The sequence below is a fragment of the Burkholderia sp. LS-044 genome (assembly GCF_004803625.1).
Classification (GTDB): Bacteria; Pseudomonadota; Gammaproteobacteria; order Burkholderiales; family Burkholderiaceae; genus Burkholderia; species Burkholderia cepacia.
Genome location: NZ_SSWO01000009.1, coordinates 113,213 through 228,555, shown reverse-complemented (window position 1 = coordinate 228,555; position 115,343 = coordinate 113,213). Strand labels below are relative to the sequence as shown.

The following is a 115,343-nucleotide window of genomic DNA, read 5'->3' as shown; positions in this document are numbered from 1 at the left end:
AGTTGCCCGTAGGCGGAAAGCGGCGAGATGTTCAGGTTCGTGAAGTACTGCTGCGCGAGCGACGGCGCGCGAAAGCCGGTGCCGACGCTTCCGCGGACCGCGATGCGCGGCGTGATGTCGTAGCGCGTCGAGACCTTGCCGTTGGTCGTGCTGCCGACGTCGTTGTAATGCTCGAAGCGCCCCGCGAGATCCACCTGCCAGTTCGGCGCGAGCCGGGTGGCGAGATCGATGTAGGTGCCGAGCACCTCGCGCGATTTCGACAGCGCACTGAGCGGCGACAGGCCCGGCAACGCCTGGCTGCCCGCACCGTAGGTCGACGCGGGATCGCCCGCGCCGACCGTGTAGCTTTCGTGGCGATGCTCGGCGCCGACCGACACGTTGAGCGGCGCGGGCAGCAGCGGCAGGTGGAATGCACGCGACAGGTCCAGGTTGTTGGTCCACTGCGTGTTCGTGAAGGTCGACAGGCGGAAGCCGGTCGGCGTCGATCCGGTCGCGGCGAACAGGCTCGTATTCGCCGAATTGACCATGCCGATGCCGATGTTGTCACGGCCGTAGGTCGAACTGATGTCCCATGCCCAGCCGAGCAGCCGGTCGCCTTTCACGCCCGCGGTCAGCGAAAAGTCGTTTTCGTTGATCGTTTCCTGCGGCGTGAAGCCGTTCGGATAGAGCGCGGGCAGGACCGACGGCAACCGGAAATTCTGGTAGCTGCCGCCGCTCCGGTGCGCATACGTGCCGAAGCCGTACAGCTTCGCGCCGCCTTCGAGCAGGTAACCCGCGTTGAAGGCGACCGATTCCCGCGTGCTGGAAGGCGACCCGAGAATCAGGTTGTCGTTCCGGCCGGTTCGCGGATCGGCGTCGGTTCGCACCGTATGATTCTGCCGGTTGTATTCGGCGCTCAGGTCGACATAACCGGCATCGCCGAGCCTCAGCCCGATGGTGGCCGCATTGTTCTGCGCGAGGCCGTCGCCCTGATAGGTCTGGCCGGTGGTGTTCGACACCTCGCCGCCCTGGTAATTCGACTTGAGGATGACGTTGATCACGCCGGCAATCGCATCCGAGCCGTATTGCGCGGATGCGCCGTCACGGAGAATCTCGACATGATCGATCGCCGTGACCGGGATCAGGTCGACGTCGACACCGGTCGATCCTTGCTGCGGCCCGCGGTTCAGCGACACGTTCGCGGTCGAATGGCGGCGCTTGCCGTTCACGAGCACCAGCACGTAATCGGGGCTCAGCCCGTGCAGCGTCAGCGCGCTGGTCAGGTTGCCCGCATCGCCGCGCATCGCCTGGCGCGCGATCGACGGCGAGAGCTGGACAAGTGCGTCGCGCAGGTTGCCCTGCCCGGTGCGCCGCAGCGCGTCGCCGCTGATCACTTCCACCGGGGCGGCGGCATCGCGCACCTTCCGCGCGCTTTCACGCGTGCCGGTCGTGACGACGACGTCCTGAACGGTGACGACGACGTCCCGGGTATCGCCGGCAGGCGCCGGTTCCGGCTTCGTGCCCTGTGCCCACGCGGCGCTGCCGGCGGTAATCCAGCAGGCGGCCAGCGCCAGCGAGCGGCAACGGGGGATCCTCACGCGCGCAATGTCGTTTCTCTGATAAACCACTTCAAGGCCCTCATTTCAGCGCGCCGCGAAGTGTTGTTTCATTCTCGCGTCACGCTTCTCGTTTGTTTTGATATCAGTGCGTGACGAATCATCCTCCTGGTGTAATAGTTTGTTAAATAACAAATACGCATTTTCATTTATCGATTCATCCGACAATTAGCGACCTTGCGCACGATTACGCAATCACGCAGAAAATGTTGCGATTGCGTGGCGAATGGAAATGGCACCCGTTAATTTGGTTGATATTGACGATGCCCGATTTGAATAATGAAAAGGAATATGCGCACGTTTGTGAAATATCGATTTCGCTCGACAAGTTGTCGCATTGCATGTTCGAACCGATGGGCCGGAAAGTATCGTGACGATGTCGACATCATTGCGATGGCGGAACGATCGCAGCCCGGCGGCCCTGCTCCGCTTCGAGCAGTCTCCGCTGATGGGGTGGCCGGCTTAGGAGGAACGCGTCGGTTTCTCGATGCGAATGGATGGCCAGTCGCCCGGCGTACTCGCTTGCACCGTGGCAGGTGATCTGCTCGTGCGGGAGCGCCGGGCCTGGACAACACGTTTACGTCGTCCGGCCGGCGAATGCGATTCACGCGGGGTTGCGCGAAGTTGCGTGACAGTGCGGCGATTGCGCGTGCAGCGGCACCCGAGAGGATCGCGCGATCGCGTGCGACCCGGCGGGATACGACTCTATCCGCGCCATCGTTCTTTCGAGCCGCTCACTCCATGTACTGCTCGTTGCCGATCAGGCCGATCTTCGTCGCGCCTTCGCGCTGGGCCGAGGCCAGCACTTCGGCCACCGCCTTGTAAGGTGCGGACTTGTCCGGGCGCAGCCGGATCTCGTCCTGGTCGCCCTCGGCCGCCACCGCGCGGAACTTCGCGTCCAGCGCGGCCCCACCGCTCACTGCCGCGCCGTTCCAGTTGACAGCCCCGTCCGCACCGATGTCGATCTGCACCACCTGTGGGGGATGCGGCGGCGGCGGTGGGTTCCCCACCGGCAGGTTCATCTTCACCGAGTGCATCTGGATCGGGATCGTGATGATCAACATGATCAGCAGCACCAGCATCACGTCGATCAACGGCGTGGTGTTGATGTCCACCATCACGTCCGGATCGTCCTTGCTCCCTCCGGAGCCTGCGTTCATACCCATCGTTCGAACTCCCTAGCCCCCGCGCGCGGGCGGCTGCGTGATGAAGGCGACCTTGACGACCCCGGCCCGCTCGCATGCCGCGACGACCCGGCCGATGTACTGATACGGCGTCGCCTGATCGCCGCGCACGTGCACGTCCGGTTGCGGCGCCTGCGTCGAAATCTCCTTCAGCCGCGACACCAGCGTCGGAAGGTTCACGTGCTCGGTTCCCCAGAAAAGGTCGCCCTGCCGGTTCACCGCGATCTCGATGCTTTTCGGCTGGGTCTGCAGCGGCTGTACCCGCTCCGCCGGCAACTGCACCTGGATCGTGTGCGTCACCACCGGGATCGTGATCAGGAAGATGATCAGCAGCACCAGCATCACGTCCACGAGCGGCGTCGTGTTGATCGCCGAGATCACCTCGTCGTTGTCGTCACCGCCGACACTGATTGCCATGACGCGCCCCGCTTACGACTGAACCGCCAGCGCCTGCGGCGACTGTGCCGCCGGCGTCGCGATGCGGCCCGCCGCGCGCCTGCCGCCCGCGAGCAATACCGTGTGCAGTTGCGCGCCGAAATCGCGCACGCGTTCCATCACGGACTTGTTGCGGCGCACGAGGAAGTTGTAGCCGAGCACGGCCGGCACGGCGACCGCGAGGCCGATCGCGGTCATGATCAGCGCCTCGCCCACCGGGCCGGCAACCTTGTCGATCGATGCCTGGCCCGCGATGCCGATGGCTGTCAGCGCGTGATAGATGCCCCACACGGTGCCGAACAGGCCGACGAACGGCGCGGTGGAGCCCACCGTGCCGAGAAACGCCAGGCCGTCCTGCAGTCGGTTCGACACGCTGGTGATCGAGCGCTCGATGTTCAGCTCGATCCAGGTGTTGCGGTCGACCGAATCGAGCAGCGCGGTGTCGTGGTGTTCGCCCGCCTCGATCGCGTTCTCGGCGATGAAGCGAAACGGCGACGCATCGTCGAGCTGGGCGGCACCCTCGGCCAGCGTCGGCGCATTCCAGACCTGCTCGTCAGCCGACTTCGCGCGGCCGTTCGCACGCGCCTGCTCGATGAACTTGGTGACCATGACGTACCAGCTGCCGAGCGACATGACCACGAGCAGCCCGAGCACGAAGCGGGCGACGAAGTCACCGTTCGCCCACAGCGCGCTCAGACCGTAAGGATTCTCGACGGTGGCCGACGTCGCGGGTTCGGGCGGCGGCACCGGGCGCTCCGATCCGTTCGACGCAGCCGGCGCCGCCACGATCGGCGCTGCGCCGGATGCTGTCTCGACCCGTGCCGCAGCCTTCTCCTGGGCAAGCACGGATTGCGGGGCGACCAGCGTGCCGCTCACGCCGGCGGCGATCATCAGGCTTGCCGCCAGCGCGGCCCGAAAATGCTTTCTCATACGCACTCCATATCTATTTCGGATCGATCCGGGAAGCAGGCGGCGTCTGCCGCGTTGCCTTCCCCGTCAGTTCAGGTTGAAGGAAAACGGTACCCGCACACGCACGGATTGCCCCTGGGCGATACAGTTGAAGCGCTTGACCGCGTTGAGCGCCGCGCGATTGAGCACCGGGTCGGCCGGCTGCGCGACCCGCAGGTTCGTGACGCGGCCGTCCGGATCGACGGTGAACTCGACGGTCACGTCACCCGTGATGTTGTTGTCCTGCGCCTCCGCCGGGTAGACGATCGACGACCGGACTTCGTCCGAATTCGGGCAGACCACGCCGATCTCGCGATTCACCGGCTTGGCAACCGGCACCGGCGCGGGTGGCGCTTCGTGCACCGGTGCGCTCTGGACCGGCGCGTCCTGGTGCGTGATGGTGGCGGGCGGCGGGGCCTGCACGTGCACCTCGGGCGGCGGCACGAACGGCGGCGGCGGCGCCGTCACCCGCGGCTTCGACACGACCTTTTCGACCGGCTTCGGTGGCGGCGGTGGCGGCGGCGGCTTCACCGGTGCGATGATGCGTGCCTCGATCGGTTGCTGGACGATCTGGACGACCCGCGTCGCGAGACCGTTCACGAGCGCCCAGATCAGGACGAGATGCAGCGCAACGGCGATCGCGATGCCGCCGAAGCGGCGTACCGGATGCGTCTGCTTGTTGCCGAAGCGGCGCGGGCGGCCGATTGCCGCGAGCCGGGATGGAGAAGCGGTTGTCATGTTCGGTCCAGTTGCAACGAGATCGAAGGGGCGGCGTGCCCGGCGGCATCCGGTCCGTCGCCGACTCCGATCACGTGCGCCATTCGATGGAATGTCATGTCGATCGCATCAGGCCGCGGCGGGCTCGCGCCGGTCAACCGGCTGCCACCCGAGTGCCGGGGCGATACGCGTGATGAAGTCCTCGAGGATCTGCCGGTAATTCTCGAACGGCAGGTCGTAAGGCAATTCGAGGCGCAGCTCCCGCACCTGTCCGACCACCGGGTCGGCCAGCAGCCGCTCCACGATCTCGTCCGAGCTGCCGACGAGATCCGGCGCGAACAGCGTGCGCCGCTCGCCCTGCGGCGCCAGCGTGCGGGCATGACGCGCGTCGGCAAATGCGCGATAGCGTTCGCGCTCCTTCGCGCTCGCGCCGTCGGTCGGGACGATCACACGCCCCAGCGCGATCCGCGGAGCGTGAGCTTCATGCCAATGGTCGCGATACAGATCCAGTTGCCGCAACTGGGCGTCGATATGGCTATCGGTGCCCTCACCCGTGGTTATATTGCCGATCAGCAGGTTGAAGCCGTTCCTGGCGGCCCACTCGATCGATCGCCTGGAACCGCCTCCGTACCAGAGTCGCCCCGTCAGGCCGGGCGCAAACGGGCTCACGCGCGGCCGGACCCGGCCGGCGGCCGATTCGACGAACGTGTCGTCGTCGCCGAGCCAGTCGCCGGCGAGATTGCGGCGCAGGCGTGCCACACGCGCGTGCGAGAAGTCGACGAGATCCGGATCGGTGTCGAACAGCCGCTCGCCCAGCAGCGCGCCGTGATTCGGTGCGCCCGCGCTGAGCCCGACATTGAGCCGCCCGCGCGAGAGCACGTCGACGGTCGCGAGATCCTCGGCCAGCCGGAATGGATTCTCGTAGCCCATCTGGATGACCGCGGCGCCCAATCCGATCCGGGTCGTGCGCTGGCTCGCCGCCGCGAGAAACGTGGCAGCCGACGAGACGGCGCGCTCGAGGTGGCGTTGCCGCACCCACGCGCTGTCGTAACCGAGCGCTTCGCCCGCGCCGAACAGTTCGAGCGTCTGCTCGAATCCCGCCGCCGCGTCTTCACCGGCGTAATTGCCCGGTGTCAGGAAGGCAATGTGATCAATGCGGATGTTGCTCACTTTCGTATCCTTCGTCATTGGGTCTGTCTGGTGGTACACGCGCCGCGTACTGTCGTCCCGGGATCTGCCCAATCTGCCTGTCGGCAGGCATGACGCACGACCAGCACGGCACCATCGACCGGAACGCGCGAGCTCGCCTCTTTGGCGAGCGGGTTTTTATCGGGGATCGAAAAAAGGAAACGCGACATCGAACTCAACCTCGCGAATGGCCGGGCTGACCGGATTCAAACTTTCATGAAAAAGCGTCGAATAGGCAGGTAATCTCGAATGTCGATTATGGAGAACGTGCGACTGCCCCGTTGCGGTCATTTCTTCTATGAATATGACGCACGTATCAAAACCGATAGCGCGCACACACATAATGGAATTCGCGATTGATTCAGGCGTGGGCTCGCAAATCCGGGCAGGTGTGTAGGTGGAACGCTCGATCCGTTGGCCCGCGATAATGCCGGCCCGGGAACCTGGACGATGAAGAAGAGAACCCGATGGTCACACCCGGCGGGGTTCGATGCAAAAGTGCTGCGCTTGCAACGCTAAAGGCGAGCGGACGCTGGCCGGTCTGGCGCAACAGTTCGACGCGCAGCCGAACCCGACCACGGCATGGATGCGACAGCGCGAAAACGCGTGGGGAATGTGTTTTAAGTGACGGGCACGCGATCGAGCGAGCCGCGGACAGACTTGACGGCGCCGGTTGACACCAGAAAACGAAGCTCCGATAGCGCGAGGTTTCACGTATCGAAAGCGGGGTAACGGCGCCACACCGGAGCCATTACCCCACGGCTTGAAAGAACAGAACCGAGCCCGTTAGCCAGGAGGCAATCCCCCTGGCACCGAGGCTCTCAACACGAAGCGCCGCGCTCACCCTACCCGCGCTTCGCCCTCGCGCTCGGCTTCCCCTTCGCCCGCGCCCGTTCGCGCGAGCACCGGCTTGAGCGCCTGCCCCGTATGGCTCGCGCTCACCTGCACGAGCGCTTCCGGCGGCGCCGCCGCGACGATCGTGCCGCCGCCCACACCGCCTTCCGGCCCGAGATCGATGATCCAGTCGGCTTCCGCGATCACGTCGAGATCGTGCTCGATCACGACGACGCTATGCCCCGCATCGACGAGCCGGTGCAGCACGCGAATCAGCTTCGCGACGTCCGCCATGTGCAGGCCGACCGTCGGCTCGTCGAGCACGTACAGCGTGTGCGGCGCCTTCTGGCCGCGCCGCGTGATGTCGTCGCGCACCTTCGTCAGCTCGGTGACGAGCTTGATGCGCTGCGCCTCGCCGCCCGACAACGTCGGCGACGGCTGGCCGAGCGTCAGGTAGCCGAGGCCGACATCCTTCATCAGCTGCAACGGATGCGCGATGTTCGAGATCGGCGCAAAAAACTCCACCGCCTCGTCGATCTCCATCGTCAGCACGTCGCCGATGTTCCGGCCGCGCCACGTGACCGCGAGCGTCTCCGGGTTGAAGCGCTGCCCGTGGCACACGTCGCACGGCACCTTCACGTCGGGCAGGAAGCTCATCCCGATCGTGCGCACGCCTTGCCCTTCGCATGCGGGGCAACGCCCGTCGCCAGTGTTGAACGAGAAGCGCGACGCCGTGTAGCCGCGCGCACGCGCTTCCAGCGTATCGGCGAACAGCTTGCGGATCGTGTCCCACACGCCGATATAGGTGGCCGGACACGAGCGCGGCGTCTTGCCGATCGGCGTCTGGTCGACTTCGAGCACGCGGTCGATCTGCTCCCAGCCGCTCAGCGATTCGCAGCCCTGCCACGCATGCGTGACGTTCAGCGACGGCCGCGGCGCACTGCGCGCGAGCACGCTCGAACGACGGTTGGCGGCCGGTGTGTCCTGCTGCGCGGCCTTGCGCGCGCGGCGCGTGGCCGGCGACGACAGCACCGAGCGGCCGACCGCGTCGAGCAGGTTCGTCATCAGCACGTCGCGCGCGAGCGTCGACTTGCCCGAACCGCTTACGCCCGTGACCGCGACGAGCCGCGCGAGCGGAATGCCGACCGTGACGTCGCGCAGGTTGTGCAGCCGCGCACCGTGCACGGTCAGCCAGGCTTCCGGCACGGCCGCGCCGCCCTTCTTGCCCGGCAGGCTCACGCTGCGGCGCGGCTGCAGCGGATGCGTCATCGGCTGCGCGAGCAGGCGGCCCGTCACTGAATCCGGCTGCGCGGCCAGATCGGCGACCGCGCCCTCGGCGACCAGCGTGCCGCCGCGCTTGCCCGCGCCCGGGCCGATGTCGATGATGTGATCGGCGCGGCGGATCGTGTCCTCGTCATGTTCGACGACGACGAGCGTGTTGCCCTTGTCGCCGAGCTTGCGCAGCGCATCCAGCAGGATCTGGTTGTCGCGCGGATGCAGGCCGATCGTCGGTTCGTCGAGCACGTAGCACACACCCTGCAGGTTGCTGCCGAGTTGCGCGGCGAGCCGGATGCGCTGCGCTTCGCCGCCCGACAGGCTCGGCGCCGCGCGATCGAGGCTCAGGTAGCCGAGCCCGACTTCCTCGAGAAACGCGAGGCGGCTGCCGATCTCGCTGACGATGTCGCGCGCGATCTGCGCGTCGCGCCCCGTCAGTTCCAGCCCGTCGATCCAGCGGCGCGTGTCCGACACCGTCCATTGCGCGACCTCGACGATCGGGTGCGCGTCGAACGTCACCGCCCGTGCGGACGGGTTCAGCCGCGTGCCGTTGCAATCCGGGCACGGCTCGTTGCCGACGCCTTCCGGTTCCTGTTCGTCCGACGGCAGCGTCTGCTCGCGGCCGCGATCGTCCCCGGCGAGCACCGTGTCGTCGTACGCGGCGCGTTGTTCGCGCGTGAGCGTGACGCCGGTGCCGACGCAGGTCGTGCACCAGCCGTGCTTGCTGTTGTACGAGAACATCCGCGGGTCCAGTTCCGGGTAGCTCGTGCCGCACACCGGGCACGCACGCTTGACCGACAGCACCTTGACCGTGCCGACCCGCGCGGTCGAATGATCGTTCTGCATCGCGTCGTGCAGCCCGTCGAGCGGCGCGAGCAGATGCATCACGCCCTTGCCGAGTTCGAGCGTCTCGTCGAGCACGCGTCGCAGTTCGGCTTCGTTGTCGGGCGACACGACGATATCGGCAACCGGCAGCTCGATCGTATGCTCGCGGAAGCGGTCGAGCTTCGGCCACGGATCGACCGGCACGAACTCGCCGTCGACGCGCAGATGCGTGCTGCCGCGCGCCTTAGCCCACTTCGCGAGATCCGTATACACGCCCTTGCGGTTCACGACGAGCGGCGCGAGCAGCCCGACGTGTTCGCCGCGATGATCGCGCAGCAACTGCGCGGCGATCGATTCGACGGATTGCGACGTGACCGGCGTGCCGTCGTGGATGCAATGCTGCAGGCCGAGCTTCACGTACAGCAGCCGCAGGAAGTGCCACACCTCGGACGTGGTCGCGACCGTGCTCTTGCGCCCGCCGCGCGACAGCCGCTGCTCGATCGCGACGGTCGGCGGAATGCCGTACACCGCGTCGACTTCGGGGCGGCCGGCCGGCTGCACGATCGAGCGCGCATACGCGTTCAGCGATTCGAGGTAACGGCGCTGGCCTTCGTGGAACAGGATGTCGAACGCGAGCGTCGACTTGCCGGAACCCGACACGCCGGTGATCACGTTGAACTTGCCGTGCGGGATGTCGACGTCGAGCGCCTTCAGGTTGTGCTCGCGCGCGTTGACGATCCGCACGACGTCCTCGCCTTCGATCGCACGCCGCTCGCGCGCCGCGTTCAGCACGGCCTGCAGCGGCTTGCCTTCGTCGGCGAGCGCCATGTCGGCATCCATCGCGCGTTCGTACTGCAGCAGCGCCACGCCGGTATGCGATGCGGCGCAGGCTTTCACGTCGTCGGGCGTGCCCGCGCACAGCACGAGGCCGCCGCCGTCGCCGCCTTCCGGGCCGAGATCGATCAGCCAGTCGGCCGCGCGGATCACGTCGAGGTTGTGCTCGATCACGATCAGCGAATGGCCGGCCGCGAGCAGCTTGCCGAACGCCTGCATCAGCTTCGCGATGTCGTCGAAGTGCAGCCCGGTGGTCGGCTCGTCGAACATGAACAGCTTCGCCCGCGCGATGCGCGCCTCTTCCGTGACGACCCGGCGGCCGTTCACGGCCGCGGCCGATTCGGCGAGGAAGCCGGCCAGCTTCAGGCGCTGCGCTTCGCCGCCCGACAGCGTCGGCACCGGCTGGCCGAGCTTCACGTATTCGAGGCCGACGTCGACGATCGGCTGCAGCACGCGCAGCACCTCGGCGTCGGTCGCGAAGAACGCGGCCGCTTCGCTGACGGTGAGATCGAGCACGTCGGCGATGCTCAGCGCGCGGCCGTCGCGCTCGATGCGCACTTCGAGAATCTCCGCGCGGTAGCGGCTGCCGTCGCAGTCCGGGCAGCGCAGGTAGACGTCGCTCAGGAACTGCATCTCGATGTGCTCGAAGCCCGAGCCGCCGCAGGTCGGGCAACGGCCGTCGCCCGAGTTGAAGCTGAACGTGCCGGCGCCGTAGCCGCGTTGCAGCGCGAGCGGCGCCTTCGCGAACAGCTTGCGGATCTCGTCGAACGCGCCGACGTAGCTCGCCGGGTTCGAACGGGTGGTCTTGCCGATCGGCGACTGGTCGACGAACACGACGTCGCCCACCTGGTCGGCGCCCGTGAGGCCGCGGTACGCGCCCGGCGACTCGGTCGCCTTGCCGTGGTGCCGCGCCATCGCCGGATAGAGCACGTCCTGCAGCAGCGTGGACTTGCCGGACCCCGACACGCCCGTCACGCAGACGAGCCGCTGCAGCGGGATCTCGACCGTCACGTCGCGCAGGTTGTGTTCGCTCGCGCCTTCGAGCACGATGCGCGGCGTATTCGCGTCGACCACCCGGCGCGCCCAGTTCGACGCATGCGCGACATGCTTGCGGCCGCCGAGATACTCGCCCGTCAGCGTGTGCGCGGAGCGGATGTCGCCCGGCGTGCCGTCGTAGACGATCGTGCCGCCGCGCTCGCCGGGGCCGGGCCCCATGTCGATCAGGCGATCGGCCGCGAGCATCACCGACGGATCGTGTTCGACCACCACCAGCGTATTGCCCGCATCGCGCAGCCGCTGCATCGCCTCGACGATCCGCGTGAGATCGCGCGGATGCAGCCCGATGCTCGGTTCGTCGAGCACGAACAGGGTTTTCGTGAGCGACGTACCGAGCGCCGTCGTCAGGTTGATCCGCTGCACCTCGCCGCCCGACAGCGTGCGGCTCTGCCGGTCGAGCGTCAGGTAGCCGAGCCCGACGTCGCACAGGTATTTCAGGCGCGTGCGCACCTCGGCGAGCAGCAGCTTCAATGCATCGTCGAGCAGCGCGCTCGGCAGGCTGATGTCGTCGAAGAAGCGGCGGATGCGCTCGATCGGCAACAGCATCAGGTCGTGCACGGTCAGGCCCGGCAGCGCCTCGAGCTGCGCGCGGCTCCAGTCGACGCCGCGCGGCATGAAGCGGCCGGCCGGCGCGAGCACGCCGTCGGCGTTCTCTTTCGAGCCGAGCCGCCACTGCAGCGATTCCGTCTTCAGGCGCGCGCCGCCGCACACGTCGCACGGCGTGTAGCTGCGGTATTTCGACAGCAGCACGCGGATATGCATCTTGTACGCTTTCGACTCGAGATAGCCGAAGAAGCGCTTCACGCCGTACCACTGGCTCTGCCACTTGCCGTTCCAGTCCGGCGAACCGTTGACGACCCAGTCGCGCTCGGCGTCCGACAGCTCGGCCCACGGCGTGTCGCGCGGGATGCCGGCTTTCGCCGCATAGCGCATCAGGTCGTCCTGGCACTCCTTCCACGCGGGCGTCTGCATCGGCTTGATCGCGCCGCCGCGCAGCGTCTTGCGCGCGTCGGGGATCACGAGGCCGAGATCGACGCCGATCACGCGGCCGAAGCCGCGGCAGGTTTCGCACGCGCCATACGCCGAATTGAACGAGAACAGCGCCGCCTGCGGCTCCGCGTAGCGCAGGTCGCTGTCGGGATCGTGAAGCCCGGTGGAGAAGCGCCACACCTGCGGCTCGGCGGTCGCGTTTTCCGCTTCCGGCGCAAGCACGTACACGTTCACGCGCCCGCCGCCGCGCTTCAGCGACGCCTCGATCGCCTCGACCACGCGCACCTTGTCGGCCTGCTGCACGCGGAAGCGGTCGGCCACCACGTCGAGCACCTTGCGCGGCCCGGTGGGCGACGCGACCTCGCGCTGCGCCTGCACGCGCGTGTAACCGCTCGCGGACAGCCACTGCGCGACTTCTTCATCGGACGCCGTTTCGGGCAGCTCGACCGGGAACGTGACGACGACGCGCGGATCGTCCGCCTGCGTGCGCGCGACGAGTTCCGAGTAGATCGTCTCCGGCGTGTCGTGCCGCACCTGCCGCGCGGTCTTGCGGTCGAACAGCTCGGCCGCGCGCGCGTACAGCAGCTTCAGGTGATCGTTCAGCTCGGTCATCGTGCCGACGGTCGAGCGCGAACTGCGCACCGGGTTGGTCTGGTCGATCGCGATCGCGGGCGGCACGCCGTCGACCCGCTCGACCTGCGGGCGGTCCATCCGGTCGAGGAACTGCCGCGCGTACGCGCTGAACGTCTCGACGTAGCGCCGCTGGCCTTCCGCGTACAGCGTGTCGAACACGAGACTCGACTTGCCGGAGCCCGACGGGCCGGTGACGACCGTCATCTCGCCAGTGCGCAGGTCGAGATCGAGGTTCTTGAGGTTGTGCTGACGTGCTCCGCGAATGCGGATCAGATTGCTGGATGACAATTTGCCTGCCCGTCTGAATGAGTTAACCAGAGTGCCCGGTGCCGGAACGCTGCGGCGGATGCCCGCAGGCGCGGCGCACGCGCCGCAAGGGTTGCACCTGTGCGGCCCGATTTCGACGGACACTATACTGTACATTCATACAGTTTTCCATGACGACCCTGAGGGCGGCATGGGATGGCGGTGGGAGGCGCGGCCATTCCGCGATGACGCACTTATACTCCCCGACCCGGCAATCCGCGTGATACGACAAGGAAAATGAAAGCAAGAGCATTGCTCATCACTTCGCTGGGAGCGTGGGTGTTGACTCAGCCTTCACTCGCCTTCTCGCAAAACATCAACGGAAAAAATCTCTTTATACAGAGATGCGCGATGTGCCATGGCGCAGATATCAAGGGCACCGGGCCATTGGCCAGGAAAAGCAATCCCCCCACGCCCGACCTCACCACTGCCGCGTTCAAAAAGCGGCTCCACGACTATCCAGGCGTCATCGTTTCGTCGGTAATACTTCGCCCGAACGGGGACCTGATTCCGAGAACCTTGAGGGAGAACGGCGTCAAGCTGGCGCCGCACGCCTGGACCGTTCAGGATTTTCGCGACCTGAATCAATACATGAGCGACGTGATTTACAACAGCCGATGATTCCGTGTTGACCGGCTGACCGCTCAGGGTCGTTTCGAGCCGGTAACATACCGCCGACGCGATATCCGGCGGAGGCATCGATCTTCCGAAAATGGTGCCGTTGCCCGGGTCGGACTTCGGCACGCAAGCGGTGTGTTGCACCATCCGGATTCGACGCACCTGCCCGGGCGCAGCCCGTGCGATGATGCGCGCTGATCAACATGAGAAATGGAATGACGACTACCTTCGACGAGGCGACAACGGCGGCGATCGCCGCGTTTGCCCAACTGGATTTCCACACGGCCGTGCAAGCGATGCGCGCCGAAGCCGACTACGACCGCGAAATAGACCAGTGGATCTCGCGCTACATCGACGAGCATGGCGGCGGCGCGGACGATGCGGAATACGACGCGTTGCACGCGCAGGCCCAGGCAACCCCGGAATTCGCGCAGTTCGTCGATGCGGCTCGCCGCGAGATCCTGGAATACTTCGACGTGACCGACGATCAGCTGGACTGGATGGTCCTGCTGCGCAACGACGACAGCGACGAGCTCTGGGCGGAAGTCAACCGGCAGCGGACCGCGCTGGGAACCGGTGAAGTGCGCGGCGATCTCTGACCCTTGCCTGCCATCCGGATTTCGCGTCGCGCCGGGTGCGTGGCTCGAGTCCGATCAGTCATGAGGTGGGCCGGGCATCACGTATCCCGGCCACCCGCTCGCCCCCTGCCCTGCTACGCCTTTTTCGCGTAAGCGCCGCACCAGCCTTTCGCATTGACCTGCTTGCCGCCGAAAATGGTGCACGGCGCCGTGGCCGCACCGGTCTTGCCCTGGAAGAACTGGCAGTTCGCGCAGGCCTCGCCCGCCTGAAATTTCGGGAATTTCGCATGGTCGACCCGGCTTGCATCCGTCTTGTAGCCGAGGGCCTGGGCGTTTGCATCGGTTTCCTGCACGGCACCGGCCCCGGCATCTGCCGCGGCCGCGCGGCGCCCAACGGCCAGCGCGGATGCCAGAACGGTGGTGGCAGCAATAAAACGTCGGCGTGAAAACTTCATCTTGCCCTCCTCGATGTTTGCGTGGCCGGATGACCGGCATCCTCCGATGCCGCGAAGCCGCCCGGCGCACAACCGCGGCCCGTCACCGTACCCGTCGCGCTGCGACACGTTCATCCCCTGCGAACCGCCCTGCGAAGGAATCACCGAAAAAACAATTCCCGCATCCCGAACGTGTGATGCGCCTCGGCCGCCATCAGCACCATGAGCACCAGCAGGCACAGCGGCGGCACGAGAATCGCGTACACCAGCGCCAGCCGCTCCCACATCATGTGCATGAAGATCGACACGATCAGCCCGGCCTTGGCGATCATCAGCACGACGATCAGCACCCAGCGCAACAGGCCCTGCACGTTGAAATAGTCGACCAGGTACGACAACGTGCTCAGCACGAACAGCAGGCCCCAGATCTTCAGGTAGAGGCCGATCGGATGCTGCTGGCCGTGCGCGGCGTCGGGTCGATCGGCGGGATCGATATGGTCCATGGCCTGCCTCACCACAAATAGAACAGCGCGAAGATGAACACCCACACCAGGTCGACGAAGTGCCAGTACAGGCCGGCGATCTCGACGATCTGGAAGTTGCCGTGTTCGGTGAACCCCGGCTGCAGGATCTTGCGCGCGATCAGCAGCAGGTAGATCACGCCGCAGGTCACGTGAAAGCCGTGGAACCCGGTGATCGTGAAGAAGCACGCGCCGAACTGCGCCGCGCCCAGCGGATTGCCCCACGGGCGGATGCCTTCCCGGAAGATCAGGTTGCTCCATTCGAACGCCTGCAGCGACACGAAGGTGGCGCCCAGCAGCGCGGTCGCCAGCAGCAGCGCGGCGGCGGGCCTCGCGTTGCGCCGGTAGCCGAAGTTGACGGCCATCGCCATGGTGCCGCTGCTGCTGATCAGCGTGAACGTCATGATCGCAATCAGCAGCAACGGCACCTCCACGCCGCCCACGCTGAGCCCAAACACCTTCGCGGTATCGGGCCACGGCGCCGTGGTCGACATGCGCACCGTCATGTAGCCGATCAGGAAACTGCTGAAGACGAAGGTGTCCGACAGCAGGAAGATCCACATCATCGCCTTGCCCCACGGCACCTTGAAGGCTTCGCGATCGGCCGACCAGTCCGTGACGATGCCGCGCCAGCCGTCGGGCCGGGCGTCGGCGGATGACGCATCGGCAGGCGGAGCCGCGGGCGAACCGGCGGCGGATCCGGAGGGGGCCGTGGGCGCGGTCATGGCGCGGCTCCATACAGCGGCCCGCAGACGGCGGCGACGATCCCGGGGGTCAGCCACCACATCGCCGCCAGCAGCACGAGCCACACCGCGAGCAGGAAATGCCAGTAGAGCGCGCACAGATCGATGACGCGCCGGGCCCGGAACGGGTCCGCGCGCCGGAGCTGCGCGATCGTCACCGCCCACGCCGCCAGCCCGCCCAGCACATGCAATCCGTGCAGGCCGGTGAGCAGGTAGAGGAAGCTGTTCGACGGATTGACCGCAACGGTCTGCCCGCCAGCCGACAGCAGGTGCCAGGCGGTCAGTTGCCCGGCCACGAACACGGCCGCCAGCACGCCGCCGCACACGAGCCACGCGGTGCGGTGCAAGGTCAGTTGCCGGGCTCGCTGCATGGCGACGCTGGCCAGCGCCAGCGCGCCGGTGTTCCACCACAGCAGCGCCGGATGCGGGATCGGCTGCCAGTCGGGCTCGCGCATGCGCATCGCATAGGCGAGCAGCAGCAGCGAGAACAACGTCGTCGCGACCGCCATGAAGACGATCAAGCCGGTGCGGCCCGCATTCGGCAAGCCGGGTGGCGCGTCGTGAACGAAGGGGCGCGGCAGCGTGGTCATTCGTGGGCCTCGCCGGGGTGAAGCGCCGGGTGGGCCGGTTCAGGCACCGTCGCGGGCGGCTGGTTTTGCGGCACGAAATCTTCCTCTTGCCCCGGCGGACTGTATTCGTATGCCCAGCGGTAGACGACGGGAAGCGCCGCGCCCCAGTTGCCGTGCGCGGGCGGCGTTTGCGGCGTCTGCCATTCCAGCGTGGTGGCCCGCCACGGGTTGCCGTCGGCGCGCCGGCCGTGCACGAGGCTCCACGCGAGGTTGAACAGGAACAGCAACTGCGCGGCCGCGACGATCAGCGCGACGACGGTGATGAACGTGTTGAGCGTCTGCGCCGAATGCGGGATGAAGCTGTAGCCCTGGTACGCGTAATACCGCCGCGGCATGCCGAGGATGCCGAGATAGTGCATCGGGAAGTAGATCGCATAGGTGCCGACGAAGGTGATCCAGAAGTGCGCGCGCCCGAGCGTGTCGTCGAGCATGCGGCCCGTCACCTTCGGGTACCAGTGGTAGAGGCCGCCGAACACCACCAGGATCGGCGACACGGCCATCACCATATGGAAATGCGCGACCACGAAATACGTGTTCGACAGCGGGATGTCCACGCTCACGTTGCCGAGGTAGAGCCCGGTCAGCCCGCCCAGCACGAAGGTGCTGATGAAGCCGATGGCGAACAGCATCGGCACGGTCAGGTGGATATCGCCGCGCCACAGCGTCAGCACCCAGTTGTAGACCTTGAGGGCGGTCGGCACGGCGATGATGAGCGTGGTGGTGGCGAAGAAGAAGCCGAAGTACGGATTCATGCCGGCGATGAACATGTGGTGCGCCCAGACCACGAAGCTCAGCGCGCCGATGATGACGATGGCCCACACCATCATCCGGTAGCCGAAGATGCTCTTGCGCGCGTGCGTGCTGATCAGGTCCGATGCGATGCCGAAGGCCGGCAGCGCGACGATGTAGACCTCCGGATGCCCGAAGAACCAGAACAGGTGCTGGAACAGCAGCGGGCTGCCGCCGGCATGCGTGAGCGTCTGCCCCATCGACACCACGGCCGGCACGAAGAAGCTGGTGCCGAGCGTCCTGTCGAACAGCATCATCACCGCCGACACGAACAGCGCCGGAAATGCCAGCAGCGCCATGATGGTCGCGATGAAGATGCCCCACACCGTGAGCGGCATGCGCATCAGCGTCATGCCGCGCGTGCGTGCCTGCAGCGTGGTGGTCACGTAATTCAGGCCGCCCATCGTCGCCGCGACGATGAAGATCGCCAGCGACACGAGCATCAGCACGATGCCCCATTCGACGCCCGGCGTGCCCGGCAGGATGGCCTGCGGCGGATACAGCGTCCAGCCCGCGCCGGTCGGCCCGCCCGGCACGAAGAAGCTCGCCGCCAGCACCAGCACGGCCAGCAGGTAGACCCAGTAGCTCAGCATGTTGAGAAACGGGAACACCATGTCGCGCGCGCCGAGCATCAGCGGGATCAGGTAGTTGCCGAAGCCGCCCAGGAACAGCGCCGTCAGCAGGTAGATCACCATGATCATCCCGTGCATCGTGACGAACTGGTAGTAGTGGTTCGCGTCGATGAAGGCGAACTTGCCCGGAAAACCGAGCTGCAGCCGCATCAGGTCGGACAATACGAGGCCGACCAGCCCGATCGCGATGGCCGTCATCGCATATTGCACCGCGATGACCTTGTGGTCCTGGCTCCAGACATAGCGGGTCCAGAAGCTCTGCGGGGCGTGGTCGGTGTGCGCATAGGTCATGGTTTCTGCTCCGCTATTGCCTGGCCGCGGTACCGGCCGGAGGCGGCCCGCCTTGCGCCTCGATATACGCCACCAGTGCGGACAGTTCCTGGTCGCTCAGGTCGAAGCGCGGCATGATCGGCGAGAACCCCTTCACGACCCGCGCCGCCGGATTGCGGATGAACGCGCGCAGATAGGCCTCGTCCACCTGCGCGGTGCTGCCGTCGGCCATCGTTTCGGTCTTGCCGTACAGGCCCTTCCAGGTCGGGCCCACGAGCGGGCTGCCGTCCACGGTATGGCAGGCGACGCAGCCCTTGGCCGCCGCGAGCGTCTTGCCCAGTTCGGCGAGCGCGTGCGCGCTGCCGCCGGCAGCGGCGGGGGTTGCCTGCACGCGGGCGAGTTGCTGCCGCGCGAAGGTGGGCTGCTGCGCCAGCCAGCGCGAGAACGCGGCTTCGTCTTCCACGACCACCACGCCGCGCATGCCGGAGTGCCCGATCCCGCAGAGCTGCGCGCACAGGATGTCGTAGCGCCCTGCCTTGGTCGGCGTGAACCAGAAGGTGGTCACCATGCCCGGCACCATGTTCATCCGCGCCCGGAACGGCGGAACGTAGAAATCGTGCAGCACGTCGCGCGAGCGCGTCAGCACCTGGACCGGCCGGTTGAGCGGCAGGTGCACCTCGGGCGTCTCGATCAGGTAATTGTCGCGGCCGTTGGGGTCGGCGGGGTTCAGGCCGAACGGGTTGTCGTTACTGATGTAGCGCACGTCCGTCGTGCCCAGCTTGCCGCCGGGGCCCGCGAAGCGGAAGCGCCATTGCCATTGCTGGCCGAGCACTTCCATCTGCAGCACGTTGCGCGGCGGCCGGATGTAGTCCGCGTAGACGAACAGCCCCGGCGCCAGCAACGCCGCCACGCCGACGGCGGTCAGGCCGATCAGCCACCATTCCAGACGCCGGTTGTGCGGCTCGTAGGCCGCGCGATGCCCGCTGCGGTGGCGATAGCGCACCAGTGCGACGACGATGAACAGGTTGATGGCGATGAAGAATGCACCGGTGATGACGAGCGTGATCGTCAGCATGTCGTCCATGCGCACCCAGTTCGACGCGATCGGCGTGATCCACCACGGACTGGCAAAGTGAAACCCCACCGCCAACAGGATGATCAGGACCAGGGCAATCGCAAGGGCCATAGGCCGCCTCGCTGCATATCACTCGCCGGCGCCGCCGACGCCGGGTTCCGTGTCTCCCGCAAACGCCGGGTGGTCAGGCTCGGCGCGGCGGGAAACGCGATGTATCAGTCGTCCACGTTGTGCTTGCGCAATCGCTCCAGCCTGCCGTAAGTGATGGCCGCAACCACGCCGAACAACAGGTTGGCCAGCAACGGCCCGGCACCCCGCTCGGAGACGAACCACGGGAACACGGCCGTCATGACGTAGAAGTTCCACCCATACGCGACGATCCCGAACGCCAGCCCGATGGCGGCTTCCATGCCCACGCTCGAATCGAGGCGGAAAGGCGCCATGATCGCGGCGAGCATCACGCCCATGATCGCGCCGAGCACGTAGTGCAGCAGCAGCGCCATCGCGACGATTTCAAGGTTGAATTGCGTCATCTGGCCGAGCGCGCTGCGGCCCATCACCATCGCCGCGATCTTGTGTGTCGGTTGCCACGGGCTCGAGCCGAGCACGAGTGTCGACCAGACGAATTCCAGCGCGATCACCAGCGCACCGCCTGCGAGACCGGCCACGGCGGCGGCGACCCAGTCCGGCGTCCGACGCGCCCAATGGTGCGATTGCATGTGCAGTTCCATACGACCTCCTTGCCGACGCTTCGACGTCGGCGCTTCGGTTCCGAGGGCGTCACGCGCGTCGGGCCTGCGTCACTCGAGCGATTCGGAAGCAGGGTTGCCTGCGCAACGTGCGAACGCCCTTCTCCGCGCGCGGCCGTGCGCTCGACGAAATGCGTCGATGAACCCGGGTATCGGGCAGGCCGGCTTGCTGTCGCGCGTCAGGGGAAGATCGGTGTCGTGGGCTCGGCGCCTTCCAGGTCAGCCGTCGGAAAGTGCCTGGCGACCATCTCCTCGATTTCCTGCTCTCGCAATGCCGGCACATCGGCCATGATCAGGATCTGGCCTTCCTGTATGGCCTCGCGAAATCGCTGGAGTCGCGCGTTCGGCTCGGCAATGCCGATCATCGCGGCGGTCCACGCCCCGAAACCCGCTCCCGCCAGCGTCAATCCGACAACGGCGCCGCCTGCGATCACGAGTTCCGCCGGGGGAAATACCAGCGCGACGAGGCCGATCAGTGCGCCCGCGGCGCCGCCAAGCGCGACGCCGCGCTCGAGCGCATGCACGACATCGCTGCTTTGCAGCAACGATGCTTCGGGCAACTGATCGAGTGTGACGCTGTGATCGGCGAGGACGTGGATATGGCGCCAGATGATACGTGCGCGCAATAGATCGTCGACGATGGCCTTGGCCATCTGCGTATCGGGTACGAGGAAATAAAGGCGTCTCATGTTGGCACCCCTTTGTGCCGTCAACTACTCTTTCCATTCTATGTCAGCAATGGCAACGCAGTAGGTGCGCGTGGGCCAGCGACGGTGCAGCATCCGAAGCCGTTCGGCCCCGAGCGACGCTATCCGCGTTTGCGCAACGGCTCCAGCAAGTCCCGCAGGCCGTTGTGGTCGATTTCATGCATCAGCGCAAGCTGCCGGCCGATTTCGCCGCGCGGGAACCCTTCGCGGGCCAGCCAGTTGAGGTAAGGCCCGGGCAGGTCGGCAATGAGTCGGCCCTTGTACTTTCCAAAGGGCATGGTGACGGTGACGAGGTGTTCGAGATCTGGGGTCTGCATGCCGGTATTGTGCACGGCTTTCCGCTCATGTCGCAGGTCTAGCTGACACGCGACGCGGCAAACCCTCCGGCAACAGCCTCGCGGAAACGAGGCGCCGCAAACCGCCCGCGCCCCTTTTCTGGCCTGCTAGACTGAAATTTCCCCCTGCAAACGATGGAGGGAATCATGTTGTCCGTCTACGTCGTGAAGACCGGCGAGCAGTTCCTGTGCACCGCCGAGGATGGCGATATCGGCATGGCACCGGCGGTTGAAGATGCCACGTCGTTTCGTTCGTATGAGGAAGCGGAAATGGCGGCGCACATGCATGCCGACCCCGGATACGAAATCGTCGCTGTTTGCGTGCTCAGACACTGACATGGCGCCCGCTGCCGGGCGCCCGGTTTGTCGGCCTCCGGAAACTGCTTCGTCACGCGCGCGGTCGTCGTGGAATCGCACAAGACCGGTATCGGCTGATCCACGCCTGCGCCGCCCGAACCACGCGGCACATCCGACACCCGCCGGCCGCCGCGTCGAAGGCGGCGCGGCCGCTTAATCTCAAGCCCAATCTCAAGCACCGGCAGCCGTCGCATACGCCACGCATTGGCGCGCGAGCACGTCGGTCGGATCGACCAGCGTCGCACGCACACCGTTCGGCGCGACATATTCGCGGCCCGGCAGCAGGATCGGCAGCTCGGTACAGCCGAGAACGATCACGTCGACGCCGTCGGCAATCAGCGCGTCGACGGCGGCGCCGATGTCCGCTTTGCACTGGCCGGTCGTAAAGCCGGCCTTGACACCCCGCTCTCCGTAGATCGCTTCCATCACGCGCGCCTGCAGTGTCGGCGCCGGCGCGACCTGTCGGAATCCATACGATTCGAGCGCCTTTTCGTATACGCCGCTTTCGATCGTGCCCGACGTTGCCAGCACGCCGACATCGCGCAGCCCCGGATACGCATCGCGCAGATGGGCGGCCGTCACGGTCAGCATGTTTACGATCGGAATGCCGAGGTGCGGTTGAACCCGCTCGACAAACGCATGCGCGGTATTGCACGGAATCGCGATGAGATCCGCCTCCCCGTCCTCGAGCCGCCTGCACGTCGCATACAGCGAGATCGTGGGGTCGGTACCGTCGCCGACGAGGTTCGCCGTGCGGTCCGGGATCTGCGGATTCTGTTCGACCAGCAGCTTGATGTGCTCCTGGTCGCGCGAAGCCGGCGTGTTTCGAACGATCTTGTCCAGGAAGTCCACCGTCGCGGCCGGCCCGACGCCACCGACGACCCCGATCTTGAATACCGGGGCACGGGCCGCGCATCGGGTCGAAACCGCGTACTGCGCATACGCGAGATTCGAATCGATCAGCGGTATCCGCAGCGGCCCGATTTCGTCCGCCACGAGCGCAATCTCCGTCAGCCCCGGAACGATGACCTGCGCGCCCTGGTCCGCCAGATCCTCGCATGCGTCGCGCAGCAGCTCGACCGGCCGGCCGCGAAGATTACCGCGCTTGATGCCGTCCGCCCCGTAGATCGCCTCGGTGACGGGATCGACATCGCCGCGCGGCCGCGGATGGACGATCTCGAACTGCGGCGCCGGGAAATACCGTTCGAACAGCCCGTCGGCCCGCACATGGTCCGAAGCCAGCACGCCGATGCGTATGGCGCCGGGATACGTGCGCTGCACGTGGCTGCGAACGGCTTCGACGATGTCCACGATCGGCAGGCGCGTATTGGCCTTCAGTTCGTCGATGAAGGTGTGGCTCAGGAAGCACGGCAGCACCACGGTCGTCACGCCGCGTTTCTCGAACGCGCGGATCATGTCGAACACGTACAGCTTGCGCGCCGTCGTCGCCGCGCTGCCCGAACCCGCCCCCCTGAACGGGTGCTGCTCGAAGATCAGGTCGACGTGATCCTCGTCGGACGACGCGGGCGTCGCCCTCACCAGCTTGAAGAACACGTCGGCGCTTCCCAGCGGCCCGAGGCCGCCGACCACGCCGAACGTCCGTCCCGTGCCTGCGATGTCCCGGTGCGTCATGCGTTCAGCTCCCGCGAATCGAACGCGGCGCTGTCCGGCTGCGCGGCGCGCGCGCCCTCCCACTTCGCGATCACGGCCGTCGCCACGCTGTTGCCGATCACGTTCGTCATCGTGCGGCCCATGTCGAGCACCTGGTCGATCGCCAGGATCATGGCCACGCCGGCCGCCGGCAAATGGAACATCGGCGCGACGGCCGCGACGACGACCACCGATCCGCGCGGTACGCTCGCCATGCCCTTGCTGCTCAACATCAGGATCAGCAGCATGAACACCTGCTGCGAAAGCGGCATGTGCACGCCGAACGCCTGTGCGATGAAGAGGGCCGCAAACGCCTGATACATCATCGAGCCGTCCAGGTTGAATGCATAACCGAGCGGCAGCGTGAAACCGACAACCTTCTTGTCGACACCGAACTTCTCGAGCTGCTCGGTCAGGCGCGGATACGCCGCTTCGCTGCTGGCGGTCGAGAACGCGATCAACGCGGGTTCGCGCACGGCCCTCAGCAACGCGCCGACGCGCCGCCCGAGAAACAGGTATCCGGCGCCGATCAGGATCGTCCAGAGGACGAGCAGCCCGAGATAAAACGCGCCGATCAGCTTGCCGTACGTGTAGATCACGTCGAGCCCGCGCAGCGCGACGGACGACGCAATCGCACCGAAGACACCGAGCGGCGCCGCGCGCATCACGTAGTTCGTCAGGCGCAACATCACCGGCACCATGCCGTCGATCGACCGGATGACGATGCCGACACGCGGATCGTGCTTCAGCGCGCTCAGCGCGATGCCGAGAAAGACGGAGAAAACGAGAATCTGCAGGATGTCGTTGCGCGCCATCGCGTCGAGCAGGCTGGTCGGAAACGCGTGCGTGATCACGTCCCTGGCGTTCAGTGCCGCGGTATTCAGGCCGAGGTTGGCCTCGCCCGCGGGTTCCGTCAGGTTCAGGCCGGCGCCGGGCTGCAACGCGTTGGCCATGACGAGGCCGAGGCCCAGCGAAACCAGCGATGCGCAGACGAACCACGCAACCGAGCGCAATCCGATGCGCCCGACGTCTTCGCCGCTGTCCATGCCGGCCAGGCCGGAAACGAGCGTCACGAACACGAGCGGCGCAATGATCATCTTGATCAGCCGAAGAAAGATGTCCGTCACGATCGAGAAATACCCTGCGACCGTCTTGAGCGTGCCCGGGTCCGCGATGCTCGTGTGACACGCATAGCCGGCGGCGACGCCGAGGACCATGCCGATTGCGATGCTTGAGGTAAGCCGATTTTTCATGTCCATCCGTCCTTGGGTGACGCCCGACCGCCGGCAGGCGACGGGCCGCGCGACGCGGGCCACGCGTCACATTTGTCGTTGGAACGAATGGTAGGGATGGCAGAACAGACCATGATGCCGATGCATCATGGCGGTATGCGAGACTCGCATAAGGCGGGAAAACCCTAGCCGCGCCGCGACGGTTCGGCGTGCAGATGCTGCCAGAGCGTCTCCAGGAACTCGCTGCGATTGGACGCGTCGCGATAGACGCGCAGCTCGATTTCGAGGTTCCATGCCGCCGGCCCGGCCGGCACGAGTTCGCCGGCCGCCAGCTCGGCGGCGATCGCACTCCGCGGCAGCCACGCCACGCCTTCGCCTTCCATCACGAGCTTTTTCAGCACTTCGGCCATGTCGGATTCATAGTGCAGCTGCAACGCCGGCGCATCCGGAGCGCGATCGAGCAGCAACGCGAGGCAGCGCCCGAAGTAGCTGGTGTCCGTATAGGAGATCAGCGGCAGCGGGTGCTGCTTCGTCCCGGGAAGGCGAAATGCGGGCGCCGACCGGCGGTTGGGCCGGCAGGCCGGCATCAACGTGTCGAGGCCGACCGTCACGTGTTCGTACCTGACCGGATCCAGATGGAGCGGCAGCTCCGGATGGTGATAGGCGAACATCAGCTCGCAGTTGCCGTTGACGAGCATCAGGATCGAATCGTGGACATTCGTCGGAACGACGCGTGCCCGAACCTCGCCGAAATGCGGCGCAAGCGCCTTGAGCCAGGACGGCAGGAAATTCAGCGCAATCGTATGGCCCGCCGCGATCTGCAGGCTCTTGCCCGCGATGCGCTGCTCGGTGCGGATGATCGCGCGTGTGTCGAACAGGCGGCTGAGGACGTCTTCCGCCGTCTCGCGAAACAGCCGCCCTGCCGGCGTCAGGACCGGCGGAAAACTGCTGCGGTCGATCAGTTCGGCGCCGATCCATTGCTCAAGCGACTGGATGCGACGGCTGAAACCCGACTGCGTGACGTTGCGGAACTCCGCCGCCCGGGAAAAGCTTTGATATTGAGCGAGGGCGATGAAATCCTCGATCCACTTGATTTCCATGTTTGCCTTGGAGGTCTGCAACCGGATCGACTTGCTGCCGACCGGGGGCACGGCGCTGATCGACCGGGCGCATCGTAACGGAAGGCACGGCGGTCGTCATGCCGACGACCGCCGCGGAACGCGCGAAAGACATGGACAGGGTACAGGATCGGGAAACCCGGCGGTCGTACGCTCCGCGTTCGGTCCGGCGCCGGCTGTCCCGGTTCGCCATGATCGACGCGGAGCGCGACGGCAGCGGAGCCGGCATCGGCTGCCGCGCGCGATCAACCTTGATCATCATGGCGGTGATGCGGCCGCGAGCCGGCCGCCTTCGCCGGTCCGCTCGCGGCCCCCACCCGCTACTTCTGCAGCAGGATCTCCACGCGTCGATTGCTCGCCCGCCCTTCGGCGGTCTCGTTGGAGCCCACCGGATCGGCCTCCCCCTTTCCGGTGGCCGTCACGGAATCCGCGTTCACGCCATGCTCGCGCAAATACGACCCGACCGCCTCCGCGCGACGCTGCGACAGCGCCAGATTGTGCGCATCCGAGCCGACCGAGTCGGTATAGCCGGTCACCTTCACCAACGAGAAATGCCGGTCCGCCTGACGGCTCAGCAGTGCGTCGAGCGAAGCGCGGGCGGCGGGCGTCAGCGTTGCGGAGTCGGTCGCGAAATACGTATCGCCGGTCAGGCTGACCTTTTCCGCGGCGGCCGGTGCCGCCGCCACCGGCGCCGGAAGCGGCGCGGGTGCCGCGCCGCACTGGAACTCGATCGACCGCGGATCCGCGCCGTCGCGGAACGGCGCCTCCGAATCGACCAGTCGAACCGGCTGCGTGTCGCACATGCGCGTCGCGACCTTCATGCAGGTCTTTTCGCTCGACAGGATGCCGTGACAATCGACGCGAAACGTCCGCACGCCGTTTCTCGGCTGCAGTTCGTATGCATTGAACGTCGGACCGGACGCGCTCGAGCAGGCGGCCAGGGAGACCACGGACACGAGCAGGGCAAGAGAAGTTTTCTTCACTGATTCACTCCCGAAAATCGGTTCGATATCGCGCATGCGGCACGGCAGTGCGGCCGCATGCGGATGCGTTCTCGTTCAGCGCGAACCGTTCCGGCGCTGCACGCCGGAGCGGTTCGCTGCGCACGGATCACTTCCACTGATACAACATACCCGCGCCGACCACGCGCTGACTGCCGGCGAAACCGCCGTTCAGCGTCGCCTTCAGGTTCTCCGTGAGGCGCGCCTGCATGCCGACGGCCATCGCCTTCTGGCCGAGGAAGCTCGCCGTACCGACCCCCATCGCGAAGTTCGAGTCGCGGTCCATGTGCGGGATCGACGCCATGGCGGCCGTCGCGGCAATCCCGTCGCGCGCCATCGAATCGGTCTGCTGGATCTGCTGCTGGATCTGCGTGAGCTGGTTGTTGACCGTGTTCAGCGATTGCGTGAACTGGTTCGATACCGCGTTCAGCTGGTTCACGTTGACCGCGTCGGTGCCCTGCGTGCCGGCCGCGACGTTGACGACCTGGCGCGCCGACTCCGCCGAGCCGACCGCGACGACGTTCGAGCGCCCGCCGTCGTTGCTGCCCGTGCCGATCGCGGTCGACCCGTTGCCCGTTGCGGTCGAGCCGACGCCGATCGCGGTCGATCCGTTGCCGGACGCCAGCGACCCGTTGCCGACCGCCGTGCTGTTCGAGCCCGATGCGACCGCGCCCGAGCCGCCCGCCGACGAATTCGGCCCCGTCGAGCCCGGCGGCACGTTCGTGCCGGTCGGGTTCGTCGTGTACGACCCGCCGAGGTTGGACGTGCGCTGGGTGATCAGCGTCGTCAACTGGTTGGCGACCGAGTCGAGCTGCGACACGTTGACCGCATCGGTGCCGCTCTTGCCGGCCGCGAGGCCGGTGATCTGCCGGTTGCCGATGTTGATTTCGCCGGCCGACGACTGCGGACTGCTCAGGCCGTACGCGATGTAGTTCGTCTGCGCGCCGACGGTGGTCAGCGAACCCGAACCGAGCGCGATGCTGTTCGCGAGCGTCGCCGACGCACCGGCCCCGAACGCGAGCGCATCGGTTGCCGTGGCGTGCGCGCCCGAACCGAGGGCGACGCTGCCGACGCTCGCCGCGACCGCGTTGGCGCCCTGCGCGACCGACTGCGCGCCGGTGGCCGTCGCGCCGCTGCCGAGCGCCATCGCATCGGCCTGCGCGGCGCTTGCCGCCTGGCCGATCGCGACGCCGCCCGGCGCGGTGGCATCGACGATCGCACCGTTGCCGATCCCCACGCCGTTGTCGCCGTTGACCACCGTCGTCGGGCCGACCGCGACCGACTCCGCGCCGACCGCGAGCGAATCGACAGCCGTCGAGTTCGCGTGGAAGTACTTCGTCGTCGTGACCGCGAACGACTGCAGCGCGCCGGCCAGCTGCCGCACGGTCACCGCGTCCTGCTGGCCGGTGCCGTCCGCGACGTTGGTGATCTGGCGATACGTCTTGCTCGTCGCGTCGCCGACCGATACCGCGCCCAGCAGCGTCTGGTCGGTCGTGTTGAACGGAATCGACGCGCTGCCGTTGCGGATGGTCCCCGACGCCGGCACCGTCGCGCGATCGGACACCGACCCGGCGCCGAGCGCGATACTGCCGTCCACCTTCGCGACCGCGTTCGGGCCGATCGCGACACTGTCGAGCCCGAGCGCCTGGCTGTCCGGCGCCGTGGAGTTCGCGTGGAAATACTTGATGCCGTGCGCGTTGATGTTGTCGATCGCCGAACCGACGTTGTTGTTGACCGTCGTCGAACCGTCGCTGTTGTACGTCACGTACGAAGGCGCGGAGATCGTGCCGGTCGTCGGATCGTAGGTGGCCCCGCCGCCGATCGCGCCGGCCGTGCTGTTGCCGAGATTGCCGTTGTTCGACGCGATCGAGCTGAGGCCGGTCGACAGCGAACCGATGCCCGTCGACGTCGCGGTGGAAAGCGACGTCAGGTTGCTGTTCGTGCTCGACAGGCCGGTGGACAGCGAACCGACGGTCGTCGAGGTCGACGTCGACAGCGACGAAATCGAGCTGGTCGTCGAGCTGAGGCCGGTGGACAACGAGCCGATGCTCGTCGACGTCGCGGTGGACAGCGATGTCACGGTGCTGTTGGTCGTGCTCAGGCCGGTGGACAGCGAAGCGACGCCGGTCGAGGTCGACGTGGACAACGACGTGACCGCGCTGTTCGTCGAACTCAGGCCGGTGGACAGCGAGCTGATGCCCGTCGATGTCGAAGTCGACAGCGACGTGACCGTGCTGTTGGTCGAACTCAGGCCGGTGGACAGCGAGCTGATGCCCGTCGACGTCGACGTGGACAGCGACGTGACCGAGCTGTTGGTCGAACTCAGGCCGGTCGACAACGAGCTGATACCCGTCGACGTCGAAGTCGACAGCGAAGCCACCGAGCTGTTGGTCGAGCTCAGGCCGGTCGAAGTCGACGTGGACAGTGAAGAAATCGCGCTGTTGGCCGACGACAACCCGGTCGACGTGGACGTCGACAATGACGTCACGGTGCTGTTGGTCGAACTCAAGCCCGTGGACAACGAGGTAATGCCGGTCGACGTCGACGTGGACAGCGACGAAATCGCGCTGTTGGCCGACGACAGGCCGGTCGACGTGGAGGTCGACAACGAAGTCACCGAGCTGTTGGTCGAACTCAAGCCCGTGGACAGCGAGGTAATGCCGGTCGACGTCGACGTGGACAGCGACGTGATCGCACTGTTGGTCGACGACAGGCCGGTCGATGTGGAGGTCGACAATGACGTCACCGAGCTATTGGTCGAACTCAAGCCCGTGGACAGCGAGGTAATGCCGGTCGATGTCGACGTGGACAGCGACGTGATCGCGCTATTGGCCGACGACAGGCCGGTCGACGTGGACGTCGACAACGAAGTCACCGAGCTGTTGGTCGAACTCAACCCCGTCGACAATGACGACACCCCCGTCGACAACGAACTGACGCTCGACGCGGTCGACGTCGACAGCGAATTCACCGCCTGGTTCGTCGCATCGAGCTGCGACCCGTTGATCGCATCCGTGCTCGCCGAATTGATGCGTCCGGCCGCGACGTTGGTGATCTGGCGCTCGGTGCCCGCCGCACCGACGCTGACGACGCTGGTCGGGTTGGTGCCGTTGAAGTTGTAGGTGACGCCGCCGATCACCGCACTGGCCGTCGGATTCGGCGCGGCCGTCGTCGACCCGGAACCGAGCGCGACGTCGTTTGCATTGTTCGCCACGGCCGACGCGCCGAATGCCACCGCACCGGCTGCCGCTGCCGTCGACGTATTGCCGAGCGCGAGCGAGCCCGTGCCCTGCGCGAGGTTCGAATTGCCGATCGCAACCGCGCCGTCGCCGTTCGCGGTGTTGTTCGAACCCATCGTGACCGCGCCGGTGCCGATCGCGGTGCTCGGGTCGCCGATCGCCACCGCGCCGTTGCCGCTGACCGTCTGACCCAGGCCGAGCGCGACCGCCCCGACGCCGCTCAACACCTTCGAGCTGTTGCCGCCTGCGATCGACCCCGCGCCTGCCGCGGCCGCGACCGAATTGCTGTCGCCGATCGCCACGGTGGACGCCGCGGCCGCGACACTGTTGATGCCGATGGCCGTCGCATTCGTGGCCGACGCCGTCGCACCGGGCCCCAGGGCGGTGGCCGAGATGCCGCTGCCGAGCGCGAGATTGCCGAGCGCGACCGCAAACTGCTGTGTCGCGGTCGACTGCACACCCATCGCGATCGAACTGACGCCCGACGCATTTGCGCTCAGGCCGTACGCCATTGCCTGATCGGCACCGGCCGTCGTCTTCGAACCCAGCGCGATCGAACTGACGCCAAGCGACTGCGTGCCCGAGCCCGGTACGCCGGCCGTCCCGCCCCAGCCGATCGCGATCGACGACCCGCCCTTCGCGCCGCTGTTGACGCCCATCGCGATACCCGAATTGCCGCTCGCCAGCGCACCGCTGCCGACGGCCACGGCGGCCGCGCCGGAACCCGTCGACTGGTTGCCGAGCGCGACGGCGCCCGTGTCGGTAGCATGCGACGCATAGCCGAGCGAAACGCTCTGGGCCCCGACCGCGCTCGCACCGAGACCCACCGCAGCCGCATACTGGCCGGACGCCAGCGCATTGTTGCCGAGGCCGACGGCGGACACGCCGGTCGCCGCCGCGCCGCTGCCCATCGCCACCGCACCGCTTTGGGTCGCGCTCGACAGATTGCCGACCGCCACCGAATATGCGCCCGAACCGATCGCCTGCACGCCGAGCGATGCACTGTTGACGCCGGTCGCCTGCGCGTTGATGCCGACGGCCGTCGAACCGTCTGCCATCGCATGCGCGCCCGGCCCCAGCGCCGTGGCGGAAACGCCTGCTGCCGTCGACAGGTTGCCCAGCGCGGTCGAGTTCTGCTGCGCGGCACTCGACCCGACGCCGATCGAGATCGACGTCACGCCGCCGGTCGCGGAACCGCCGTCAGGCGCGTATTGCGCGTGCGCCCCCGCATGGAACAACGCAAGATACGTGGACGCCATCAGCACGGCCAGCCGTCGCGGCGACGGCGCCGAAAGCAGGCCCGCGCGTCGCGCGGCGCCCTCGTTCGCCGCATGCTCGCGCGGGCCGCTCGCCGACGCGACACGCTTGCCGCGCGCACGGTCAAGCTCGGAAGCCGCAACCCAGGCCCCCAGTGCTTCGTTCCAGATCGACTTGAACGACTTGTTCATCTTGTGTTCCCTCGGTTCTCATGTGCTGGATGACGCGGCAGCGAACACGACGGCAGGCGATGACGCATCGGCCTGCCCCCTCGTCCGTGCCGCGACGCTTCGCGATTCACTTTGGATGGCTAACTAAACGATCGAACAACACTGCTCGGTAATCGCGATCGCGCGGGCGATCGCACGACTGCACGCCGCACGCGTGCATCGGCACGCGGCGCGGCGGCACTCGCCGGTTATCGGTTCATCGAAGCCGATGTCGCGCGAAAGACGGCAACGCGCGACCCCGCGCATCGCGAATCCGCATGCGCGCGCCGTCGCGCCGAGCCGGCGGCGACCTCGAATTTCATGGGAAGGCGTCGTTCAGACGCCGGATGGACGGATGCCGACCCGAACCCCGGGGCGGCCCGTCACGATTCATTCAGGAGGAGGATGACGCCGAGTAGTCCCCGGGTATGAAGCATGCGCACCCGGTTCGCTCGAACCGGTGCGTTGACCTGCCATGCCTGTCGCGTTCATGTTTTTCGTGCCCGCCTGATTCGAGAACGCGCTGCGCGATCGCACCCGGACGGATCAGACCGCCGGGCTGCGCGCGCAGCCGCTCACTTTCTCCGCCGGCAGTCAAACGCTTTTCCGGATTTCCGGAAATAGCGCCTGACTTGCCGAACGCCCCCGCATCGATTTAATCGGTCGAATTTTCTTGACGATTTTTTTGGTCGATGCGTCACACCCTGACCAACCTCACAATCTTTCCGCTTATCTTGTATACGCACTCATTCGGAAAATTATGAAATTTGTATTACCCTCGTGCCAATTTTCTTGTCCGTCATCGCATTCCCACATCCTGAGAATTGCCATCATTCGATGTCACATTGAATATCGCGTCATCTGAATAGGGCAGCGGCAGGAATTCTTGCAAAACCGTTCCCCTCGAAGAACCGATTCCAGCCGCGCCGGGGCTAGTGTGCGGTCATCCGTTCAAACGCATCTTTTCTGGAGCGGAAAAAAACTTTTCCCGAGCGGACGGTATTTACATTCATACATTCACGCCAGAAATCCGGTTTTCATCCGGATAAATCTTGACCACCCCGCAAAAAGACATTAATCGGGCGAGCGTCGATTCAGTGCATCAACTTCACACTGAAAGGCATCGTCTCTCGACACAACTCGCTCGAATTCATTCTGCGGGCCAATTCGATTCGTCAACCGATAAAATCCGGAAATAAAGACCGATATTAAAAATGCAATTCGGCATGTTTTTCCACTCCGATTCCATTCGGCGGAACGCCGGTGCCGAAACCGCGCGGCGCCCCGCCGAATATGCCCACACGGGCCGCACGGAATCCTCACAATCGGTACTGTTGTCGACATATAATTTTTCGCAACAATCGCGCTGAAAGCGAAGCTTTCAATCCGACCGACCACCCTTCCACCGCGTCCGCCACCATGTCATCCCGCTCGTCCAGCCCGGCGTCGCTTCGCTCCACGCCGGATCTCGCCGACGCCCATATTCTTGTCGTCGACGATCGCCCGAACGACCTGCGGCTCCTGACCGAAATCCTGCGGGCCGCGCGGTGCCGGATCAGCGTCGCGTTCGACGGGCTGCAGGCGTATCACCGCGCCCAGGCGATCGCGCCCGACCTGATCCTGATGGATGTCCGCATGCCGCGCATGGACGGCTTCGCCGCGTGCCGGCTGCTGGCGTCGACGCCGTCGACGCAGTCCATCCCGGTCATCATCCTCACGGCCGCGGGCGATCTCGAGGATCGCATCGCGGGGCTCGAAACCGGCGCGATCGACTACATCGTCAAGCCGTTCGAGCCGACCGAAGTGCTGGTCCGGATCCGCAACCACCTGAAGCGCGCGCGGCGCAGCCAGCCGTTCGCGCACCTGCCCGAGATGCCCGACAACCCGGAGGCGGCCCTCGTGCGCGCGGCGGCCGAGGTGCTACTGCGCGACCTGCGCCATCCGCCGGCGCTCGAGGATCTCGCCCGGCAGGTCGGCACGCACGAAAAGCGGCTGTCGCGCGTGTTCCGCGACCAGCTCGGCCTGACCGTGTTCGAGTACCTGCGCGACACGCGCCTGCGCGCCGCGATGCATTTCCTCGCGGAGACGTCGATGGGGATCGGCGACATCGCCGAGGAAATCGGCTTTTCCACGCCCGGCAATTTTGCGACGGCGTTCCGCGAACGCTTCGGCATCACGCCGTCCGACTGGCGGCGCCAGCGCCATGCGGTCAACGCACCGCCCACACCCGGCGGGCATCATCCCGATGTGTAGTCGCGACGCGGCTTGGGCGGCCGGATGGCGCACGGTGCTGCTGCTTCTGATCGCACTGGCCGTCACCTGCGCGACGGCCCGCGCGGCAGCGACGCCGAACCCCGCGCAACTGGAAGCCGTGTCGGTGTTCGAGGACGCGAGCACGACGATGACCGCCGAACAGGTCGCCGCGCGCGTTGCCGATCGGCCGCACGATGCGTCCACGACGACAGCGCCCTCGTTCAACATCGAGTTTTCGCGGTCGGCATGGTGGGTCAGTGCGACGCTGGTCAACCGTGACAGCGCCGCTCGGCCGCTGGTGCTGGCGATTCGCGACGCGCGCGTCGACCATGCCGACTTCTATGTCGGCCGGAACGGCCGGTGGACGCTCGACGGCCGCTTCCCGGCCGCCGATGCCGGCGGCGATGCGGCCGGGCCGCCGTCGCGCTACCCGACGCTCGACGTCACGCTGCCCGCCGGCGCAAGCATCCCCGTGCTGATCCGCGTCACGTCGCGCAAGGAGATGCGGCTCGCGCCGGCGGCATTCACCCGTGCGGCATGGGATGCGCTGGAACGGCGCGCGACGATGTGGGACTTCGGTTTCTTCGGCGGGCTGCTCGCGCTCGTGTGGTGCGCGCTGCTGATCGGGTTCTTTTCGCGCAGCGGCATGTTCTACGTACTGGCCGGGCTTGCGCTGGGCACGACGCTGTTCGAAGCGGCCTACCGCGGTTATACGGCGATGGCGCTGCCGCCCGCGCTGCGCGAGTGGTCGGCGCGCGGCGAAATCATCTTCGTGTACCTCGCGATCGCCTGCTTCATCGTCTTCATCCTGACAGTCGCCCGGCGCGAACAGGCCAGGCTGCCGTTGCGCGCGGTCTACATGGCATTCCTCGCGCTCGAGTTCGTCGGCGTGGCCGGCGCCGCTTGCGGCGACCTGCTGACCTTCACGTGGTTCTGCCTGCGGCTGAACGCGGCGCTGGGGATCGTCAACATCAGCCTCGCGCTGTGGCTCGCCGTCCGCCGCACGCCGACCGGCCGCGTGATGCTGATCGCGATCGCGTTCGCCACCTTCAACATGCTGATCCGCGTGCTCGACGGCATCGACGCGTTGCCGCCGGTGCTGTCCTGGCTCAAGTCCGACATCTATCCGAACCCCGTCATCGCGATCGTCGGGCTTGCCACGCACCTGCTGGTGCTGGCCGCGTGGATCCACCACGTGGGCCGTCAGCGCACCGAGGCGCGCAAGCGGCTCGAACACTGGCAGCTCACCGAACAGGATCGCCTGCGCGACGAAGTCGCACGGCGCACGCTCGCGCTCAACGACGCGCTCCAGCAGGTCACGACGCACATGCAGCAGAAGATCGAGACGCTCGGCTACGTCAGCCACGACCTGCGCGCGCCGCTGTCGACGATCAACGGCTACGCGAAGCTGCTGCTGCAAGGCGCGACGCGCGGCCAGGCACGGCTGATCCGCTCGATCGACCGCAGCATCCGCTACCAGCTCACGCTGATCGACGAACTCCTTGCGTTCACGAAGGCCGAGCTGCAGCCGCTCGGCGTGTCGCCGGACGTGACCGACCTGCCCGGCCTGCTCGACGACATCGGCCACTATGCTTTCGCGCTGTGCGCGCAGCAGGACAACCGGTTCGTGTACCGGCCGGCCAGCCCGCTGCCGCGCACGATGTCGGTCGACGGGATGCGGCTGCAGCAGGTGCTGCTGAACCTGCTGTCCAACGCATCGAAGTTCACGCGCGACGGCACGGTCACGTTGTCGGTGCATGCGTCGCGCGAAGGCGACGCATGGCGCCTGTTGTTCGAGGTCGCCGATACGGGCATCGGCATCGACGTCAGCGGCACCCGCGACATCTTTCGCGCGTACCAGCAGGTACAGGCCGTCAACGGGGGCACCGGGCTCGGCCTGTTCATCGCGCAGCGCATCGTCGGCGCGATGGGCGGCGAGCTGGCCGTCGCGAGCCAGCCCGGCGTCGGCACGTCGTTCTCGTTCGCGATCGTCGCGCCGGCCGTCGGGCACGTGCTCGTGCCGGCATCGGAGCTCGTGCGGCGGTTTCATGCGGCGGACGAGGTCGTGCCGGGCGGCACCGCGCCCGCGATGGGCTGCCCGCCCGACGATGCACTCGACGCGCTGATCCGGCTTGCCGGCAACGGGCAGCTCACCGATATCGAGGAATGGCTCGGCCAGTACGCGAACGAACAGGATTACGCGGCCTTCGTGCAGGAGGTGCGCGAGCATCTCGATACGCTGGACCTGCATGCGATCGAGAAGCTGGCCGGTACGCTGAAACGCGCACGCCACGCGGCGGCGACGGATGACGCGGAGACGGACGCGGCCGGGCCGGCTTGATCGCGCGGACGGGACATCGCCGGCACCGCGTCAGGCCCGCGTTCCGGATTCCGCCGCGCCGATCGTCCAGCCCGCGACGCGATCGCTTCGCCAGCCGCGCCCCCGCTCGCGCTTTCCGATACGCGCCCCGTCGAGCACCCGGCACGCACACGTTTGCGCGCTGCACCGCGCCCACTTGGATTGCATCCGGGCCTCGATTTCTTCGACGACCTGCCGTTAACCCGGGTTTCAGCGCAGCCCGGTTCATCGCGCCGGGCCTCCCCCTGCGAGCGCCAGCATGTCCGCATCCACCTCCATCGAGAAAATCGCCGACTGGGCAGGACGAAACCATCTTGTCGTCGGCGCGCTGGGCACCCTGATGTCGCTCGCGGCGATCGGCATCAGCGCGGCCACGCTCTGGGCCACGAGAAGCGAAGTCGTCGAGCACGCGCACGAAACCTCGCGCAACGTCGCCGCCGTGCTGGTCAGCGAGATCGCGCGAACCGTCGAAACGTCCAACAACGCGCTGATCGCGCTCTCCGCCGATCTCGGCAAGCCGGAGGTGCGACGCATGGACGCCGGGCTGCGGCACGACCTGCTGTTCCAGCGCGCGGCCGCGCAATACGTGACGGGGATGGGCGTGACGGACCGGGACGGCCGGCTGATCGACGCGTGCTGCGGCCCGTCCCATCACTGGAACTTCGGCGATCGCGACTATTTCAAGGTCCATCGCGACTCGCCGAACGTCGGCCTTTACGTGTCGGAGGCGTATCGCGCGCGCTCGCGCGGCGGCACGGAATCGATCGCGCTCTCCCGGCGCATCGAACGACCGGACCACACGTTCAACGGCATCGCGGTGGTCGCGATCGACCTCGCCTATTTCGATCAGCTGCTGTCGCGGCTGGACGTCGGGCCGCACGGCATCAGCGCGATCGTGCGCGCGGACGGCACTATCCTCGCCCGCAACCCTTCGCTGAACGATCACCAGATGGTTCGCCTGCGCCGCTCGAAAGCCTTCGATCGCATGCTGAACCAGGATTCGGGCTTCTACGCGGCGCATTCGCGCATCGACGGAACGCTGCGGCTCTATACGTTCCAGCGGGTGCCCGGCACACCGCTGATCGCCGTCGTCGCGCCGGCCGAAGCCGACGTGCTGGCCGGTTTCATCCGGATGTCGTGGTCGGTCGGCGTGTCGGCGTCGCTCCTCTGCGCGCTCTTCTGCGCGGTCGTCTGGCTGCTCGCGTTCGCGTTGCGGGACAACCTTCGCAAGCAGACGCTGCTCACCGACCTCACGCGCACCGATCCGCTGACCGGCCTGCACAACCGCCGCGCGCTCGACGTCGCGCTGGCCGACGAATGGGAACGGCTCCAGCGCGGCCACGACGGCAGCCTGTCGGTGCTGTTCATCGATGCCGACCACTTCAAGCAGTACAACGACCGATACGGGCACGCACGCGGCGACACGGCGCTCCGGTTCCTCGCCGCATGCATCCGTGCCCATACGCAGCGGCGCGGCGACCTCGCCGCGCGTTACGGCGGCGAAGAGTTCGTCGCGGTGCTGCCCGACACCGACGAACGCGGTGCCGCGAAGGTCGCGGAGGCGATTCGCCGCGAGGTCGAACACAACCGGCTCGACGGGTTCGCGGAACCCGTTCCGCCGTTCACCGTCAGCATCGGCTGCGCGACCGGCCATCGCGCACGCCCCGCCTCCGTGCACGCGCTGTCGCATCAGGCGGACATGGCGCTTTACCGCGCGAAGCGCGAAGGCCGAAACCGGGTGTGTTGCGCGGAAACGGAGCCGTCCGCGCGCTCGGCATGACGGCCACGGGTCGAGTCGCGGCTCCGGGCCGCGGGCTGCACACAAACGATTGCCCCGGGCCACTGCCCCGTCATGGGTCGTTGCGGCAACAGGGATCGTTGTTCGATATCGAGGCCGCCGGACTTTCCATCCACGCGTATGGCCGGCGCGTAGCGGCACGCCGCTACATATCCGTCTCGGATGCGTAAAAAATGGCATCCGAGATGTTCAGTATCGTGAATTAACCAGATAGTGGGAATTTTCGCGCACGGAGTACGACACGCAACAAATCCTTAACGGCCGCGTAACGAATCGTCACCACAATTCGCCATCTTTGACCATCAGGATGGAGTCTTGCATGTTTGCGTCACGAAGCCGTTTCCCGCTGCATGTCGCCGCGCTGTCGAGCGCGATCGTTCTCGCCGCGTGCGGCGGCGGCGACGATGTCGCCTCGACCACCCCGACCAGCGCGGCCATGCCGGCGCCGCCGGCCGATCCCGGTTTCGTCGACAGTGCGCCGGTTCCGGGCGTGCCCGCCTTCGTCGACAACGTCGCGACCAACCAGCGCGGCGACGCGCGCTACGCCACGCTGTCGACGAACGCCGCGGTGCGCGTGGTCAGCCGCTTCCTCGACCTGTGGCAGCCGTCGACGATGCTCGTCGATGCGGGCGTGAGCGCGCCGGCCAACGGCGCGTTTCCGGCCATTTCGCCGTCGACCTGCACGGGGCTGCCCGGCAACGGCACGCCGTGCGGCACGATCCTGAACGACGCGGTGCTGCGGGCGAACGTGCAATACGTGGTCAACGCGACGACCGCGCGCACGCCGCAGCAAGCCGACGCCGCGTACTACGACGACCGGCGCGGCAAGGGCTACAGCGTGACCGACGGCATGGGGCCGCTCACTTCCGCATGGCGCACGGCCGCGCAGCAGACGACCAGCATCACCAGCGTGCCGGCCGACGCGACGACCGTCCTGTACAACGACACGGGCAACAACGTGGGCGTGGGCGGCAGCGCGAACGCGAGCTTCGGGAAAGTCGTCGACCTGCTCAACGAGATGGGCAACAACGCGTCGACCGAACCCGCGAAACGCTTCTACAAGTATGCGCGACCGTACCGCTGGAGCACGGGTGTCGTCGTCGCCCCCACGCTCGTGCCCGCGGAAAGCACGACGCCCGCGACCGACGGCGGGTTCATCAGCGGCCACCAGGCGGAAGCGATGCGCGACGCCGTGACGATGGCGTGGCTCGTGCCGGAGCGCTACCAGGAAATGGTCAGCCGCGGCCTCGAACTCGGCGAGAACCGCATCCTCGCCGGCATGCACTCGCCGCTCGACGTGATCGGCGGGCGCATGCTCGCGCTGGCGATCAGCGCGGCCAATCTCGCGGCGTACGCGAACGACGCGCAGGCCGCCTACGGGCAGGCGCACCAGACGCTGCAGCAGTTCACCGGCACGACCGGTTCGACGTTCGCGGCATTCGCACGGTCGGGCACGACGGCGACCGACCGCTTCGCCGATTACGCGACGAACAAGGCGGCCTTCGCGCGCCGCATGACCTACGGCTTCGGCGCGCTCGACGCGACCGGCGCGCCGCCGGTCGTGCCGAAGGGGGCGGAGATCCTGCTGCAGACGCGTTTCCCGTACCTGGGCGCGGATCAGCGGCGCGTCGTGCTGAAGACCACCGAATTGCCGTCCGGCTACCCGGTGATGGACGATGCGGAAGGCTGGGGCCGGCTGAACCTGTTCGCCGCCGCCGACGGTTACGGCGCATTCAACGGCAACGTGATCGTCGCGATGGATGCGTCGAAGGGCGGCCTCAACGCCGCCGACCTGTGGCGCAACAACATCACGGGCACCGGCAAGCTGACGCTGCAAGGCAGCGGCGCGCTGACGCTCGCGGGCAACAACAGCTATACGGGCGGCACGCAGGTCAGCGGCGGCACGCTCGCCGCGGCGTCCGCGACGGCGTTCGGCAACGGCGACGTGTATGTCGGCGCCGGCGGCGGCATCCGGATCGCGGCGGGTGCGCCCGTCACGATCGCGACGCGCTATACGCAGCTCGACAACACGACGCTCGAACTCGACATCGACGGCAACGGCGGCGGCCGCCTGCGCGTGGGCGGCGCGTTCACCGTCGCGGGCGGCACGCTGCACGTGAAGTTCGTGAACGGTTATGCGCCGAAGGCCGGCGACACCATCGCGCTGATCGACGCGGCAGCGGGCGCGGCGAAATTCTCGACGGTGACCGTCGACGGCTTCAAGGCGACGCCGGTCTATACGGCGACGGGGGTGTCGATCGTGCTGTCGGCGGCGTAACCGGCACAGCGATCGATCCGTGCGACGTCGCCTCCGACCGGCGGCGACGTCCATGCGAAACGACCGTACGCCGCCTCCCGCTCGTTCCGACGAAGTGAAACGTAGCGCCATCGAACCCGGCGAGGGAGTCGAGCCCGGCTCCCCGGCTCGCTCCCGATTCCGGAATCATCTACTTGACGCCATTCCCGGCGACCCACTGAAAGCCGAGACCTGTGATCCCGTTCACCAGGCTCTGGAAATCCTGGAACCCGGGCGTGCCGAGGTCGGGCTCGAGCCAGAACGGATGGAAGAAGAAGGACGCAAAACCGTCCCGAACCGTCAGCGCGTACTGTGCATTCGTGTAGAGATCCTGCCACGTGTAGGACAGGCACGAGAACGGATCGATACTGCAGATGTTGTATTCGATGTTCCCGAGGTTCTCGGGCAGCACCCGTTGCCCGTAATAGTCGGTATTGATGATGTACGGGAAGAACTGCCCGACCGAAAAATCGTGATTCGGCGCGGTCGAATTCAGGTTCGGCTGATCCGACGTGTAGTAGACGACCCGCTGGTACGTCGTCTTGAACAGCGGCGGAACGGCCTTGATCGAAAGAGGCGACGACTGGTAGTGCGGCGCTTCCCACGCAAAGGGAACATAGCCGTTCGTCGACAGTTCCAGCAGGCCCGCTTTCAGACGGTTCGATGCCCACTGTGTCGAATCTTCGTCCACCGGACGGTTCTGCGTCGCCAGCCAGAACTCGTAGTCATTGCCGCTGACCGCGTTGTCGATATTCGGCGTCGAATTGTATTGATGCGTGTAACCGTGCATCACGATACTGCCGCCCCGGATCAGCGCGTAATTGAGCGCCTGCTTCAGACTGCTCGCCTGCGCGAGGTGTACGGTCAGCGGCACGCCGCCGTTATAGGCGCCGAGCGGATCCTGGTACAGCGGGATGGTCGCAATCGAAAACGGAATTTTCTTGGAATACATGTAGTCGGTCAGCGTCTTCATCGACGACGAGGTCGTGAATGCGTTGACGTCCTCCAGACGCACCATCGCGCGATGCAGCACCGGCTGGTTGGTCCCGAGAATGTCATGCAGCAGATCGCAGATCACCAGGTACCGGTCGCGCGGCCCGATGTACGAGAACGGCATGTCGGCGAAGTACCAGAAATTGCCCGCGCGCATGACATAAGGCGCCTGCGCACCGGTCTGACTGTCCTTGATGGTGACGAGTACACTGGCCTTCGTCGCGTCGGACACCGCGGTGATGCCGATGTCCGGGTCCGCGCTGACGACGCCGGTGCTCGCGTTGAACGCATAGTATTTGACCATGCTCATGTTCTTGTAGAGCACCGTGTCAAAGAAGTCCGGGTTCGGGTTGCTGCTGGTCGGCGCGTAGGCCAGCCCGCTTATCCCGCTAAAGGTGAATCCGTAGCGGGCCGTGAAGTTGTACGACGGATCCCACGCGACTTCCCACAGGTTGTCCTTGAACCAGACCACCGTCTTCGACGTCTTGACGACGTCCGACAGAAATGCGGCAGGAAGGGTGTTGTTGTAATAGTTCCCCAGGTAGAAAGTCGCCTGGTACTTTTCGACGGTTCCGGCCGTATAGCTGTCGACGGGCGCAAGCGTGACATTGGTGTTGAAATGGCCAAGCAGATTGCGCAGCATGATCGCGTAAGCCATGCCGAGCTTCGTGTACGGGTCGTTCGGTGGGGCGTCATAGAGCACGAGGACGTTCGCCGTGGTGGTCTGGGCGAGCACGGTGGATGGCATCTGGCCGAATGCGAATCCGAGCACCAGCACCCATGCGAGGATGAGCTTCTTCATTGTGATCTCCTTCGTGCTTAGTCGCGCTGAAAGTCGCCGTTGGCCCGACGATGTTTGCCTTCGTTGAAGGTCGGTCCCCTGCCATGCTCGCGCTCGGCATTCCGTTTCTCGTCTTCCGCCACGCCCGGCACGATCTCCGTCGCGACTGCCGCGCGCGGTGGCGGCTCGACGCGTTTGTGTGAGGCGGAAGCACCGGACGCTCCCGCGTTGCAAACGGGGCTCATCAATGCCGTCGCGGACAAGATCGCTGCACATGCCACGGCAAGCTTGAGTGGGGATTTCATTGGAGAACTCCTTTCACTGGTCTCTGCGTGAGAACCGGAGGTATGTCATCGGAACAACGCCTGGCCTGAGCATTGAGTGTCTGACGATCGCGAACCCTGGGGAACGTCGATGCCTGAAACAACCTCATACGAATTGCGCCACGCATCGTCACTCGCGTGACGACGGAACCGCCACCGGCGTCGGTCACGTCGCCCTGTGATGACCGCGACTGCACCCGCAAACGGCAGACACCCGATGCGTGTGTCGAGCGTGCAGTTGCGGCCCTCGTTTGCTCATCACACCGACCACACATGCATTAACGATGCCAGGCACCGTTCCACCGAAGCGGGCCGGCAACAGACGAAGGAGAACGACATCGCAACGCAAAAAAAACGTAACGCCAAAGAAACGCGCGGCGGCGATGCACGGTGGTACCGGCTTCAGGAATCATCGATACCGGCAGGGGGAGAGGAAATGCATTTCGACTCTGCGCCTGGTTTGCGGCCGAGCCGGTGGGGTGAAAAATGCTATGGATCACGAATCGTGTGGGCTCGACGGCCTACATGTCGGAGCGTTTCGATCCTGAGAATTTGCGCTGTTCCGTGAAGACGGTCCTGCCTGGCGCAATTCGCCCGTGGACAGGCGAACTTGTTCGGGAGCGTGAAACCTTTGTCGTATGACAAAAGACGATCTTCCTGCAATCGTCAATCAGCTACGAGGATGGCTTTCATCGCATGCGGTCATTTGGCGACGCGCCTCGGCAGCGTGGCCTGACGATACGACGGCCGTGACACGGCGGAGGTTGACACCGAACACGGCCGGCCAGGCCATGCGGCCGAATACGTCCGCCGGACAGTCGACACACGCACCTTCGCCGACGCAGCCAGCCGTGCCGGATACACCGCCCGCACGTTCGCGGGCTGCGCGACGCCGGGCAACACCTGCACGAGTGCGCACGCTGTCGAGTAGCGTGCGCACGTCCCATATCTAGCGCAGCATGATGCCGCGCCCCGATATCAGGCACAGGTTCACGACGATCGCCTGTAGTAATGCTGCGCCAGCGCGACCCAATACCGGACACCGGCCGGGATGATTTCGTCGTTGAAATCGTATTTCGGGTGATGCAGCGACGGTGCCGCCTCGCCCTCCGGCGCATTGCCGATCAGCACGTAAGCGCCGGGCCGCTCCTCCAGCATGAAGCCGAAATCCTCCGACGTCATGTTCGGCGGCACGTCGCGGTACAGGCGTTCGCCACCGAACGTGTCGCCGATCACCGCTTCGCACAGCGCCGTCTCGGCCGGCGTGTTGACCGTTGCCGGGTAATACTGGAAAAACTCGACGTCGACCTGCGCGCCATACGCGCGCGCCAGCCCCTCGCACGTGAGCTGCACGTCTGTCTGCAGTTTCTGCTGCAACGCGGACGACAGCGTGCGGATCGTCCCGCGCAGCTCGACGCTGTCCGGAATGACGTTGTCCGTCGTGCCCGCATGGATCATGCAGACGGAAATGACCGCAGGGTCCACGGGATCCTTGTGCCGCGCGGCGATGGTCTGACACTGCAGCACCATCGAACACGCGAGCGGAACGGGATCGATGCCCAGATGCGGCTGCGCCGCGTGCGCGCCCTTGCCGGTCACCTTGATCCTGAAGCGCGAGCCCGCGGCCATGATCGGGCCGGTACGCAATCCGAAATGCCCGGCAGGCAAGCCGGGCCAGTTGTGCATGCCGAACACCGCTTCGGTCGGGTATTGCTCGAACAACCCGTCGTCGATCATCTTGCGCGCGCCCGCGCCGCCCTCTTCTCCCGGCTGAAACACGAAATGAACGGCACCCGGCAATGGCGGCAGCTCCTTCAGGATGCGCGCGGCGCCGAGCAACATGACGGTATGGCCGTCGTGCCCGCATGCGTGCATGATCCCGTGCGTGCCCGACGCGTGCGCGAAGTCGTTGGCTTCCTGGATCGGCAGTGCATCCAGATCCGCACGCAGCACGATGCCGCGCGCCGGGTCCGCACCGGGCAGGCTCGCGACGACACCCGTGCCGCCCAGCCCACGCGATACCGCATAACCGAGCGCGTCGAGCTCGCGGGCAACGACGTCGGCCGTCCGGTGTTCTTCGAATCGCAGCTCGGGATGCGCATGCAGATCGCGCCGCAGCCTTGCCCAGTGCGCGTGATGCGCTTGCAGCGACGTATCGGGAATGACAGGTTTTTCCAATTTCGGCACCTTCCGAAAGTAAGCGGCTTCCAGTCCGTGCTGCCGCCGCGTTCGCACGCAGCGGCTGCGTCAGTCGTAAAAGCCGATGATCGACTTGATTTCCATGTAGTCCTCCATCCCTTCGATCCCGTACTCACGGCCGTTGCCCGACTGCTTGTAGCCGCCGAACGGCGCCTGCGGATCCCATGCCGGATAGTTCAAGTGCACCTGCCCTGCCCGGATGCGGGCGGCCACCGCGCGTACGCTTTCGTGGTCGCTGCCCTGCACATGCGCGCCGAGCCCGTAAACCGTGTCGTTCGCAATGGCGATCGCTTCTTCCACCGTGTCGTAGGGAAGGATCGCGAGGACCGGACCAAAAATCTCCTGTTGCGCGATCGCCATGTCGGTGCGCACGTCGGAAAAAATGGTCGGCCGCGCGTAGAAGCCCCGATCGAATCCCGCCGGCCGCCCCGGGCCGCCGGCGACGAGCTTCGCCCGTTCGTCGATGCCTGCATCGATCATCTGCGCGACCCGCCCGAACTGCGCGCGATTGGCAAGCGGCCCATGCGTCGTCGCCTCGGCGAACGGATCGCCGACCACCAGCCGCTCCACTGCCGCGACGGCCAGCGCCTCGACCGCACCGAGCGCGGCGCGCGGCACGATCATGCGGGTCGGCGCGCTGCACGACTGGCCCATGTTCCTGAATGCGGCGGCCACGCCGGGGGCGATCGCCTGCGTCAAGTCCGCATCCGGCAACACGATGTTGGGCGATTTGCCGCCGAGTTCCTGCGCGACGCGCTTGACGGTCGGCGCGGCTGCCTGCGCGACCAGCACGCCCGCGCGGGTCGATCCGGTGATCGACACCATGTCGACCTCCGGATGCGACGAAAGCGCGGAGCCGACCTCCGCACCATTGCCGCTCACCAGGTTGAATACGCCTGCCGGCACCCCCGCATCGGCGATCACTTCCGCAAACAGCAATGCGCTGAGCGGCGACAGCTCGCTGGGTTTCAGGACGACCGTACAACCGGCCGCGAGCGCCGGGCCGACCTTCGCGGTGATCTGGTAGATCGGCCAGTTCCACGGCGTGATCAGCGCGCACACGCCGATCGGCTCGCGTACGATCGCGGTCGTCCCGCGTCGGGAAACGAACGGATAGCGCGCGAGATTGTCGCGCGCGACCCGGATATGCTCGGCCGCGAGCGGCACGTGCGCGGCGCGCGCATAGGCGATCGGCGCACCCATCTCGGTGGCCAGCGCCGTGGCGAACAGTTCCGCCCGCTCCAGCATCAACGTGTGGACGCGATCGAGCAGCGCGGCGCGCGCCTGCGGCGAAGTGGCCGACCACCGTTCGAACGCGCGGCGCGCGGCGGTGACGGCCCGGTCGGCGTCACGTGCGCTGCCGAGCGGGATGTCGCACACCGTGTCCTCGGTGGACGGACATACGACCGCGAACCGGTCGCCGCCGTCGGGCAGGACCCAGTCGCCGTCGATGAAGAAACGATCCAGCCTGCCGGCTTGCATCAGGTGATGAACGGGGGAAATGACGGATGAATTCATTGCAGGATGTCCTTGAGGCGGTGCTGCACGCCCGCGAACGGCACGAACGACAGTCTGCCGAAGCGGTCGGATAAAACGGGCCGATCGAAGCTTGTCGACAGGTTGAGAGCGGCGCGTCCGTCGACCGTCCGTCGACGATTCGCGCCATCGGCATGACCACGGTTCGCGCCGTGGCCGCCGTCGCCCCGCGTACTAGAAATCCGCGACCTTGCCCCACGCGGAATCGCTGAACCGTTCCGGCCGATACGGCACCGGGTCGACCAGCGGTTGCGCACCGGTCGCGAGATCCGCGATCAGATGCCCGGCGCCCGGCCCGATGCCGAAGCCGTGACCGGAAAAGCCCGCGGCAAGGATCAGCCCCGGCACACCCGGCACTTCGCCGATGCCCGGCACGCCGTCCGGCGTGCTGTCGACGAATCCGGCCCATGCGTGCGTGATCTTCGCGTCGCGAAGTTCGGGAAACAGTTCGGCGGCGCGGCGGTGGGTCTCGTTGACCGTCGGCATGTCCGGTTTCGGATCCAGAATGCGTACCGCCTCCATCGGCGTCGGTTCATCGAGCCGCCAGCGCTTCAGCGTTTCATGCCCCCCGCGCACGCCTTCGAGCCAGCCCGGCAGAAGATTGCGCCAGCGCTTCGCGAACATCGGCAAGAATTGCGGCGCGAATCGCAGGAACTGCGGCGTCACGTCCACGCGCGCGCGACCGCTGATCGCCAGCGCGTAGCGTCCGTCGCTGCGGCGCGTCACGGACACACCGGACGTATACATCGCACCCGGCAGCGGATGCTCGACAGGCGACACGCTCAGGATCGACTGACGGATCGACGCCTGCGGAAAGCGGATGCCGAGCTGGCGGCAGAACGACGACGCCCATGCGCCGCCGGCAAGCACGACCGTCCTGGTCTTGATGACGCCGGCCTCCGTGACGACGCCGGCGACACGCCCGCCCTCGAGTTCGATGCCGCGCGCCGCGCAGTGCTGGTGGACACTGCCGCCGAGCTTCATCAGTGCGGCGGCGACGGCCGGTGCGGCCTTCTCCGGGTCGGCCGTGCCGTCGGTCGGCGAAAAGACGCCGCCTTTCCACGTCCGCCCGGTCGCGTGTCCGCGCTCGGTGGCCTGCTTGCGGTCGAGCATGTATGTCGTCACGCCCGCGGTCTTCGCGAACTCGCCCCAGTTGGCCCAGCGCGACAGCTCGGCCTCGTCGTTACTCAGATACAACAGCCCGCAGCGATGAAAGCCGGTGTCTTCGCCGGATTCGGTGGCGAATCGTTCCCACAGATCGATGCTCTTGCTCGCCATCGGCAATTCGCGTTCGTCGCGGTTCTGCTGCCGGCACCAGCCCCAGTTGCGGCTCGACTGCTCGGCGCCGATTCGCCCTTTCTCGACGAGCGCGACCGATACCCCGCGCCGGGCCAGGTAGTAGGCGGTAAAGACGCCGATGATGCCGCCGCCGATCACGACGACGTCGGCCGATGCCGGCGGCGTGGGCGAGGTTTCTATAAGGCGCAGCGGTGGGGACATGGTCAGTCTCGTTCGGTTGAGGCGCGTACGTTCTGCACGACGTAAAACTTCGCGACGCGTTCGCTGCTTTCCCACCCGATCGATGCGCCGCGCGGCACGAACAGCGCATCGCCGGTGCCGAGCGACAGCACGCTGCCGTCGGGGTCGGCGAACCGCACGCTGCCGGCCAGCAGGAGCATGAACTCGTTGACGCGATGCGGGCGAACGATCCGGTGATAGGGCGTCGAATCCCACGTACCGGCGCAATACCCGGCGCCGTCGTCGAGGAACACGTTGTCGCTGCGGCATTGCGGTGCGGGGCCGAGCAGCACCTCGGGCGGCAGCGATGCGGAAGGCTTGAAGTCGGCGTCGGCCCGCAGCGGAAACAGGCCGTGTTTCGTCGGCGTCGTGCACGCGGCTGCGCAGAACATCAGCAACACGCGCGATTCCGCGGTGATGCGAAGCGCCGTGCCGGCGCCGATGACTGCCCCTTCCCCCGGCCCGAGCACCAGCGGAGCGGCCCCGGCCGCTTCGAGCGTCAGCTCGCCTTCGATGACCGCGATCGTTTCGATGTGCGGAAAGCGCGCCACGTCGAGTTCGCCGACGAAGGCGATACGTCCCGCGGCCATCGAGTCGGGGCCTTCCCAGGCGATCTCCCGATGTCGCGCAAAAGGATCGCCCTCGCCGAATGCCTGCTTGCGGAACGAGGTGGAACAAGGCGCGCCGTCGGCACGATGCAACACGAAAGCTGCGGTCATTTCTGCTCCTCTGCAGTGCGCGGCGGCCTGATCGGAAACCGTCGCGCAATATTGGAAATCTCCGTTCGCCGGCGAACCCGCCGGAATCCCGTCAGGTGTGCACGCCGCCCGCACTTGCGCCCGCGCGGCGTTCGGTGTGCGCGCGCGCCGACGTCGTGCGCGCCGATGCACCGCCCGGTCGCGCGACCACGCAATCGCGCGGCGTGATCCCGAGCACCCGCCGAAAATGCCGGCACAGATGGCTCTGGTCGAAGAAACCGACGTCGGTCGCGACGACCGACGGCGCCACACCGGCGCGCAACAAGTCCTGCGCGCGCCGCACCCGGACGAGGCACAGATACCGGTGCGGGGACAACCCGGTTTCGCTGCGAAAGCGCGCGGTGAAACGCGATACGCTCAACCCGGCCACCGCCGCGAGCGTGTCGAGATTCAGCGGCTGCGCGAACGACGCGTCGATCGTGCGCAGCACGTCGCCGATCGCCGGCGAGACGGGCCGCGCGACGCGCGGTGTGCATGGCGTCGTGTCTTCGACCGAATCGTGAATCAGGTCGAGCATGCTGGCAGTCCTCATGTCGCCGCCTGCGGTGTCACGGCCGGCAAGGCGACGCCCGCTGACGGGCAAACGAAACGCGCTGTCATGTTGAATTCTCCCCGGCGCCCGCTTCAGTGCAGGAAATCCTGCACCCGGTAATACGCGCCGACGAACGGCAGGAACCACGCGTGCCCGAAATGTCCGGGCATCGCCGGCCAGTCGAGCTCGCGCCACGGATTCGAGGCCGTCGCGCCATACAGCACGTCGGCCATGACGCGGCCCATGTGCACCGACATCTGCACGCCGTGGCCGCTGTAGCCCATCGAGTAATAGAGTCCGTCGTGCTGGCCCGCGCGCGGCAGCCGGTCGGCGGTGATGTCCACCAGCCCGCCCCAGCAGTAGTCGAGCCGGACGTCGGCCAGTTCCGGGAAATAGCCGGCCATGCCGGCGCGCAGGATGTCGCCGCTTTTCGCGTCGGAGCGCGGGCTCGACATCGCGAAGCGGGCGCGGCCGCCGAACAGCAGCCGGTTGTCGGGCGTCACGCGGAAGTAGTTGCCGATCTGGCGCGACGTCACGTACGCACGGCGATGCGGGAACAGCCGGTTCAACTGCGCGTCGGCGAGCGGCTCGGTCACGACGATGAAGCTGCCGACCGGTGCGATGCGCCGCCGGAACCATCCGAACGGGCCGTGCTGCGATGCGCCGGTCGCGACGAGCACGCGATCGGCGACGATCCTGCCGCGCGTGCAGGTAATCGCGTGCCGCTCGCCGTCGAGCCGGTCCAGCTGCGTGACGGCCGCATGCTCGTAGACGCGTGCACCCGCGCGCACCGCCGCGTGCGCAAGCCCGACACCGAACTTGCCCATGTGCATCTGCGCACCGTTGCGCTGCAGGAGTCCGCCGTAGAAGCCGTCGGACGCGACTTCATCGCGAATCCGCTCGGGTTCGATCAGTTCGATGTCCGGATCGACGTCGCGCCGCAGCGCGTCGAACGTCTTCGCCAGCCCCGCGAAATGCTGCGGCTTCGCGGCGAGCTTCAGCTTGCCCGCGCGCCGGAAATCGCAGTCGATCGCGTGTTCGGCGACGATCGACTCGACGCTCTTCACCGCGCTTTCGTATGCGCGATAGAACTGCTTCGCCGGCTCCGCGCCCATGCGCGCGGCCAATGACGCGTAATCCTGCGCGACACCCGTATTGCACTGGCCGCCGTTGCGGCCCGACGCTTCGCCCGCGACCTGCGCGGCTTCGAGCACGACCACCGATACGCCGCGCTGCGCCAGCGCGAGCGCCGCCGACAAGCCGGTAAAGCCGCCGCCGATCACGACCACGTCGGCGCGCCCTTCGACGGGGCCCTCGCAGCCCGCGCGAAATGCGGGGCGGGTATCCAGCCAGTACGATTCGAATTTCATCGGGTCCTTCTCGAGCTTGTTGGCGACGACGATCGGCTGCCGTTCACGGGAAATCATTTAATCATCATCAAAAACCGCAGTTGCCGCGTATTCGCGCGCGGCACGCGCGCAAATCGCCGTTTTGTGCGACCGCCGCAGCAGACTATGCGGTGCACCGGCTGCCACGTCGCGCGCGCCGAACGGCGGCGTGTCGCGCATTACAGCTGCACGGGCTGCACGGGCGCGGCACCCGCCTGCGTCGGCTCGGCCTGGAAGCGCGCCAGGTCTTCCTCGTTGCGATGGCACAGCACCTGCGCGCCGTTGTCGAGCTTGCGCAGCACCGGTGGCGTCCGGTTGCAGACGCCGTCCACCCGCATCGCGCAGCGCGACAGGAACGGACACAGCTCGCCGTCGTCCGCGCGCTCGCCGATCGGCACCAGCGGACGATGGCAGCGCTCGGCCGCATCGTCGAGCCAGCCCGCGCGCAGCTCCGGCGCGGACGACACGAGCAGGTGCGAATACGGGTGATAAGGCGGCGCGCACAATGCGTCGCGGCTGCCCGTCTCCACGCGGCGGCCCGCATACAGCACGACGATGTCGTCGCTGATCGCGCGCACCTTCGCGATGTCGTGCGTGATGAACACGTAGGACACGCCGAGCTTCGCCTGCAGGTCGCGCAGCAGGTCCATGATCGCGGCGCCGACCACGGTGTCGAGCGCCGACGTGACTTCGTCGCACAGGATCAGGTCGGGTTCGGCCGCGAGCGCGCGCGCGAGGTTCACGCGCTGCTTCTGCCCGCCCGACAGCTCGCCGGTGCGCCGCGCGGCCACCGCCTGCGGCAGCCGCACGAGTTCGAGCAGCTCCGCGACGCGCTGCCGCGCACGCGCGCCCTTGATCCCGTGGTAGAACGCGAGCGGCCGCGCGAGCGTGCGCTCGACGGTATGCACCGGATTGAGCGCGGTGTCGGCATTCTGGAACACGATCTGCACCCGGCGGTGCTGCTCCTTGGTGCGCTTGCCGATATCGCGCGCGAGCGGCTCGCCGTCGAGCAGGATCTTCCCGGCCGCCGCCGGCACCAGGCCCGCGATCACCTTGGCGAGCGTCGTCTTGCCGGAGCCCGATTCGCCGATCACGCCGACCGTCTGTCCGCGCCCGATGCGCAGGTCGACTTCGTTCAGGATCAGCTTCGCGGGCCAGCCCTTCGCGTTGCGGCCGCCGTAACCGGCGACCGCGCCGCGCACCTCGAGCAACGGCGCCGGGTCGGCCGGCGCCGGTTTGCCGTCGCGTTGCGCATCGTTCGGCGTGACCGCCGCGATCAGGCTCTGCGTATACGGGTGTGCCGGCGCATGCAGGATCTGTTCGGTGTCGCCCGTCTCGCGGATCACGCCGTCGCTCAGCACGACGATCCGGTCGGCCATCTGCGCGACCACGGCCAGGTCGTGCGACACGTAGACCGCGCTCATCCCGTAGCGCCGGATCACGCTCTTGAACGCCTGCAGCACGTCGATCTGCGTGGTGACGTCGAGCGCCGTGGTCGGTTCGTCGAGAATCACGAGCTCCGGATCGGTGATCAGCGCCATCGCGGCCATCAGCCGCTGCAACTGCCCGCCCGACACCTGGTGCGGATAGCGCTTGCCGATCGTCTCCGGCTCCGGCAGCGCGAGCGCGCGGAACAGCTCGACCGCCTTTGCCTGCGCATCGCGCTTCGACATCGTCCGGTGAATCAGCGCGCTCTCGATCACCTGGTCGAGGATCGTGCGTGACGGATTGAACGAGGCAGCCGCGCTCTGCGCGATATACGCGACCTTGCGGCCGCGCAGCGCGGCCAGGCCCGACGCCGACAGCCTGCAGACGTCCGTGCCGCCGATCTTCACCGAGCCGCCGGCAATCCGGCAACCGGTGCGCGCGTGGCCCATCAGCGACAGCGCGATCGTCGTCTTGCCCGAGCCGGATTCGCCGATCAGCGCGAGCACCTCGCCGCGCCCGATCTCGAAGTCGACGTCGTGGACGATCGTCGTTTCCGCGGCGCCCGGGCGACCGCCGACAACGCGCAGCCCGCGCACCTCGACGAGCGGAGTCGATTGATCTCGCATCAGTGTTCTCCGGCGGCCGCGGCCGCGCCCTTGCGGCGGCCGCGATGCGGCAGACCGTCGATCAACAGGTTGACGCCCACCGTCAGGATCGCGATCGCGACCGCGGGCATGATCGCGACAGCCGAACCGTCGCCGAGGCTCGCGATGTTCTCGCGCACGAGCGAGCCGAGGTCTGCATACGGCGGCTGCACGCCGAGCCCGAGAAAGCTCAGGCCGCTCAGCAGCAGCACGACGAACGTGAAGCGCAGGCCCGTGTCGGCGAGCATCGGATGAATCATGTTCGGCAGCATCTCGACGCACGCGATGTACAGCGCGCTTTCGCCGCGCGCCTTCGCGACCTGCACGAATTCGAGCGTGCTGATGTTGACCGCCAGCGCGCGCGCGATCCGGTACGAGCCCGGCATGTAGCTGACCGCGGCGGTCAGGACCAGCAGCGGCAGCGACGAGCCGAACGCGGCGACGAACATCAGCGCGAACATCTTCGACGGAATCGACGTGAGCGCGTCGAGCAGCCGGCTCATCGTCTCGTCGACCGCGCGGCCCGACACGGTCGCGAGCAGCCCGAGCGTCGTGCCGGTCAGCGCGGCGAGCAGCACCGCGGCGAGCGCGAGCAGCACGGTCAGACGCGTGCCGTACAGGATCCGGCTCAGCATGTCGCGGCCGAGGAAGTCGGAGCCGAACGGCAGCTTCGCGCTGAACCGCGCGAACACGTCCGGCGTGACGATCGCGCCCACGTCGTGCGGCGCGAGCAGCGGGGCGAACACCGCGATGAACAGCATCAGCCCGACCATCGACAGGCCGACACGGCCGCCGGCCGTCAATTCGATGCGTGCGGCACGGCGCTTGCGCGGCTGGTCGGGGGCCGGGGCGGCGGGCGGCGTCGCGCCGCCCCACGGCGGGCGCGGTTCGCCGGACGGCGGCAGCGTGTTGCTGCGTTGAACGGGGTCGGTCGGGTGCATGGGCGGCATCTCGGAAGAAGGACGGGACGGTCAGGTCCGCAGTCGCGGGTTCGACACGATCGAGCACAGGTCGGCGAACAGCACGAGCGTCAGGTAGGCGACGCAGAAGATCATCGTGCAAGCCTGGACCAGCGGGAAATCGCGGTTGCTGACGGCGTCGACCATCAGGCTCGCGAGGCCCGGATAGTTGAAGATCGTCTCGACGACGATCACGCCGCCGAGCAGATACGACAGGCTCAACGCGATCGCATTGGCGATCGGGCCGATCGCGTTCGGCAACGCATGGCGCAGCACGACGCGTGCGGGGCTCGCGCCCTTGAGCACGGCCATCTCGACATACGACGCGCTCAACTGCTCGATCACCGCGGCGCGCGTCATGCGTGCCATCTGCGCGATCACGACCGCGCACAGCGTCAGCACCGGCATCGCATACGCACGCAGGAAATCGTGCAGGCTTTCGATCTCGCCGCTGTACGACAACGCGGACAGCCAGCGCAGCTTCACGGCGAACACGAGCACGGCGACGGTCGCGATCAGGAATTCCGGCGTCGCGACGAGCGACAGCGTGCCGAGGCTGATCACGCGGTCGACCAGCGACTCGCGCTTGACCGCCGCGAGGATGCCGAGCAGCAGTGCGATCGGCACCGACACGGCGGTCGTGATCGCCGCAAGCGTGAGCGACTTCGGCAGGCGTCCGCCGATCATCTCCGACACCGGCATGTCGCCGGACAGCGAACGGCCGAAATCGCCGTGCATCAGGCCGGCGAGCCAGTGCGCGTAACGCACGTGCGCGGGCATGTCGAGGCCGAACTGCTGGCGCAGCGCGGCAACCGTCTCCGGTGTCGCCGACTGGCCGAGCGCGGCCTGCGCGGCGTCGCCGGGCAGCAGGTTCGTGATCGTGAAGATGATCGCGGACACGATCAGCAACGTCAGCGCGGTGAGCGCGATGCGTCGGACGATCAGGCCGATGAGAATTCGGTTCATGAAGCGACACTCCCGAAAAGGCCGCGCGTGGCCGGCGCGGTCGCCCGCACCGGCCGCAAAGCGGCCGCCAGCAACGACGTCACGCGTTCCACCACACGTGCTCGGCGAACATGAAGCCCATCATCCCGCCGGTCGGGATCGAACCGAGACCGGCGAGGCGCTTGTCATAACCGTCGAGGAAGCTGATGAAGGCCGGAATGCCGACCCGCCCCTGCTGCGACACGATCACCTGCATGTCGCCGTACATCTGCTTGCGCTTCGCGTCGTCGGTTTCCGAACGCGCGGCGAGCAGCAACTGGTCGAACTTCGCGTTCTTCCAGCCCGACTCGTTCCACGGTGCATCCGACTTGAAGAACTGCGTGAACAGCACATCGGCGCTCGAGCGCGGGTTGATGTTGCCGAAGGTGAGCGGGTGCTTCATCCAGTGGTTCGACCAGTAGCCGTCGGGCGACGCGCGGTTGACCTGCAGGTTCAGCCCGATCTTCTGGCCGGCCTGCTGCAGCAGCACGGCCATCTCGACCGACCCGTTCGCGTCGGACGTCGCATACATCGGCGGCAGCGTGACACCCAGCGCGCCCGCCTTCTGGAGCAGGAATTTCGCCTTGTCCGGATCGTGCGCGCGCTGCGGCAGCGACGCGTTGAAGTAACGATGCCCCGGCGGAATCGGCTGGTCGTTGCCGATCACCGAGTAACCGCGGAACACCGCCGAGCGGATCTGCTCGCGATCGAACAGGTACTTCATCCCTTCGACGAAATCGGGATTCGAGACGATCGGGTTGTCGCTGCGCATGATCAGGTCGGTATAGAGGCCCGACTTGGTTTCCTTCAGCGCGTAGCCCGGCGTCGACGAGACCCGCTGCGTCGAGCGCGGATCGATCGCGTTGATCAGGTGCACGTCGCCCGACAGCAGCGCGTTCAGGCGCGCGGCGCTGTCGCCGATGCCGATCAGCTCGATCTCGTCGAGATACGGCCGGCCCGGCTTGAAGTAGCTGTCGTTGCGCACGCCGACGGTCGACACGCCCGGCTTGAACGACTTGAGCTTGTAAGGGCCGCAACCGATGCCGGTGCTGAAGTCGGTCGTGCCGTCCTTGACGATCACGAGCTGCGGCGTCGCGAGAATCACCGGCAGATCGGCATTCGCGCTGACCAGCGTGAGCGTGACTTCGTCCGGGCCGCTCGCCTTCGCGTCGGCGAACTGGTCGGCGAGCGGCTTGACCTTCGATGCGGTGGCGGCGTTCTTGTGGCGCATCAGCGAATACACCACGTCGGCCGGGCCGACCGACTTGCCGTCGTGGAACGTGACGCCCTTGCGCAGCTTGATGACCCACGTCTTCGCATCGGTGGTCTGCAGCGACTCGGCGAGGTTCATCTGCGGCGTCAGGCTCGCGTCGAGCTGCGTGAGGCCGCTGTAGAACATGAAGAAGCGAATGTAGTCGGCGCCGGTCGAGCCCTTGGCCGGGTCGAGCGTATCGGCCGTCGAACCGGATTCGTTCGCGACCCGGATCTTGCCGCCGCGTTTCGCCGCGGGTGCCGCGAATGCGGACGCGGGGTTCATCAGGAGTCCGCCGGCGCCGGCGGCCATCATGCCGCTCGCCGCCATGACCTTCATCATGTCGCGGCGAGTGAAACCACCGTTGCCGCCGCCGTTGTCGATATCGTCGCTCATCCGAACTGCTCCTGACTGTTGAAAGTGGGTCCTGGGGTCCAGCGTGATTCGAGAAACCCGCCGAGCCCGCCTGCTGGTGGCGAGCCCGACGTCATGCATATGGAATTCATTTAAGCATCGCCAAAATGCGGTTTGTCGCGATTCGGGCCGCCCGCACGATACGAATCGACCGTTTTGAGCCGCCCGCGCAGCATGAATTGCTGCGTGCGCCCACGTGTCGCCGTGTACCCGGCGGCGTGTCGCGGCGGTTGCCCAACCCGTGTCGATGCAGGAAATCGTAAGGCCGCAGCCGCCGCAGATTGCGCCGACAAAATTGTCCGTTCGGCATCCGGCGCGCGTTTGGCACACGCAAACCGCACGTTTGTGTCGAATGCGTGTCCGCATGCCGATGACGGCTGAAACGCACGGTGTATTGCGGCAGATCGCCGCATGCACGGGCGTCGACGGTGGGGATCGCGACGGGACGTCGCGCAGGAAAGTTCAGAAGAATGCCGCTCGATCGGAACGGCTTGGCGGGAAGACGGGAGGATGACGGGACCGCCGGGAAACCAGACCCGTGCGGCCGTGCAGTCGTGCAGTCGTGCAGTCGTGCAGTCGTCAGGCAGCGAGCCGGAATACCGATACGGCGGCCCGCAGGCGCGCCGCCTGCTCGTCCAGCGACGAAGCGGCCGCCGCCGCCTGCTCGACGAGCGCGGCGTTCTGCTGGGTGACTTCGTCCATTTGCGCGACCGCCAGCCCGATCTGTTCGATGCCGGTGCTTTGCTCGGCCGACGCCGCCGAAATCTCGCCCATGATGTCGGCCACCCGGTCGATCGACCGGACGATCTCCGTCATGCGCTCGCCGGCCGTCTCGACGAGCCGGCTGCCGCTGCCGGCCCGCTCGACCGACGCGTCGATCAAGCCCTTGATGTCCTTCGCGGCCGCGGCGCTGCGTTGCGCGAGCGAGCGGACTTCCGAAGCGACGACGGCGAACCCGCGCCCCTCCTCGCCGGCCCGCGCGGCTTCCACCGCGGCGTTGAGCGCGAGAATGTTGGTCTGGAATGCGATGCTTTCGATCACGACGGTAATGTCGGCGATCCGCACCGACCCATCCGAGATCTGCCGCATCGTTTCGACGACCGCCTGCACGGCGGCGCCGCCGAGTTCGGTCGCATCCTTGGCCTGGGCCACGAGCGCATTCGCCTGGCGCGCGTTGTCGGCGTTCTGTTTGACCGTGGACGTGATCTGCTCCATGCTCGCCGCCGTTTCCTGCAGCGACGCGGCCTGCTGCTCCGTGCGCTGCGACAGATCCAGGTTGCCTTGCGCGATTTCGCCGGTGCCGGTGGCGATCGAGTGGGTCGTGGTCTGGATCTCGGCGATGGTGTCGGTCAGCCGCGCCTTCATGTCGCCCAGCGCGACGAGCAGGCTGCCGGGCGCGGCGTGCGCCGTATCGAACTGCACGTCCAGTTCGCCGGCCGCGATGCGGGCGGCGATCTGCGTCGCATGCGCGGGCTCGCCGCCCAGCGTGCGCCTGACGCTGCGCAGCACGCCCCAGGCGATGGCCGCGAGCGCCGCGGCGATGACGAGCGCGACGGCGCCGAGCGCCATCGCGAGCCGGGCAAACGCCGCGTTGATGTCGTCGTAGAAAAATCCGGTGCCGATCCACCAGTTCCAGTCCGGAATCGCGACCACGCCCTGCAGCTTCGGCTCCAGGTCCGCGTCCGGGCTACGCTTGATCAGCACGTCGACGAGCGCGAAATGCGCCTGCGCCATCCCCGCGCGGTACGCCTCGCTGTCGGTCATGCCGCTGGTCGTGCGGTTGCCTTTCGCACGCGTGCCGATGAATTTCGCGTTCGGGTGCACGAGGTTGACGCCGTCGGACGTCGTGACCCAGAAGTAGCTCTTCGAATTCGCGTTGAGCGCGGCCAGCGCGGCCTTGGCCTGCTGCTGCGCCTGCTCCTGCGTGAGCGTGCCGCTCGTCTGCAGCGCGCGATACGAATCGACCAGATGCTCGGCCTTGGTCAGCAGAATGACGACCTCTTCGCGGCGGCTGTCGATCAGCGCGTCGCGCAGCGTGTGCAGCGACAACGCGGCGAGCAGGACGACGCCGAGCAGCGCCGCGGCGACGAGCATCAGCAGTTTGGTGGACAACTTCATGCGGGGGCCTCGAAATATTAACCGTTCGGTACATATATCGGCCGGGGCGGCCCCGCCTTGAACGACTCGATATCGGTAATTACCCTCGTTTCGTACGCTGATCGAACGCGCGACGGGGCGCGCCGGCATCGCGGCCGCGTCCCGTCGTGCGATGGATCGGCCGGCCCCGGCGGCTTACAGGCCGAGCTGCGTCGCGAGGTGGCCGATATCCGACACTTCGTAATAGTTGTAGAACGGCGTGCCCGGCTCGTGGCCGCGATTGACGAACGCCTTGTGCTTGATGCCCAGATCCTCGGCCGTCATCAGGTCGTAGCGCAGGCTCGACGACACGTGCAGCACGTCCTCGGGCTTGCAGCCGAGCTTGCCGAACATGTATTCGAAGCCCTGCATCCGCGGCTTGTACGACTGCGCCTGCTGCGCGGTGAACACCGCATGGAACGGCGCGCCGAGCTTGTCGACGTTGCTCATGATCTGCTCGTCCATTGCGTTCGACAGGATCACGAGCTTGTACTTCGTCGCGAGCCGCGACAGGCCCGCCGGCACGTCCGGATGCGGGCCCCACGTCGGCACCGCATGATAGAAGCGCTCGGCCTCGGCTTCGTCGAACTTCACGCCGACTCGCGCGCAGGTGCGCCGGATCGCGTTGACGACGACGTCGCGGTACGGCTTCCACGCGCCGAGCACCTCGTCGAGCCGGTAAGCGGCGAACGCACGCACGAAATCCTCCATCGCGACCGGCGAGAGCCGGTCCGCGTAGATCTCGCGCGCCAGGTCCGCCATCTGGAAGCGGGTCAGCGTGCCGTAGCAGTCGAACGTGATGTACTTCGGTTCAAATTGGATCATGGTGACGTCCTGTCGGTGTGAAGCCCCGGCAGGGCCGGGGATGGGCTGGGTGGTACGAAATTGAATCAAGGCAAAAAACCCGGCGCACGTCGTTCGACGCCGCCCAAAACGCAGAATCGCCGCGTGTTGCGCGGCGCGGGCAGCACGATCTGCGGCGCTTGCCGGCGCGGTCCCGCCGCACCGGCGGGGCGGCGCGCCGGCAAGCGGCCGCGACACCGGTGTTTTCATCGTAGTGCCGTTCCCACAGCAGGCGCTGTCGGATTGACGGGCCGCGGCGGCACGATCCGCGCGTTCGCACGCGCCGATCGAGCCGGTTTGCGTCGATCTTGCACGGCCGCCCGCCGTCGCCGGAAAACAGGCGAATCATCCTATCCGTGCCGCGGTGTCACTGGCAGAGTCGATATGTCATTCCTACCCATCCGGAGTCCAGCGTGTCCGATCTCAACCCTTCCCGCACGCTTATTTATCGTCGGTTCGCCGAAACCGACCTGCCCGCCGCGCATCGTCTGTCGGAAGCAGTCAAGTGGCCGCACCGGCTCGACGACTGGCGCTTCGTGCTCCAGCTCGGCGACGGCTTCGTCGCCGAGGACGAAACCGGCATCGTCGGTACCGCGCTCGGCTGGCGCTTCGGCGAAGCGCACGCGTCGCTCGGCATGGTCATCGTGTCGCCCGAGCACCAGGGCCGCGGCATCGGGCGCGAACTGCTCACCCGCGTGGTCGACAGCTTCGGCACGCGAACCATTTTTCTGCACGCGACGCCGGCCGGCGAGCCGCTGTACGCGAAATTCGGGTTCGAGGTGATCGATACGATCGACCAGCACCAGGGTGCCGCCTTCCAGCCGCCGCTGATATCGCTGCCGCCCGGCGAGCGCCTGCGGCCCATCGGCGCAAACGACGGCCCGCGGCTTGCCGCGCTCGCGTCGCGGGCCGCGGGTTATCGGCGCGACGAGGTGATCGAGGCGCTGCTCGGCGTCGCGAACGGCATCGCGCTCGATCGCGACGGCGAACTGCTCGGCTTCGCGCTGTTCCGCCGCTTCGGCCGCGGCCATGCGATCGGCCCGGTGGTCGCGCCGGACGCGCAGCGCGCGCAGGCGCTGATCAGCCACTGGCTCGCGCTGCACGAAGGGAAGTTCGTGCGGCTCGACGTGCCGGGCGACAGCGGGCTGTCCGACTGGCTGCAGGGGCTCGGTCTGCCGCGCGTCGATACCGTCGTCGCCATGGCGCGCGGCGCGACGCCCGCGCGCGACCCGGCGCTGCGCGCGTTCGCGATCGTGAACCAGGCACTTGGTTGAGCGGTGCCGACGATGAGCTTTCTCTACAAGGCCGACCCGGTGCGCGGTGCGCAATGGGCACAGCGCTTCGCGCAACAGGCGCCCGAGCTTCCGTTCCGGATCTGGCCGGACCTCGGCGATCCTGAAGCCGTCCGTTATCTCGCCGCGTGGCAGCCGCCCGACGATCCGGCCACGCTGCTGCCGAATCTCGAAGTCGTGTTCTCGGTCGGCGCCGGCATCGATCAGTTCGACCTGTCGCGCGTGCCTGCGCATATCCCGGTCGTGCGGATGATCGAGCCCGGCATCGTCGAAGGTATGGTCGAATACGTGACGCAGGCCGTGCTGACGATCCACCGCGACCTGCTCGACTACGCGGCGCAGCAGCGCGCGCAAGTGTGGCGCGAGCAGCCGGTGCGCGCGGCCGCGTCGCGGCGCGTCGGCGTGCTCGGGCTCGGCACGCTCGGCCAGGCCGTGCTCGATACGCTGCGCCGCTTCGGCTTCCCGTGCGCCGGCTGGAGCCGCACGCCGCGCACGCTCGACGGCATCGACTGCTACGCGGGCGACGCGGCACTCGACGCGTTCCTCGCCCGCACCGACATCCTGATCTGCCTGCTCCCGCTCACCGACGGCACACGCGGGCTGCTCGGCGCACGCGTGTTCGATGCGCTGCCGGCGGGCGCGTCGCTCGTGCAGGTCGGGCGCGGCCCGCAGCTCGACGAAGCCGCGCTGCTCGCGGGGCTCGCGAGCGGCCGGCTCGACAGCGCGATCCTCGACGTGACGGACCCCGAACCGTTGCCGGCCGGCCATCCGTTCTGGACGCACCCGCGCATCCGGATCACGCCGCACATCGCGAGCGCGACGCGGCCGGACACCGCGGTCGACGCCGTGCTCGCGAACCTCGCGCGGCATCGCGCGGGGCAGCCGATGATCGGCGTCGTCGATCGCGCGCGCGGTTACTGACGCGTGCGCCCGGCCCGGCGGGGCGCGCAGCAGAAAATGCCGAAGCGCCCCGCACAAACGCCGCGTTCGTATGTTTCAGACTGCAAATTGAAAACGCATGAGGATGGCTCGCCCGGTAGCATGAACTCATCGCTGACACCCGACGAGAGTCCCGCCCTGCCATGAACCACGCCGCGCTGATCGAAGCTGATCGTCAACACCTGATCCACCCCGTCGTCAACTATCGTGCGCACGAGGCGCGCGGCGTCACCATGCTCGAATCCGCCGACGGCGTGTTCCTGCGCGACGCCGACGGCCATACGCTGCTCGATGCGTTCTCGGGCCTGTGGTGCGTCAACGTCGGCTACGGCCGCGACAGCATCGTGAAGGCCGCCGCCGAGCAGATGGCGAAACTGCCCTACGCGACCGGCTATTTCCATTTCGGCTCGCAGCCCGCGATCGAGCTGGCCGAACGGCTCGCGGCGCTCGCGCCGCCGTCGCTGAACCGCGTGTACTTCACGCTCGGCGGCTCGGACGCGATCGATTCCGCGGTGCGCTTCATCACGCACTATTTCAACGCGACAGGCCGCCCGTCGAAGAAGCAGATGATTGCGCTCGAGCGCGGTTATCACGGCTCGTCGTCGATCGGCGCGGGCCTCACCGCGCTGCCCGCGTTCCACCGCCATTTCGACCTGCCGCGCGCGGACCAGCACCACATCCCGTCGCCCTACCCGTACCGCCATCCGCTCGGCGGCGATCCGCAGGCGCTGATCGCCGCGTCGGTGGCCGCGCTGGAAGCCAAGGTTGCCGAACTCGGCGCCGACAACGTCGCCGCGTTCTTCTGCGAACCCGTGCAGGGTTCCGGCGGCGTGATCGTGCCGCCGGCCGGCTGGCTGAAGGCGATGCGCGACGCGTGCCGGCGCCTCGGCATCCTGTTCGTCGCCGACGAGGTGATCACCGGCTTCGGCCGCACGGGCCCGCTGTTCGCGTGCGAGACCGAACAGGTCGATCCGGACCTGATGACCGTCGCGAAGGGGCTGACGGCCGGCTATGCGCCGATGGGCGCGGTGCTGATGTCCGACGAAATCTACGAAGGGATCGCGGGCAGCCGTGCGGAGTCGGCCGTGGTCGGGCACGGCCATACGTATTCCGCGCACCCGGTCAGCGCGGCGATCGGCCTCGAGGTGCTGAAGCTCTATCACGAAGGCGGGCTGCTCGCGAACGGCCAGGCGCTGGCGCCGCGCTTCGCGGCGGGGCTCGATGTGCTGCGCGCGCATCCGCTCGTCGGCGACGCACGTTCGGCCGGCCTGCTCGGCGCACTCGAGCTGGTCGCCGACAAGGCGCACAAGACGCGCTTCGACGCGGCGCTGAACGTGCCGGACAAGATCGCGGCGGCGGCCTACGCGAACGGCGTGGTGTTTCGCGCGTTCGGCGACGGCGTGCTCGGCTTCGCGCCGGCGCTGAGCTTCACCGCGGGCGAGTTCGACCTGATGTTCGAACGCGTGCGCAAGACGCTCGACGACGTGCTGGCCGATCCGGGCGTGCAGCGCGCCCTCGACGCCGCGCACGCGCAGCCGGCCTGACCGGCCAAGGGAAAGCCGGGCTTGTGGCGGCCATCGTTCGACTCTAAAGTAACCGGACATTCCATTTTTCCGACTCACGTGAACATGACGGACAGCAAGCTGGATCGCATCGACCTGCGCATCCTCTCCCAGTTGCAGAAGCGCGGCCGCATGACCAACGTCGAGCTGGCGGACGCGGTCGGGCTGTCGCCGAGCCCCTGCCTGATCCGCGTGAAGCGGCTCGAGAAGGCCGGCTACATCGGCGGCTACGGCGCGCACATCCAGCTCGAGAAGCTCGGCGACGTGCAGGTCGTGTTCACCGAGGTCACGCTGGCCGACCATCGGCGCGAGGACTTCGACCGCTTCGTCGCGGCGATCCGCAACGTCGACGAGATCGTCGAATGCCACCTCGCGAGCGGCGGCTACGACTATCTGCTGAAGTTCATCACGCGCAGCGTCAGCCATTACCAGACGATCGTCGAAGGGCTGCTCGAGCAGAACATCGGCATCGAGAAGTATTTCAGTTACGTGATCATCAAATCGCCGTTCGTCAAACGGCACTACCCGCTCGAATCGCTGTTCGGCGAACGTCACTGACGGACGGCGTGCGGCAACCCCGGACGCGGCAACGTGCTGTCCGCGCGGGGTAGTCGCGCGCCCGCGCCTCCGCCTTCGCCGATCCGCTTCCTCCAAGGACCTGTCATGCCGCTTACGCTGTCCCGAACCGAACTCGTTCGCACCGCCAACCTGATCGACGGAACGTGGCGCGACGCGCTCGACGGCCGTCGCTTCGACGTCGTCGATCCCGCGACGCTCGACATCGTCGCGCACGCACCCGACAGCGGCGCCGCCGACGCACGCGCCGCAACGGACGCGGCCGCACGCGCGCTGCCCGCATGGCGTGCGACACCCGCCCGCGAACGGGCGGCGATCCTGCGCGCATGGCATGCCGCGATCGTTGCGCACACCGACGATCTCGCGAAACTAATGTCGCGCGAACAGGGCAAACCGCTCGCGGAAGCGCGCGGCGAAGTCGCATACGGCGCGTCGTACGTGCTGTGGTTCGCCGAGGAAGCGACACGCACGTACGGCGACCTGATTCCGCAGCAGCAGCGCGGCAAGCGGCTGAGCGCGGTGAAGGAGCCGATCGGCATCGTCGCCGCGATCACGCCGTGGAACTTCCCGCTCGCCATGATCGCGCGCAAGATCGCGCCCGCCCTCGCGGCCGGCTGCACGGTGATCGCGAAGCCGGCGGAGGACACGCCGCTGACCGCGCTCGCGCTCGCGTTTCTCGCGCAGGAAGCCGGCGTGCCGCCCGGGGTGCTGAACCTGATCGCCGCGTCGCGCGAACGTGGCATCGATGCGGTGGCCGACTGGCTCGCCGACGGCCGCGTGCGCAAGATCACGTTCACCGGCTCGACGCCTGTCGGCAAGCTGCTGGCGCGCGAGTCGGCGGCGACGCTGAAGAAGCTGTCGCTGGAGCTCGGCGGCAACGCGCCGTTCATCGTCTTCGACGACGCCGAGCTCGACGCCGCGGTCGACGGGCTGATGGCCGCCAAGTTCCGCAACGGCGGGCAGACGTGCGTGTCGCCGAATCGCGTCTACGTGCAGGCCGGCGTCTACGACGCATTCGCCGCGAAGCTCGCGGCGCGCGTCGCCGCGCTGAAGGTCGCGCCGGCGACCGACCCGGCCGCGCAGATCGGCCCGATGATCAACGCACGTGCGGTGGACAAGATTGCCCGCCACGTCGGCGACGCCATCGAGCGCGGCGCGCGCGTGCTCGCCGGCGGCAAGCGTCTGGCCGAACTCGGCCCCAACTATTACGCGCCGACGGTACTCGCCGACGCCACCGCCGACATGCAGCTGACCTGCGAGGAAACGTTCGGCCCGGTCGCGGCGCTGTTCCGCTTCGACACCGAGGACGAAGCCGTCGACGCCGCAAACGACACGCCGTTCGGGCTCGCCGCGTATTTCTACACACAGGACGTGCGCCGCATCGCGCGCGTGTCGGCGCGGCTTGAAACGGGCATCGTCGGGATCAACGAAGGCGCGCTCGCGAGCGAGGCCGCGCCGTTCGGCGGCGTGAAGGAGTCGGGTTATGGTCGCGAAGGCTCGCGCTACGGGCTCGACGATTATCTGTCGATCAAGTACCTGTGCCAGGGCGGGCTCGACTGATCGGATGAATCCGGGCCGTCCGCGAGGCGGCCCTCGCCGCGCCCGGTCGACAGGCATGCGTTGACATCGGAACCGATCGGTCCATATAATGCATCCAACTTTTGGCACCGCATCGTTTGCGACACCGATCAATGGCAAATCCGGCTGGCGTGGGCCGCCCACGCGAATTCGAACTTGGCGATGCCGCGCGCGACGCGATGGACGTTTTCTGGGACCGCGGATACGAAGGCGCGTCCCTGCCCGACCTGATGGCCGGCACCGGCCTGTCGCGCGGTAGCCTGTACAAGGCGTTCGGCGACAAGAAGGCGCTGCTGCTGGCGGCGCTCGACCTGTACATGGCCGACGGGCTCAAGGCGACCGCGGACATTCTGTCGCAACCCGGCGCCGTCAAGGATGCGATTCGCGATTCGCTGCTGCGCTATGCGCGCCTGTCCGTCGGCGAGGCGGGCCGGCGCGGATGTCTCGCGGTCGCGATGACCACGGAACTGGCCGCGCGCGACGCGGATGTCGCGGAGCGCACCGGGCGCATGTTCCGGCGGCTGCAACAGCTCTATGCCGGTGCGATCGTCCGTGGCCAGGCGAGCGGCGAGATCGCCGAACAGGACGAACAGGTGCTGGCGCGTTTGCTGGTCTGCCAGATCGAGGGCATGCGCGTGCTGGGCAAAACCGGCGTGTCGGAGCAGGACATGCTCACGCTGGTCGACCGCACGATGCGCATCCTCGACTGATATTTTTTTACCCAATTTGGAACCGATTGGTTCCGTATGGAGAACCGTCCATGTCACGGAATGACCCCGTATCACCCGACCCGCGCCGCTGGGCGATGTTTGCGGTCCTGCTCGTCGGCGCGTTCCTGCCGCCGCTGGATTTCTTCATCGTCAACGTCGCGCTGCCGTCGATCCGCGCGGAACTGGGCGCCTCGTCGTCGGCCGAGCAACTCGTCATTTCATCGTATGCGGGCCTGTACGCGGTGACGCTGATCACCGGCGGGCGATTGGGCGACCTGTTCGGCCGCGGCCGCGTGTTTTTCCTCGGGTTGATCGGCTTTGCGATCGCCTCGACGCTGTGCGGTTTCGCCAGTTCGCCGTGGACGCTCATCGTCGGCCGCGCGTTGCAGGGCGTGACGGCCGCGATCATGGCGCCGCAGGCGCTCGCTTCGATCCAGGCGATCTTCCCCGAAGCGGAAAAGCCGCTCGCGCTCAGCTTGTACGGCGCGGTATTCGGCCTCGCCGCCGTGGTCGGGCAGGCGCTGGGCGGGATCCTGATCTCGCTGAATCTGTTGAATCTGGGCTGGCGCACGATCTTCCTCGTCAACCTGCCGCTGGCGATTCTGGTCGTCCTGTTCGGGATTCCGCTGTTGAAGGAAACGCGTGCGCAGCATGCGCGCAAGCTCGACCTCGGCGGCACCGCGCTGTCGATGCTGACGCTGGGCGCGCTGATCGTGCCGCTGATCGAGGGGCGCGAAGCAGGCTGGCCCGTATGGGCATGGGTGTCGCTGCTCGCGGTGCCGGCCCTCGCCGGGTTCTTCTGGCGCTACGAGCGCCGGCTCGGCCGCCGCGGCGGCGCACCGCTGCTCGATCCGGCCGCGCTGCGCGCACCGGGGCTCGGCCGCGCGTTGCTGATCGCGCTGCTGCTGTACTCGATCGGCGCGTTCTTCCTGCTGTTCTCGGTGTATCTGCAGAATGCGTTGCACGTCGACGCACTGAGCGCGGGCCTCGTGTTCTTGCCGTTCGGCGTCGGGTTCCTGCTCGGCCCGTTGTCGACGCCTGCCTCCGCGCGTGTCATCGGCGCTTACGTCAATCCGTTCGGCATGAGTCTGGAGATCGTCGGGCTCGTCGGCCTCGCGTGGTTGATCGATGCCACGCCGATCGGGATGCCGCTCGCTGCCGCGCCGCTCGCCGTCGTGCTCTTCGTCATCGGTTTCGGACAAGGTCTCGCGCTGCCGACGCTCATGCGCATGGTGACGGGGCGCGTCGCACCGGCGCTGTCCGGCATGATCGCCGGCATCGCCAGCTCGACGCTGCAGGTCAGCACGTCGCTGAGCGTGGCGATCATCGGCGGCATTTTCTATACGACGCTCGGCACGCGCCAGGATCCGGCGGCCATCGCGCATGCGTTCATCGTCGCACTGCTGTCGATCTCGGTGTTCCTCGCCGTGGGCGCCGCGCTGGGCATCTCGCTTGCACGGGCGGGCGCCGCTCATACGTCGATGCGGGCCGCCGCGCGTCCGGGCTTCGGCCCCGAACGCGAACGGCCGTGATCGTTTGTATTTGCCCGTATTTTCCCGTACCGACATTCATCGCCGCGTCAGTCCGACCTGGAGGTTCTTCGTGTATTTCATCGTCTCCTATCGCCGAGCCGCGGGCACGCGATTCGATGCCCGTTACTACGTCGAACAACACATTCCGCTGGTGGAAAAATCCTGGAAGCCGTACGGGCTCGACGCTATCGACGCTTTCTTTCCAGCACGTGAGGACAGCGAACTGATCGTCGTGGCGATGTGCCGTTTCAAGGCCAGTGCGGCGCTGGACGCTGCGTTCGCGTCCGCGGAGACGGCAGGCGTCATGGCAGATATCGATGCGTTCACCGACATCGAACCCGATCGGCTCATCACGGACGTGCTCTCGCGCGTGTCGTAGCGCCGATCGCGCGCCGCCATGCATCGGTTTCGGCCGGCGCCATCGGTCACTTGTCCGATGGCGCCGCGAACGATCGGGTGTCAGGATAGGCAGCCGTCACGCGATACCGGACCGGGAGGATCACTGCAATGTCGGGACGTCAGATCTTCATCGTCGCATTGGCGAGCGGCCTGCCGCGTGCGTTCGGCGTGCTCGCTATCGTGTCGGGCCTGTTTCGGATCGGCACCGCAGTGCATCGCGGGAAACACGCCGACGCGCCGGCGCAAATGGTCTCGGGTGGAGCGCGAATGGCGCTGGCCGGCGCGCTGCTTTCCTGCGAAGCCGTCGGTGCCGTCTACTTCGCAATCGCGACGTTGGGGTACGGTTGGGCCGACACCGACGCGACAGCCTCGGATCGCAGGGAACGGATCAACGACTGGTCGACTTGAATGGTGCAACCGCCATCTTCGATACGCGGGATAAGCCACCGGACAGGCGGAGCGTCAAAGGTCGCGCCGGCCCGACGGGCCGTCCGCGCACACACGAAAGCGAATCCGCGTCGCGGAGCGCGTCAGAGCAGCCCCAGCGCCGACGCCTTGAGGGTCGCCGCGGCGCGCGTCGAACATTCGAGCTTGCGGAACGCCTTCTCGACATGGGTGCGCACCGTGCTCGGACTCATCGCGAGCGCCTGCGCGACCTGCTTGTTGCTCGCGCCGCGGGAGATTGCCCGCAGGACGTCGATTTCCCGCGCGGACAGGCGCGGGCCAACGGCCGACGCGCCCGTGGCGATGCGCCGGGGCACGGGTGTTGAAGTTCGTAGATTCTGCTAATAGTGTCCGTTCGAGCGCTAATCGTGTCCAATGATTCCGCTAACGCGGGGCGGCGAACGTCAAGCTGAGGAAGTGAGCAGCGGCAGGTCGCTGGCGAGGTATTTCGTCGACGTGCGCTGAATTCCAAACGATGGAGTTGAAGCGCGACATGGGCGTGCACCACGGCTCAATGTCGACAGCCTCCCCCACCCTGGAAAACAGGCATTAAAGTCGCACCCCCGTCCTTTTGACGAGAGGTTTATTGTTGCGCATGCACCCAAGTTGTTGATCATCGGTTACGTGCACGCCATGCACTTGTCACGAGCGACTTTCCTCATTACGGCGCTCGTGAGCCACATCTATGATCCGGATAGCCCCGGCGTCGACGCGACGCAAGCGACCGCCCGGCCTAATACGTCGATCCAGCAACGCCACGTCCCCTAACGCGAGGCCAATCTGTACTCACTCGTCGAGACCTGCAAGGCCAACGGCATCGACCCGTATCGCTATCTCACCTGGCTGTTCCAACGCCTCCCGCTGGCGACCACCGTCGACGACTACGACGCGCTGCTGCCCTGGCAAATGCCGGCCGACCTGCGCTGATCCACTTCCTTACCGCACCTCAAGCGCTCCACCGATTTACTCTGAGGGACGTCGTTCGTGGATCGCAGTTTGGATCGCCACATGCAACTCACACCGCACTTCACACTCAAGGAATTTACGCGCAGCGATACCGCGCGTGCTCGGCAGGTCGACAACACACCGTCGCCTGCGACCGCTGCGATCTTGCGGCGGCTCGCGCAGACCCTTGAGCAGGGCGACCGCGGGGGTGTGCGGCAACACGCCACCCGGTTGTTTTTGGTGCGTGCTATGTGGGGTACTCGTTATTGCTGAATGGCGAGTTATTTTATTTCTTAATTTATATTTATTTCGTGTAATTGAGTGTAATTGATCTTCCGCGCGCGAGCTTCTATATTTTTTTGCGCGATCTTTCTTATTTTGCGCTGCAAATTCAAGCGGATTTGAATTTTTTGCCAAAATCATGATGGCTAGGTCGCATTCGTCGTCAAATTGAAAACCGGAGAACGAAAATGTCAAATTATGTGCAATATGGCAAGAATATCCGCATTAGCAATCTTTACGGAGGCGAAGGTAATCCCAGCTATCTCGGCATCAATACCAAACAGACTACGAGTATAACCAGTGCTCTGGACCCCATTGGAACGTACAAGTCATTTAGCGATTATGTAAATGAAACGCAATGGACAATAGGGTTGGTGGAATCCTCTGGCGACGGCAGCTCCGTTTATAGTGGCGATACGATTACCCTGGTAAATGCTAGTGATGGTGGCAATTTGGCATTATTCAACAGCTATGCCCCGAGCGATTCCGGCTACCCCGTGGCAACAACCACTGATACGGATGATGCTCTGGTTACTATCAACTGGACCATCATTATTACCACCAAAAAAAGCGGCAAAGATGTCGGCTTAAATTACGAGGACAACATAATTTTGGTGGCTAATTTTAATAATTTGGCAGGCGTTCTGGACACCAACGGCGCAGGTAATAATAAACCCTTCCAATATTTGGTCACGGGTTCGCGTCTCGCCAATCGTGACGGCGGTAGCGGCACATGGAAGGTACTGACAGTGCAGGGCTGAGCTTAAATTTCGTGAACCTCAACTGTTGGGGACACTGATGGCGGGCGTAGCCCGCCATCGGCAGAGCGGAAATAGATCGCTCAAATCTCGCAACATCGATTGTTCGGCAATCGAATCAATGCCGAACGGCATCGTGCGCAAAATAAAATTGTGGAGGCATCATGGCTTCTGTTTATGCCGTCTTATACGATAAGAGCGGTACGTTTCTAATGGCTAAAAAGCAGGTGAAGTCATATTATACCCAAGCCGACGGGGGGAAGGTCAATGCGCTTGGGTGGACGATAAATAGCGGTCCTGGAGAATATGCATTGCCTGGAGGCAAGCTAGAGGAACCTAACATCGAGGACGGTGCTAGGCGCGAGTTCTTGGAGGAAACTGGATTTAATTTGCCGCTTAGCCCCGATAATAATCCGCCGGAAACAGTGAAATTCAATGTGAAGGGTGAGGCATTGCCACCCAATGCAACGAACTTTGCTTTTTCGGCAGTATATTTTTGCGCAAGCGAAGAAGATGTGGAAAATACGTGGAATAATATATCAGAAATCGCCCTACCTAATTCCAGGGATATTGCCGGGGCGATTATGCGCAGAGACATTAAAAAATATTCAGAAATAACTTTATATGCAAGGAAGCACGGTATAAAAGAGTGGCCGGCCGATAACGAGCTGAAATGGGTTTGGCGCTGGAGTTTTTCCAATAAAAATGACTGGGCTAATATAGAATCAATGAAGAACGATGATAATATAGGTTGGTACTACTGCATTTTGGAGTATTTGTGCTTTCACATTCTAAATCGCAAAGCGTAAGGTTTTCGGGTGAATATTACTTTCAGGATTTAAATGTAGGCGCAAGGGGTTTATGCGGATGATCACGCCAAATACCGCGAAAGAACTCTCGCCGATCCACTCGATATTCTCATTATCTTTGGCGCGGGTGCCGTGGACATCTCGTCGGTGGGATCGAGTTGTGGCACTACACGCGGCATTGACGATCCTTACGTGCAACCATTCGTCGTAATCGGCGAGCCTGAAAATCGCCACAGGCGGTATTTATCATCAGATTCATGCATGCGAGCCGCAACAGGATGTCCGTCCGCAAAAGCAGTCAAACAGTTGTCTCAGCGTTACTCCGTTCGGCACCTCAAAGTGCCTTAACTGAACGGCATTACCGCATGTGCGGGCTTTTTCTATCGGTTTCTCTTCCGGAAATGTGACCGATGCCGATCCGTCGTCGGATCGTCGCGCACTTCCAATTCTAGTTGTGACGTGAAGCCAACGTGCCTCACTTTCATCGATTTCGCGGTAACAGGCGTCGTCATCGCGCAACTCGAACGCTTTCGCTACAGCAGCGGGACTCGGCGCCGGAAATGGTAAAACTCCGCAGCGTACAATGCCGCAGCCGCGTATATCCCAGATGTCTTCGTTTATTCCCAAGGTAATTCTCTCCGGTTCAAACAACTCGTCGACGATCTGCGCTGGCCTGTCGACTGACCGCATCTGGCCGGATGCAGCCCGACGCGTTTGACTATGGCTACCCCAGAGAAAACGCCAGCCATTCCCCATACCAGCCTTCCGCACCGGTCAATGCCCCCGGCCTGACCCACATCCCTACCGCCCACGCAACGCCTGTGCCAGCGCATCCCCCGCAGCCAGAATATGCGCGGACAGCGCCGCACACGCCGCGTCCACATTCCCCTCGCGTATCGCCCGAACGATGTCCCGATGTTCGTCGTTCGAGCGATCCTGCCAGTCGAGCTGCTGCCACGTCGCATACAGATGCCGTGAACTGGCCCGATGCATGTCGCCAATCGCGGCGACGAGCCGCGGCATCCCGCACGGCGCGGTCAACGCCCGATGAAACCTCAGATTCAGCGTGCCCAGCACGGCGATGCCACGCGCCGCGGCCTCCTGATCGAGGATCGCATCGAGTTCCTCCAGCGCCCGTGCATCGAGCGCGGGAATCGCCTCACGCAACGCCAGCGCCTCGAAAGCAGCACGCATCTTGGCCATTTCAAGCACGTCCGCCGGCTCGAGCGGCGCCGCCCGCACGCCTCGTCGCGGTTCCACCACGGCCAACCCCTGCGCTTCCAGCCGTCTGAACGCCTCGCGTACCGGCACATGACTCGCGCCGAACTCTGCCGCGATGTGGTCCTGACGCAGCCACTCCCCCGGCGCGATGACGCCCGAGATGATGCGGTCCGCCAATGCGATAGCGATCCGATCGGCCAGCGAGCGCTCCTCCTTGACTTCAAAGTTCATCCCGACCACCATGCATATATTATCTATAAAATTGTAACAAGATCGGAGGTCCGATGCACCGCCACCGCCCTGTCCGTCTGCAGCACATTGCCGGCATCGGCGTCGATCGCATGGGGTCGATCGCCGATCATGCCGACGTCGACCTTTTGCGACTCGAAAATCTCGATACCGACCTCCCCCCCACTTCGGAATCGCTCGCCTTCACCCGAGAAGCCATCCAGCGAGACTCGGCCAACTCCTATTTGCCCTTCGTCGGTCAGGACCGGCTGCGCGCGAGCGCTGCCGCCCACGTGTCGGCGCTTTCGGGGCAGCGCTTCACGGCCGACCAGGTGGTGGTGTCGGCGGGTGGACTCTCCGGCATTCTGAATACGCTGCTCGCCACCGTCGAGACGGGCGACGAAGTCATCGTCACCGATCCGACGTACGCCGGTCTGCTGAACCGCATCCGCCTGGCGGGCGGCGTGCCTAAGCAAGTCCCGTTCACCTTCACGCCGGGCAGCGAATGGAAGCTGGACCAGACGGCACTGCGGGCAGCAATCGGTCCGAAAACGCGGGCCATGCTGCTGATGTCGCCGTCGATGCCTTCGGGCGGCTTCTTCGATGCGTCCGACTGGCAAGTGATCGCGAGCCTGTGTGTGCAGAACGATCTGCTGCTGATCCTCGACAGCGCGATGGAACGGCTGCTTTTCGATGGACGTACGGTCATCCATCCCGCCGGCCTGCCCGGCATGGCCGAGCGTACGGTCACGGTCGGCGCGGCGTCGAAAGAGTTGCGCATGATCGGCTGGCGGGTCGGCTGGATCGTCGCGCCGGAATGGCTGATTCCGGATCTGGTGGCCGTGTCGCTCGCCAATGTCGTGGTACCGGTCGGCATAGCCCAGGAGGCCGCGGCGGTTGCGCTCGAACATTCCGCATCCGATCTGCCTGGCTACGTGAGCGAACTGGAGAGACGGCGGGATACGGTCGCCGCCGAACTGTCGGGACTCCCGTTCGGCATGCCGGCGGGCGGCTGGTCGATGCTGCTGCGCGTCGCCGATTTCGGTCTGACCGGATCGCAGATGTCGGAGCGGTTGCTGCGCCACGGCGTATGTGCGACGGCCATGACCGGATGGGGCGTCGCCCACGGCGAGCAGTACGTCCGTTTCGTGTTCTCGAACGAACCGGTCGACCGGTTGCGCACGCTCGGGGACAAGGTGCGCTTCGCACTGGAGGACGCATGACGGCCGCTCACGAGAAAGCAGAGTCGCGCGCCGGGCGTCCCTGGCTGGAAGTAGCCGGAATTCCGCGTGTGGTGGTCGAGCAAACTCACACAAGATCGATCCGCGTGACGTGATGCATCCGGCGCCGAGGCGGCGCGATGCCCCAGCCCCGGCCGGACGTAACGTCGCGCGAACGCCCTACCGCGCCACCGGCGGCCGCAGGATATCGCGCGGAATCGACGCGATCAACACGCAGCTGACCAGCAGGCAAGCCCCCAGCGCATAAGTCCCGTTGTTGATGTTGCCGGTCATCTGCTTGGCGACGCCGGTGATCATCGAGCCCGTGAAGCCGGACAGGTTCCCCACCGAGTTGATCAGCGCGATGCCGGCGGCCGCGGCCGTGCCGGACAGGATCTGCCCCGGAAAGGTCCAGTAGATCGGCATCAGCGCGAGGATGCCGCAGGTGGCAATGGTCAGGAATACGATCGACAGCGCCACGTTGTGCGCGAACGCCGCGCTCAGGATCAGGAAGACGCCGCCGATCAGCGCGGGAATCGCCGCATGCAGGCGGCGTTCGCCGGTCTTGCGCGAGTGCGACGCGTTCCACACCATCGCGAAGATCGCCGTCAGGTACGGAATGGCCGTCAGCACGCCGATGTGCAGCGGGCTGTGCACGCCCGACGCGCGGATGATCGACGGCAGCCAGAAGGCCAGCCCGTAGAAACCGGTATTGAACGTCAGCAGAATGAAGGTGAGCAACCAGACGCGCGGGCTGCGCAGCGCGGCGCCGATGCTGTGCGACTTGTGCGCGGCCTCGGATTCGAGGTTGCGCGACAGCACCGCCTTTTCGTCGGCGGACAGCCACTTCGCCGTCTGCGGGCCGTCGCCGAGGCAGGCCAGCACGATGAACGCCACCACGATCGACGGCAGCCCTTCGAGCAGCAGCATCCATTGCCAGCCGCTCATGCCCGACAGGCCGTGCGTCTGCTCCATCAGCCAGCCGGACAGCACGCTGCCGAGCGTCAGGCTCAGCGGGATCGCGACCAGGAAGCCCGACATCGCCACGCTCTGGCGCCGCGCCGGGAACCAGTAGTTCAGGTACAGGATGACGCCCGGGAAAAAACCCGCTTCGCACAGCCCCAGCAGGAAGCGCAGCGTGTAGAACATCGTGGTCGTCTGCACGTGGAAGAACTGCGCGAGCGGCACGATGAACGCCATCGACGACGACACGATGCCCCACGTGATCATGATCCGCGCAATCCAGAAGCGCGCGCCGTAGCGGTGCAACAGCAGGTTGCTGGGCATCTCGAACAGGAAATAGCCCCAGAAGAAGATGCTGGCGCCGAGCGCATAGACGCCGTCGCTCAGGTTCAGGTCGTCGAGCATCTGCAGCTTCGCGAAGCCCACGTTCACGCGGTCCAGGTAGGCCACGACGTAACAGAGCAGCAGCAACGGCAGGATGCGCCGCATGACCTTGCGGTAAAGGGCGTCTTCGGACGAGTCGGCCGCGGCCGGTGCGGCAGCGGCCTGCGTAAGGGATGGCATCGGTCTGTCTCCTGATTGTGTCGATCTTCTTCGTACCGTCGCGTGCGCTGCGCGCATCGATGTTACCGATAACATCCGGTGCCCAAAAAAAGCCGACGAGGCGACGGGAGCGATCGGCAAGCTGATACCGGTAACACATTCGACGGTAGCATGCGGCGACACGCGTGTACAAGCGCCGCCGAACGCGTGGTTTCCCTAGTGCGACTCTCACCGCGGCGGGCACGCCGCGCCCCGCCTGCGCGGTATGCCGCACCGGTATGATGTAGCCTTTCCTGCCTCCTCCCGATCGCGATTCCGATGCCCAGTCCCACCGCCGTCCGGCCCGCCGGGCCGCCCCGCATGTCCGACGTAGCGCGCCTCGCCGGCGTATCGAAGATGACGGTGTCGCGCGTGCTCGCCGGCCACAGCGTGGCCGCCGAGACGCGCGCACGGGTCTGCGAGGCCATCGACCAGCTCGGCTATGTGGCGGATGCCGCTGCCGGTGCGCTGTCGTCGGGGCGCTCGGAATTCGTCGCGGTGCTGGTGCCGTCGCTGTCGAGTTCCAACTTCTCGGACACCGTGCGCGGCCTGACCGATGCACTCGAGCCGCATGGTTTGCAATTGCTGCTCGGCGATACCGACTACGACCTCGAACGGGAAGAACGGCTCGTCCGGTCGATGCTGCGACACCAGCCGCGCTGCATCGCGCTGACGGGGTCGCAGCACACCGATGCGACGCGCAAGGTATTGGAGCGCTCGGCGATTCCGGTGGTCGAGATGTGGGACCTGCCCACGCGCCCGATCGACACCGCCGTCGGCTTCTCGAACGTGCGCGCCGCCCGTGCGATGGTGCGCCACCTGGCCGAGCGCGGTTACCGGCGCATCGGCTTTCTGGTCGGCGCGAGCGAACTGGATCGCCGCGGCCTGGACCGGCTCAAGGGCTACCAGGCGGAGATCAAGGCGCAGGGGCTGGGCGAACCGCGCGTCGTGCGGCTGGGCGAATCGCCGATCACGATGAGCCACGGCGGGCCGGCGATGGCCGCGCTGCTGGAGCAATGGCCGGATACCGACGCGGTGATGTGCGTGAGCGACATGTCGGCGTTCGGCGCGATCATGGAGTGTCACCGGCGCGGGCTCGCCGTGCCGGCCGATATCGCCGTGGCCGGCTTCGGGAACTTCGAAGTGGCGACATGCTGCCATCCGACCATCACGACCGTATCGGTCGACGCGTACGGCATCGGGCTGCGCACGGGCGAAGCGTTGCTGGCGGCGCTGCAAGCGCGTGACGGCGGCGAGCGGACCGAATCGAAAAGCATCCGTATCGACTACACGATCATCGCGCGGGAAAGCGCCTGACGGGCCGACGGCCGCACGCATCCCAAGACGCGACGCGCGCGGCTTCGTACCGGCCCCTGCCCCTCTCCGTCGCCACGCGCGCACGAAATCCCTTCCGCTGCGCAAAAAACCCGTGCTAACATCCAAACTATGTTACCGGTACCATCCGGCATGCAGAATGACAAAGGCCCCTCAGGAGACAGCCTGCCATGTCACACACCCCTCGCCGCCTGCGCAGCCAGGAATGGTTCGACGACCCCGCGCACGCGGACATGACGGCACTCTATGTCGAGCGCTTCATGAACTACGGGTTGACGCGCGAGGAACTGCAGTCGGGCCGCCCCATTATCGGCATCGCGCAGACGGGCAGCGACCTCGCGCCGTGCAACCGCCATCACATCGAGCTGGCCGAACGCACCAAGGCGGGCATCCGCGACGCGGGCGGCATTCCGATGGAGTTCCCCGTGCATCCGCTCGCCGAGCAAAGCCGCCGGCCCACCGCCGCGCTCGACCGCAATCTCGCGTACCTCGGGCTGGTGGAAGTGCTGCACGGCTTTCCGCTGGACGGTGTGGTGCTGACGACCGGCTGCGACAAGACCACGCCCGCGTGCCTGATGGCGGCCGCCACCGTCGACATGCCCGCGATCGTGCTGTCGGGCGGCCCGATGCTCGACGGCTGGCACGAGGGCAAGCGGGTCGGCTCGGGCACGGTGATCTGGCATGCGCGCAACCTGCTCGCGGCGGGCGAGATCGACTACGAAGGCTTCATGCAGCTGACCACGGCCTCGTCGCCGTCGATCGGCCATTGCAACACCATGGGCACCGCGCTGTCGATGAACAGCCTCGCCGAGGCGCTGGGCATGTCGCTGCCCGGCTGCGCGAGCATTCCCGCCGCCTATCGCGAGCGCGGCCAGATGGCTTACGCGACCGGCAAGCGCGCGGTCGAGCTCGTTCGGGAAGACCTGCGCCCGTCGACAATCATGACGCGCGCGGCATTCGAGAATGCGATCGTCGTCGCGTCCGCGCTGGGCGCATCGACCAACTGCCCGCCGCACCTGATCGCGATTGCGCGTCACATGGGCGTCGAACTGAGCCTGGACGACTGGCAGCGCCTGGGTGAATCGGTGCCGCTGCTCGTCAACTGCATGCCGGCCGGCGACTACCTCGGCGAGAGCTTCCACCGCGCCGGCGGCGTGCCCGCCGTGCTGCGCCAGCTCGATTCGGCCGGGCTGCTGCGGCGCGACTGCCTGACCGTATCGGGCCGCGCGATCGGCGAGATCGCCGACACCGCGCAGGACGCCGACCGCGACGTGATCCGCACGCCCGATGCGCCGCTCAAGCATGGCGCCGGCTTCATGGTGCTGTCGGGCAACTTCTTCGACAGCGCGATCATGAAGATGTCGGTGGTGGGCGACGCGTTCCGCCGCACCTACCTGTCCGAGCCGGGCGCGGAGAATACGTTCGAGGCGCGCGCGATCGTGTTCGACGGCCCCGAGGACTATCACGCGCGCATCAACGATCCCGCGCTGAACATCGACGAGCGCTGCATCCTCGTGATCCGCGGCTGCGGCACGGTCGGCTACCCGGGCAGTTCCGAAGTCGTGAACATGGCGCCGCCTGCCGAACTGGTGAAGCGCGGCGTGACGTCGCTGCCGTGCATGGGTGACGGACGCCAGAGCGGCACATCGGCCAGCCCGTCGATCCTGAACATGTCGCCGGAAGCCGCGGTCGGCGGCGGCCTCGCGCTGCTGCGCACGAACGATCGCGTGCGCGTGGACCTGAATCGCCGCAGCGTCGACGTGCTCGTCGACGAGGACGAACTCGCGCGCCGCCGCGAAACCGAAAGCTTCACCGTGCCGCAGGCGCAAACGCCGTGGCAGGAACTCTATCGCCGGTTCGTCGGCCAGCTGTCCACCGGCGGCTGCCTCGAACCGGCCACGCTGTACCTGAAGGTGATCGAGCAGCGCGGCAACCCGCGCCATTCGCACTGACCCACCGCCCCCGACTCTTGCCGAGCTGACCATGCATACGCCTTCCGTTTCCGATTGCCTGCCGCACGACCTCGACCACGCGCTGCTGATCGGCCGCGTCTGGCGGCACGACGGCGCCCACGCGGGCCCGAGCGTCGTCGCCGTGCGCGGCGGCGAAGTGTTCGACATCACACGCACCGTGCCGACCACCGCCGACCTGTTCGATCGCCCCGATGCAGTCGCCATCGCGCGCACCGCTGCCGGCGAATCGCTCGGCCGTGTCGAGCCGTTGTTGCAGGCCGCGCTGGACGGCACGCCGGGCGCGACGCACCTGCTCGCGCCGTGCGACGTGCAGGCGATCAAGGCGTGCGGCGTGACCTTTGCGGTCAGCCTGATCGAGCGCGTGATCGAGGAACAGGCGGGCGGCGATCCGGCCAAAGCGCGGGAGGTTCGCGACACCATCGCCGCGACCATCGGCACCGATCTATCGAAGATCGTGCCGGGCTCGGAAGCCGCGCTGCGCCTGAAGGCGGAGCTCGAACGCCGCGGCGCATGGTCGCAATACATGGAAGTCGGCATCGGCCCGGATGCGGAGGTGTTCTCCAAGGCGCAGCCGATGTCGGCGGTCGGCTTCGGCGCGGACGTGGGGCTGCTGCCCGTGTCGGTGTGGAACAACCCGGAACCGGAGATCGTGCTGGCGGTCGCCCGTGACGGCAGGCCGGTGGGCGCGACGCTCGGCAACGACGTGAACCTGCGCGACATCGAAGGCCGTTCGGCGCTGCTGCTCGGCAAATGCAAGGACAACAACGGCTCGTGCGCGATCGGCCCGTTCGTGCGGCTGTTCGACGACGGCTTCACGCTCGACAGCGTGCGGGCATGCAGCGTGTCGCTGCGCGTCGAAGGCGCGGACGACGGCTTCGTACTCGACGGAATCAGCCATATGCGCGAGATCAGCCGCGACCCGACCGACCTCGTCGCGCAGACCTGCGGCGCGCATCACCAATATCCGGACGGCTTCATGCTGTTCCTCGGCACGATGTTCTCGCCGATCCAGGATCGCGACGCGCCCGGCGGCGGATTCACGCATCACCTCGGCGACCGCGTCACGATCTCCACGCCCGCGCTCGGCGCACTCGTCAACACCGTGCGGCTTTGCACGGAGATCGCGCCGTGGACCTTCGGCGTGCGCGCGCTGTATGCGAATCTGGCGGCACGCGGGCTGCTTGCCTGAGCGGAACGGCAGCAACACCGGCCTCCCCACGGGTGATCGATCGCAGTCAGCCACGGCGTGGGCGACGTACAGCGGACCGGTGCAGGATACGAACGAAATCCCGCCCGTCGTCGTCGGGTGCGCCAGCCGGACTGGCTTCGCCGCGCCGCATGAAACCGGGGCCCGCCGGCCCCGTCACGCGAACCGTCACGCCGCCACCGCGCGCTCCGCGAGCCTGAACTCGCCGACCGTCTGCGCGAGCCGGGCCGCCTGCTCGCGCAGCGACGTCGCGGCAGCCGCCGATTGCTCGACCAGCGCCGCGTTCTGCTGCGTCGTATCGTCGAGCTGCGACACCGCCTGATTCACCTGCTCGAGCCCCGTGCTCTGCTCCTTCGCGGCGACGCTGATTTCGGCGATCACGCTCGTGATGTTGCGCACGCCGTCGACGATTTCGTCCATCGTCGCACCGGCCGTCTGCACGAGCCCGGAGCCGCCCCCGATCTTCTCGACCGATGAGTGGATCAGCTGCTTGATTTCCCCCGCGGCCTGCGCGCTGCGCTGCGCGAGCGCACGCACTTCCCCGGCGACGACCGCGAAGCCGCGGCCGTGCTCGTTCGCGCGGGCCGCCTCGACGGCGGCGTTCAACGCGAGAACGTTGGTCTGGAACGCGATACCGTCGATCACGCCGACGATGTTGGCGATCTCCGCCGACGCCTGCGTGATGTCGTTCATCGTCGACACGACGTCGCGCACGACCGTGCCGCCCCGCAGCGCGACGTCCGACGCCGATTCCGCCAGACGGTTCACCTGGCTCGCCGCATCGGCCGGGTTGCGGGCCGTGCCGGCGATCTCCTCGAGCGCGGCGGCCGTTTCCTGCAGGCTCGACGCCGCGTGTTCGGTGCGGGCCGACAGATCCCGGTTGCCCTGCGCGATCTCGGCGCTCGCGAGGTTCACGGACGTGCTGAAATCGCGGATCTGCCGCAGGATCGTACTGATCTTCTCGGCGAACGCGTTGAACGCTCTCGCGATCTGCGCGGCTTCGTCCGCGCCGTCGGCCGGCAGGCGCTTCGTCAGATCGCCGCTGCCGCTCGAGACGTCCGTGAGCGCGTCGCGCACTATCAGGATGTGCTTGAAGGCCGCGCTCGTCATCGCGCCGACCAGCGCCGCCGCGATGATGGCGACACACGTCGCAAGTATCCGTGCGCGAATTGATGACAGCATGATGACTTCGGTCTCCGTTACCGCGTGATTGAAATGGGATCGCTGAACAAGGCGAACCTGATCCGTTTAACGGCCCGGCGGGCGAAAACAGCGCCGTTCTCCGGCTCAGCGTGACGAATGCGGATCGCGGTCGGATTTATTTTGACGACAGGCAACCCGCAAACGATTGCCCCGCAGCGCCGGTCCTAAACCTTTCTTTCACCATTCCGTTAATCAGGAAATCTATTTGATAACCACAACCGGATTCCTCCCATGAACGATCGACGATTAACCGTTCGCACGAAGCTGATCATGGCTTTCGGACTTCTTACGTGTACGGTCGTGCTCGTCTCCATCGTCGGCATCGTCTCGCTCGGCAACGCGAACGCGGCATTCGACGACTATGTCAACGGCACCAACGCCCGCGCGAACCTGGCCGACAAGATTCGCTTCGCGGTCGACCGGCGCGCGATCGCCGCCCGCAACCAGGTCCTCGCGGCCAGCCCGCGCGACGCGGACATCGAGAAGGAAGCGGCGCTGCAGGCCGACCACGAAGTCGGCGCGCTGATGGGCGAACTGACGAATGCGGTCCGCGAGGGCAGCAGCGCATCCGACAAGGCGCGCGAACTGGTTCGGCAAATCGGGGCGGTCGAGGCGCAGTACGGCCCCGTGGCGCGCGCCATCGTCGACGCGGCGGCGAACAACCGGCGCGATCAGGCGATCACGATGATCAACGAACAGTGCCGACCGCTGCTGGCCCAGCTCGTCGCGGCCACCGACACGTATGCGACGTACTCGCGCGCGCGGGCCGATCAACTGGTGAAGGAATCGGACGACCGTTATACCTCGCGACGCCTGATGCTGATCGCGATCTGCATCGCCGCCGCCGCCGCGGCCGCGCTCTCGGGCCTCGTCATCACCCGCGGCCTGCTGCGCTCGCTGGGCACGGAGCCCGCCGTGCTCAGCGATATCGCCGGCCATATCGCCGCCGGCAATCTCGGCGCCGAAGCCACGACCGGCGCCGCGCCGGCCGGCAGCGTACTGGCTTCGATGCGCGACATGCAGGCGAACCTGATCCGCCTGATCTCGGAAGTCCGTACCGCATCGGACAACGTTGCGACCGGCGCCGGCGAAATCGCGTCCGGCAACCAGGACCTGTCGTCCCGCACCGAACAGCAGGCCGCGTCGTTGCAGGAAACCGCGTCGAGCATGGAGCAACTGACCTCCACCGTGCGCCTGAACGCCGACAATGCGCAACAGGCGAGCGGCCTGGCCAACAACGCATCGGAGGTCGCGCAGCGCGGCAGCTCGGCGGTCGGCCTGATGGTCGACACGATGACCGACATCAGCGCGAGCTCCGCCAAGATCGCCGAGATCACCGGGATCATCGAAGGGATCGCGTTCCAGACCAACATCCTCGCGCTCAACGCGGCCGTGGAGGCTGCCCGCGCCGGCGAACAGGGCCGCGGCTTCGCGGTGGTGGCAAGCGAAGTCAGAAGTCTTGCGCAGCGTTCGTCGAGCGCCGCGAAGGAAATTCGCGAGCTGATCTCGCAATCGGTCCGGAAAATCGAGGACGGCTCGCATATCGCGAACAACGCGGGCGATACGATGAGCGAGGTCACGCATGCGATCTCGCGCGTGACCGACATCATGGGCGAAATCGCCGCGGCGTCGAGCGAACAGAGTCGCGGCATCGAGCAGGTCAATCTCGCCATTACGCAAATGGACGAGGTCACCCAGCAGAATGCGGCGCTCGTCGAGCAGGCAGCCGCCGCCTCGAAGTCGCTCGAGGAACAGGGAAACCGGCTTGCCGAGGCCGTCTCGTTGTTCCGGCTCGACGCGCGCATGGCCAGCGCGTAGGTCGGCGCCCGCCGCCCTGCCGCCGGCTCACCTCGACACAGAGTTCGAGCGCCCGTGCGCGCGTCTCGGCGAGCAAGCGCAGCGCTTCGCCGAGCAAGCCCTTCTCCAGGTCGGAGAGATGATCGTCGCGGCCGATTTCGCCGATCGCCGGCTCGCTCATGCGGGTTTCCATCGCGGCTTCTCCTGTCCGATTGCGCACGCGGTCGCATGTCGCCTTTCGCGTCACATGACCGCGCCGCGCAGCCACGGCACGAACTCGCGTTCGCCGATGCCGTTGTCCTCGCTGCGGGATCGTCGTCCGGAGGCAACGTCGAGCATCAGCCGGAACAGCCGCTCGCCCGCTTCGCCGACCGAGAGCGAACCGGCGACGATCCCGCCGCTGTCGAAATCCATGTCCGATTGCATCCGCTCGTACAGGCCGGTCGTCGTCGCGATCTTGATCGTCGGCACCGGCTTCGAGCCGAACACCGAACCGCGGCCCGTCGTGAAGCACACGAGATTCGCGCCGCCGGCGATCTGCCCGGTGGCCGACACCGGGTCGTAACCGGGCGTATCCATGAACACGAGCCCCGCTTGCCGCACCGGCTCCGCATAGTCGTAGACCGCGCGCAGCGGCGAGCGGCCGCCCTTCGACACAGCGCCGAGCGATTTCTCGAGAATCGTCGTGATGCCGCCGGCGAGGTTGCCGGGCGACGGGTTGTTGTTCATTTCGCCGCCGTTGTCGGCGACGTAACGCTCCCACCACTGCAACCTGCCGAGCAGACGCTCGGCCACGTCGCGCGACGCCGCTCGCGCGATCAGCAGATGCTCGGCGCCGTAGATCTCGGGCGTCTCGGACAGAATCGCGGTGCCGCCGTTGCGGACCAGCAGATCGACGGCCGCGCCGAGCGCCGGATTCGCGGTGATGCCCGAGTAACCGTCGGAGCCGCCGCATTGCAGGCCGACCGTCAGCCGCGAGGCCGGCACGGCGCTGCGACGCGCGCCGTCGGCCGCCTCCAGCAACTCGCGCACGATCGACACGCCTTTGGCCACGGTGTCGCGCACGCCGCCTTCGTCCTGGATCACCAGCGTGCGCACGGTACCGGGTGCCGCCGCGTCGAGCCGCTGCGCGAGCGCGCCGACCTGGTTGACCTCACAACCGAGGCCGACGAGCAGCACGCCGGCGAAATTCGGGTTGCGCGCATAACCGACGAGCGTGCGTCGCAGCAGTTCGATGCCGTCGCCGGTCGCCGACATGCCGCAGCCGCTCTGATGGGTCATCGCGACGACGCCGTCGACATGGCCGAACGCGTCGAGCGCGCCGTGCCGGTATGCATCGGCGATCGCATGACAGACACTCGCCGAACAGTTGACGCTCGCGATCACGCCAACGTAGTTGCGCGTCCCCACGCTGCCGTCGGGACGCACGAATCCGTCGAAGGTATCGCGGCGATCGGCCGGAACGTCGTGCGTGTCGCCCGCCGGCCCGTCGTCGTGCGCATGCCGCTCAGGCATCCCGACGTTATGCACGTGCACGTGCTCGCCCGCGGCGATGTCCCGCAGCGCGACGCCGATCGGCTGCCCGCATTTGACGATCGCGTCGCCACGCGCGATCGGCGTGGTGGCGATCTTGTGGCCGGCCGGTATCGCGGCCGCCGGCCGCAGCGGTGCGCCGTGCACGTCGATCGGCACGTCCGGCGCCAGCGCATCGAGTGCGACGGCGACGTTATCGTTGCCGTGAAGGATCACGATGGTCGGTTGCTTCACGATGGTCTTCTCCCTGTCGTTGCGGCCACCGGTTCGCAGCGGGCGACGAGTTGCCGCAACCGCGGTTGTTCGGCCGCCAGCGCCAGCGAATCGGCGAGCGCGAGCAGCGGCTCGATCCGCCGCGCGACCTTCTCGCGATGGTTGACCGCGATATCGGCGATGCGATGCGCGAGAAACGGATTGAGAAAGCGCTCGCGCACGCTGTCGACGTAGTGTTCGGCCGTTTCGCGCAAGCCCAGCGCCACGAATACCGGCGCGACTTCATCGCGCCACACGGCTTCGAGACCGTCGCGCAACCGCGCATCGTTCATCGCGTCCCGCACCGTTTCCGATGCGTCGCGCCCCGCCGCGAGCCACTGCTCCGCGAGCCAGCTGTGCCCGAGATTGAGGAAGAACAGCTTCAGGCGCTCGTGGCTGCGCAAATCGTCGGTGACGACGACCTGAGCATGCGTGCACGGCAGCGCCATGCCGGCACGCCGCTCGATCGCCCACAGCGCGTAGGGCTCCGCGATCGCGCCGACCGGATGGAGCGGCTCGGACACGATGCGGTCGACGAGCGAGTTGACCCACACGCAGCGGTTGCCCAGATAGTCGGCGAACGCGTCGGGCAGCCGCCACTGGCGCGCGAGGTCCAGCACGATGTCGCGCAGCGTGTCGCCGTTGTCCGTCACCAGTTCGCAAGGCAGGATGGAGACGCCGTCATCGGGCCGCACCTGCCAGCGCGCATGCAGCAGCGCGAGCAGCTTCGCCGGAAAGCCGTGCGGTGCGTGCTCCTGCTGGGCCAGCAGGTCCACGGTGTCGCGTGGATCGGCGCGATACCCTGCGTCGCCGGTGTTCGACACGATGACGCGTACGGTCTCGATCGCGGCACCGCGTATCTCCGCCCAGTCGTGCTCGGCGTCCCACGCGCGATGCACGGCGCGGCACTCGACGACTTCGTCGACCACGCCGCCGCGGTCGCGCCCGCGAATCCGCACCGGATAGCGACCGGTGGCGCGCAGCGCGTCGATGCGGGCGCGGCTGGCCGGATTGCCGGTCGTCTGCACGATGCCGATGCCGCCCATCGCGTTGCCGTCGTCCAGCGCCTGCGAGACGAACAAGTCGACGTGCGCGAGCAGGAAGCGGCTCGTGCCGAACTGGAGGATCGGCGGCGTCATCGCATGCGCTCCGCGTGCCGGATTCGATCGATCAGCATTCGACGAGCGCCTTCACGACGGTCTGCCCCGCATCGAGCAAACGCGGCAGCGCATCCGGCACCTCTTCGAGCCGCATCCGGTGCGTGTTCAGCGCGCGGTCCGGAATACGCCCCCCGCGCATCGCGTCGAGCACCGTCGCGAAATCCTCGGCCGTCGCATTGCGGCTCGCGAGCAGCGTGGCTTCCCGCTTGTGGAATTCGGGATCCGAAAAGGCGACGTGCCCGCGCACGATCGAGATCAATGTGTATTTGCCGCCATGCGCGACGAATTCGAAACCGCGATTCATCGCATCGAGGTTGCCTGTGGCGTCGAACACCGCATCGAAATACTCGCCGTTCGTCAACGCCGCGAGACGCGCCGCGTCATCCTCGCCCACCTCCACGGTCGCATCAACCGTCAGATGTTGCCGGCAAAACGCCAGTCGATCCGCCCGCGTGTCGAGGCATGTGACGTCGGCGCCACGCAGCTTCGCGAAGATCATCGCGGCCATGCCGATCGGCCCGGCGCCGACGACCAGCGCGCGCTGCCCGGCGCGGACGTCCGCGCGCCGCACCGCATGCGCGCCGATCGCGAGGAATTCCAGCATCGCCGCCTGGTCGAGCGAAATGCCGTCGGCCTTGTGAACGAACTGCGCAGGCACGCTCAGGTATTCGGCGAGCGCGCCGTCGCGATGCACGCCGAGCACCTTGATGTTCACGCAGCAATTCGTGTTGCCGTGCCGACAGGCGATGCAGTGCCCGCACGACAGATACGGCATCACGTACACCGCGTCGCCGACGCCGAGCCCCGACTCGGGTTCCGCCTCGACGACGACCGCCGAAAGCTCATGGCCCATCACGCGCGGATAGTCGAGGTACGGCTGGTTGCCGGTGAAGATATGCAGGTCGGTGCCGCAAATGCCGACCCGTTGCACGCGCAACAGTACTTCGCCGCTGCCGCGTACGGGCAGTTCGCGCTGCTGCACGCGCAGCACGCCGGGGGATTCGCAAATCACGCTGAGCATGTCGGGTTCCTTTCGTTCTGGTTCATTCGTCGTGGCGTGCGGTGTCGATCCGGTAGAAGCGGTGTGCGTTGCCGCCGAAGAGGCCGTCCAGCGCCGCGGCGCCGAGCAACCGTGCGCAATCGTCCTCGCACGCGGCCAGCCATTCGCCGTAGCCGCCGCACGCCGACGCCAGCCGCAGCACCGGCCAGTCGCTGCCCCACATCAGGCGCGTCGGCCCGAACAGCTCGGCCAGCGCGTGGACATACGGCCGCGTGCGCGCGCGCACGGCGTCGGGCCCAGCCGACGGCCCTGCTTCGGTCCAGAGGCCGGACAGCTTGCAATGAAGGTTCGGCAGGCGCGCAAGCCGGCCCATCGCCGACAGCCACGGCTGCCATTCGCCGCGCTCGATGAACGGCTTCGCGCCATGGTCGATCACGATCGGCAGATCCGGATGGCGTCGCGCGAATGCATGCAGCGCATCGAGATGACGCGGCATCACCAGTGCATCAAAACGCAGCCCGTGCTCGAGCATCGCGGCGACCGCGCGATCCAGCCGCGGATCGTCGATCCACGTGTCGTCGGGCAGATCCTGCAGCATCGGTCGCAAGCCGCGCGCCTTTGGCGCGGACGCAAACGCCGCGATCCGCGCCGGTGCGTCGTCGGCCTTCAGGTCGACCCAGCCGACCACCGCGCCGACGCTCGGCGTTTCGTCCGCGAGATCGAGCAGAAAGCGCGTGTCGGCTTCGCTCGGCAGCGATTGCACGAGGACGGTGGTGTCGATGCGCGCAGCGTCGAGCAGCGGCGCCAGATCGGCCGGGCCGAAATCCCGGTGAATCGCATCGAGTTCGGCCGGCGGCCAGCAGCCGGCCCGTGCGTCGATGCGCCAGTAGTGCTGATGGGCGTCGATGCGCATGGTCATGCGTGGGCTCCCGGAACCGGCGCGTGCGCCGCGATCAACCCTTCGTCGCGCAGCGCATCCCACAGTTCGGCCGGCGCGGGACGCTCGAACCAGTCGACGTTCTGCTTCAACTGCGCCACGCTGCGCGCGCCGACCACGCACGATACGACGGCTGGATGACCGAACGGAAACTGCAATGCCGCGGCGGGAAGCGGCACGTCGAAGCGGTTGCACAGCGCGCCGAGCCGCGTGGCCTTGTCGATCACGTCGGCGCTCGCGTCCGCATAGTTGAACTTGCCGTTGCCGGCGAGCAGGCCGGAATTGAACACGCCGCCGATCACGATCGCCGTCCCGTCACGGGCGCACGCGTCGAGCAGCGGTTCGAGCGCCGTCTGTTCGAGCAGCGTGTAGCGGCCGGCCAGCAGCACCGCATCGAGCGCCGCTTCGTTCAGCGCGTCGGCCGCGACTTCCCATTCGTTCACGCCGAGACCGAACGCGCCGATCTCGCCGCTGGCGCGCAGCGCATCCAGCGCGCGAAACCCGCCGCCGCGCGTCAACTGTTCCCAGTAGTGCGCATGACGATCGCCGTGCGTCATCGCGCCGATGTCGTGCACGTACAGCATGTCGATCCGCGCGAGCCCGAGCCGTTGCCGGCTGTCGTCATGCGAGCGCATGATGCCGTCGTAGCTGTAGTCGTAGACGGGCCGGAACGGCAGCGGCTCGGCCCAGCCGTCGTCGCCCGGCCGCACGCTCGCGTCGGCGCGCATCAGCCGCCCGACCTTCGTGCTGAGCGTGAACGCGCTGCGCTCGCGCGGAGCGAGCCCCGCCCCCACGCGCCGCTCGGACAGCGTGTAGCCGTAATACGGCGCGGTGTCGAAGTAGCGCAGGCCGGCAGCCCACGCGGCGTCGACCAGCGCGGCGGCGTCGGCCGCCGACATCGGCCGATAAAGGCCGCCGAGCTGCGAGCAGCCGAGGCCGAGCGCGGACACCGTCAGCCCGCTGCGCGGCAAGGTGCGCGTATCGTTTGCGTTCATGAGTGGTGACTCGATGCGTGCAAGCGGGACGGGCGATCAGTACAGGACATTCTTCGCTGCCTGCGAATCGAGGTTCTGCTTGTCGACCATCACGACGCCGGTATCGATCAGCTTCGGCGCGGGCTTGCGCTCGATCACGTCGAGCGCCGTGCGCACGCCCTGGTTCCCCATCTGCCACGAGCCCTGCACGGCGATCGCCTGCACGGTGCCGTCGCGCACGAAGCCCTGCAGGTCCTCGTTGCCGTCGAACCCGATCGCCACCACCTTGCCCGCCTTGCCCGACTGCTTCAGCGCACGGCCCATGCCGACTGCGGTCGGCTCGTTCGCGCCGAAGATGCCCTTCAGGTCCGGGTTCGCCGACAGCACGTCGGTCGTCTGGTTCAGCGCGGTCGCCATTTGCGATTGCGAGTAGTACGGGCCGACGACCTGCAGCTTCGAATGGCTCTCGATGTACTTGCGGAACCCGCCGACGCGGCTGACCTCGGAGCCCGCGCCCGGTACGTACGACATGATCGCGATCTTGCCCGACTGCCCGACGCGGTCGATCAGCGCCTTCGCGCACAACGCGCCCGCCTTCTCGTTGTCGGTCGACAGGAATGCCTGGTAGTACGGCTTGCCCGCGTCCGCGATCGCCGAGTCGATCAGCACGACGGGAATGTGCGCTTCCCACGCCTTCTTGATCGCGGGCACGAGCGCATCGGGATCGGACGGCGCGAGCACGATGCCCGCCACATGACGCGTAACCGCGTTGTCGACCATGTTGACCTGCCCGCTGATGTCGGACTCGGCCGCCGGGCCCTGGAACGTCATCGTGTAACCCTTGGCGCCGCCGAGCGCCGCCTTCGCGCCCTTCTGCACGTTCTGCCAGTAGTTCGAATTGACCGTCTTGACGATCACGGCGATCTCGCCGCCCGCCGCATACGCGCCGCTGCTGCACACCGCGAACACGCACGCCGATGCCGCCAGCAGGATGGATTTGTTCATGTCTCGCTCCGCTTCTCGTTGGTAGGGACTGCTTGCTGCCGGTCAGGGCCGGCGATTGCGCAACTGGTCGATCCACACCGTGCCGAGGATCACGACGCCGATGATGATCTGCTGGATGAAGCTCGACACGCCGTTCATGTTCAGGCCGTTGCGCAGCACGCCGATCACGAACGCGCCGATCGCCGTGCCGGAGATCGTGCCGACGCCGCCCATCAGCGACGTGCCGCCGATGACCGAACTGGCGATCGCGTCGAGCTCGTACATCACGCCTTCGTTCGGCTGCCCGGTGACGAGCCGCGACATCAGCACGCAACCGGTCACGCCCGCGAGCGCGCCGGACAGCACGTAGGTGAACAGCTTCACGCCCTGCACGTTCACGCCCGACAGCCGGGCGGCTTCCGCGTTCGACCCGACCGCGTAGATATGGCGGCCGAGCGACGTTCTCGACAGCAGCACGGACACCACGACGAACAGCACGACCATGATCACGACCGGATACGGAATGCCGGGAAAGGTCGTGTCGGGGAACCCGTCCGCGCCGATGCGCGAGATCCGCAGCAGCGCGCCGTTGCCGAGCGCGCCGAACGCATCGCCGAGATCCGATACCGGCCGCGCGCCGGTGATCTGCAGCGCGATGCCGCGCGCGACGAGCATCATGCCGAGCGTCGCGATGAACGGCGGCAGGCCCATCTGCGTCACGCAGATGCCGTTGACGAGCCCGCACAGCGCGCCGACCAGGATGCCGGCCGCCATCGCCGCGGGCACCGGCGCGCCGGCCTTGACCAGCAGCGCCGCGCACACGCCGGACAGCGCGAGCACCGAGCCGACCGACAGGTCGATGCCGCCCGTGATGATCACGCAGGTGGCGGCCACGCCCAGATAGGCGATCGACGTGACCTGCAGGCCGACCGTCATCAGGTTGTCGACCGAGAAGAACGCCGCGCTCGAGATCGAGAACGCGAACACGAGCACGACGAGACTGCCCAGCGCCGCGAACTTCTGGATCAGGTCGCGCCGCCGCTGTCGCGCCGCCCGTTCGTCGGCCTGGCTTCGATCGGATGTCATTTCAAGCATGGGAACGCCCCGACGCGTAGTGCATGATCTCCTCCTGACTGGTGTGTTTCGTATCGAGAAATGCGGTCAATCGACCTTCGTGAAAAACGGCGATCCGGTCGGTCATGCCGAGCAGTTCGGGCAGTTCCGAACTGATCAGCACCACGCCGACGCCGTCGGCGGCGAGCCGGTCCATCAGCCCGTAGATCGCGAATTTCGCGCCGACGTCGATGCCGCGCGTCGGCTCGTCGAAGAACAGGATCTTCGAGCCGCGGTACAGCCATTTGCCGATGACGACCTTCTGCTGGTTGCCGCCGGACAGGTTTCGGACGCGCTGGTGCACGGACGGCGTGCGAATCGCGAGGTCCTGCACGTAGCGGCGCGCGACGTCGAGTTCGTCGTTGAAGCGCAGGAATCCGAAGCGTGACGTGATGCCGCGCACGTTCGCGAGCGTGAGGTTCGCCGCGACGGGCATCGGCAGCGCGAGACCCTCCTTCTTGCGGTCCTCCGACAGATACGCGATGCCGTGCCGGATCGCCTCGCGCGGCGAGCGGATCGTCACGGGCCGGCCGTGCAGCCCGATCGTGCCGCCGTCGGGGCGATCCGCGCCGAAGATCGCGCGGGCGATCTCGGTGCGCCCGGCGCCCATCAAGCCCGCGAAACCGAGGATCTCGCCGCGGCGCAGCGCGAACGACACCGGCCCGAACACACCGTCGCGGCGCAGGTCCCGCACGTCCAGCAGCACCTCGTCGGTCGGCACCGATTGCCGCGACGGATAGGCGTCGTCGAGCGTGCGTCCGACCATGCGCGCGACGATGTCGTCGATGCTCACGTCGGCAAAAGCGTCCGTCGAGATGTGGCGCCCGTCGCGCAGCACCGTCACGCGATCGACGATCTGCGCCATTTCGTCGAGCCGGTGCGAGATATACAGAATCGCCACGCCGTCGGCGCGCAGTTCCTCGATGATGCGAAACAGCTGCACCGTTTCCGTTTCGGTCAGCGACGACGTGGGTTCGTCCATGATCAGCACACGCGCATCGTGCGACAGCGCCTTCGCGATCTCGACCATCTGCTGCTGCGCGATGGACAGCACGCCGACCTTCGTCGTCGGCGCGACGTTCAGGCCGATGCGCGCGATGCAGCGCGCCGCCTCCGCGTTCATGCGTTTCGTATCGACGAACGGCCCGCGCCGCGGCTCGCGCGCGAGGAACAGGTTCTCCGCCACGCTCAGGTGCGGGACGAGATTGAGCTCCTGATGAATGATCGAGATGCCGGCCGCCTGCGCTTCGGAGGCGGAATGAAACCGCACCGGCGCGCCGCGATAGTGGACGACACCGTCGTCGGGCAGGTACTGGCCGCTGATGATCTTCATCAGCGTCGATTTGCCTGCGCCGTTCTCGCCGCACACCGCATGCACCTCGCCGCGGCGCAGGTCGAGGCGAATCCCGTCGAGCGCGAGGACGCCGGGGAAGCGCTTGCGAATCCCGTCCAGGCGCAGGATCTCCCGGTCCGGTTCGTCCTGCGCGGCCTGACCGGGCAGATTGCGAGGCATTGCCATTGCGTCTCCTGGGGATGGATCGACCTCGACACTAACCGGTCAGTCCAATTTGGATGAATTACAGCAATCAAAGCCATTTTGGTCAAGCCAATTTAATTATTCACATCTGATCTTACCAATAGTGAAAACCCGGACATCCGGATGAACGCGCCGCTACACGGGGCGATGCGTCCGGCGTGATAGACTCCGCGACACGCGCTTGCGCCCGAAGCGCATTGATCCCTATCACTCGGATGAAATCGACAGAACCCAAGCGGCTTTACCAATCGGTCGCGGCCCAGATCGTCGCGTTGATTCGCCAGGGCGAATTCGCGATCGGCGAGCGGCTGCCGCCCGAGCGCGAGCTGGCGCTGACGCTCGGCGTGTCGCGGCCGTCGCTTCGGGAGGCGCTGATCGCGCTGGAAATCGGCGGGCAGATCGAAATCCGGATGGGCTCCGGCGTCTATGTGCGCGATACGGCCGCCGACGCTGTCGGCCCGATGGCCACGCTCGGCGACAGTCCGTCGGAATTGATGCAGGCTCGCGCGGCCGTCGAAGGCAGCGTCGCCGCGCTGGCCGCAGCGCGGATGACGGCCGCCATGCTCGAGCGGCTGCGCCGCACCGTTCAGCGCATGAAGCGGCTCGCGGAGGCCGGCAAATCCCCGGTCGAAGCCGACCGGCAGTTCCACATGCTGATCGCGGAAGCCGCCGGCAACTCGGTGCTCACCCGCTTCGTCGGCGAGCTGTTCGACAGCCGCCACGACCCGATCGCGGCCGCGATGCGCGGCCATGCGGAGAATCCGCAGACGTGGACCGCCGCGGTGCGCGAGCACGAGGACGTGCTGCTCGCGTTGCAGGCCGGCGATCCGATCGCCGCGCAGACGGCCATTCGCGCGCATCTTCGCGCGTCGGAAGCGCGGTGGATCGAGGGTGGGCTGAAAGCCGATCCGGATTGAGCTGAACACGCACGGGCGCCGGCGCGCGTCGGCGAGCGCGGTGTCGTGCATCGCGTGGCGCCGTGCCCCCTGCAATTTCACTCATATTTCTCGCGCAGGCGTGACGAAAGCGCTATCCGGCCGTCACCACGCCATGGTTTGTTTTCCCTGCCGTTCGGCATTTCAGGAAATCCACCCATCCCCTCGCTCGCATCCGTGCGCCCCACCGTTTCGCTCCCCGTACCAATCCTCAAAATTACGATTGCAAATGCCTCTCATTTGCATTAAATTGCCGCGCAAATGTACTGTTTGGAACACCGATGTCGGCGCAAGGCCGCCCGCCGTGCCCGAACGCGAACGACACGAAAGGGAGAGGTATGAGCAGGAGGAACTGGGCGGCCGCACCGATGGCCATCGTCGTCGGCACGGCAGGCGTGGGCACGGCCGACGCGCAGGAGGCGACGCTGCCTGCCATCGAGATCTCTGGGCAGCGCGCAAGCGCGCCATTTCGCACACGCGACTCGACGAGCGCGACGCGCAGCGAGGCGGACGTGATGGAGATCCCGTTCGCGGTCAGCAGCGTCGATGCGAAACTCGTGCGCACGGTCGCGGCGACGCGTGGCGAGGACCTGTACGACTGGGTCGCGGGCGTCGCGCGGCAGAACAACTTCGGCGGTCTTTGGGACAACTACGCGGTGCGCGGCTTCGCCGGCGACGGCAACACGTCCGGCACCGACTACCTCGTCAACGGCTTTTCGTGGAATCGCGGGATCAGCGTGCCGCGCGACACCGCCAACCTCGAGCGCATGGAAGTGCTCAAGGGGCCCGCGTCGGCGCTGTACGGGCGCGGCGATCCGGGCGGGCTCATCAGCTACACGACGAAGCAGCCGCAGTTCGCGCGCGCGAACACCGTCGGCGTGTCGGCCGGCAGCTACGGCGCATTGCGCGAGACGCTCGATTCGACCGGCCCCGTGACGAAGTCGCTCGCGTACCGCTTCGTCGCGATGAACGAGAACAACGGCAGCTTCCGCGATACCGTGTCGAGCAAACGCTACCTGTTCGCGCCGTCGTTCACGTGGGACATCGGTGCGGATACGACGCTTCATTACGAATTCGAGAGTGCGCGCCAGCGCGCACCGCTCGATCGCGGCGTGGTCGCGGTGGGCGGGCAGCTCGGTGCGATTCCCGCATCGCGCTTCCTCGGCGAGCCGCGCGACGGCGACTACGACGTGCGCAACACGGGCCATCAGTTCACGCTCGAGCATCGCGTCGATGCGAACTGGTCGGTCAACGCCGGGTTCGCGCAGCGCACCACCGACCTGTCCGGCCGCTCGTCCGAGGCATTCGCGCTGCAGCCGGACGGCCGCACGCTGTGGCGCCGCTACCGGCAAGTCGCGTTTCATTCGAACGACCTGCAGGGCCGCATCGAAACGGCCGGCAAGTTCCGCACCGGCGGCATCGGCCACACGCTCGTGCTGGGCGTCGATGCATACCGCTTCAACTACGACCAGTTCGTCGCGCGCTCGACGCCCACGGCCGCCGCGCCGTATGCGATCGACATCTTCGATCCCGTCTACGGGCAGCCGGCGCCCACACCGCGCACTGCGACCAACCTGCTCGAGCGCGACGACGGCCAGGGGCTCTACGCGCAGGACACGCTCGCGTTCGGCCCGCACTGGAAAATCCTCGCCGGGCTGCGCTGGGATCGCTTCCACCAGTCGGTCGAGAACCGCCTGAAAGGCACGACGAGCAGCCAGGTGCAGACCGCGTTGAGTCCGCGCATCGGCATCGTGTACGAGATGAGCCCCACCCTGTCGCTCTATGCGAACACCGCGTATTCGTTCCGGCCGAACAACGGCGCCGACGTCGACGGCCGCGCGTTCGATCCGGAGAAGGGGCACGGCTACGAAGCCGGCGCGAAATGGGCCGGCGCGCGCTGGCTCGCGACCGTCGCGGCGTTCTACGTCACCAAGCGCAACGTGCTGACCGCCGATCCGGCGAACGCCGGTTTCTCGCGCGCGGCCGGCGAGGTGCGCAGCCGCGGCGTCGAATTCGAATGGAACGGCGATCTCGGCCACGGCGTGCGCGGCCTCGTCAACCTTGCGTACGTCGACGCCGAAGTCACGCACGACGCGGTGCTGACACCCGGCGCACGCCTCGTCGACATTCCGCGCCTGAGCGGCAGCGCGCTGCTCCTGTACGAAACCGCGGTACCGTTCGCGGACAAGGCCGGTGCCGGCGCCGGCCTGATCTACGTCGGGCGCCGGGCCGGCAATACCGCGAACACGCAGGACGGGTTCGAGCTGCCGGCCTATGCGACCGTGCAGCTGAACGGCTATGTGCAGGTCAACAAGCACCTGCGTGCGTCGGTCGTGCTGAACAACCTGTTCAACCGCACCACCTACGTCAGCTCCTACAACAGCTTGTGGGTCACGCCGGGCGCGCCGCGCAGCCTGTTCGCGTCGCTCGCCTACACGTTCTAGCGGGGGTTGGCCGGCCTGCGCCGCGCCTCATGCGCGTCATTCGACTCACGCGCTTCACGCGCCGAGCGCGAGCCGCGCCGCCAGCGCGAGCAGCAAGGCCGGCAACATCACGCACGCGCCGACCGCGAGGAACGCGCCGAAACCGACCCGCAACCCTTCGCGCCGGATGGCCGCGAGCCACAGAATCGTCGCGAGCGATCCGGTGACGGACAGGTTCGGCCCCAGGTCGACGCCGATCAGGATCGCGTCGATCACCGCTTGCGGGCTGCGTGCGGCGTCGACCGTCGAGCTCGCGATCAGCCCGGCAGGCAAGTTGTTGACCAGGTTCGACGCCAGTGCGATCGCAATGCCCGCCGCGGCCGCGGCGGTCTGCTCGCCGCTTGCCGTCAGCGCGCGCAGCAGCCCGGCGAGCGCACGCACCGCACCGCTCCGGTCGAGCGCCTCGACGAGTACGAACAGCCCCGCGACGAGCGGCAACACGCTCCATGAAATCGCGCGAACGATCGGCATGCATGCGGTGCGATCCTTGACCAGCACGCATGCGACGGTGACGATCCCCGCCGCCGCGGTCGGCAACCCGAGCGGAAGATCGAGCGCCGACACCGTCATCAGCACGGCGGCCGTGATCGCGATGCCGGCCAGCGCGATACGCCCGCCGCCGGTGAGCGGCCGCGTCGGCAAACCGGATTCGCAACGGCCGCCGAGCGCGTGCCGCTGGGTCATCCGAAGCATCAGGAACGTGCATGCGATCGATGCGACGGACGGGATCGCGAAGTGGGCCAGCCATACGCCGAGCGACGGCATGCGCGCGCCGTACAGCACGAGATTCGCGGGGTTCGAGATCGGCAGCACGAAACTCGCCGCGTTCGCGACGAACGCGCAGATGTACAGCAGCGGCAGCGGATCGGCCTTCGCTCGGCGCGCGGCCGCGATGACCGCGGGCGTCAGCACGACGGCGGTCGCATCGTTCGACAGGAAGACCGTCGTCACGGTGCCCACCAGGTAGACGAGCGCGAACAGGCGCCGGGGCGAACCCTGCGCGAGATTGACGACGCGCGTCGCGACCCAGTCGAACAGCCCTTCGCGCCGCGCGACCTCGGACAGCAGCATCATGCCGGTCAGGAACAGGTACACGTCGCCGCCCTTGGCGACGGCGTCGAGCGCCGGATGTACGGGCAACAGGCCGCACACGACCAGCAGCAACGCGCCGCTCACGGCCCAGGTCGCCTCGGGCCAGCCGAACGGGCGGGCGATGACGCCCGCCGTGGCGAGCGCGGAAATCAGCCATGCAAGTGAAACGGAATTCATGGGCAGGTCGGGAATCGCAGGGAGAGGGAAGGCACGTTCAGGACGACGCGGCCGGCAGGTCGGCCGGCTTGCCGCACACGCTGCTCAGCGCTCGCGCATGGCCGAGCCAGAGCGCGAGCGCGCCCGTCGACACGGCGCCCAGCACGACGAATGCGACCGGATAACCGAAGTGCTGCGCGAGCACGCCGCCCAGCACGGGACTGAGCGCCGCGCCGATCCCTTGCGCGGTCGCGACGGCGCCCTGCCCGGCGTTCACGCGGCCAGAGCCGTGCAGCAGGCGCACGACGAGCGCCGGCACGACGACGCTTTGCAGGCCGGCGCCGATGCCGTCGAGCACCTGCACCGGCCAGACGCCCGCCTCGCTCATCAGCATGGCGGCAAGCACGCCCCGCACCGGCAACACCAGGTAGGAAAGCAGCAGCACGCGCCAATAACCATGCGCGCGAATCAGCCGGGGCGCGACCCACGCGGCCGCGATCATCACGAGCTGCGCGATGACGATGGTTTGTGCGGTGAACATGCTCGCGTTGCTGCGATGCGTGGCGACCACGCCCATCCCGTAGAGCGGCAGCATCGCCGCGTTGCCGAGATGAAACAGCGCGAGCGACGCGCCGAGCAGGACCAGCGGCCGGTTCGAGGCGAGCGTGCGCAAGCCGCCGGCGGGCGGGGCCGACGCGCCCATGGGCGGATCATCGTGCACGGCATGCGTTCGCGGCTCGGCATGGTCCATGTCGAGGCCGCGTGCGCACGCGTGGTCGATGGCCCGTGCGGGAATCGCCAACGTACTCGCGATCGCGAGGAGCGTGAACACGGCGACGAGCGCGAACACCGCATCGAATCCCGCATGCCAGCCGAGCCATCCGGCGAGCGCCGCACCGACCACGTTGCCCGCATGGTTCGCCATCTGGTTGCGGCCGAACTGCCGGTCGAAACCCTGCCGGCGCGCGATGCCGAGCGTCACGCCCGCGACGGCCGGCGCCAGCGCCGCGCCGCCGACGGCGGCCAGGATCTGTGACGCCGCCACCGCCGGATAACCGTCGGCGAACATCAGCGCCAGCGAGGCCAGCGCCGTCACGGCGGTGGCCGCGACGATCAGCGCGCGCTTCGCGCGCAGCGCATCGACGAGCGCGCCGGCCGGCGGCGTCGCGGCCATCGCGGCGAGCCCGGCCAGCGTCATGACCGAGCCGATCGCGTCGGCACTCCAGCCGCGCGACAGCAGGATCACGCCGATGAACGGGCCGATGCCGGCCTGCACGTCGGCCAGGAAGAAATTGAGCGCCTCGAGCGCGCGCGCCGCTCTCATCGTCGACGGGCAGTCATTCGTCGTCCGCGTCGACGAGCTCGGCGATCTCGCTCACTTCGAGCACCGCGCCGTACCGCGTGACGACGCCTTGCCCCCACGCCATGACGTGGATACCGGCGCGCAGATAGTCGCTCAGCTCGGCGGCCGCATGCGGCGGCATCCGCAGCACGACACCGTTCGTCAGCAACGCGCCGTTCAGCTCGCCTTTCGGGCCGTGCAGCGCGAACGCGACTTCGCCGCTCATCTCCATCAGCTTGCGGCCGCCATGCGGCGGCTTCGGCGCACCGGGCACCGGCCCGTCGTCGACGATGTCGACGCCGTGACGCCCGGTCAGCTGCACCGCCACGATCATCGCGGCGCCGCGCGACTTGACGCCGCGCACGCGGATGCGGTCGCCCACCTCGACATGGCGAACCAGTTCGCGGCCCAGGTGCGGCGGCACGTGAACCTGCAGGTCGCCGTTCAGGATCAGGCCGTCGATGTCCCCGTGCGGGTTGAGCAGGAACTGTGTGACGCGGCCGCGCGTTTCGGGCAGGCAGGCGGGATCGATCCAGTGCATGGCAGGACTCCTTGTGGGATGGCAGGAAAACGACGTGCGATCAGCGCACGACGTCGTCATAAAGATTCACGACGCGGCCCGGCGAGCCGAATGCGGTGGCCTGCAGCGCTTCGCCGTAGGCATTGCGCGTGCCGTATCCGACCGCGGCAACGCGCGCGCCGGGTACGAGCAGCGCGCCGAACTGCTGCGCGGCCGGCACCGTCAGCTTGACGATCGCGCCGCTGTCGAGCATCACGCCGTCCGGCTCGCCGCGTGGTGCGCGCATGACGCGCCGCACGACACCCGACACGCTGAGCCGGGCCAGATTGACGCCGCGCAGCGCGGGCGGCATCGGCGCGGCGGATGGCGGCGGCTGGTCGGACAGCGATGCGCCGCTGCGGTCGTTGCGCACGACGCGCGCGTGGATGTCGTCGCCGACGCGACGTTCGCCGGCCACCGTTACCCGGTCGCCCGGCCGCGCGAGCGCGATCAGCTGCGTGCCGAGATGCGGCGGCACGCCGACGAGCGTACCGTCGGTCAGCACGAAACCGTCGACCGCGCCTTCCGGGTTGATCGTCAGGCGCGAAAGCGTGCCGGACACGAGTGCGTCGGAGGCGACGGGCGACAGCGGCGGAGGCGGCGGAGGCGGAAGAGGAGCCGGTTCGAAACCGGCGCGCGGCGGCGCACCGGGCGGTTCGTCCGCACGCGGCGGGGATGGAATCTGCGCGGCGCAGGCTGTCGCCGCGGCGATCAGCGCGGCGGCACACAGTCCGACACAGCTGCGGCGAACGGCGACGCGTGGGATCGACTTCATGACGGGCTCCGGCAACGGGTTGCGATGCCGTGATATCTGCAACATGCGTGCCAGCACGCACGTGCCCGCCGGGCGGCGTATCGAACCATGAACCGTGCACAACGTGTCGGGATTCCCGACACGTCTTACCCGCCGTTGTCGGGAATGCCGACAGGCGTCATGGCACCGCTACTCATCGCGCTCGATACCCAGATGGGCCATGCGCGCATAGAGCGACTGACGGCCGATGCCGAGCTGCCGTGCCGCCTCCGTGCGATTGCCGTTCGCGCGCTCGAGTGCGCGCAGGATCACGGTGCGCTCGACCGCCGCCAGCGCGTCGGGCAACGGCATGTCGAACAGCGGCGCGGGCAGCGCAAGCGCGTCGCCGCCGGGCACCGGCGCCGCCACCACGCCGAGCCCGAGATCGGCCGCGCCGATGGCCGGCCCGGGCGCCAGCGCGGCCGCCCGCTCCATCACGTTGCGCAGCTCACGCACGTTGCCGGGCCAGCGATGATCGAGCAGCGCCCGCTGTGCGTCGTTCGTCAGGTGCAACGGGCGCGCGCCTGCCGCGCATGCCAGGAAATGCGCGGCCAGCGGCAGGATGTCGGCCACGCGATCCGCGAGCGGCGGCAGGTGCAGCGGAATCACGTTCAGCCGGTAGAACAGGTCTTCGCGGAACGTGCCGTTCGCGACGGCCTCGGCGAGATCGCGGTGCGTCGCGGCCACCACCCGGATGTCGATCGCCGTCGGACGATCCGCACCGAGCGGCGTCACCTCGCGCTCCTGCAGCGCGCGCAACAGCTTGGCCTGCATGGCCGTGGGCATGTCGCCGATCTCGTCGAGAAACAGCGTGCCGCCGTCGGCCTCGACGAGCCGCCCGGCGCGATCGACGTGCGCCCCCGTAAACGCGCCGCGTCGATGCCCGAACAGTTCGCTTTCGAGCAGGTCGGCCGGAATCGCCGCGCAGTTGACCGCGACGAACGGCCCGGCATGCCGCATCGACGCGGCATGCAACACGCGCGCCGCCACTTCCTTGCCGGTGCCCGTCTCGCCGGTGACGAGCACGGTCGCGTCGCTCGTCGCGGCCCGGCCGATCTGCTTCTGCACGTCGCGCATCGCGGCGCTCACGCCCAGCAGCCGGGGGCGGGCCGACGCGGGTTCGCGCGCAAACCCGCCGCCGTGCGGCTCGACGGCCGCCGGCGGCGCGTTCGCGGAAACGACGCGCGCGAGCAGTTGTGCGATGTCGCGACGCCCGATCGGCTTGGTCAGGTGATCGAACGCGCCGAGCCGCATCGCGTCGATCGTGTTGTCGCTGGTCGCATGGGCGGTCAGCATCACGACCGGGATCGCGGCCAGCGCGGGATCGTCGCGCAGCTGTGCGAGCACCGCGAGCCCGTCCAGGTCGGGCAAGCGGAAATCCAGAAAGATGCAGTCGACGCGGCCGCCGTCGCGCAGCGCGCTCAACGCCGCGCGCCCGGCTCCGGCTTCGACGACCCGATGACCGAGATCGGCGAGCGTCTCGGCCAGGCCGTCGCGAAATGCCGCGTCGTCGTCGACTATGAGGATGGTTGCCATGGGATTTCAATGACGAAGGATGCGCCGTGCGGAACGTCGTCGAGCCAGGCCTGGCCGCCATGCGCCGCGGCCACTTCGCGGACGACGGCAAGACCGAGGCCGGTGCCGTCCGCCCGCCCCGTCACGAACGGCTCGAAAATCCGCTCGCGCTGCTCGGCGGGAACCCCGGGGCCGGTATCCGACACGGTGATCCTCAGCCAGTCGCGTCCGGCGAACGTGCGACGCGCGGCGGCGAGCGTCACCGCACCGCCGTCGCCGGCATGGCGCAGTGCATTGAGCAACAGGTTGTCGAGCGCGCGACGCATCTGGTCGGGATCGAACACGGGGAACGCGGCGGGCTGCGCAAGGCGTTCGCCCTGCTCGCCGGGCAGCCATGCGAGATCGATCGCCTGCCGCTGCGCCAGCTCGCGGTGCGCGTCGACGACCTGCGCGAGCCACGCGTCGACATCGACGCGCGTCGCATGCGGGCTGACCGGCTGCGTCAGCGCGAGCAGGCCCGACAGCTGCGCATCGATGCGTTCGATCTGCGCCAGGATCACGCGCAGCGCGTCCTGCTGCCGTCGGCTGTCGCCGGCCAGCGCGTTTTCGGCTTTCAGGCGCATCGCGCCCATCGGGTTGCGAATCTCGTGCGCGACCTGCGCGGCCAGTTTGCCGAGCATCCCGAAGCGTTCCGCCTGCGCGAGCCGCGTGCGGAGTTCGGCGGCCTGCTGTTGCAGTTGCTCGGCGCGCCGCGCATGCGTGTTGAACGCATCGATGATCCGGTCGAGATCGGGCTCGCCGACATACGGCAGGTGCGGTGCGCGGCCGTCGGGCGCCAACCCGGCTTCGATCCGCGCGAGATTGCCTTTCCAGCGCCGCAGCGCGATGGCGAGCGCCGCCGCGATCGCGAGAATCACCGCGAGCACGCCGGCAAGGCCCGTCGCCAGCAGCTCGCCGTGCCGGCCGAGCGGCGGGCGGGCGCGCGTCAGCATCCAGACGAACAGCCCCGATCCGGCGCGAACCGGACATGCCGCCGCGATCACCGCATCCTGCGCGCCCTCGACGGCATTCGACGTCGTGGCACGCGTCGCGGCGGCCGCGCGCAGCGTGCGGAGAATCAGCGGCGTTTCCGCGTCCGGCACGTCGCGCTTGATGCCGCTGCCCTGATAAGTCGGAAAGGAATACGCGAGAAAACCGCTCGCCGCGGGTGCGCCGCCGGCCGTCCAGAAACCGCCTTCCATGTCCGGCGCACGCGCCAGGACGATATCGAGAATCGCATGCATCAGCGCCGAATCGGGCTGCGCGCCGGCCGGCGCGGACGCATCGTAGCGCGACGCGACCGCTTCGCAGGCCGCTTCACCCGCGGCCCGCGCGCCGGCGATCTGCTGCCCTTCGGCGGAACTGGCCATCACCCAGACGACCGCGACGAGCGTCGCGCAGAGCGTCGCGACGAGCGCCCAGAGCATGACGAGTTGAGTGGAAAACGGCGGACGCTTCATCGGATCGGGCAGGCGGTCGAGGGCGACAGGATAACGTAAAGCATACGACGCCGGGACCCGCGCCGCCGGCCTGCCGGATCGGGCAGGCCATCGCGCCGGACGGCAGCCGCCGCCATCGGGAAAGGCCGCTGAAAGATCGAACCGCTAGACTGCCTCCGGCTCGACGCGGTGGAGAATCCCGACAGTTTCAGGGCGATCACGCCGGTCAGGCAGGACCTGTTCCCGTGGACGTTCCGCGACGAGCCGAGCTGGGTCGAGCCGTACTACGCGCGCTTCGGCGATCGCCGCCTGCCGGCGATCATCGCGCCGCGCCGCCCGTTCAGCGAATGGCGGCTCGGCGGCGATGTGACCGCGGTGTGGGGCGCACCGCTGCCGTAACGGTCGCCCGCGCGCGTTCGGGAGGTTTCGCCGTCGCGACGGCAAAACGAGCCGGGCCGCGACCACGGATCGTGTCGACGCCTGCTTCAGCCGCTTTCCAGTGCGAAATTGTTCGGTCGACGCACAACCTCGCGCAATCTCGCGCGAACGGCGCCGGCCAGGCCATTCATGTATCAGCGCGCAGCGCCCGGAACGGACTCGTTCATCGCGTCGCCGTATCGCTCCGCGCGCTCGACGATGCGCGCGAGCCGGATGATGTCGGTCAGCGCGAAATCGTTCGCGTCCGGCCTCGGACGATCGTGCTCGTCCGCCACGCGCATCGCGAATGCGAGCGCTTCCGAGCGCTCCCGCAACAGCGTGCGCAGCGCATCCGCGATGATCCGGCGGTCGCGCGGATCGCCCAGGCCGAGCGCGACCCCGTGATCGTATTCGACGGCCGGCGTCGCGAGCGGCGACGCCGTCAGCATGGAGATCCCGCGCATCGGTACCGTGTTCCGTTTCATGTCCACCTCCCGTTGACGGGCGGCCAGGGCGCGACGCCTCACCGCCGGTTCGACCGCGACACCACGTCGATCCACACCGCCAGCACCAGCACCGCGCCCTTGACGATCATCTGCCAGTACGCGTCGACGTCGAGCATCGACATGCCGTTGTCGAGGCTCGCCATCACGAGCGCGCCGATCAGCGCGCCGTACACGGTGCCCGAGCCGCCACGCATCGACGTGCCGCCGATGAAGCACGCGGCGATCGCGTCGAGTTCGCCCATCGTGCCCGCCGACGGCGAACCGGCCGCGAGCCGCGCGGTGTTCACGATGCCGGCGAACGCGCACATCAGCCCCATCAGCGCGAAGATCGCGAGCTTCACGCGGTCGGTATCGACGCCGGACAGCCGCGTCGCCTCGAGATTCGAGCCCACCGCATAAATGCGCCGGCCGAACACGGTTTGCGTCGCGATCCACGAGAAGACGCCGAGCAGCACGAGCAGCAACAGCACCGGCACCGGGATGCCGCCGTAGCGGTCGAGCGTCGCGACGAACGCGAACAGCACGGCCCCCGCGCCCACGATCTTGACGGCGTCCTGCCACAGCGGCGCGACCGCGAGCCGATAGCGACGCCGCGTGCCGCGCTGGCGCACGACCAGCAGCGCGACGAGCGCGAACAGCAGCAGCGCGAGGCCGTCGCCGGCCACGCGCGGCAGGTAGCCCTGCCCGAGGAACACGAAGCCGTCGGACACCGGGGCGATCGTCGAGCCGCCCGTCACGCCGAGCAGGATCCCGCGAAACGCGAGCATCCCGCCGAGCCCGACGATGAACGACGGCACGCGCCGGTAGGTCGACCACCAGCCGTTGAAGAGCCCGATCAGCACACCGAGCGCGAGCACCGCCGGGACCGTCGCGGCGACGGGCCAGTGGCGGTTCACGTCGAGGATCGCCGCGACGCCGCCGAGCAGCCCGAGCAGCGAGCCGACCGACAGGTCGATCTCGCCCGCGATGATCACGAACACCATCCCGCACGCGAGCATGCCGGTGATCGACATCTGCCGCAGCAAGTTCGACACGTTGCGCGGCGTGACGAATGCGCCGTCGGTCAGCACCGAGAAGAATGCCCAGATCGCCGCGACCGCGAGCAGCAGCGCGAGGATCTTGTAGCGCACGAAGACCTGGCGAAGCTGACTGCCGGTCGAGCGCCCGGCCGGGTGCCCTGCTTCGTGGCCGCTTGAACGGCGCGCGTCCGCGTCCTGCGTCGCCGGGGTGGAGGAAGAAAGTTCGGAATTCATGTCGCACTCGTTGCGGTGGGTTCGGTCGGCCGCCGGCCGGATTTCAGCGCGGCGCCGAGGATCTGTTCCTGTGTCAGGCCGTCGTTGACGAAGTCGCCGCGCAGCTCGCCTTCGCCGATCACCAGCACGCGATCGGCGAGCCCGAGCACCTCGGGCATTTCCGACGACACGACGATCAGCGCGACGCCGCGCTTCGCGAGCGCGAACACGAGGCGGTAGATCTCCGCTTTCGCGCCCACGTCGACGCCGCGTGTCGGCTCGTCGAGAATCAGCACCTGCGGCTCGGCCAGCAGCATCTTCGCGAGCACGGCCTTCTGCTGGTTGCCGCCGGACAGGCTCGCGATCGGCAGGAACGGATGCGCGGCACGCACCGACAGCCGCTGCATCTCGGTGCGGATCGCGTCCAGCTCGGCGGCCGCGTCGATCCGGCCGCGCGCCGCGAAGCGCCGCAGCACCGTCAGCGTGATGTTGTGGCCGACACCGAGCTGCGGCACGATGCCGTGGCGCTTGCGGTCCTCGGGCACCATCGCGATGCCGGCGCGGATCGCATCGGCGGGCGTGCGGATCGACAGCGGCCGGCCGTTCATCAGCACGGTCGCCGTGCACGCGCCAGGATACGCGCCGAAGATCGCCTGCATCAGCTCGGTCCGGCCCGCGCCGACGAGCCCCGCGACGCCGAGGATCTCGCCGCGCCGCACGCTGAACGACACGTCGTCCACCCGCTTGCGGCGCGGATTCGTCACGTCGCGGCAGGTGACGTTACGCGCCTCCAGCACGACGTCGCCGATCTCGTGCGGCTCGCGCGGGTACAAGTCGCGAATCTCGCGGCCGACCATCATCGCGATGATCCGGTCGGTCGTCAGCGCGCGCATCGGCTCGGTCGCGACATGGCGGCCGTCGCGGATCACCGTCACCGTGTCGCACACCGCCTCGACCTCGTCGAGCTTGTGCGAGATGTACACGCACGCGACGCCGCGGCGCTTCAGGTCGCGCACGATGTCGAGCAGGATGCGCGTTTCGGACGCGCTCAGCGACGACGAAGGTTCGTCGAGGATCAGCAGCTTCGCGCGCTTGTTCAGCGCCTTCGCGATCTCGATCAGCTGCTGGTGGCCGCCGCCGTAGTTCATCACCGGCTGCGCGACGTTGATCGAGTCGATCCGCAGTTCATGCAGCAGTGCCTCGGCACGCTGCACCATCGCCGCATAGTTCATGCGCCCGCCCGGCAGCGTGATCTCGTTGCCGAGAAAGATGTTCTCGGCCACCGACAGCTCGGGCACGAGCATCAGTTCCTGGTGGATGATCACGATGCCCGCGCGCTCGGTGTCGCGCACGCCGGACGCGACGAGCGGCGCGCCCTCCCAGCGGATCTCGCCCTCCCACGTGCCGTGCGGATACACGCCGGACAACACCTTCATCAGCGTCGATTTGCCCGCGCCGTTCTCGCCGCACAGCCCCACGCACTCGCCCGGCCGCACCACCAGGTCGATGCCGTCGAGCGCCTTCACGCCGTCGAATTCCTTGACGATGCCGCGCATCGTCAGCAAGGGTTCGGTCATTCGCTCATGCCTCGCAGTGTGCGCGCGGACGCACCGGTGGGCCGCCCGCGCGCCGCGCCGTTACTGGCTCGCCAGCTGCGCCTGGGTATAGAAGCCGTCCTTCACGACGACGTCGACGTTGCGCTTGGTCAACAGCGTCGGCTGCAGCAGCACCGTGTCGACCTTCTTCTTGCCGTTGTCGTATTGCGCGTTGAACGCGGGTTTCGTGCCCTTCGCGAGATCCACCGCGAGTTTCGCCGCTTCGCTCGCGATCAGCTTGAGCGGCTTGTAGACGGTCATCGTCTGCGTGCCGGCGATCACGCGCTTGACCGCGGCGAGATCCGCGTCCTGCCCGGACACCGGCACCTTGCCGGCCAGGTGCTGCGCGGCGAGCGCCTGGATCGCGCCGCCCGCGGTGCCGTCGTTCGACGCGACGATCGCGTCGATCCGGTTGTTGTTCGCGGTCAGCGCATCCTCGACGATCCGCAGTGCGGTCGACGCGCTCCACTCCGGCACCCACTGCTGGCCGACGACCTTGATGTCGCCGCGATCGATCGCCGGCTTCAGCACCTTCAGCTGCCCTTCGCGCAGCATCTTCGCGTTGTTGTCGGTCGGCGCGCCGCCGAGCAGGAAATAGTTGCCCTTCGGCTTCGCATCGACGACGCCCTGCGCCTGCAGTTCGCCGACCTTCTCGTTGTCGAACGAGATATACGCATCGACGTCGGCGTCGAGGATCAGCCGGTCGTACGACACCACCTTGATGCCGGCCTTGCGCGCTTCGGCGACCACGTTGCCGAGCGTCTTCGAGTTGAACGGGACGATCACGATCACGTCCACGCCGCGCGAGATCAGGTTCTCGATCTGCGAGATCTGCCGCGCCTCGCTCGCGTCCGCCGACTGCACGGACACCTTCGCGCCGAGCTTCGTCGCGGCGGCCACGAAATAGTCGCGGTCGCGCGACCAGCGCTCGACGCGCAGGTCGTCGATGCAGAAGCCGATTTCAGGCTTGTCCTTGCTTGCATGCGCGAGCGGGGCGCCCAGCGCGAGGACCGCCAGCGCGGCGGCGCCGGCCAGTGCATTCAATACGGTACGACGCGTTACGGATTTCATGTCTGTCTCCATTCCTCTCTTTATTGGACTACTCCACGAACGCCGGGCAGCCGCCGAAGCCGGTCGCCCATCGTCTTGCCACCGCGCGGCACGGCTTCGTGCGGCCTGTCACACGCCCGTCACGCGCCTGTCGCAAACACCGGCTCGAGCGCCCGATACAGCGCGCGAAACGTCGGCCGCCGCGCGTCGCGATACCACGCGTGGCGTGTCATGTCGGGCTCCCGTACCGCGACGACGGGCGGCTGCGGGCACACCGCGTCGAGCGGCGCATCCGGTTCGAGCGCGAGATGCGCGAGCCGCGCGGCGCCGAGCGCCGGGCCGACTTCGCCGCCCGCGCGCAGGGTCAGCGCGCGGCCGCTCAGGTCGGCCAGCATCTGCGTCCAGTACGCGCTGCGCGACCCGCCGCCGATCACCGTGATGCCGTCGGGCGCGAGCCCGGCCGCATGCAGCGCGTCGATCCCGTCGAGCAGCGCGAAGCCGACGCCTTCGAGCGTCGCGTTCGCGAGATCCGCACGCCGCGTATCGGGCGTCATCCCGTAGAACACGCCCTTCGCATTTACGTCGTTGTGCGGCGTGCGCTCGCCGCTCAGGTAAGGCAGGAACCACGGGCGCTCCGCCCGCGCGTTCGCTTCCGCGTCGGCGAGCAGCGCGGCAACGCCGTCGTAGCCGGCCAGCTGCGCGGTGAAATCGACGCAGCCGGCCGCGTTCAGCATCACCGACATCAGGTGCCAGGTGCGCGGCAACGCGTGACAAAAGCTGTGAACCGCCGATTCGGGGTTCGCGCGAAAACCGTCCGACACCGCGAAGTAGACGCCCGACGTGCCGAGCGACAGCAGCGCGTCGCCGGGCCGCACGATGCCGACGCCCACCGCGCCGGCCGCGTTGTCGCCGCCGCCCGCGACGACCGGGATCTCACGCAGCCCGAGCGCGCGTGCGACGGCCGGCAGCAGCGTGCCGGTGATGCGGTTGCCCTCGAACACGGCGGGCATCTGCGCGCGCGAGAGCCCGCATGCGGCGAGCAGCGTGTCGTCGTAATCGCGCTTCGCGACATCGAGCCACAGCGTGCCGGCCGCATCCGACGGATCGGTCGCGAACGCGCCGGTCAACCGGTAGCGCAGATAATCCTTCGGCAGCAGCACATGGGCGATCCGCGCGAATACGTCCGGCTCGTGCCGGCGCACCCACAGCAGCTTCGGCGCGGTAAAGCCCGGCATCGCGAGATTGCCGGCGACGGCGCGCAGCGTGGGCGCGCGCCGCTCGAGTTCCGCGCACTCCGCATCCGCGCGGCCGTCGTTCCACAGGATCGCGGGGCGCAGCACGTCGCCCTGTGCATCGAGCAGCGTCGCGCCGTGCATCTGCCCGGTCAGGCCGAGCGCATCGATGGCGCGCGGATCAATGCCGGCCGCGCGCGCATCGGCGACGAGCGCCGCGAGCGCACCGCCCGCCGCGTCCCACCAGTCGCGCGGCGCCTGTTCGGACCAGCGCGGCCGCGGCCGGCTCACCGCCAGCGGCCGGCTCGCGCTGGCCCGCACAACGCCGTCACGGTCGAGCAGCACGGCCTTCACGCCCGACGTACCGAGGTCGACTCCGATGTACATGGCGTCAGCGCAGCCCGTAGATGGCCTGGTTCACGATGTTCTCGAGCCGCTCCTGCCCGCCGCTCGCATGCTGCGGGTTCACGCCGCGCGCGAGCGCGTCGGCGGCGAGCGATTCCAGCGTGTAGCCGCCCGACAGGATCTCGCGGCCGAACGCGCTGTCCCACTGCGCGTAGCGCTGCCGGCGCAGCGCGTCGAGCCGGTCGTTCGCGACCAGCACGGCGGCGCGTTCGAGCGCGAGCGCGAGCACGTCGATCGCGCCCACATGGCCGTGGAACAGGTCTTCCGGATCGACGCTCTGGCGCCGCACCTTCGCGTCGAAGTTCATGCCGCCGGTAGTGAAGCCGCCGTGGCGCAGGATCTCGTAGAACGCGAGGGTCAGCTCCTCGACGCTGTTCGGGAACTGGTCGGTGTCCCAGCCGTTCTGCGGATCGCCGCGATTCGCATCGACGCTGCCGAACACGCCGAGCGCGAAGGCGTTCGCGATCTCGTGATGGAACGAATGGCCGGCGAGCGTCGCGTGGTTCGCCTCGATGTTCACGCGGATCTCGTTCTGCAATCCGTATTGCGTGAGGAAGCCGTGCACGGTGGCGACGTCGTAGTCGTACTGGTGCTTGGTCGGCTCCTGCGGCTTCGGCTCGATCAGCAGCGCGCCCTTGAAACCGATCCGGTGCTTGTGCTCGACGACCATCGACAGGAAGCGCGCGAACTGCTCGCGCTCGCGCACGAGATCGGTATTGAGCAGCGTCTCGTAGCCTTCGCGGCCGCCCCACAGCACGTAGTTCTCGCCGCCGAGCCGGTGCGTCGCGTCGAGCGCGTGGCGCACCTGGGTCGCCGCCCACGCGAACACGTCGGGATTCGGGTTGGTCGCCGCGCCCGCCGCGAAACGCGGATGCGAGAACAGGTTCGCGGTGCCCCACAGCAGCCGCACGCCGGTGGCCTGCTGACGCTCGCCCAGGTAGTCCGTCATCCGCGCGAAGTTCTCGACGTACTCGCGCAGGCTGTCGCCCTCCGGCGCGACGTCGGTGTCGTGGAACGTATAGAACGGCGTGCCGAGCTTCGTGAAGAACTCGAACGCCGCATCCGCCTTCTGCCGCGCCCGCTCGAGCGGGTCGCCCGGCTGCTGCCACGGCCGCCGGAACGCACCCTGGCCGAACATGTCGTGCCCCGGCCACACGAACGTGTGCCAGTAGCACACCGCGATGCGCAAGTGCTCCTCGAGCGTCTTGCCGAGCACCTGCTTCGTGCGGTCGTAATGGCGGTAGGCAAGCGGGTTGTCCGATTGCGGACCTTCGTAGCGAATCGCGGGAATCTGTTCGAAATACGACATGGCGTCTCCGTCCGGTTTCTTGTTGCAGTGCGGCGCGCGGCGCGTTGGCGTGCGGGCCGAATTCGGTCTGGCTGGATCGTGCCCGCGCGCCCCCGCCCCCGCAATTGCGAAATTGCGCAGCACGCTTAACGTTTCTTGCCAGCGCGCTGCGCACCGCACGCGTTCCGTCCTACAATCGCCGGACACCAGACAAGCGCGCGGCACCGTCCGCGCCCCCGGAGACAACGGCGCGACGCCCCGCACGGCACGCGCCTCGAGACCGAGATGACCCGCGCCCCTTCCAGCCAGACACCGCACCGCATCGCGCTGCTGTTCAACGCCAACAAGGTCTACGACCGCGAGATCATCAGCGGCATCGGCCAGTACCTGCGCTCGACGCGCGTGGTGTGGGACCTGTTCCTCGAGGACGACTTCCGCTGTCGGCTCGCCGGCATCGAGCATTTCGACGGCGACGGCATCATTGCCGACTTCGACGATCCGGCCGTCGCCGACGCGCTCGCCGGCTCGCCGCTGCCGATCGTCGCGCTCGGCTCGTCCTACGAAGATCCCGCGCAGTATCCGGACGGCGTGCCGTATATCGCGACCGACAACGCGAAACTCGTGTCGCTCGCGTACACGCACCTGATCGGCGCCGGGCTCGCGCACTTCGCGATGTACAGCCTGCCCGACGCGCAGCAGAACCGCTGGGCGCAGCAGCGCGAGCTGGCATTCGACCGGCTCGCGCGCGCGGACGGGCTCGACGCGCCGATCTACCGCGGGCTGTCGACGAGCGCATCGGCATGGAATCACGCGATCGAGCAGTTGATCAGCTGGCTGCACGCGCTGCCGAAACCCGTCGGCATCATCGCGGTGACCGACGCGCGCGCGCGGCACCTGCTGCAGGCCTGCCTGATCGCCGGCCTCGCGGTGCCGGAACAGGTCGCGATCATCGGCATCGACAACGATCCGCTCACGCGCACGCTGACGCGCATCCCGCTGTCGTCCGTGATCCAGGGCACCGAGGAAATGGGCCGGACCGCCGCGCACCTGCTGCACCAGATGCTGCGCGGCGTGCGTTTTCCCGACCGGCGCATTCTCGTGCCGCCCGTCGGGATCAACGTGCTCGAATCGACGCGCCACCAGCCGCTCACGAGCCCCTACGTGATGCGCGCGCGCCACTTCATTCGCCAGTACGCGTGCCAGGGCATCAAGACGGAACAGGTCGCCGACTACGTCGGCGTGTCGCGCTCGCTGCTCGAAGAGCACTTCCGGCGCGAACTGCAGCGCACCGTGCACCAGGAAATCCTGCGCCACAAGCTCGAAGCGGCGCAGGCGCTGCTTGCCGGCCGGCAGGCGTCGAGCGCCGAAGTCGCGATCCGCTGCGGGTTCACGTCGCTTCAGTACATGTACGCGGTATTCCGCCGCGAGCTCGGATGCACGCCGCGCGAATACCAGGAACGCACGATCGCCGCGCACTGAAGCCGGCCTTACCCATCGAATCCATCCATGCATATCGATACCGACTCCCCCCGCCCGGCGCCCGGCGTCGCACGCGTCCCTTCCGAACCGTGGGGCACGCTGCCCGACGGCGACGCGGTGCGGCGCTACACGCTGCGTAACGCGCACGGGATGCGCGTCGTCGTCAGCGATCTCGGCGCGACCGTCGTGTCGTGGCTCGCGCCCGACCGCGCCGGACGCTTCGCCGACATCGTGCTCGCGCACGACACGCCCGCCGAATACGTCGAATCGGGCGTCTACCTCGGCGCGACGGTCGGCCGCTGGGCGAACCGGATCGCCGGCGCGCGCTTCACGCTCGACGGCGTCGACTACCGGCTCGATCGCAACGAGCGCGGCAATCTGCTGCACGGCGGCGCGAACGGCTTTCACCGGCAGCGCTGGGCCGTCGTCGACGATTGCGGCGGGTTGACGCTGCAGCTCGATTCGCCCGAAGGCGACGCGGGTTTTCCGGGCAACGTGAGCGTGCAGGTTCGTTATGCGCTCGACGACGACGGCACGCTGACGATCGACTACACCGGCGTCACCGACGCGCCCACGCCGCTCAACCTGACGAATCACAGCTATTTCAACCTCAGCGGCCGCGCGGGCGGCGACGTGCGCGGCCACGTGCTGAGCATCGACGCCGACGCGTTCCTCGAGGTCGACGACGCGCTGATCCCGACCGGCACCGCCGACGTGACCGGCACCGCGTTCGACTTCCGGCACAGCGCACCGCTCGGCGCGCGCCTCGACTGGCCGCACGCGCAGCTCGCGCGGGCGCGCGGGTTCGACCACTGTTTCGTGCTGCGCGACGGCGCGCACGCGCTCAGGCCCGTCGCGGCGATCTACGACCCGGAAAGCGGCCGCGAGCTGCTCGTGTCGACGGATCAGCGCGGCCTGCAACTCTATACGGGCAACTACCTGGACGGCGTGCGCGTGAGCGGCGGCACGCGCTGCGCGCGACACGCCGCGCTGTGCGTCGAAGCCGGCGGCTTTCCGGACCAGGTCAACATGGACGACCTGCGCGACGCCGTCATCGTTCAACCGGGCGCCGTCTATCGACAGACCACGCAGTACCGCGTCGGCGTTCGCGCCTGACGCGGTGCGCGCCGACGGCGCGGCTACGTCGCGCACCGCTGCCCGGTCGATCCTGCCCCGCTGCACCGCACGCGCGGTGCGATCCCCGGTGCGATCCCGGTGTGATCCCCTACGCGCGCCGCATCGTCGACACGAGCGCCGCATCCTCGCCCGTCCCGGCCGGCCGTGCCGATGCGGCGTCGGCCGGCCGCGGGCGCTCACCCAGCCCCGTGCCGCCGGTGCGCCGCCGCGCGGCATGCCGCTCGATCACCCGCTGCAGCACGCAGAACACGCACAGCAGCGCGCCGATCACGATCCGCGTCCACCACGAGCTCAACGTGCCGTCGAACGTGATCAGCACCTGGATCGTGCCGAGGATGCCGACCCCGAACACCGAGCCGATCACGTAGCCCACGCCGCCCGTGAGCAGCGTGCCGCCGATCACGGTCGCGGCGATCGCGTCGAGCTCCATCCCCTGCGCCTGCAGCCCGTAGCCCGACAGCACGTACAGCGTGAACACCACGCCGCCGAGCGCCGAGCAGAAGCCGCTCAGCGCGTAGACGCCGATCTTCGTGCGCGCGACCGGCAAGCCCATCAGCAGCGCCGAACGTTCGTTGCCGCCGATCGCATACACGTTGCGGCCGAACCGCGTGAAATGCGCGACGTAGATCGCGGCGGCCAGCGTCGCGAGCGCGATCAGCGCGCCCGCGCTCAGCGTGCCGCCGCCGACCGGCACGCTGATGCCCGCGATCGCATGAAACGTCGGCTCGTTGATCGTGATCGACTGCGTCGTGATCAGGAAGCACGCGCCGCGCGCGAGAAACATCCCGGCAAGCGTGACGATGAACGGCTGCAAGCGAAAGCAATGGATCAGCGCGCCCATCGCCGCGCCGTACAGCGCGCCGAACGCCAGCACGAGCGGCACGATGACCCACACCGGCCAGTGCAGCCGCTCGGCGCCGACCGCGCAGAGGATCGTTGTCAGCGCAACGACCGAGCCGACCGACAGGTCGATCCCGCCCGACACGATCACGAACGTCATCCCGATCGCGACGATCAGCAGGAACGCGTTGTCGACGAGCAGCCCGGTGAGCACCTGCATCGAGAAGAATCCGGTGTACATCACGGCCCCGAAACCGAACAGCGCGACGAACAGCAGGATCGTCACGACGATCGGCAGCGTGCGCGGGTCGGCGAGCCGGCCAAGGAATCGGGTCATCGGGGCGTCGCTCCGGTGGTGGCGCGCGAACGCGCGGATGGCAGCAACCGTGACGCATGCCGGACGACGAGCGCGCGCGCCGCCTCCGACTGGATCAGCGTCACGACGATCACGACGACCGCCTTGACGACGAGCGTCGCCTCCGGCGGCACGCCGATCGAATAGGTCGTGTAGGTGAGCGTCTGGATGATCAGCGCGCCGAGCACCGAGCCGGCGAGGCTGAAGCGGCCGCCGAGCAGCGACGTGCCGCCGAGCGTCACCGCGAGGATCGCGTCGAGTTCGAGCAGCAGCCCGGCGTTGTTGCCGTCGGCGCTGCGCACATTCGAACTCGCGAGGATGCCGGCGAGCGCCGCCATCACGCCCGAACACAGATACACGCCGAACACGACCGCACCCGCGCGCAGCCCGACGAGCCGCGTCGCGACCGGATTCACGCCGATCGCGCGTATGAACAGCCCGAGCGCCGTGCGGTTCACCAGCAGCGCGGTCGCGGCGATCGTCGCGATGGCGATCCACACCGCGCACGGCACGGTCGCGAGATAACCGCCGCCGAGCGCGAGATAGCCGGGCGCGCCGATCGGGATGATCTGGCCGCCCGTCAGCAGCTGCGCGACGCCGCGGCCGGCCACCATGAGGATCAGCGTCGCGATGATCGGCTGCATCCCGACGAACGCGACGAGCAGCCCGTTCCAGGCGCCCGCGAGCAGGCCGACGCCGAGCGCGGCGGCCAGCGCGGCACCGACCCGCGACGGATCGGCGTCGAGCACGATCGCCGCGGCCGCGCCGGCGATCGCGACGATCGCGCCGACCGAGATATCGATCCCGCGCGTCGCGATCACGAGCGTCATCCCGAGCGATACGATCACGAGCGGCGCCGCGCGGTTCAGGATGTCGATCGGCGCGCCGAACAGGTGGCCGTCGAGCAGCGCGATCGACAGGAAACCCGGACGATGCGCGACATCGAGCGCGAACAGCAGCGCGAGCGTCAGCACCGGCCACGCGAGCGAATGACGAAACAGCATGCGCAGCGGCGTCATGACTGGCCTCCCGCGATCAGACGGTACACCTGCTCCTCGGACGCATCGGCGCCGGTCAGCTCGGCGACCTTGCGACGGTCGCGCAGCACCGCGATCCGGTGGCTCACGCGCACGACCTCGCCGATCTCCGACGAGATGAACAGGATCGCGAGCCCGGTCTTGCATAGCGCGAGCACGCGCTCCATGATGTCGAACTTCGCGGCGACGTCGATCCCGCGCGTCGGTTCGTCGAGAATCAGCAGCTTCGGGTCCGTCGCGAGCCAGCGCGCGAGCAGCACCTTCTGCTGGTTGCCGCCCGACAGCAGGCCGATCGGCTGCTCCGCGTCGCGCGCCTTGATGCCCAGCCTGGCGATATACGACTCGGCGATCTCGCGCTGGCGCGCGCGCCCGATCAGCCGCCACCAGCCGCGCCGCGCCTGCAGCGCGAGGATGATGTTCTCGCGAATCGACAGCGCGGCGACGATACCCTCCTTCTTGCGGTCTTCCGGGCAGTACGCGATGCCGTGCCGCACAGCGTCGTGCGGCGACGCGAGCCGCGTGCGCGTGCCGTCGATCTCGATCGCGCCGGTGTCCGGGCGCTCCGCGGCGAACGCGAGCTGCGCGGTTTCGGTACGCCCCGAGCCGAGCAGCCCGGCCAGCCCGACGATCTCGCCGGGCCGCACGTCGAGATCGAGCGCGCTCATCATCCCGCGCCGGCCGACCTGCTGCATCGACAGGAACGGCGCGGCGTCGCCCGCGGTGCGCGCGGCGGCCGCGGCACCCGCCTGCAGCGTATCGGACATCCGCTCGCGGCCGGTCATCTTCGCGACCAGCGCGTCGACCGGCAGGTCGCGCGCCAGGTACTCGCCTTCGCGCTCGCCGTTGCGCATCACGGTGATCCGGTCGGACACCGCATAGGTCTGCTCGAGAAAGTGCGTGACGAACAGGATCGCGATGCCCGACGCCTTCAGCCGGCGCAGCACGTCGAACAGCCGCGCGACCTCGCCGTCGTCGAGGCTCGACGTCGGTTCGTCGAGGATCAGCACGCGCGCGT

General features: G+C 67.3%; 89 protein-coding genes and 4 pseudogenes (2 of these 93 running past the window's edge). 30 read left to right on the top strand and 63 right to left on the bottom strand.

Annotated elements, in window-relative coordinates; genetic code table 11:
* The 7 genes from E9536_RS23725 to uvrA all read right to left on the bottom strand — a co-directional run.
* Positions 1–1,577: the 5' portion of a TonB-dependent receptor gene (locus E9536_RS23725; RefSeq protein WP_247873499.1), read on the bottom strand. The gene continues 808 nt to the left of window position 1, outside the view; only the first 1,577 of its 2,385 coding nucleotides appear in the window; the start codon lies at positions 1,575–1,577; its stop codon lies off the left edge, out of view.
* 752 nt (positions 1,578–2,329) lie between these two features.
* Positions 2,330–2,761: a biopolymer transporter ExbD gene (locus E9536_RS23720; protein WP_136470905.1), complete on the bottom strand. Its 432-nt coding sequence runs from the start codon at positions 2,759–2,761 to the stop codon at positions 2,330–2,332.
* A 12-nt stretch (positions 2,762–2,773) separates the two neighbouring features.
* Positions 2,774–3,196, bottom strand: coding sequence for a biopolymer transporter ExbD (locus E9536_RS23715; RefSeq protein WP_021156566.1), 423 nt, complete (start codon positions 3,194–3,196; stop codon positions 2,774–2,776).
* Positions 3,197–3,208: 12 nt separating this feature from the next.
* Positions 3,209–4,144 (bottom strand): MotA/TolQ/ExbB proton channel family protein, encoded by a 936-nt coding sequence (locus E9536_RS23710; protein ID WP_136470903.1) that lies wholly within the window; start codon positions 4,142–4,144, stop codon positions 3,209–3,211.
* Between the two features lie 66 nt (positions 4,145–4,210).
* Positions 4,211–4,900: an energy transducer TonB gene (locus tag E9536_RS23705; protein ID WP_136470901.1), complete on the bottom strand. Its 690-nt coding sequence runs from the start codon at positions 4,898–4,900 to the stop codon at positions 4,211–4,213.
* A 108-nt stretch (positions 4,901–5,008) separates the two neighbouring features.
* Positions 5,009–6,049 carry an LLM class flavin-dependent oxidoreductase gene (locus E9536_RS23700; RefSeq protein WP_136470899.1) on the bottom strand — a complete coding sequence of 347 codons (1,041 nt, stop codon included), beginning with the start codon at positions 6,047–6,049 and terminating at the stop codon, positions 5,009–5,011.
* 858 nt (positions 6,050–6,907) lie between these two features.
* Positions 6,908–12,802, bottom strand: a complete 5,895-nt coding sequence (uvrA, locus tag E9536_RS23695; RefSeq protein ID WP_136470897.1) for an excinuclease ABC subunit UvrA — start codon at positions 12,800–12,802, stop codon at positions 6,908–6,910.
* A 255-nt stretch (positions 12,803–13,057) separates the two neighbouring features.
* On the opposite strand from uvrA, the gene E9536_RS23685 reads away from it, so the two are divergent.
* Positions 13,058–13,441: a cytochrome c gene (locus E9536_RS23685; RefSeq protein ID WP_060174436.1), complete on the top strand. Its 384-nt coding sequence runs from the start codon at positions 13,058–13,060 to the stop codon at positions 13,439–13,441.
* 212 nt (positions 13,442–13,653) lie between these two features.
* Positions 13,654–14,037 carry a hypothetical protein gene (locus E9536_RS23680; protein ID WP_027792792.1) on the top strand — a complete coding sequence of 128 codons (384 nt, stop codon included), beginning with the start codon at positions 13,654–13,656 and terminating at the stop codon, positions 14,035–14,037.
* Positions 14,038–14,150: 113 nt separating this feature from the next.
* Here E9536_RS23680 and E9536_RS23675 read toward each other — a convergent pair whose 3' ends face one another.
* The 9 genes from E9536_RS23675 to E9536_RS23635 all read right to left on the bottom strand — a co-directional run bounded on the left by E9536_RS23675 (position 14,151) and on the right by E9536_RS23635 (position 20,882).
* Complete coding sequence (locus E9536_RS23675; RefSeq protein ID WP_027792793.1) at positions 14,151–14,471, bottom strand: high-potential iron-sulfur protein; 321 nt, start codon at positions 14,469–14,471, stop codon at positions 14,151–14,153.
* Positions 14,472–14,611: 140 nt separating this feature from the next.
* Positions 14,612–14,953, bottom strand: a complete 342-nt coding sequence (locus E9536_RS23670; RefSeq protein ID WP_136470893.1) for a cytochrome C oxidase subunit IV family protein — start codon at positions 14,951–14,953, stop codon at positions 14,612–14,614.
* Positions 14,954–14,961: 8 nt separating this feature from the next.
* Entirely contained in the window at positions 14,962–15,696 is a 735-nt protein-coding gene (locus tag E9536_RS23665; protein WP_136470891.1) for a heme-copper oxidase subunit III family protein, read from the bottom strand.
* Positions 15,693–16,304, bottom strand: a complete 612-nt coding sequence (locus tag E9536_RS23660; protein ID WP_119336402.1) for a cytochrome c oxidase subunit 3 — start codon at positions 16,302–16,304, stop codon at positions 15,693–15,695. The genes E9536_RS23665 and E9536_RS23660 overlap by 4 nt, the downstream gene beginning before the upstream one ends.
* A complete protein-coding gene (gene ctaD, locus E9536_RS23655) occupies positions 16,301–18,055 on the bottom strand; it encodes a cytochrome c oxidase subunit I (RefSeq protein ID WP_136470889.1) in 1,755 nt (584 codons plus the stop codon). Before ctaD ends, E9536_RS23660 begins: the two co-directional genes overlap by 4 nt.
* Positions 18,056–18,068: 13 nt before the next feature.
* Positions 18,069–19,220 carry a c-type cytochrome gene (locus tag E9536_RS23650; protein ID WP_136470887.1) on the bottom strand — a complete coding sequence of 384 codons (1,152 nt, stop codon included), beginning with the start codon at positions 19,218–19,220 and terminating at the stop codon, positions 18,069–18,071.
* Between the two features lie 104 nt (positions 19,221–19,324).
* A complete protein-coding gene (locus E9536_RS23645) occupies positions 19,325–19,840 on the bottom strand; it encodes a hypothetical protein (protein WP_027792799.1) in 516 nt (171 codons plus the stop codon).
* 197 nt (positions 19,841–20,037) lie between these two features.
* Positions 20,038–20,547 (bottom strand): hypothetical protein, encoded by a 510-nt coding sequence (locus tag E9536_RS23640; protein ID WP_027792800.1) that lies wholly within the window; start codon positions 20,545–20,547, stop codon positions 20,038–20,040.
* Positions 20,548–20,666: 119 nt separating this feature from the next.
* On the bottom strand, positions 20,667–20,882 hold the full coding sequence (locus E9536_RS23635; protein WP_027792801.1) for a DUF3820 family protein: 216 nt from the start codon (positions 20,880–20,882) through the stop codon (positions 20,667–20,669).
* 165 nt (positions 20,883–21,047) lie between these two features.
* Between E9536_RS23635 and E9536_RS23630 the strand changes: the two genes are divergently transcribed.
* Positions 21,048–21,236: a hypothetical protein gene (locus E9536_RS23630; RefSeq protein WP_027792802.1), complete on the top strand. Its 189-nt coding sequence runs from the start codon at positions 21,048–21,050 to the stop codon at positions 21,234–21,236.
* Between the two features lie 192 nt (positions 21,237–21,428).
* On the opposite strand, the gene E9536_RS23625 is transcribed toward E9536_RS23630, so the two are convergent.
* From E9536_RS23625 to E9536_RS23605, 5 genes are all read right to left on the bottom strand, one after another.
* The gene (locus E9536_RS23625) at positions 21,429–22,889 is read right to left on the bottom strand and encodes an amino acid racemase (RefSeq protein ID WP_136470885.1); all 1,461 of its coding nucleotides are present in this window, start codon (positions 22,887–22,889) and stop codon (positions 21,429–21,431) included.
* Positions 22,886–24,160: a dicarboxylate/amino acid:cation symporter gene (locus E9536_RS23620; protein WP_136470883.1), complete on the bottom strand. Its 1,275-nt coding sequence runs from the start codon at positions 24,158–24,160 to the stop codon at positions 22,886–22,888. The genes E9536_RS23625 and E9536_RS23620 overlap by 4 nt, the downstream gene beginning before the upstream one ends.
* Before the next feature lie 164 nt (positions 24,161–24,324).
* Positions 24,325–25,239, bottom strand: coding sequence for a LysR substrate-binding domain-containing protein (locus E9536_RS23615; protein WP_027792805.1), 915 nt, complete (start codon positions 25,237–25,239; stop codon positions 24,325–24,327).
* A gap of 338 nt (positions 25,240–25,577) precedes the next feature.
* The gene (locus tag E9536_RS23610; protein WP_027792806.1) at positions 25,578–26,240 is read right to left on the bottom strand and encodes an OmpA family protein; all 663 of its coding nucleotides are present in this window, start codon (positions 26,238–26,240) and stop codon (positions 25,578–25,580) included.
* 127 nt (positions 26,241–26,367) lie between these two features.
* Complete coding sequence (locus E9536_RS23605) at positions 26,368–30,945, bottom strand: YadA-like family protein (protein WP_136470881.1); 4,578 nt, start codon at positions 30,943–30,945, stop codon at positions 26,368–26,370.
* A 1,437-nt stretch (positions 30,946–32,382) separates the two neighbouring features.
* On the opposite strand from E9536_RS23605, the gene E9536_RS23600 reads away from it, so the two are divergent.
* The 4 genes from E9536_RS23600 (at position 32,383) to E9536_RS23585 (ending at position 39,651) form a co-directional block, all read left to right on the top strand.
* Positions 32,383–33,216 carry a response regulator gene (locus E9536_RS23600; RefSeq protein ID WP_136470879.1) on the top strand — a complete coding sequence of 278 codons (834 nt, stop codon included), beginning with the start codon at positions 32,383–32,385 and terminating at the stop codon, positions 33,214–33,216.
* The gene (locus tag E9536_RS23595; RefSeq protein ID WP_136470877.1) at positions 33,209–35,557 is read left to right on the top strand and encodes a sensor histidine kinase; all 2,349 of its coding nucleotides are present in this window, start codon (positions 33,209–33,211) and stop codon (positions 35,555–35,557) included. The genes E9536_RS23600 and E9536_RS23595 overlap by 8 nt, the downstream gene beginning before the upstream one ends.
* A 277-nt stretch (positions 35,558–35,834) precedes the next feature.
* On the top strand, positions 35,835–37,355 hold the full coding sequence (locus E9536_RS23590) for a sensor domain-containing diguanylate cyclase (protein ID WP_059699496.1): 1,521 nt from the start codon (positions 35,835–35,837) through the stop codon (positions 37,353–37,355).
* Between the two features lie 337 nt (positions 37,356–37,692).
* Entirely contained in the window at positions 37,693–39,651 is a 1,959-nt protein-coding gene (locus E9536_RS23585) for a phosphatase PAP2 family protein (RefSeq protein ID WP_136470875.1), read from the top strand.
* A 169-nt stretch (positions 39,652–39,820) separates the two neighbouring features.
* Here E9536_RS23585 and E9536_RS23580 read toward each other — a convergent pair whose 3' ends face one another.
* The 15 genes and pseudogenes from E9536_RS23580 to E9536_RS23505 form a co-directional block, all read right to left on the bottom strand.
* Entirely contained in the window at positions 39,821–41,464 is a 1,644-nt protein-coding gene (locus E9536_RS23580; protein ID WP_136470873.1) for a DUF2334 domain-containing protein, read from the bottom strand.
* A gap of 17 nt (positions 41,465–41,481) precedes the next feature.
* Entirely contained in the window at positions 41,482–41,748 is a 267-nt protein-coding gene (locus E9536_RS23575; protein WP_124535498.1) for a hypothetical protein, read from the bottom strand.
* A 720-nt stretch (positions 41,749–42,468) separates the two neighbouring features.
* Positions 42,469–42,745, bottom strand: a pseudogene (locus tag E9536_RS42170) (hypothetical protein); the annotation flags it as partial.
* A gap of 11 nt (positions 42,746–42,756) precedes the next feature.
* Positions 42,757–43,944 carry a M20 aminoacylase family protein gene (locus E9536_RS23565; RefSeq protein ID WP_136470871.1) on the bottom strand — a complete coding sequence of 396 codons (1,188 nt, stop codon included), beginning with the start codon at positions 43,942–43,944 and terminating at the stop codon, positions 42,757–42,759.
* A gap of 69 nt (positions 43,945–44,013) precedes the next feature.
* Entirely contained in the window at positions 44,014–45,483 is a 1,470-nt protein-coding gene (locus E9536_RS23560; protein WP_136470869.1) for an aldehyde dehydrogenase family protein, read from the bottom strand.
* A 192-nt stretch (positions 45,484–45,675) separates the two neighbouring features.
* Positions 45,676–47,001: an FAD-binding oxidoreductase gene (locus tag E9536_RS23555; protein WP_136470867.1), complete on the bottom strand. Its 1,326-nt coding sequence runs from the start codon at positions 46,999–47,001 to the stop codon at positions 45,676–45,678.
* A gap of 2 nt (positions 47,002–47,003) precedes the next feature.
* Entirely contained in the window at positions 47,004–47,738 is a 735-nt protein-coding gene (locus tag E9536_RS23550; protein ID WP_060197008.1) for a cupin domain-containing protein, read from the bottom strand.
* 91 nt (positions 47,739–47,829) lie between these two features.
* Complete coding sequence (locus E9536_RS23545; protein WP_051363326.1) at positions 47,830–48,294, bottom strand: AraC family transcriptional regulator; 465 nt, start codon at positions 48,292–48,294, stop codon at positions 47,830–47,832.
* Positions 48,295–48,401: 107 nt separating this feature from the next.
* The gene (locus tag E9536_RS23540; RefSeq protein ID WP_175861710.1) at positions 48,402–49,736 is read right to left on the bottom strand and encodes an FAD-binding oxidoreductase; all 1,335 of its coding nucleotides are present in this window, start codon (positions 49,734–49,736) and stop codon (positions 48,402–48,404) included.
* Positions 49,737–49,876: 140 nt separating this feature from the next.
* Positions 49,877–51,751 (bottom strand): ABC transporter ATP-binding protein, encoded by a 1,875-nt coding sequence (locus E9536_RS23535; protein WP_136470865.1) that lies wholly within the window; start codon positions 51,749–51,751, stop codon positions 49,877–49,879.
* Complete coding sequence (locus tag E9536_RS23530; protein ID WP_060084714.1) at positions 51,751–52,710, bottom strand: ABC transporter permease; 960 nt, start codon at positions 52,708–52,710, stop codon at positions 51,751–51,753. Before E9536_RS23530 ends, E9536_RS23535 begins: the two co-directional genes overlap by 1 nt.
* Before the next feature lie 30 nt (positions 52,711–52,740).
* A complete protein-coding gene (locus tag E9536_RS23525; protein ID WP_027792824.1) occupies positions 52,741–53,694 on the bottom strand; it encodes an ABC transporter permease in 954 nt (317 codons plus the stop codon).
* Between the two features lie 79 nt (positions 53,695–53,773).
* Complete coding sequence (locus E9536_RS23520; RefSeq protein WP_027792825.1) at positions 53,774–55,360, bottom strand: ABC transporter substrate-binding protein; 1,587 nt, start codon at positions 55,358–55,360, stop codon at positions 53,774–53,776.
* Between the two features lie 597 nt (positions 55,361–55,957).
* On the bottom strand, positions 55,958–57,496 hold the full coding sequence (locus E9536_RS23510) for a methyl-accepting chemotaxis protein (RefSeq protein ID WP_060174451.1): 1,539 nt from the start codon (positions 57,494–57,496) through the stop codon (positions 55,958–55,960).
* A 174-nt stretch (positions 57,497–57,670) separates the two neighbouring features.
* On the bottom strand, positions 57,671–58,339 hold the full coding sequence (locus E9536_RS23505; protein WP_021156521.1) for a haloacid dehalogenase type II: 669 nt from the start codon (positions 58,337–58,339) through the stop codon (positions 57,671–57,673).
* 431 nt (positions 58,340–58,770) lie between these two features.
* Between E9536_RS23505 and E9536_RS23500 the strand changes: the two genes are divergently transcribed.
* The 9 genes from E9536_RS23500 to E9536_RS23460 all read left to right on the top strand — a co-directional run bounded on the left by E9536_RS23500 (position 58,771) and on the right by E9536_RS23460 (position 67,353).
* On the top strand, positions 58,771–59,631 hold the full coding sequence (locus E9536_RS23500; protein ID WP_027792827.1) for a GNAT family N-acetyltransferase: 861 nt from the start codon (positions 58,771–58,773) through the stop codon (positions 59,629–59,631).
* 12 nt (positions 59,632–59,643) lie between these two features.
* Entirely contained in the window at positions 59,644–60,570 is a 927-nt protein-coding gene (locus E9536_RS23495; protein ID WP_060084718.1) for a glyoxylate/hydroxypyruvate reductase A, read from the top strand.
* Positions 60,571–60,731: 161 nt separating this feature from the next.
* On the top strand, positions 60,732–62,132 hold the full coding sequence (locus tag E9536_RS23490; protein WP_136470863.1) for an aspartate aminotransferase family protein: 1,401 nt from the start codon (positions 60,732–60,734) through the stop codon (positions 62,130–62,132).
* An 84-nt stretch (positions 62,133–62,216) separates the two neighbouring features.
* Positions 62,217–62,708 (top strand): winged helix-turn-helix transcriptional regulator, encoded by a 492-nt coding sequence (locus E9536_RS23485; RefSeq protein ID WP_006749694.1) that lies wholly within the window; start codon positions 62,217–62,219, stop codon positions 62,706–62,708.
* A 105-nt stretch (positions 62,709–62,813) separates the two neighbouring features.
* A complete protein-coding gene (locus E9536_RS23480; RefSeq protein ID WP_136470861.1) occupies positions 62,814–64,286 on the top strand; it encodes an NAD-dependent succinate-semialdehyde dehydrogenase in 1,473 nt (490 codons plus the stop codon).
* Between the two features lie 131 nt (positions 64,287–64,417).
* Positions 64,418–65,014 (top strand): TetR family transcriptional regulator, encoded by a 597-nt coding sequence (locus tag E9536_RS23475; RefSeq protein ID WP_136470859.1) that lies wholly within the window; start codon positions 64,418–64,420, stop codon positions 65,012–65,014.
* Positions 65,015–65,064: 50 nt separating this feature from the next.
* Positions 65,065–66,546, top strand: coding sequence for an MFS transporter (locus E9536_RS23470; protein ID WP_060372546.1), 1,482 nt, complete (start codon positions 65,065–65,067; stop codon positions 66,544–66,546).
* A gap of 70 nt (positions 66,547–66,616) precedes the next feature.
* Positions 66,617–66,925 (top strand): EthD family reductase, encoded by a 309-nt coding sequence (locus E9536_RS23465; RefSeq protein ID WP_136470857.1) that lies wholly within the window; start codon positions 66,617–66,619, stop codon positions 66,923–66,925.
* Positions 66,926–67,053: 128 nt separating this feature from the next.
* Complete coding sequence (locus tag E9536_RS23460; RefSeq protein WP_059699531.1) at positions 67,054–67,353, top strand: hypothetical protein; 300 nt, start codon at positions 67,054–67,056, stop codon at positions 67,351–67,353.
* 122 nt (positions 67,354–67,475) lie between these two features.
* Here E9536_RS23460 and E9536_RS23455 read toward each other — a convergent pair.
* Positions 67,476–67,670 (bottom strand): annotated as a pseudogene (locus tag E9536_RS23455) (LuxR C-terminal-related transcriptional regulator); the annotation flags it as partial.
* Between the two features lie 493 nt (positions 67,671–68,163).
* Between E9536_RS23455 and E9536_RS23450 the strand changes: the two are divergent.
* The 4 genes and pseudogenes from E9536_RS23450 to E9536_RS23435 all read left to right on the top strand — a co-directional run.
* Positions 68,164–68,316, top strand: a pseudogene (locus tag E9536_RS23450) (transposase domain-containing protein); the annotation flags it as partial.
* A gap of 81 nt (positions 68,317–68,397) precedes the next feature.
* The gene (locus E9536_RS42165; protein WP_247873498.1) at positions 68,398–68,607 is read left to right on the top strand and encodes a hypothetical protein; all 210 of its coding nucleotides are present in this window, start codon (positions 68,398–68,400) and stop codon (positions 68,605–68,607) included.
* 197 nt (positions 68,608–68,804) lie between these two features.
* Entirely contained in the window at positions 68,805–69,377 is a 573-nt protein-coding gene (locus E9536_RS23440; protein WP_133295599.1) for a hypothetical protein, read from the top strand.
* Between the two features lie 161 nt (positions 69,378–69,538).
* Entirely contained in the window at positions 69,539–70,183 is a 645-nt protein-coding gene (locus E9536_RS23435; protein ID WP_136470855.1) for an NUDIX hydrolase, read from the top strand.
* A gap of 801 nt (positions 70,184–70,984) precedes the next feature.
* On the opposite strand, the gene E9536_RS23430 is transcribed toward E9536_RS23435, so the two are convergent.
* Positions 70,985–71,635 (bottom strand): GntR family transcriptional regulator, encoded by a 651-nt coding sequence (locus E9536_RS23430; protein ID WP_226113078.1) that lies wholly within the window; start codon positions 71,633–71,635, stop codon positions 70,985–70,987.
* 53 nt (positions 71,636–71,688) lie between these two features.
* On the opposite strand from E9536_RS23430, the gene E9536_RS23425 reads away from it, so the two are divergent.
* Entirely contained in the window at positions 71,689–72,855 is a 1,167-nt protein-coding gene (locus E9536_RS23425) for a pyridoxal phosphate-dependent aminotransferase (RefSeq protein ID WP_136470851.1), read from the top strand.
* 177 nt (positions 72,856–73,032) lie between these two features.
* Here E9536_RS23425 and E9536_RS23420 read toward each other — a convergent pair whose 3' ends face one another.
* Complete coding sequence (locus E9536_RS23420) at positions 73,033–74,379, bottom strand: MFS transporter (protein ID WP_136470849.1); 1,347 nt, start codon at positions 74,377–74,379, stop codon at positions 73,033–73,035.
* Positions 74,380–74,676: 297 nt separating this feature from the next.
* Here E9536_RS23420 and E9536_RS23415 point away from each other — a divergent pair, with 297 nt between their 5' ends.
* The 3 genes from E9536_RS23415 (at position 74,677) to E9536_RS23405 (ending at position 78,894) form a co-directional block, all read left to right on the top strand.
* On the top strand, positions 74,677–75,714 hold the full coding sequence (locus E9536_RS23415) for a LacI family DNA-binding transcriptional regulator (RefSeq protein ID WP_174392705.1): 1,038 nt from the start codon (positions 74,677–74,679) through the stop codon (positions 75,712–75,714).
* A 188-nt stretch (positions 75,715–75,902) separates the two neighbouring features.
* Positions 75,903–77,684 (top strand): IlvD/Edd family dehydratase, encoded by a 1,782-nt coding sequence (locus E9536_RS23410; protein WP_048027410.1) that lies wholly within the window; start codon positions 75,903–75,905, stop codon positions 77,682–77,684.
* Between the two features lie 31 nt (positions 77,685–77,715).
* On the top strand, positions 77,716–78,894 hold the full coding sequence (locus E9536_RS23405) for a fumarylacetoacetate hydrolase family protein (RefSeq protein ID WP_027792844.1): 1,179 nt from the start codon (positions 77,716–77,718) through the stop codon (positions 78,892–78,894).
* 186 nt (positions 78,895–79,080) lie between these two features.
* On the opposite strand, the pseudogene E9536_RS23400 reads toward E9536_RS23405, so the two are convergent.
* Positions 79,081–80,055 (bottom strand): annotated as a pseudogene (locus E9536_RS23400) (methyl-accepting chemotaxis protein); the annotation flags it as partial.
* A gap of 291 nt (positions 80,056–80,346) precedes the next feature.
* Between E9536_RS23400 and E9536_RS23395 the strand changes: the two are divergent.
* Complete coding sequence (locus E9536_RS23395) at positions 80,347–81,933, top strand: methyl-accepting chemotaxis protein (RefSeq protein ID WP_136470847.1); 1,587 nt, start codon at positions 80,347–80,349, stop codon at positions 81,931–81,933.
* A 222-nt stretch (positions 81,934–82,155) separates the two neighbouring features.
* Here E9536_RS23395 and E9536_RS23390 read toward each other — a convergent pair whose 3' ends face one another.
* Genes E9536_RS23390 through E9536_RS23355 form a run of 8 tightly spaced genes read right to left on the bottom strand, consistent with a single transcriptional unit; the run spans position 82,156 to position 91,384 of the window.
* The gene (locus tag E9536_RS23390; RefSeq protein WP_136470845.1) at positions 82,156–83,679 is read right to left on the bottom strand and encodes an altronate dehydratase family protein; all 1,524 of its coding nucleotides are present in this window, start codon (positions 83,677–83,679) and stop codon (positions 82,156–82,158) included.
* On the bottom strand, positions 83,676–84,836 hold the full coding sequence (locus E9536_RS23385; RefSeq protein ID WP_136470843.1) for a mannitol dehydrogenase family protein: 1,161 nt from the start codon (positions 84,834–84,836) through the stop codon (positions 83,676–83,678). Before E9536_RS23385 ends, E9536_RS23390 begins: the two co-directional genes overlap by 4 nt.
* Before the next feature lie 31 nt (positions 84,837–84,867).
* Positions 84,868–85,878, bottom strand: a complete 1,011-nt coding sequence (locus tag E9536_RS23380; RefSeq protein ID WP_027792848.1) for a zinc-binding alcohol dehydrogenase family protein — start codon at positions 85,876–85,878, stop codon at positions 84,868–84,870.
* A gap of 22 nt (positions 85,879–85,900) precedes the next feature.
* Positions 85,901–86,776: an amidohydrolase family protein gene (locus E9536_RS23375; protein WP_081066322.1), complete on the bottom strand. Its 876-nt coding sequence runs from the start codon at positions 86,774–86,776 to the stop codon at positions 85,901–85,903.
* Positions 86,773–87,789 (bottom strand): aldo/keto reductase, encoded by a 1,017-nt coding sequence (locus E9536_RS23370; RefSeq protein ID WP_059699559.1) that lies wholly within the window; start codon positions 87,787–87,789, stop codon positions 86,773–86,775. The genes E9536_RS23375 and E9536_RS23370 overlap by 4 nt, the downstream gene beginning before the upstream one ends.
* A gap of 36 nt (positions 87,790–87,825) precedes the next feature.
* Positions 87,826–88,773 (bottom strand): ABC transporter substrate-binding protein, encoded by a 948-nt coding sequence (locus tag E9536_RS23365; RefSeq protein WP_059699561.1) that lies wholly within the window; start codon positions 88,771–88,773, stop codon positions 87,826–87,828.
* A gap of 42 nt (positions 88,774–88,815) precedes the next feature.
* Positions 88,816–89,847 (bottom strand): ABC transporter permease, encoded by a 1,032-nt coding sequence (locus tag E9536_RS23360; protein ID WP_027792852.1) that lies wholly within the window; start codon positions 89,845–89,847, stop codon positions 88,816–88,818.
* The gene (locus E9536_RS23355; protein ID WP_136470841.1) at positions 89,840–91,384 is read right to left on the bottom strand and encodes a sugar ABC transporter ATP-binding protein; all 1,545 of its coding nucleotides are present in this window, start codon (positions 91,382–91,384) and stop codon (positions 89,840–89,842) included. Before E9536_RS23355 ends, E9536_RS23360 begins: the two co-directional genes overlap by 8 nt.
* Before the next feature lie 233 nt (positions 91,385–91,617).
* On the opposite strand from E9536_RS23355, the gene E9536_RS23350 reads away from it, so the two are divergent.
* Together E9536_RS23350 and E9536_RS23345 are read left to right on the top strand one after the other, a co-directional pair.
* Entirely contained in the window at positions 91,618–92,319 is a 702-nt protein-coding gene (locus E9536_RS23350) for a FadR/GntR family transcriptional regulator (RefSeq protein ID WP_027792854.1), read from the top strand.
* Positions 92,320–92,675: 356 nt separating this feature from the next.
* On the top strand, positions 92,676–94,781 hold the full coding sequence (locus E9536_RS23345; RefSeq protein ID WP_136470839.1) for a TonB-dependent receptor: 2,106 nt from the start codon (positions 92,676–92,678) through the stop codon (positions 94,779–94,781).
* Positions 94,782–94,835: 54 nt separating this feature from the next.
* On the opposite strand, the gene E9536_RS23340 is transcribed toward E9536_RS23345, so the two are convergent.
* From E9536_RS23340 to E9536_RS23315, 6 genes are all read right to left on the bottom strand, one after another.
* A complete protein-coding gene (locus E9536_RS23340; protein ID WP_136470837.1) occupies positions 94,836–96,089 on the bottom strand; it encodes an arsenic transporter in 1,254 nt (417 codons plus the stop codon).
* 37 nt (positions 96,090–96,126) lie between these two features.
* On the bottom strand, positions 96,127–97,392 hold the full coding sequence (locus E9536_RS23335; protein ID WP_136470835.1) for an MFS transporter: 1,266 nt from the start codon (positions 97,390–97,392) through the stop codon (positions 96,127–96,129).
* 13 nt (positions 97,393–97,405) lie between these two features.
* Positions 97,406–97,951 (bottom strand): hypothetical protein, encoded by a 546-nt coding sequence (locus E9536_RS23330; RefSeq protein ID WP_059699573.1) that lies wholly within the window; start codon positions 97,949–97,951, stop codon positions 97,406–97,408.
* A 40-nt stretch (positions 97,952–97,991) separates the two neighbouring features.
* Complete coding sequence (locus E9536_RS23325) at positions 97,992–98,744, bottom strand: hypothetical protein (protein WP_211097486.1); 753 nt, start codon at positions 98,742–98,744, stop codon at positions 97,992–97,994.
* Positions 98,745–98,912: 168 nt separating this feature from the next.
* Positions 98,913–100,298, bottom strand: coding sequence for a sigma-54 dependent transcriptional regulator (locus E9536_RS23320; protein ID WP_136470831.1), 1,386 nt, complete (start codon positions 100,296–100,298; stop codon positions 98,913–98,915).
* The gene (locus E9536_RS23315; RefSeq protein ID WP_136470830.1) at positions 100,280–101,776 is read right to left on the bottom strand and encodes a HAMP domain-containing sensor histidine kinase; all 1,497 of its coding nucleotides are present in this window, start codon (positions 101,774–101,776) and stop codon (positions 100,280–100,282) included. The genes E9536_RS23320 and E9536_RS23315 overlap by 19 nt, the downstream gene beginning before the upstream one ends.
* A gap of 168 nt (positions 101,777–101,944) precedes the next feature.
* Between E9536_RS23315 and E9536_RS23310 the strand changes: the two genes are divergently transcribed.
* Positions 101,945–102,154, top strand: coding sequence for a hypothetical protein (locus E9536_RS23310; protein ID WP_226255458.1), 210 nt, complete (start codon positions 101,945–101,947; stop codon positions 102,152–102,154).
* 173 nt (positions 102,155–102,327) lie between these two features.
* Here E9536_RS23310 and E9536_RS23305 read toward each other — a convergent pair whose 3' ends face one another.
* The 6 genes from E9536_RS23305 to xylA all read right to left on the bottom strand — a co-directional run bounded on the left by E9536_RS23305 (position 102,328) and on the right by xylA (position 109,501).
* The gene (locus E9536_RS23305) at positions 102,328–102,621 is read right to left on the bottom strand and encodes a hypothetical protein (protein ID WP_081076423.1); all 294 of its coding nucleotides are present in this window, start codon (positions 102,619–102,621) and stop codon (positions 102,328–102,330) included.
* Between the two features lie 74 nt (positions 102,622–102,695).
* On the bottom strand, positions 102,696–103,931 hold the full coding sequence (locus E9536_RS23300) for a sugar ABC transporter permease (protein ID WP_136470828.1): 1,236 nt from the start codon (positions 103,929–103,931) through the stop codon (positions 102,696–102,698).
* A complete protein-coding gene (gene xylG, locus E9536_RS23295) occupies positions 103,928–105,487 on the bottom strand; it encodes a D-xylose ABC transporter ATP-binding protein (protein WP_060174476.1) in 1,560 nt (519 codons plus the stop codon). Before xylG ends, E9536_RS23300 begins: the two co-directional genes overlap by 4 nt.
* A 60-nt stretch (positions 105,488–105,547) precedes the next feature.
* Positions 105,548–106,576: a D-xylose ABC transporter substrate-binding protein gene (xylF, locus tag E9536_RS23290; RefSeq protein ID WP_059686279.1), complete on the bottom strand. Its 1,029-nt coding sequence runs from the start codon at positions 106,574–106,576 to the stop codon at positions 105,548–105,550.
* A 119-nt stretch (positions 106,577–106,695) separates the two neighbouring features.
* Positions 106,696–108,174 (bottom strand): xylulokinase, encoded by a 1,479-nt coding sequence (gene xylB, locus E9536_RS23285; RefSeq protein ID WP_136470826.1) that lies wholly within the window; start codon positions 108,172–108,174, stop codon positions 106,696–106,698.
* Positions 108,175–108,178: 4 nt separating this feature from the next.
* Positions 108,179–109,501: a xylose isomerase gene (xylA, locus tag E9536_RS23280; protein ID WP_136470824.1), complete on the bottom strand. Its 1,323-nt coding sequence runs from the start codon at positions 109,499–109,501 to the stop codon at positions 108,179–108,181.
* A gap of 264 nt (positions 109,502–109,765) precedes the next feature.
* Here xylA and E9536_RS23270 point away from each other — a divergent pair, with 264 nt between their 5' ends.
* Positions 109,766–110,959, top strand: coding sequence for a DNA-binding transcriptional regulator (locus tag E9536_RS23270; RefSeq protein ID WP_027792867.1), 1,194 nt, complete (start codon positions 109,766–109,768; stop codon positions 110,957–110,959).
* A gap of 27 nt (positions 110,960–110,986) precedes the next feature.
* Entirely contained in the window at positions 110,987–112,075 is a 1,089-nt protein-coding gene (locus tag E9536_RS23265; RefSeq protein ID WP_060357099.1) for an aldose epimerase family protein, read from the top strand.
* Positions 112,076–112,184: 109 nt separating this feature from the next.
* On the opposite strand, the gene yjfF is transcribed toward E9536_RS23265, so the two are convergent.
* The 3 genes in view from yjfF to E9536_RS23250 are tightly spaced (each overlapping or abutting the next) and all read right to left on the bottom strand, a layout consistent with a single transcriptional unit that may run on beyond the window.
* Positions 112,185–113,273 carry a galactofuranose ABC transporter, permease protein YjfF gene (gene yjfF, locus E9536_RS23260; RefSeq protein WP_136470822.1) on the bottom strand — a complete coding sequence of 363 codons (1,089 nt, stop codon included), beginning with the start codon at positions 113,271–113,273 and terminating at the stop codon, positions 112,185–112,187.
* Positions 113,270–114,310 (bottom strand): ABC transporter permease, encoded by a 1,041-nt coding sequence (locus E9536_RS23255; RefSeq protein WP_027792870.1) that lies wholly within the window; start codon positions 114,308–114,310, stop codon positions 113,270–113,272. Before E9536_RS23255 ends, yjfF begins: the two co-directional genes overlap by 4 nt.
* Positions 114,307–115,343: the 3' portion of a sugar ABC transporter ATP-binding protein gene (locus E9536_RS23250; RefSeq protein WP_060198961.1), read on the bottom strand. Its footprint extends 478 nt past the window's final position; only the last 1,037 of its 1,515 coding nucleotides appear in the window; the start codon falls outside the window, past its right edge; its stop codon occupies positions 114,307–114,309. Before E9536_RS23250 ends, E9536_RS23255 begins: the two co-directional genes overlap by 4 nt.

Coding starts and splice junctions, on each gene's coding strand:
- E9536_RS23720 (WP_136470905.1), bottom strand. CDS start 2,761: ATGGGTATGAACGCAGGCTCCGGAGGGAGCAAGGACGATCCGGACGTG.
- E9536_RS23715 (WP_021156566.1), bottom strand. CDS start 3,196: ATGGCAATCAGTGTCGGCGGTGACGACAACGACGAGGTGATCTCGGCG.
- E9536_RS23710 (WP_136470903.1), bottom strand. CDS start 4,144: ATGAGAAAGCATTTTCGGGCCGCGCTGGCGGCAAGCCTGATGATCGCC.
- E9536_RS23705 (WP_136470901.1), bottom strand. CDS start 4,900: ATGACAACCGCTTCTCCATCCCGGCTCGCGGCAATCGGCCGCCCGCGC.
- E9536_RS23685 (WP_060174436.1), top strand. CDS start 13,058: ATGAAAGCAAGAGCATTGCTCATCACTTCGCTGGGAGCGTGGGTGTTG.
- E9536_RS23680 (WP_027792792.1), top strand. CDS start 13,654: ATGACGACTACCTTCGACGAGGCGACAACGGCGGCGATCGCCGCGTTT.
- E9536_RS23675 (WP_027792793.1), bottom strand. CDS start 14,471: ATGAAGTTTTCACGCCGACGTTTTATTGCTGCCACCACCGTTCTGGCA.
- E9536_RS23670 (WP_136470893.1), bottom strand. CDS start 14,953: ATGGACCATATCGATCCCGCCGATCGACCCGACGCCGCGCACGGCCAG.
- E9536_RS23665 (WP_136470891.1), bottom strand. CDS start 15,696: ATGACCGCGCCCACGGCCCCCTCCGGATCCGCCGCCGGTTCGCCCGCG.
- E9536_RS23660 (WP_119336402.1), bottom strand. CDS start 16,304: ATGACCACGCTGCCGCGCCCCTTCGTTCACGACGCGCCACCCGGCTTG.
- ctaD (WP_136470889.1), bottom strand. CDS start 18,055: ATGACCTATGCGCACACCGACCACGCCCCGCAGAGCTTCTGGACCCGC.
- E9536_RS23650 (WP_136470887.1), bottom strand. CDS start 19,220: ATGGCCCTTGCGATTGCCCTGGTCCTGATCATCCTGTTGGCGGTGGGG.
- E9536_RS23645 (WP_027792799.1), bottom strand. CDS start 19,840: ATGGAACTGCACATGCAATCGCACCATTGGGCGCGTCGGACGCCGGAC.
- E9536_RS23640 (WP_027792800.1), bottom strand. CDS start 20,547: ATGAGACGCCTTTATTTCCTCGTACCCGATACGCAGATGGCCAAGGCC.
- E9536_RS23635 (WP_027792801.1), bottom strand. CDS start 20,882: ATGCAGACCCCAGATCTCGAACACCTCGTCACCGTCACCATGCCCTTT.
- E9536_RS23630 (WP_027792802.1), top strand. CDS start 21,048: ATGTTGTCCGTCTACGTCGTGAAGACCGGCGAGCAGTTCCTGTGCACC.
- E9536_RS23625 (WP_136470885.1), bottom strand. CDS start 22,889: ATGACGCACCGGGACATCGCAGGCACGGGACGGACGTTCGGCGTGGTC.
- E9536_RS23620 (WP_136470883.1), bottom strand. CDS start 24,160: ATGAAAAATCGGCTTACCTCAAGCATCGCAATCGGCATGGTCCTCGGC.
- E9536_RS23615 (WP_027792805.1), bottom strand. CDS start 25,239: ATGGAAATCAAGTGGATCGAGGATTTCATCGCCCTCGCTCAATATCAA.
- E9536_RS23605 (WP_136470881.1), bottom strand. CDS start 30,945: ATGAACAAGTCGTTCAAGTCGATCTGGAACGAAGCACTGGGGGCCTGG.
- E9536_RS23600 (WP_136470879.1), top strand. CDS start 32,383: ATGTCATCCCGCTCGTCCAGCCCGGCGTCGCTTCGCTCCACGCCGGAT.
- E9536_RS23595 (WP_136470877.1), top strand. CDS start 33,209: ATGTGTAGTCGCGACGCGGCTTGGGCGGCCGGATGGCGCACGGTGCTG.
- E9536_RS23590 (WP_059699496.1), top strand. CDS start 35,835: ATGTCCGCATCCACCTCCATCGAGAAAATCGCCGACTGGGCAGGACGA.
- E9536_RS23585 (WP_136470875.1), top strand. CDS start 37,693: ATGTTTGCGTCACGAAGCCGTTTCCCGCTGCATGTCGCCGCGCTGTCG.
- E9536_RS23580 (WP_136470873.1), bottom strand. CDS start 41,464: ATGAAGAAGCTCATCCTCGCATGGGTGCTGGTGCTCGGATTCGCATTC.
- E9536_RS23575 (WP_124535498.1), bottom strand. CDS start 41,748: ATGAAATCCCCACTCAAGCTTGCCGTGGCATGTGCAGCGATCTTGTCC.
- E9536_RS23560 (WP_136470869.1), bottom strand. CDS start 45,483: ATGAATTCATCCGTCATTTCCCCCGTTCATCACCTGATGCAAGCCGGC.
- E9536_RS23555 (WP_136470867.1), bottom strand. CDS start 47,001: ATGTCCCCACCGCTGCGCCTTATAGAAACCTCGCCCACGCCGCCGGCA.
- E9536_RS23550 (WP_060197008.1), bottom strand. CDS start 47,738: ATGACCGCAGCTTTCGTGTTGCATCGTGCCGACGGCGCGCCTTGTTCC.
- E9536_RS23545 (WP_051363326.1), bottom strand. CDS start 48,294: ATGCTCGACCTGATTCACGATTCGGTCGAAGACACGACGCCATGCACA.
- E9536_RS23540 (WP_175861710.1), bottom strand. CDS start 49,736: ATGATTTCCCGTGAACGGCAGCCGATCGTCGTCGCCAACAAGCTCGAG.
- E9536_RS23535 (WP_136470865.1), bottom strand. CDS start 51,751: ATGCGAGATCAATCGACTCCGCTCGTCGAGGTGCGCGGGCTGCGCGTT.
- E9536_RS23530 (WP_060084714.1), bottom strand. CDS start 52,710: ATGCACCCGACCGACCCCGTTCAACGCAGCAACACGCTGCCGCCGTCC.
- E9536_RS23525 (WP_027792824.1), bottom strand. CDS start 53,694: ATGAACCGAATTCTCATCGGCCTGATCGTCCGACGCATCGCGCTCACC.
- E9536_RS23520 (WP_027792825.1), bottom strand. CDS start 55,360: ATGAGCGACGATATCGACAACGGCGGCGGCAACGGTGGTTTCACTCGC.
- E9536_RS23510 (WP_060174451.1), bottom strand. CDS start 57,496: ATGAAGTTGTCCACCAAACTGCTGATGCTCGTCGCCGCGGCGCTGCTC.
- E9536_RS23505 (WP_021156521.1), bottom strand. CDS start 58,339: ATGATCCAATTTGAACCGAAGTACATCACGTTCGACTGCTACGGCACG.
- E9536_RS23495 (WP_060084718.1), top strand. CDS start 59,644: ATGAGCTTTCTCTACAAGGCCGACCCGGTGCGCGGTGCGCAATGGGCA.
- E9536_RS23490 (WP_136470863.1), top strand. CDS start 60,732: ATGAACCACGCCGCGCTGATCGAAGCTGATCGTCAACACCTGATCCAC.
- E9536_RS23485 (WP_006749694.1), top strand. CDS start 62,217: ATGACGGACAGCAAGCTGGATCGCATCGACCTGCGCATCCTCTCCCAG.
- E9536_RS23480 (WP_136470861.1), top strand. CDS start 62,814: ATGCCGCTTACGCTGTCCCGAACCGAACTCGTTCGCACCGCCAACCTG.
- E9536_RS23475 (WP_136470859.1), top strand. CDS start 64,418: ATGGCAAATCCGGCTGGCGTGGGCCGCCCACGCGAATTCGAACTTGGC.
- E9536_RS23470 (WP_060372546.1), top strand. CDS start 65,065: ATGTCACGGAATGACCCCGTATCACCCGACCCGCGCCGCTGGGCGATG.
- E9536_RS23460 (WP_059699531.1), top strand. CDS start 67,054: ATGTCGGGACGTCAGATCTTCATCGTCGCATTGGCGAGCGGCCTGCCG.
- E9536_RS42165 (WP_247873498.1), top strand. CDS start 68,398: ATGCAACTCACACCGCACTTCACACTCAAGGAATTTACGCGCAGCGAT.
- E9536_RS23440 (WP_133295599.1), top strand. CDS start 68,805: ATGTCAAATTATGTGCAATATGGCAAGAATATCCGCATTAGCAATCTT.
- E9536_RS23435 (WP_136470855.1), top strand. CDS start 69,539: ATGGCTTCTGTTTATGCCGTCTTATACGATAAGAGCGGTACGTTTCTA.
- E9536_RS23430 (WP_226113078.1), bottom strand. CDS start 71,635: ATGAACTTTGAAGTCAAGGAGGAGCGCTCGCTGGCCGATCGGATCGCT.
- E9536_RS23425 (WP_136470851.1), top strand. CDS start 71,689: ATGCACCGCCACCGCCCTGTCCGTCTGCAGCACATTGCCGGCATCGGC.
- E9536_RS23420 (WP_136470849.1), bottom strand. CDS start 74,379: ATGCCATCCCTTACGCAGGCCGCTGCCGCACCGGCCGCGGCCGACTCG.
- E9536_RS23415 (WP_174392705.1), top strand. CDS start 74,677: ATGCCCAGTCCCACCGCCGTCCGGCCCGCCGGGCCGCCCCGCATGTCC.
- E9536_RS23410 (WP_048027410.1), top strand. CDS start 75,903: ATGTCACACACCCCTCGCCGCCTGCGCAGCCAGGAATGGTTCGACGAC.
- E9536_RS23405 (WP_027792844.1), top strand. CDS start 77,716: ATGCATACGCCTTCCGTTTCCGATTGCCTGCCGCACGACCTCGACCAC.
- E9536_RS23395 (WP_136470847.1), top strand. CDS start 80,347: ATGAACGATCGACGATTAACCGTTCGCACGAAGCTGATCATGGCTTTC.
- E9536_RS23385 (WP_136470843.1), bottom strand. CDS start 84,836: ATGACGCCGCCGATCCTCCAGTTCGGCACGAGCCGCTTCCTGCTCGCG.
- E9536_RS23380 (WP_027792848.1), bottom strand. CDS start 85,878: ATGCTCAGCGTGATTTGCGAATCCCCCGGCGTGCTGCGCGTGCAGCAG.
- E9536_RS23375 (WP_081066322.1), bottom strand. CDS start 86,776: ATGACCATGCGCATCGACGCCCATCAGCACTACTGGCGCATCGACGCA.
- E9536_RS23370 (WP_059699559.1), bottom strand. CDS start 87,789: ATGAACGCAAACGATACGCGCACCTTGCCGCGCAGCGGGCTGACGGTG.
- E9536_RS23365 (WP_059699561.1), bottom strand. CDS start 88,773: ATGAACAAATCCATCCTGCTGGCGGCATCGGCGTGCGTGTTCGCGGTG.
- E9536_RS23360 (WP_027792852.1), bottom strand. CDS start 89,847: ATGCTTGAAATGACATCCGATCGAAGCCAGGCCGACGAACGGGCGGCG.
- E9536_RS23355 (WP_136470841.1), bottom strand. CDS start 91,384: ATGGCAATGCCTCGCAATCTGCCCGGTCAGGCCGCGCAGGACGAACCG.
- E9536_RS23350 (WP_027792854.1), top strand. CDS start 91,618: ATGAAATCGACAGAACCCAAGCGGCTTTACCAATCGGTCGCGGCCCAG.
- E9536_RS23345 (WP_136470839.1), top strand. CDS start 92,676: ATGAGCAGGAGGAACTGGGCGGCCGCACCGATGGCCATCGTCGTCGGC.
- E9536_RS23340 (WP_136470837.1), bottom strand. CDS start 96,089: ATGAATTCCGTTTCACTTGCATGGCTGATTTCCGCGCTCGCCACGGCG.
- E9536_RS23335 (WP_136470835.1), bottom strand. CDS start 97,392: ATGAGAGCGGCGCGCGCGCTCGAGGCGCTCAATTTCTTCCTGGCCGAC.
- E9536_RS23330 (WP_059699573.1), bottom strand. CDS start 97,951: ATGCACTGGATCGATCCCGCCTGCCTGCCCGAAACGCGCGGCCGCGTC.
- E9536_RS23325 (WP_211097486.1), bottom strand. CDS start 98,744: ATGAAGTCGATCCCACGCGTCGCCGTTCGCCGCAGCTGTGTCGGACTG.
- E9536_RS23320 (WP_136470831.1), bottom strand. CDS start 100,298: ATGGCAACCATCCTCATAGTCGACGACGACGCGGCATTTCGCGACGGC.
- E9536_RS23315 (WP_136470830.1), bottom strand. CDS start 101,776: ATGAAGCGTCCGCCGTTTTCCACTCAACTCGTCATGCTCTGGGCGCTC.
- E9536_RS23305 (WP_081076423.1), bottom strand. CDS start 102,621: ATGCTGACGGCGTCGCCGCTCGCGACGCCGGCCGTCGAATACGATCAC.
- E9536_RS23300 (WP_136470828.1), bottom strand. CDS start 103,931: ATGAATTCCGAACTTTCTTCCTCCACCCCGGCGACGCAGGACGCGGAC.
- xylG (WP_060174476.1), bottom strand. CDS start 105,487: ATGACCGAACCCTTGCTGACGATGCGCGGCATCGTCAAGGAATTCGAC.
- xylF (WP_059686279.1), bottom strand. CDS start 106,576: ATGAAATCCGTAACGCGTCGTACCGTATTGAATGCACTGGCCGGCGCC.
- xylB (WP_136470826.1), bottom strand. CDS start 108,174: ATGTACATCGGAGTCGACCTCGGTACGTCGGGCGTGAAGGCCGTGCTG.
- xylA (WP_136470824.1), bottom strand. CDS start 109,501: ATGTCGTATTTCGAACAGATTCCCGCGATTCGCTACGAAGGTCCGCAA.
- E9536_RS23270 (WP_027792867.1), top strand. CDS start 109,766: ATGACCCGCGCCCCTTCCAGCCAGACACCGCACCGCATCGCGCTGCTG.
- E9536_RS23265 (WP_060357099.1), top strand. CDS start 110,987: ATGCATATCGATACCGACTCCCCCCGCCCGGCGCCCGGCGTCGCACGC.
- yjfF (WP_136470822.1), bottom strand. CDS start 113,273: ATGACCCGATTCCTTGGCCGGCTCGCCGACCCGCGCACGCTGCCGATC.
- E9536_RS23255 (WP_027792870.1), bottom strand. CDS start 114,310: ATGACGCCGCTGCGCATGCTGTTTCGTCATTCGCTCGCGTGGCCGGTG.